Here is an 87,281-nt window from a genome sequence, read left to right as displayed (position 1 = left end):
TGTGGAAGAGTAGGTCGCCGCCTTTTTTATATCGATTTTAATCGATATTTGTAAAACCCTTACTAGATAACTAGTAAGGGTTTTTTTTGTTTATGCGACATAGTAATAGAAATACCATAAAAGGTAAACGCCTATAAAAACTAAGAAAAATGTTTAGTCTTTATAGGTTTTTTGATTAGCTTTAATCAATAAATAACTTTTATGTTTGTTTATTTTCTCACTTGATATGAAAAATACAGAATTACAGTTGGCTTGGAACTTTGTTAACAATACCAATAGAAATATATTTCTTACGGGTAAAGCAGGCACTGGTAAAACAACCTTTTTACATAAACTCAAATTAGAGTCTCAAAAACGAATGGTTGTTGTTGCTCCAACTGGAGTTGCTGCCATTAATGCTAAAGGAGTAACAATCCATTCTTTCTTTCAAGTGCCATTTGGACCTATTTTACCTGATACGGATTTGAATTCTTCTGCTGGCTTTAATAGAAAGTTTAGTAAAACCAAAATTGATATTATTAAGTCGCTTGATCTTTTAGTTATTGATGAAATAAGTATGGTAAGAGCTGATTTGTTAGATGGTATAGATAAAACTCTAAGACGTTTTAAAAATCGTAATTTAGTTTTTGGAGGAGTACAATTACTAATGATAGGTGATCTACAACAGTTATCACCTGTAATTAAGGAGCATGAATGGAGATTATTAAGCCCTTTTTATAAGAACGCTTTTTTCTTTAGTAGTCAATCTTATCAGCAATGTAATGCTATAACGATAGAATTGAAACATATATATAGACAAGAAAACCCCTTATTTATTGATATTCTTAATGAAATTCGGAGTAATAAATTAAGTAAATCTTCAGCTGATGAATTAAATAAACGTTACCAACCTGAATTTATTTCAAATGAAAATGATGGATATATATCATTGACGACACATAATAATAAGGCAAGTCAAACTAATAGACAAGAGCTCGAAAAACTTAAGAGCGAATTAAAAACTTATAAAGCAGTTATTAAAGGAAATTTTCCAGAGAATTCATATCCAAATAAAGAAGAATTAAAATTAAAGGTAGGTGCACAAGTAATGTTTGTAAAGAATGATAGCTCTCCAGACAAACGCTATTATAATGGTAAAATCGGTAAAGTAATTTTATTAGATAGAGATGAAGTTGTGGTTAAATGTCCCGATGATGACTTTAATATTATTACTAAACCAGAAGTATGGGAAAATATAAAATATACCGTAGATTCTGATACTAAGGCTATCTCTGAAGATAAAATAGGTAGCTATACACAAATGCCTTTACGCTTGGCTTGGTCCATTACAATTCATAAAAGTCAAGGATTAACCTTTGAAAAGGCCATAATAGATGCAGAAGGAGCTTTTGCTCATGGACAAACATACGTCGCTCTAAGTCGTTGTAAATCTCTTGAAGGTTTAGTTTTAAAAAGTAAAATCACGTCAAATCAAATAATCAGTGATGGTAATGTTATTACTTTTAATGAAGAAGCAGAAGCAAAACAACCCAATAATGATATATTACAACAATCTAAGAGACTATTTCAGTTAGACTTAATTTCTGAGATTTTTGATTTTTTTAAGTTTATATATCCAGCAAATAGAATTTTAGATATTTATTACAAAAATAGGGGGAGTATAGAAGGTAATATTGAAAAACCACTGAATACTATTAAAGATTGTATAACTAATTTATTAAAAGTTAGTACTTCATTTAATACTCAGTTAAAATCAATAGGTGATTCTTTGGACATTCCAGAGTCTAATGTTTCCATACAAGAACGGTTTGTAAAAGCTATTATTTATTTTGAGAATCAAACAAAATCAACAATAGAAACAGCGTTAAAAACTTTAGCTTTTACAACAGATAATAAAACTATTGAGAAAGATATAAATAAGCAATATGATGAATTGGAGGAGTTACTCGCAACTAAGTTATTGTATTTTGAAGGTTTAAAAAAAGAATTTAATGTAAAACAGTTTTTAGGATTAAGAGCTAAATCTGTTTTCCTAGCTAAAGATAAACCCAAAAAAAATCGTAAAACTGTTATTGACGGAACGACAAATATTGAACTTTTTGAATTATTAAGAGAACTAAGAAATCAAATTGCAAAGCGAGAAGATTTAGTACATTTTCAAATTTTCACTCAAAAATCTCTTTATGCTATGTGTGAAATTTTGCCTGTTACTAAACAAGAACTTAATGAAGTTCATGGCATGGGCAAAACAAGAATTGAAAAATATGGATCGGAAATATTAAGGGTTATCAAATCCTATTGTGAAGAAAATGATATCGAAACTTTAAATGAAGCACCAGTTATTGAAGAATTAAAACCCAAAAGGAATAAAGGAGATACTAAGAAAATATCTTTAGAATTATTTAAAAGTGGAAAATCAATTGATCAAATTGCATTAGAACGAGAATTAAATGTAAATACAATTTTTGGACATTTAGCCAGTTTTATTACTTCAAAAGATATTGCAATCACTGATCTAATGTCTAAAGCCCATTATTCAGAATTAAAGAAAATTATACCTACTAAAACTTTTGATAACCTTTCAGATTTAAAACATCAACTCGATGATAAATTCTCGTATGGGGAATTAAGAATAGTAGTTAACGAACTATCGGAAAATTAAAAGGCTCCAAAATTAAATTTTGAAGCCTTTAAATATTTTTTAAATAAAATTATCCTTTTATTAAACCACGCGATATTACAATCTTCTGTATCTCTGAAGTGCCTTCATATATCTGAGTAATTTTCGCATCACGCATTAAACGTTCAACGTGGTATTCTTTTACAAATCCATTACCACCATGAATCTGAACAGCTTCTACAGTATGTTCCATAGCCACTTTACTGGCATAAAGTTTAGCCATAGCACTAGACATGTCATAATTATTACCTTGGTCTTTATCCCAAGCTGCTTTCATTACCAACATTCTAGCCGCTTCGATTTCAGTATGCATATCTGCCAATTTAAAAGCAATGGCTTGATGATTGCAAATTTCTGTTCCAAAAGCTTTACGTTCTTTAGAGTATTTTAGTGCTAATTCATAAGCACCAGCTGCAATTCCTAAAGCTTGAGCTGCAATACCAATTCGCCCTCCAGAAAGGGTTTTCATTGCAAATCTAAAACCAAATCCATCTTCACCAATTCTATTTGATTTAGGGACTTTTACATCATTAAACTGTAATGTGTGTGTATCACTACCACGAATTCCTAATTTATCTTCTTTAGGTCCAATATCAAAACCTGGCATTCCTTTTTCAAGAATAAAAGCATTGATACCGTGAGATCCTTTGTGTTTATCAGTTTGGGCGATAACTAAATAAACTTCTGCACGTCCACCATTGGTAATCCAGTTTTTTGTTCCATTAAGGATGTAGTGGTCACCTTTATCTATAGCAGTTGTTTTTTGAGACGTTGCATCACTGCCAGCTTCTGGTTCACTTAAGCAAAATGCACCTATACATTCACCTGTAGCTAATTTAGTCAAGTATTTTTGTTTTTGCTCTTCGTTACCATACGCTTCAAGGCCATAACAAACCAATGAATTGTTTACGGAAACCATCACAGAAGCAGAGGCGTCAATTTTAGATAATTCTTCCATAATTAATACGTAAGAAATGGCATCCATACCACTTCCGCCATATTTAGGATCTACCATAATACCTAAAAATCCAAGCTCGCCCATTTTGCGAACTAAGCTTTCAGGAAATTTTTGAGCATTATCTCGTTCTATAACACCAGGAAGTAATTCTGTTTGAGCAAAGTCTCTCGCTGCATCACGAATCATTATATGCTCTTCTGTTAAACTAAAGTCCATAAACTATAAATATTTATTGATTTCTTAAAATTTTGATGCAAAGATAATTTTTTATTAGCGTATTTTCAATAAGTAATATTATTTTTACTAATATGATAAAATTTAATTTCAAAGTCTTAGGTATAATGTCTGGTACATCATTAGATGGTATAGATATAATCAATGTTAACTTTTCATACAATAAACACTGGAGTTTCAAAATACTTAATGCAGAAACTATAGAATATTCAACACAATGGAAATCTACTTTAAGTCAATTGGTTACTATGCCAATGGATCAATTAGAAATTCTAGATTCTAACTATTCAGAATATTTAGCAAGTGTAATATTAGATTTTATAAATAATAATTCAATTAAATCTATAGATTTTATCGCTTCTCATGGTCATACTGCTTTACATCAACCCGAGAATGGGCTAACATACCAGATAGGAAATCAACAGCTTTTAGCAAATAAACTAAATCAAAAAGTTATATGCGATTTCAGAGTTCAAGATGTAGCTCTAGGAGGTCAAGGCGCACCATTAGTGCCTATAGGAGATAGATTATTGTTTAGTGATTATGAATTTTGTTTAAATTTGGGAGGCTTTGCTAACATCTCTTATGAATTAAATAATGAAAGAATTGCTTTTGATATTTGTCCTGTTAATATTGTTTTGAATCATTATGTTTCAAAATTAGGTTTAAATTATGATGATAAAGGAGATATAGCTTCAACAGGAAATATTAATCAAAATTTATTATTTCAACTCAATAAACTTAATTATTATAACGAGGCACCACCTAAATCTTTAGGATTAGAATGGGTTGATTTAAATATTTTTCCTTTGATTGATTCATTTTATCTTAAAATGGAAGATATCTTAAGAACATTTGTTGAGCACATTGCCATACAAATTTCTAAGGTTTTAATAAAAAGTGATACAAAAGTATTAGTTACAGGAGGTGGAGTTTTTAATGAATTTTTAATGAATCGAATTCGAAATTTTTCAAAATCGGAAGTTATTATTCCCACTCGTGAGATTATAGAATATAAAGAAGCTTTAATTTTTGGCTTACTTGGAGTGCTTAAAGATAGAAATGAGGTAAATTGTTTAAAGAGCGTTACAGGGGCAAAACGGGATCATTCTTCAGGTGTAATTTATACAGTTTAACGTTTTTTACTATAGTTATTAATTACTTTTGTAACATCTTTTATTCAAGTTATTAAAAACGATATCAGAATACTCTTTATACTTTTAGTGCACAAAAATTCAAGCTGAAATTTTTGTGATTAAACAAAGTAAAGATTTGTAAAAATTTACACCTTTTAAAGATATATTTAGCTTTATAATGTCATAAGTAAATAGGTTTCACGTTATGCTGAACTAGTTTGAAAAAACGTGAATAATAAAAATGACCCTAATAATTTTTAGTATTTTTAAAAATTGTAAATCAATATTATAACCACTTTAATTACTAATATGAAATCATTACTTTTTAGCATCTGCTCAATTATTTGTGTAATAACTTTTCAAGCTCAAGAACAAACATTCGCTGATTTTGAATGGTCAGAATTGACTAATAATAGAGTTTCGGGTTCGCTAAGTCCTATTTTAGCTTTTCCTTCAGAATCTGGTTTTACAATGTATAGTGTTGAAAAATTTGGCTCTCAATTTTATGCTCCAAAAATTATTAACATCACTAAATTTGATGCTTTTGGGAAACCTACTTCTGCTATAGATTTTAAACTACCAATTCGTTTATTAAAAGACGCAGCACTCTTGAAGATTATTGAAGGTGATAACAAATTGTATTTCTTTTCAAATATTGCTGTAAAGAAAGATGGCAAGAATGTCTTATATGCTCAAATTTATGATAATGAAACTCATCGAGTTTCAGATCCAATCGAATTATATACGATTCCATTTGAGAAAATAAATAACTCTGGATTTTTTGAAATAGCTAGCTCTTCAAATAAAAGGACTTTTGCCGTTTTAGTTAATCAATTATTTGAAAAGAAAACTAATGAAGCCATTACTGTACTAACATTTGATGAAAATTTAAATAAGCTTTCAGAAAGCACTCATACATTGTCTTTTGAAAGTGATCGCGCCTATAATGAATCTTTGTTTGTTGAAAATGATGCAACTGTAAATATTATTAAAAAAACAGATACGTTTAAAAAACATCCCATTACTACTATAATTACTGTAAAAGGTAATGATGTAAAAGAACAGCAAGTTTCTACAGAAGGGTTTTATATTTCTGATTCTAAAGTAATTAGTTATAATGATTCCCAATTCTTAGTAGGTTTTGCAACAGATAATGCAAAACCAACAGTTTCAGTTGGCGGAGCAAAAGACGATAGCTTTTTTATATATAATATTTCTGAAGGCAATCTTATAAAAAATCAAAAATGGTCACAAGATACTAGAAAACGTGTGCTAGGTAAGGGGTATCTTAATTTAAAAATAAAAGATGTTTTAATGGATAACGAAATTGTTTACCTAATTGGGGATTGTTATTCCACAGACTCTGAAGAGATTGATGGTAAAAATTTTGAATACAACTACACACATAGGTTTGGTCCTGGAATTGTAATTAAATTAGATATTAATGGAAGTGTGATATATGAGACACCTATAAATTACGGAGAAGATTACCTAAATAGAATGGAAGTTTTGGGTTCGTTTTTTCCGTTTTTAGACAATGGCCAATTTTTTGTTTTAGCAAATGAAAAAGAATATATATTGAAAAACAAAAAAATAGTGTTTGGTAGTGAAAAAGCTAATGCTAAAGCGATTGTTTTAAAATCTTTTGATGATGAAGGTAACATAAAAACAATACCATTTTGGAATAGTGAAACTGGAGGTGAAAATCAATATGCCACATTTGCACCAACCCAAACCATATTAATTAAAGATAAAGCTTTCTACATTTATGCTACAGGTAAGGAAAAACATAAATTTGGAAAAATGACATTGAAATAATGTATGATAGTTTTGAATAATATTAAAAAGGCTTAACTATAAAGCCATTTTTGTTTTTATATTTGTTACACTAAATAAATAGACTAAAATTGATAAAAGATTTACTTCAGAAATACGAAAATAAGACTCCCGAAATCGTATTTCATTGGAATGACCCAGAAACTGAAGCTGAAGGTTGGACAGTAATTAACTCTCTTAGAGGAGGAGCAGCAGGAGGAGGAACTAGAATGCGCAAAGGATTAGATAGAAATGAAGTATTGTCTCTTGCTAAGACTATGGAAGTTAAGTTTACGGTCTCAGGTCCTGCTATTGGTGGAGCAAAATCTGGAATCAATTTTGATCCACAAGATCCAAGAAAAAAAGGTGTTTTAGAACGTTGGTATGCTGCCGTTTCTCCATTATTGAAAAGTTATTACGGAACTGGTGGTGATTTAAACGTTGATGAAATCCACGAAGTGATTCCAATCACAGAAGAAAGTGGTGTATGGCATCCTCAAGAAGGAGTTTTTGAAGGACATTTTAAACCAACACAAGCTGATAAAATTAATAGAATCGGTCAGTTAAGACAAGGTGTTATAAAGGTTTTAGAAAATCCAAAATACTCTCCAAGTGTAAGCAGAAAATTTACTGTAGCAGATATGATAACAGGCTATGGTGTTGCCACTGCAGCTATGCACTTTTATGATATTAATGGAGATTCAATAAAAGGTAAACGTGTCGTTGTTCAAGGTTTTGGAAACGTTGGTGCAGCTGCAGCTTTTTACTTTGCTCAAATGGGAGCTAAAATTGTAGGTATTATAGATAGAGTAGGTGGATTAATTAATGAAGAAGGATTCTCATTTAAAGAAATTACAGATTTATATCTTGCCAAAAATGGAAATACTTTAGTGGCAGATAACCTTATTCCATTTAACGATATAAATGAGCAAATTTGGTCATTACAAACTGAAGTGTTTGCACCTTGTGCAGCTTCTCGATTAATAACTCAAGACCAAATAGATCAAATGATTTCTACAGGTTTAGAAGTGATTACATGTGGTGCAAATGTACCTTTTGCAGATAAAGAAATTTTCTTTGGTTCTATTATGGAGCATACCGATCAAAAAGTAAGTTTAATACCAGATTTTATATCAAACTGTGGAATGGCAAGAGTGTTTGCTTATTTCATGGAACGAAAAGTATTAATGACAGATGACGCTATTTTTAATGACACATCTAAAGTTATAAGGAAAGCGTTAAAAGAAGTACATAAAAATAATCCAACAAAAATAGGCATAAGCGAAACAGCATTCGAAATTGCATTAAGACAACTAATATAAAAATCCTTTGAAATGGAAACAGTAATAATCCTTGTATTCGTTTTTGGCTATTTAGCTATTACGTTAGAACATAATATAAAAATCGATAAATTAATTCCTGCTTTAGTAATGATGGCTATAAGTTGGGCTTTAATTTCATTAGGAGTAGATAACTTTTCTCAATGGTTTGATTCTGCTAACCATAGCTTAATGGAAAATTTTGGATTGCTTCCGCATGAAGAAAAAATGCACTTAATGGAAGAAACATTACTACATCATTTAGGTAAAACAGCCGAGATTTTAGTGTTTCTATTAGGAGCCATGACTATTGTTGAAATCATCGATTATTTTGATGGTTTTTCAACGATTAAAAACGCTGTTAATTTTAATAGTAGAAGGAAGCTGCTTTGGATGTTTTCAATACTAGCGTTTATACTTTCTGCTATAATAGATAACTTAACTGCAACTATTGTTTTAATATCAATTCTTCAAAAAATAGTAAAAGAAAGAGAAGTAAGGATTTGGTATGCTGGTTTAATTATTATTGCTGCGAATGCAGGTGGTGCATGGTCACCAATTGGTGATGTAACAACAACAATGCTTTGGATTGGTAATAAAGTATCAACAGGTAAATTACTCTCTTATTTATTTATTCCTTCATTGTTATGTATGGTTGTACCAACTTTTATTGCTTCTTTTTTAAAGCCTTTTAAAGGGACTTTAGAATTGCAAGAATCAGATGGTAAACCAAAGAATAAATTCAGTTCTACAATGTTGTTTTTAGGATTAGGTGCTATTATTTTTGTCCCTATATTTAAAGTAATTACACATTTACCTCCATACGTTGGTATGATGCTTTCATTAGGAGTTGTAGCTATATTTGCAGAAGTTTACAGTAATTCAAAATTTGCTATCTCAGAGGTAGGGTCAGAAGAGCATTCTTCTGGTGCAAGCCATAGTCCTGTGCATCATTCATTATCTAAAATTGAATTACCAAGTATATTGTTTTTCTTAGGAATTTTAATGGCAGTTGCTGCTTTAGAATCTTTAGGGATCTTATTTGGTTTCGCGGGTTCTTTACAGGAATCAATGCCAATGTTAGGTACTGAGTTTCATCATGAAGGTGTCTCGGATTTAGTGGTGTTACTTTTAGGAGTTGGATCAGCTGTTATTGATAATGTACCATTAGTTGCAGCAAGTTTAGGAATGTTCTCAGAACCATTAGACAATGAACTTTGGCACTTTATTGCTTATTCAGCAGGTACTGGAGGAAGTATGTTAATCATAGGTTCTGCAGCTGGAGTTGTTGCAATGGGAATGGAAAAAATTGATTTCTTTTGGTATTTAAAGAAAATATCTTGGTTGGCATTTGTTGGTTTTATAGCTGGTGCTGCTGCTTTTATGGTAACAAGAGCAATTTTTTAATAATAAACACATAAATATACTTAAGCTAAAAACTTAACGTTATAACAAAACAAACTTAAAAATTAAACATTTTAGTATGATATCATTAAGTACTATTCAAGATGAAGTAGCTGTTTTAACTGAGGGAGAATCAGTTGAAAAAACGTTATCTATTATTGAATTAATTACAAGTGGAGGAACATCAGGAATGGTGATTATATTCATTTTATTTCTGCTCCTAATAGTAGCTATTTATATTTATTTCGAACGAATTTTTGCTATAAAAGCAGCTTCTAAGGTCGATTCAAATTTTATGAATCAGATTAAAGATCATGTCAGTAATGGTAAGATTGATTCGGCTCAAATGTTATGTGCACAACAAAATTCACCTGTATCAAGATTAATTGCAAAAGGAATTACCAGAATAGGGAAACCTCTTGAAGATATTAATACAGCTATTGAAAATGCGGGTAGATTAGAAATCTATAACTTAGAAAAGAACGTTAGTGTTTTGGCTACTATTTCTGGTGTCGGACCAATGATTGGTTTCTTAGGTACTGTAATTGGTATGATTATTTCAATTTTTGAACTAGCTAACGCAGGAGGAACAATTCAAATGGATGTTTTAGCAAGTGGATTATACACAGCTATGACAACTACCGTTGGTGGACTTATTGTTGGTATTGTCGCTTATGTTGCTTTTAACCATGTTGTTGGAAGAACCAATAAAGTGGTATACCAAATGGAAGCTAATTCTATTGAATTTTTAGATCACTTAAACGAACCAATCTAATTTTATGAATATTAGAGGAAGAAATAAAGTAACACCAGAATTCAATTTCGCGTCCATGACCGATATTGTGTTCTTGTTATTAATCTTTTTTATGATAGCATCAACTTTAGTGAGTACTAATGCCATTGACATTGTATTACCTAAAGCAAGTGGAAAGACTGAAAATAAGAAATCCACTGCTGTAAGTATCAAAAAAGATTTAAGCTATTATATTGATCAGAAACGTGTTGGTGAAAGCGTTCTAGAAACAGAGTTAATTTCCATTCTGTCTAATCAAGATGCGCCAACAATAGTATTAAGAGCTGAAAAATCTGTACCTGTAGAAAATGTGGTGAAGGTTATGGATATTGCTAATAGAAATAAATTTAAAGTAATACTAGCAGTACAGCCAAATTAACGGCATCATTATTGAAATAAATTAGTTTTACCATAAAGGTTAAAATAACCAAAGAGGTTTATTTAAAACAAATGAAATACCTAGACACCAAACACGAACGTAATTCTGCAAGCATCACTGCTCTTATTGTTTTGATACTGCTGTTGCTATTGTTTGTTGTTGGACCTCAATATATGGATCCACCAGAAGAATATGGTGTAGCAGTAAACTTTGGGACCACAGATTTTGGTAGCGGTAATAAACCATTAAGTGAACCTAAAAAGGCTGTTGAAGAAAAAATAGTAGAAGAAAGTGCTGTTGAAGAAGTGGTACCGGAAGAATCACAAGTAACACCTACTGAAGCGGCAACCAAAGCCGAAGAAGTGATGACACAAGATAATGCTGAAGCTATTGCAATAAAAAAGCAAAAAGAAGCAGAGGCAAAGGCGAAAGCGGCAGAAGCGAAAGCTAAAGCAGAGGCTAAAGCAGCTGCAGAAAAGATAGAGCGAGAAAAACGCGAAGCTGAAGAGAAGAAACGTGCTGAAGAAGCTGAGAAAAAGAGAAAGCTCGATGCTATGATTGGAGGTGTAAAAAATGCTGAAGGTAATACAGATGGAGGAGAAGGACCAGATAGCCAAGGTGGCAATAAAGGGCAATTAGATGGAGATCCTTATGCTGCGAGTTATTTTGGAGGTTCGGGACCAGGAAAAGGAGGCGTTGGTTATGGATTAGGTGGTAGAGGAAGACCTTCTAAGCAAATTTATAAGCAAGAGTGTAATGAATATGGTTTGGTAGTTGTTAGAATTGAAGTTAACAGACAAGGTAAAGTTGTAAAGGCTGAACCAGGAATTAGAGGAACAACCAATACACATCCTTGTTTGCTTGAACCAGCAAAAAAAATTGCCATGTCTCATAAGTGGCCTGCTGATTCAGAAGCACCAACAACTCAAGTTGGTTTTGTAAGTATTAATTTTGATGTAGGTCAATAGAATGAATTATTTAGATACTGTGAATTGGATGTTTCAACAACTTCCAATGTATCAAAATAAAGGCAACTCTGCTTTTAAAAAAGATTTAACCAATACCATAAATCTAGCAAAACATTTAAACCATCCAGAATGTAAATTTAAGTCCATTCACGTTGGTGGTACAAATGGAAAAGGTTCTACAAGCCATATGTTGGCTTCTATTTTGCAAGAATCGGGATACAAAGTGGGATTATATACATCTCCGCATTTAAAGGATTTTAGAGAGCGTGTGCGTATCAATGGCGAGGTAATTAGTAAATCATCTGTTATTGGTTTTATAAAACGAAACAAAGCATTTTTAGAAGCAAATCAGCTGTCTTTCTTTGAAATGACTGTTGGCATGGCATTCGATTATTTTGCGAAACAGAAAGTTGATATAGCACTAATAGAAGTCGGATTGGGAGGTCGATTAGATTCTACAAACATTATTACACCATTATTATCTGTTATTACAAATATTGGTCTCGATCATACACAGTTTTTGGGTACTACACTTAAAGAAATTGCAGGTGAAAAAGCAGGAATCATAAAAAACAATATTCCAGTTGTAATTGGTGAAACACATTTAGAAACTAAAAACGCATTTATAAACAAAGCCAAAGAAACACATTCTCCTATTTATTTTGCAGACCAAATAATTAAAGACGTTTTAGAAAGTGATTTGCAAGGTTCTTACCAAATTAACAATATTAAAACTGTATTGCAGTCGGTAAACATTTTAAAGGGCATCGGATTTCATATATCTTCTAAAGATGTAAAATCGGGACTTTTAAATGTAGTCGTAAATACAGGTTTACAAGGACGTTGGCAGGTTTTAGGGAATCAACCTAAGATTGTCTGCGATACTGCGCATAACAAAGAGGGTTTAGGTTATACCATGCAGCAAGTAAAAAATGAAACGTATAATAAGCTTCATATGGTTTTTGGAGTTGTAAATGATAAGGATTTGGATGCTATTATTCCATTGCTACCAAAGCGTGCAACGTACTATTTTTGTAAACCAGACGTTCAACGAGGGTTAGATGCTAAATTATTACAGTCTTATTTTAAAAAAAATGACTTACATGGAATTTGTTATAATAGTGTCTCTGAAGCTTTAACTAGCGCAAAATCAAATGCTAACATAGACGATTTTATTTATGTTGGAGGTAGTACTTTTGTAGTAGCAGAAATAATTTGATTTTTTTTCTAAAAATGTTTTGAGATATTAAAAACTAGACTATCTTTGCAGTCCTAATTATTAGGGCGACTAGCTCAGTTGGTTCAGAGCACTTGGTTTACACCCAAGGGGTCAGGGGTTCGAATCCCTTGTCGCCCACTTAAAAAAGGAAATCCGATTTGAATATTCAAATCGGATTTTTTGTTTTTATAAAAGGACTGGTGAAAGCTAATAATAGTGTCTTTAGGTATAGATAGTCTTTTTACTTTTTAATATCATATATAGGGGCATTAACTCAGTTGGTTCAGAGTGTCACGTCGACAACGTGGAAGTCACTGGTTCGAATCCAGTATGACCCACTGCAGTAGATAAATCCACAAATTATTGTGGATTTTTTTTATACTAACTTAGTTCTGAAAACCTAGGTAGAACTTAAAATTTTAAAGTGGTGTTTCAGTTTTTAGGTTTTAATCAAATACTTGCTTTTTTCCTAAGACCTATCCCAAAATTTAAAATTCATTTGCATTATTTGATGAGTATTTCTAACGTATAACTTTTGTCTTATTTTAAGAAGCCTTATAATATATAAAAAGCATTTTTAAAACAATATACGCTTTACGAGAAGTTAATGGATATGAGTGCTATTTAGTTATTGAATGGTATAATAATTAAGATGACTATAACTGTCGTTGAGACTAATAAAGCTATAGGAGTAGTAATTGTTTAAAATGTGTTACAATAGCTCTAAAATTCGCTCTAATGCCATGCCTCGTGAGCCTTTAATTAAAACTGTTGAGTTTTTAAGTTGAAGGTCTTGTAAGAGCGGTTTTAAATCTTCAAAGCTAGAAAATTTTTGTATTCCTTCTTTAGAAGTCGTTTTATAGAAGTTTTTACCAATTAGATAGACATTGTTTTTAAAATTTGCCTCTATAAAATCGACGATGCTCTGATGTTCTTTTTCTGCTTCAGATCCTAATTCAAACATATCTCCAAGAAACAAATATTTGTTTTCCGCTTGTAATTGTTTGATGTTTTTTAAAGCAGCCAACATGCTGGTAGGATTCGCATTATAGGCGTCGAGAATGATTTTTGTAGACTCTTTTTCAATGATTTCTGAACGGTTATTGTCTGGTTGGTAGTTTTCAATAGCCTCTTTTATACATTCTGTACTCACTTTAAAATAGTTCCCAATTGCTACTGCTACTGCTATATTCCCATAATTATAATCACCAATAAGTTGACTTTCAATTAATGTGTTGTTATAATTGAGACTAACATAAGGATTTGCATTTTTAAATGTTACAACACAGTTATTATTTAAATCAGAACCAAAGGTTATAATGTTGTTATAGTTTCCAATTTGCTGTACTTGCTTCTCGTCATTATTATTTATAAAAGCAATTTTGTTATTCTGCTTTAAGAAATCATAAAGTTCAGATTTAGCTTTTATAACTCCTTCAATACTGCCAAAACCTTCTAAGTGTGCTTTTCCAAAATTGGTAATTAATCCATAATCGGGCTGTGCAATTGAACATAAAAATTTAATCTCATTCTTATGGTTAGCTCCCATTTCAACAATTCCAAAATCCAAATCTTTGGTAAAACTTAGTAATGTTAGAGGTACACCAATATGGTTGTTAAGGTTTCCTTTAGTTGCTTTTACTTTAAAAGTTGTAGATAAAACAGCATTAATAAGTTCTTTGGTGGTTGTTTTGCCATTACTTCCTGTTAGCGAAATAATAGGAATTTTAATAGTGTTTCTATGGTGTGTTGCTAGGTCTTGAAGCGTTGTTAGTACATCTTCAACTAAAATACAGTTAGCATTAATATTAGCAGTAATATCATCTATTACACAATACTTAGCACCTCCATCAAATGCTTTTTGAACAAATTTATTACCATCAAAATTATCACCTTTAAGTGCAAAGTACATACAGTCTTGATGTAATTTTCTGGTATCGGTAGAAATGGAAGAACAGGAATTAAATTTTTGATATATATCTGCTATTTTCATGTGCTAATGATTATTGTCCTTTAATTGATGTATGATAAGTGTTCTTATGAATATTTATGCTCGCTATACGTACTTCTTAAAAGAACTTCTTTGGTAGGCTTAAAAATAAAAAAGTCCTGATAAATTTATCAGGACTTTTTAAAATATTATTTAACGTTTCTTAATTACGTCTTTTTCCTCCTTTTTGGCTCTTAGAACCAACTCTAGATACTGCACATCTAAAGCCAATATAATCTGTTGCCATGTCTTGTGGGAAGTAACGACGTTGTGCTGGGTCAATCCAGTAAGCTCTGTCTCTCCAAGAACCTCCTTTATAAACTCTTACTTCGTCATTAATTAAAGATGTTCTGCTATTAGATTGATCGTATTCTCTAACTAGAGTACCTTCAGTAGAATCTACTTCAACTCTATGCTTAGGTGAGTTATACATTTTTCCAGTAGTACTTTTCTTAGCACCTTCAGATTCATCAAAGCTTTCTCTGTAGTATCTAGAAGAACTCTTGTCACCATCTCTAAAGTTTCTGTTGTCACTTTCACTAAAGTTAGTTCTTAAATAGGTTTCTTCTTCGTCAATTGGAATTCTTGCGATTTCACCTGGTAAATCTCTAGCTACAATTTTACCATTTGGTAAAGTATCGTAAACAATTTCGTCAGTAGTAACAATTTTTACAGTACCATCTTCATTAATTGCGTTCTTAGTGTATACATTTCCTCTGTAGTAGTTAAAGTCGTTAAACTCGTCATCTACTATAGGTCTGTAAACATCAGCAACCCATTCTGCAACATTACCAGCCATGTCATATAAACCGTAATCATTTGGTGAGTAAGTTTTAACTTCAGCAGTAATATCAGCACCATCATCAGACCAACCTGCAATTCCACCGTAATCACCTTTTCCTTGCTTAAAGTTAGCCATTTGATCTCCACGATTTACACGTTTTCCAGATCTTGTATATTGACCATCCCAAGGGTATTTTTTACGTCCTCTATAAACGTTAAAACTACGTAACTCACTCATTCCTAAAGCAGCATATTCCCACTCAGCTTCTGTTGGTAGTCTGTATTTTACTGTAATTGCACCAGATTCTCTATTAGCATAAATGTTAATAGGGTTACCATCTGCATCAGTTTGTTGTCTTCTTTTACCTCCTTCTAATACATCAGAGTTACCTCCATAAGTTTCTGTAGGAGCATTGATATAAGTATCTACATCAAAAGTGCTTTCTGCACTCAAATCTGTATATTGAGCATCTCTTTTAATGTAACCAGCATCTTGTAAAGATAATTCGGCTACTCGGTTTGATCTCCAATTAGCGTATTCTACCGCTTGAATCCAACTCACACCTACTACTGGGTAATTTGCATATCCAGGATGACGTAAATAGTTTTCGGTCATCATTTCGTTATAACCTAAACGATTTCTCCATACTAAAGTATCTGGAAGTGCACCTTTATAGATTAATGCAAAATCTGGGTTATCTGGAGGGTAAACACTTTTTAAATAATCTAAATAATATAGATAATTAATATTGGTAATTTCAGTTTCATCCATGTAGAATGACTGAATGTGTTGTTGATTTGGCGTATTGTTCCAATCATGCATCGGATCATCTGCTACTTTACCCATTGTAAAAGTTCCACCTTCAATGAAAGCAGTTCCAGGAGGTGTTTCCTGTTCTTTAAATTGGGTATTATACTGAAAACCTCCTTGTTTATCGTTGATTTTCCAGCCAGTGGCACTATCTACATTGCCAGAATTAGAAGAACGATTACAACTCACAATTGAGGCGCAAAGCGTTACTGCTATTAAAAATTTTAGGTTTGAGACATGTTTCATATCCATACGTTTAAGTAAGCTCGTTTAATTTTAGAGTCGCAATATAACAATTAAAGGTAAACTGACAACTTTTTTTTGCGTCTAAATGCAAAAAAATGTGCATTTCGTCCTTTTTTTTGAACATAACAACGGACTTTTTTCGATTTATCGGTGTATTTTGCTCCTTAATAACGGCTGTAGAAATGAATTATTGTTGTATTTTTGAAATAAAAATTCTGACGTCATAATAACGTGCTTTAATGGACGTTATTTTATTGTGAAATAGATGGATTTGTTATGAGAATAACATTTTTCGAAGTTTTACATACGGTTAAAACTGAAAATGAATACATGAAAAATTGCTATTTAATCACTTTATTATTGATTACAACATTTGGTTTTGGTCAACAAAAGCAATTCAATATTAATTGGAATGGGTATAAAGTCTTAGAAACAGCTTACAGTAAAATTGAAGTGCCTGCTTTTGATGTTGACCATTTTAATTATAGTGAAGATAGCGGATTAACTTTTTTTGCGCAATGGGAAAGTAATGGAAGTCTAATTGATGAAAATTCTATTCAACTAACTAATGTTGCTTATGAAACGATTACATCATCAGAATTAAAAGATTTAAATCTTCAAAATATACCAAATGCACCAAAGTTTAGTATTAATAATACTAATGCTAGAGATACTCGTGGTTACTATTTTCAAGTAAGTCCTATTATTAAGGATAGAGGTATCTACAAAAAAATAACTTCATTTACTATCATATATAGTACACGTTCTGGTCGTTCAGCCAATAGCACTATGGGTATAAATGAATTAACTAACTCAGTGCTTAGCTCAGGTCAATGGTATCGATTTTATATTGAAGAGTCTGGCGTGTATAGATTATCTAAAAGCTTTTTAAGTGATTTGGGAATTAATACTAATTCGGTAGATCCAAGAACAATTAAAGTATTTGGAAATGGAGGAAGAATGTTGCCTTTAGAGAATTCTGCCAATTATCCTTTTGATGTTGTAGAAAATGCAGTTAAGTTTATTGGTGAAGACGATGGTAGCTTTGATAGTAATGATTACATTCTTTTTTATGGTGAAGGCCCTAAAACATATAATGAGGAAAGCGAAACCAATATAAACTTATACACAGATAAAACATATTATTATGTAAATGTAAGTTCTGGAAGCGGAAAACGTATTCAGACTATGCCAACTATAGAAGCAGCTGCAGATATTCAAATCAATACGTTTCAAGACTATCAATATTATGAAGTAGATACGCATAATTTAGCAAAATTAGGACGTGAATGGTATGGTGATGATTTTGATATTGAAAATCAAAGGTCTTATGAGTTTGAATTTCCAAACTTAGTGATAAGTGAACCGGTGGATTTTAATATTAAAGTTGGTTCTGTATCCGAAGTGCCAACAACCATGGCTATTACAATAAATGGAACTGAAGTTTCAAATATAGGATTAGGTATCATAACTCCGGGTTCTCTTTTAGGGACGAGTCGTACTTATGCTAATGCACTAAATATTGCAGGTGATGCTATTACTGTAGTGTTCGATTATAATAATAGTGGAAATCCTTCAGCAAATGCATTCTTAGATTATATTAATATTGAAGCCACTAGAAATTTAATTTACGAAGGCGGGCAATTAGCATTTAAAAATAAGGAGACTATTACAACGCCGGGAATTGCACAATATAATTTAACAAATACGACGTCGTTAAGAGAAATATGGGATATTACAGATCGATTCAATATTAGTAATATTGTAAATATAACTAATGAAAGTGAAATAAGTTTTAAAGCTCCATCAGGTGAACTTAGAAACTATTTGGCTTTTTCTAATTCAAGTGTTTTACAGCCAATAAAAGATGCTAGGTCTTCTGTGGCTAATCAAAATTTGAAGGGTACAATTTTTAATAATTCACAAGGACAATTTGAAGATATAGATTATATCATTTTAGCTCCATCTCAATTCTTGGCACAAGCTGAGCGTTTGGCTCAAATTAATAGAGATCAATACAGTTTAAACGTTAAAGTAGTGGACTTACAATCTATTTACAATGAATTTAGTACAGGAAGCCAAGATATTGCAGCATTAAGAAATTTTATTAAATATGTGTATGATAATGCTAGTACACCTAGTAAAAGGTTAAAATACTTATGTTTATTTGGAGATGGTTCTTACGATTATAAAAATAGGCTAAATAATAATACTAATCTGGTGCCTTCTTGGTATTCTACAGAGAGTTTTAGTCTTACCAACTCTTTTGTTTCAGATGATTTTTATGCTATGTTAGATGATAATGAGGGAGGCATGAGAACTAATATCGATCGCATGGATGTTGCTGTTGGTCGGATTTTAGTAGAGGATGTTCAAAGAGCCACAGAGATGGTAGATAAAATAAAGTCTTATTACCAGCCAGAATCATTGGGAAGTTGGAGGAATAATATAGTTCTTATTTCTGATGATGTGGATGAAGATTGGGAAAGAAGCTTACAGGAAACTACAGATAATTTAGGGACAACTTTAGGGGAAGAAAAACCATTCTTAAATGTTGTAAAGATTCATTCTGATGCTTATGAGCAAGAATCCTCAGCTGCAGGTAATCGCTATCCTAAAGTTAATGAAGCTATTAAAGATGCGATTGAAGTTGGCGCATTAGTTGTAAATTATTTTGGGCATGGAGGTGAAGATGGTATTGCCAAAGAACGTATTTTTGATAAGTTTGATTCTCAGGAAGTTAATAACATATGTAAGTATAATTTATTTATCACTGTAACTTGCGAATACACTAAATTCGATGATCCTGATAGAGATACGGCAGGTGAGTATACGTTTTGGAACATTAATGGTGGTGCAGCGAGTTTAATTACAACAACACGTCAAATAGCAGAAATTAATGGAAGGGTTTTCAATCTTGCTTTAGATAACTACCTATATGCTTTTGGGTCTAATGATTATCCATCCGTTGGAGAAGCGTTGCGATTAACTAAAGTATCTAATAATATAGCTGGTATTAATCAGAAAAGATTAGTATTCCTTATTGGTGATCCAGCAATGAAATTGGCTTTTCCTCAGCCAGACATTAGGTTAACTAAGGTAAACGATGTTGCAATTACTGAACCTATAGATACATTAAAAGCTTTGGCTTCTACAAAATTATCAGGTGAGGTAGTTGATTCAAATGGCAATTTGTTATCAAATTACAATGGTGTATTAACTGCAACGGTTTTCGATAAAGAAATTGAACGTCAAACTTTGGCTAACGACGGAACTACAGATTCGAGTGGTTTAATAATTATGGATTTTACAACATTAGGTGAAGTGATTTTTAAAGGTCAGGCAAGTGTTGTTAATGGCTTATTTGAATTCAATTTTATTGTACCGAGAGATATTGGTATTCCTGTTGGTAATGGTAAAGTCAGTTTTTATGCCCAAACAGAAAGTCCTGTTTCTGATCAAGCAGGTTCAAATTTTGATATTAAAATTGGAGGTATTAATGAAAATGCTCCAACAGATAATGTAGGTCCAGTGATTAATCTATATATGAATGATGAAAATTTCGTTTCTGGTGGTATCACTAATGAATCGCCTACTTTATTAGTTAATCTTTATGATGATAACGGAATTAATACAGCAAGTGGAATTGGTCATGATATTACAGCGATTATAGACGGAGACGAAACCAATCCGGTTGTGTTAAATAATTATTACCAAGCCAATGTGGATGATTATACTAATGGAAAAGTCAGTTATCCATTTAGAGATTTAGAGCCAGGTTTACATACCTTAACATTAAAAGCTTGGGATGTTTATAATAATTCATCAACCACAGAAATTCAGTTTACTGTTTTTGATGAAGATGAAAAATTAGTCATTAATAACGTATTAAATTATCCAAATCCTTTTGTAAATTATACAGAGTTTTGGTTTAACCACAATAGTTCAGAGCCTTTAGATATATCGGTTCAGATATTTACAGTGTCTGGTAAATTAGTAAGAACTATCAATGGACAAACAAATGCAGATGAATGTTGCTATAATGGTTCATCTTCATTATCTCGAAGTACAGTTTGGGACGGAAGAGACGATTTTGGTGATAAAATAGGAAAAGGAGTGTATATCTATAAACTAAAAGTGAAATCTAATCGTTTAAATAAACAAGTCGAAAAGATTCAAAAATTGGTAATATTATAAAATACTTGAATGCTTTATAATTATAAAGAAAGCTATTTGCAGTTTTATAGCCAATGTCTTTAATAATAATTTGAAACACAAATACAATAGAAACAAATTATAAGAGTTATTTTAATGATAATTTGTAATTAAAATAATAATTTATATTTGCAAACGATTTAATACTGCGTAAACGGTATTAATACTTCAAAAATTGAACATGAAAAAATACACCATTACCCTTATCGCTTTTGCGACAATTAGCTTAATCTTTGGACAAGAAGTAACTCTAAGTGTTCCTAATAGTTCAGATAGTAGAGTAATTACAACAGGTTTACCATTTATGCTTATTTCACCAGATGCAAGATCAGCATCAATGGGAGATATGGGAGTAGCAACATCTGTAGATGGATTTTCTCAACAATACAATCCTGCAAAATATGCGTTTTCTGAGGCTAAACAGGGTATTGGTTTAAGTTATACTCCTTATTTAACGAGGTTAGTTAATGATATTTCATTAAGCTACTTAACCTATTTCAACAGAATAAATGAATATAGTGCTTTTTCTGCGAGTTTTAAATATTTCACTTTAGGGGAAATAGTATTAACACAAGATGCAACATCACCTGGCGTAGCTGTAAAACCAAATGAATTTGCAGTAGATGCGGCTTATGCTTTAAAATTAAGCGATCAATTCTCAATGGCTGTAGCATTGCGTTATATGCGTTCTGCTTTAAGATTGCAAGAAACAGATCCTAATGCTAATCCAGGGAGTACTTTTGGTGCAGATATTACAGGTTATTACCAAAGTGAAGAAGAAGCTTATAGTGATTTTAATGGTCGTTGGAGATTAGGTTTTGCGATTCAGAATTTAGGACCAAGATTTAAGTACGATGATGGTGGGCAAGAAGTATTTCAACCTACTAATTTAAGATTAGGTGCTGGTTTCGATTTTATTTTTGATGAATATAGTAAGTTAGCAGTATCTGCAGAGGTGTCTAAATATTTAGTGCCAACACCACCAATTTTGGGTGATAAACTAGTATTTACAGATGTTGATGGAAATGGAGAATACAATCCTGAAGACGAGGATTTTCAAACAGAAGAGCAATTAGCAGCATCTGGTAATCAAAATGATCCAAGTGATGATGTTATTCTTGAAGGTAAAGATACAGATGTTAGTTTTTTAAGTGGAGTTTTTCAATCTTTTGGTGATGCGCCAGGTGGTTTTAGTGAAGAACTTAGAGAGTTCACTTGGGCTTTAGGAGCAGAATATACGTATCAAGATAGTTTTGCTTTTAGAGCAGGTTATTTTAACGAGTCAGATGATAAAGGAGCACGAAAGTTTTTTGCATTAGGTGCTGGTTTTAAATACACCACTATTAATGTAGATTTATCATATTTATTTTCAGCTTCAAAAATTCAAAGTCCATTAGAAAATACGTTACGTTTTTCTCTAACATTTAATTTTGGAGCAGGAGAATATGATGAATATTAAAAATTTATACTTAATTTAGATACTAAAGAACTATTGTTTAACCCAAACAATAGTTTTTTTGTCTAATGCCAATTTGAAATTTGTGAGTAGTAGATTTTAGATGGCAATAATAAATTGTAAGTTTATGAAAGAAGTCAAAATAGAAACCACGTTACAAGTCTATGATGATATAAATGAACTTCCCAAATCTATACAGAATCTTATGGATTCTGCGATAGAGGCTCGGGAAAATGCTTATGCTCCTTATTCCAAATTTAATGTAGGAGCGGCTATTTTACTTGATAATAGCATTGTGGTCATTGGTAGCAATCAAGAGAATGCGTGCTTTCCTTCAGGTTTGTGTGCAGAACGTACTGCTATATATTATGCTGGAGCAAAATATCCAAAAGCTAAGATTTTAAAAATGGCAATAACGGCATCTTCTCAAAACCAAGTAACAGATAAACCTATTCCTCCGTGCGGATCTTGCCGTCAAGCGATAGCAGAATACGAAATAAAACAAAATCAGCCTGTCGAAATTTATTTCATGGGAGCCAAAGGTAAGGTTGTAAAATCAAACTCATTAGCCAACTTACTACCACTTCTTTTTGAAAGTTCAGTATTATAGGGTTTTCGTTACAGTAAATTCAGTAATTTCTTTTTTTTTTACGATATACTGTTTCTTCATTATTTTCTAAATCATTATTTTTGTTATTCTATTTAAAGAACTCAACAAGAAATGCAAAAAATAACTAAAGAAGTTTACCTAAAGTGGTACGAGGACATGTTGTTCTGGCGAAAGTTTGAAGACAAACTTGCAGCAGTATATATTCAACAAAAAGTTAGAGGATTCCTTCATTTATATAATGGACAAGAAGCTGTTTTAGCAGGTGCATTACATGCAATGGATTTAACTAAGGACAAGATGATAACGGCTTACCGTAATCACGTTCAGCCAATTGGTATGGGAGTAGATCCTAAACGTGTAATGGCAGAGTTATTTGGAAAAGCAACTGGTACTTCTCAAGGTCTTGGTGGTTCTATGCATATTTTCTCTAAAGAACACCGTTTTTATGGTGGTCACGGTATTGTAGGTGGTCAAATACCTTTAGGAGCTGGTATTGCTTTTGGTGATAAATATCACGATAAGGATGCCGTAACTATTTGTTGTTTTGGTGATGGTGCTGCAAGACAAGGTTCGTTGCATGAAACTTTTAACTTAGCTATGCTATGGAATTTACCAGTAGTTTTTGTTTGTGAAAACAATGGCTATGCGATGGGAACTTTAGTAGCACGTACAGCAAATCATACGGATGTTTGGAAACTGGGATTAGGTTATGAAATGCCTTGTGGACCAGTAGATGGTATGAACCCGATTAAAGTTGCTGAAGCTTTTGATGAAGCGATTCAACGTGCAAGAAAAGGTGGAGGGCCAACATTTTTAGAAGTGAAAACGTATCGTTATAGAGGTCACTCAATGTCAGATGCACAACACTATAGAACAAAAGATGAGGTTGAAGAATACAAGAAAATTGATCCTATTACACAAGTAAAAGATATTATTCTTGAAAAGAAATATGCAACAGAAGCTGATTTAAAAGCTATTGATAAGGATGTGAAAAAACGCGTTTCTGAATGTGAGAAGTTCGCTGATGAATCTCCATATCCTGAAAAGAATGTGATGTACGATGTTGTGTACGAGCAAGAAGATTACCCATTTATAGACCACAAAATAAAATAAACTATGGCAGAAGTAATAAATATGCCGCGTTTGAGCGACACCATGGAAGAAGGAACAGTTGCCTCTTGGTTAAAGAAGGTTGGTGACAAAGTTGAGGAAGGTGATATATTAGCAGAAATTGAAACTGATAAAGCAACTATGGAGTTTGAGTCTTTTAACGAAGGTACTTTACTTCATATTGGTATTCAAGAAGGTGAGACGGCTAAAGTAGATACACTTTTAGCTATCATTGGTGATGAGGGAGAAGATATTTCTAGCTATTTAAACGGAAGTGCTGAGGTTGAAAAATCAGATGCTGCTCCAGAAGCTAAAGAAGAAGAAGCAAAAGATATTTCTGATGTAGATTTCGATTCTAAACAAGAATTGCCAGAAGGAGTTATAGTTGTTACCATGCCACGTTTAAGTGATACCATGGAAGAAGGAACTGTGGCTGCTTGGTTAAAGAAAGTTGGAGATGAAGTTGAAGAAGGAGATATTCTTGCAGAAATTGAAACAGATAAAGCGACTATGGAGTTTGAATCTTTTCAAGCAGGTACTTTATTGCATATAGGCCTTAACGAAGGTGAATCTGCAAAAGTAGATTCATTGTTGGCTATTATTGGCCCAAAAGGAACGGATGTTTCTAATGTCGCTAAAAACTTCAAAGCAGAAGGAGGTGAGGCTAAGAAAGACGCACCTAAAGTGGAGGCTAAAAAAGAAGCACCCAAAGCAGAACCTAAAAAAGTAGAAGTAAAGAAAGAAACTCCTAAGGTTTCAACTTCAACTTCGACGTCTGGTAGAATTTTCGCTTCACCATTAGCCAAAAAAATGGCAGAAGAGAAGGGAGTTAATTTAGCTCAGGTTAAAGGTTCTGGCGAAAACGGAAGAATTGTAAAGAAAGATATTGAAAACTTTACTCCATCAGCTCAAGGAGCTTCGGTTGGTAAATTTGTACCAACAGGTCAAGAGGATTTTGATGAAGTACCAAACTCAAACATGCGTAAAGCGATTGCTAAGAACTTAGCAAAATCTAAATTTACGGCACCACATTATTATTTAAATGTTGAGTTTGATATGGAAAATGCAATTGCATTTAGAATGCAATACAATTCTATTCCAGATACAAAAATTTCATATAATGATATGATTGTTAAAGCGTGTGCTTTAGCATTAAAACAACATCCGCAAGTTAACTCTCAGTGGTTTGATGATAGAATGCAATTAAACAACCATGTACATATTGGTGTTGCAGTTGCAGTGCCAGATGGTTTATTAGTACCAGTTGTTAAATTTGCAAACGAGCAAAGTTTAACTCAAATTGGTGGAGCTGTTAAAGAATTAGCAGGTAAAGCTAGAAATAAAAAGTTAGGACTAGATGAAATGGAAGGTAGTACTTTTACAATTTCTAACTTAGGAATGTTTGGTATTGATAGTTTTACTTCAATTATCAATCAACCTAATTCAGCTATTTTATCTGTTGGTAACATTGTAGAAAAACCAGTGGTTAAAGGAGGACAGATTGTTGTAGGTAATACTATGAAATTATGTTTAGCTTGTGATCACAGAACTGTAGATGGAGCTACAGGAGCTCAATTCCTTCAAACATTGAAAGGATATATTGAAAACCCTGTAACGATGTTAGTATCATAAATTATCATTCTGAACGTGTTTCAGAATCTAAATAATATAATCCTGATTTGATAATTTTCGAATCAGGATTTTTTTATCTTTAAACTCAAATAAATATTATGAGAAAAATACTTTCAATTCTTATCATTGCATTGGTTTACTCATGCGCTTGTCATACAAAAGGTGCTGATGGAAAATCAGGTAATAAGGGAGAAATAGTAAAACCTAAAATTACTAAAGAAGCTATTAAAGCTAGTATGGACTATTTAGCTTCAGATGAATTACAAGGACGAGCAACCGGAAGCGAAGGCATTGAAAAAGCAGCCGTTTTTATAGAAAATTATTTAAAGACTCATAAGATTAAACCTTATTTTGAAACGTATCGCGATTCATTTAAAGTAAATGATTTAGATGGATATAATATTGTAGGTATGGTTGAAGGCAATGACCCAATACTTAAGAACGAATTTATAATTCTTGGTGGTCATTACGATCATATAGGACTAGGTAAAGTTGTAGAAGGCGATTCAATTGCAAATGGTGCAAATGATGATGCGTCTGGCACAATAGCAGCTATGGAGTTTGGTAAATATTTTGCCCAAACTAAAACGAATAAGCGCAGTATTTTAATTACACTATATGATGCTGAAGAAGTCGGTTTAAAAGGTTCTGCACATTTAGCTGCACGTTTAAAAGCGAAAGGTATTAATGCTTATACAATGATTAATTTTGAAATGATTGGTGTTGCAAGAGCAGAAGAACAATCAATGGCTTATATGAGTGGTTTTGAACGTTCTAATTTTGCTGAAACATTGAATAGTTATGCTGGAGAAGAGGTTGTAGGTTTTTTCCCTAAAGCAAAGGATTTTGGCTTGTTTATGAGGTCTGATAATTACCCTTTCTTTAAAGGACTTAATATTCCTGCGCATGCCATTTCAACTTTCGATTTTACGAATTTCGATTACTATCATCACGTGGATGATGAAGCAGATAAAATGGATTACGAACATATGGTAAGTTTTATAGAAAAAATGATTCCTGCGTTAGAAGGAATGATGAATGCACCAACTAAAGAAGTTATATTAAAAGATGAGTAAAAATATAATTATAACAGGTACTAGTAGAGGTATAGGGTTTGAACTTGTTCATCTTTTTGCCAATCAAGGACATAATGTTTTAGCATTATCTCGAAATGCAAAACCAGTAAGTAATCTTCATTTTGATAATATATCATCTTTTGCTTTTGATTTATGTAATGAGGACGATTACCAAAAAGTAACTGATTTTATAAAAGAAGAATGGAAGCATGTTGATATTTTAATAAACAATGCAGGTGCTATAATCAACAAACCATTTGCTGAGACTACGTTTCAAGATTTTACTAAAGTGTACCAAACTAATGTTTTTGGTGTTTCAGAATTAACCAGAACTGTTTTGCCATTTCTTAAAAGAGATGGTCATGTGGTAACGATTAGTTCTATGGGAGGCATTCAAGGTAGTATGAAATTCCCTGGTTTATCAGCATACAGTTCTAGTAAAGGTGCAGTTATTACCTTAGTTGAATTGTTAGCAGAAGAATACAAAGAAACAGGACCACAATTTAATGTTTTGGCATTAGGAGCCGTACAAACAGAAATGTTAGAAGAAGCATTTCCTGGTTATAAAGCACCAACAACGGCTAAAGAAATGGCAGAGTATATTCAAAATTTTGCCTTAACCGGAAATAAATATTATAATGGTAAAGTGTTACAAGTTTCTAATTCTACACCTTAAATTTCAAATTGAATTTTAAGATTTAAAAAATAGAAATATAACAACTATTTTTGCGGCAATGCAGGCACAGTATTTAGAATTTATTCCAGTTTCAGCAAAGCCATCGGTTTTAGAGCTTTTAGCTAATGATCATTTAACGGTAAAAGTTAAGCGTGAACGTAAAACACGTCATGGTGATTATAGAGCGTTGCCCAACGGTAAACACCAGATTACTATAAACTCTAATTTAAATAACTATCGGTTTTTAATTACGTTAATTCATGAGATTGCCCATTTTGAAGCTTATAATAAATATGGAAGAAGCATTAAGCCGCATGGAAAAGAGTGGAAGCATACGTTTCAGCATTTAATGTTACCATTTATAAGACCCGAAATTTTCCCGAATGAGTTATTACCATTATTGGCTCGTCATTTTAAAAACCCAAAAGCGTCTAGCGATACAGATACACATCTCGCCTATGCCTTAAAGCAATTCGACGAAAGCAACGATAAGACGTATGTATTTGAATTACCTTTGAATCAAACTTTTAAACTTTACAATGGTAGAGTATTTAAAAGAGGTAATAAACGTAGAAAACGCTACGAATGTGTTGAAGTTAGCTCAGGAAAATTATATTTGTTTAACCCAAATGCAGAAGTAGAAGTTTTAGATTAAAACATAAATTGATGAATAGCAAAAACAAAAATTATTACGCCATATTAATGGCAGGTGGAGTAGGATCAAGATTTTGGCCAGTAAGCACGCAAGATTTCCCTAAACAGTTTCATGATATGTTGGGAACAGGCGATACACTGATTCAGAAAACATTTCACCGTTTAGCAAAATTGATTCCTGAAGAAAATATCTTCATACTAACCAATGAGCGTTATAATGATTTAGTTTTTGAACAATTACCAAATATTACAAAACGTCAGGTGGTTTTAGAACCAGCAATGCGTAATACTGCACCTTGTATTTTGTATGCGTCATTAAAAATTCAGAAAGAAAACGAAGATGCTGTAATGATTGTAGCACCAAGTGATCATTGGATTGAAGATGAACAAGCCTTTTCTGATAATGTTAAAACAGCATTTGATTATTGCGAATCTAATTCTGCATTAATGACTTTAGGTATAACACCAACATTCCCAAATACAGGATATGGTTATATAGAATATGATAAATCAGCTACAACGGAGATAAAATCCGTAAATCAATTTAGAGAGAAGCCAGATTACGAAACGGCAAAATCTTTTATTAGTCAAGGGAATTTCTTATGGAATGCAGGTATATTTATGTGGAGCGCAAAAACAGTAGTTGCGGCTTTTAAAAATAATCAGCCTAAGTTGTATGAATTATTTGAAAAAGGATATAGCGTTTACAACACAGAGTTTGAGGATAATTTTATAAAAGAAAATTACGAAAAGGCAGAAAACATATCTGTAGATTATGCACTTATGGAAAAAAGTGATAATGTATATGTGATTCCTGCTACTTTTGACTGGAATGATCTAGGAACTTGGGGAAGTCTTTATGATAAGTTAGATAAAGATGAGAATAGTAACGCAGTGGTTAATGCAAAAACGTTATTAGAGGATGCTAATGGAAATATGATTCGTTCTAAAAAAGATAAAGTTGTAGTTGTTGATGGCTTAAAAGATTACATCATTGTAGATAAAGACGAAGTTTTACTTATCTTTCCTAAAGCAAAAGAACAAGATATTAAAAAAGTACTTCAAAATGTGAAAGCTAATTTTGGAGAAGAATATGGTTAAAAACTATGAGTGACGAACATAAATTCAATTTTTCTGAGGATGAGAATTCTCAGATAACCAACGAGATGAATAAGGAAGCTGCTGTTGAAGAAAAGAAAGATGCAGTAAAAAAAGATGCTCAAGGTTTATTTGCCAGTTTAAAAACGTTTTTAAGTGAACTACTCGATTTTAGAGAAGATACCGATAGAGACGCTACAATAACTGCGATAAAAGCAGATATTCCCTTTAAAGGAGCAACAGCTTGGATTTTAGTCTGTTCGATATTTGTAGCATCCATTGGGCTTAATGCCGATTCTACCGCTGTTGTAATTGGTGCCATGTTAATTTCTCCTTTAATGGGCCCTATTTTAGGCGTCGGACTATCTATTGCTATAAATGATATTGATACTTTAAAGAAATCACTTATCAATTTAGCAACCATGATTGTTTTAAGTTTGCTAACGGCATTTTTATTTTTTTGGTTATTTCCACTTAGTGAAGATACTAATGAATTAATGGGACGTACTCGTCCCGATATACGAGATGTACTTATTGCCTTTTTTGGTGGTTTAGCTTTAATAATTGCACGGACTAAAAAAGGGACTATTGCTTCGGTTATTTTTGGTGTTGCTATTGCTACAGCGTTAATGCCACCTTTGTGTACAGCGGGTTATGGCTTAGCAATAGGGAATTGGCAGTTTTTTGGTGGAGCTATGTATTTGTTTACCATTAATACCATATTTATTGCTTTAGCTACATTTTTAGTATTAAAAATATTGCGCTTTCCAATGCTTAAATATGCTAATTCGGCAAAGCGTAAACGTATTTCTAGAGTGGCTATGGGAGTTGCTATTATTGTTATGATTCCTGCAATTTGGACGTTTTTAACAGTGCTAAATGAAAGTAAAATAAATAGGGATTATCAAGCATTTCTTAAAGCTGAAATTGAAGATAATCGCAGTCTATGGTTATATGACGAAGAGCTTGATATAGATGCCAAAACAATGAGCCTATATTTTAATGGAGAAATCAGTGATGAGATGGTGTCAGCTTTTCAGAATGCTAAGAATGAATCTGCAGATTTAAAGGAGTTTGAGTTAGTTATTAATGCAAATAAAACTAGAAGCGCAGATCGTTTAGCAGAATCTTTAGATAGAGCTTATGCTGATTTAGATCGTAAGGATAATGTTATAGATGGTTTACAAAAACAAATAGAAGAGTTGCAAACCAATATCTCTAATCTTAATAAAGTGATTGAGTCTAAAAATACGAATCAGAATGCTGTATCATTTAGTACATTATCTCGTGATGCTAAAATTAAATTTAGTGATCTTGAGTATTTTGGATATGCTAAAATGTTAGAGTCAAAAGATTTTATAAATATTGATACGGTAACAGTTGCAAACGTAAGATGGAAGGTTAAACTTGCGGATAGTTTGGTTTTAACAAAAGAGCGTGATTTACAACGATGGTTAAAAAATGAACTAAAAGTAGATACCGTATTTATAAAACGAAACTAAGAATAGAGTATACAGTAAAGTTGAAAAAGGAAAATTTAATTGCGCTCTTCAAGATACATTTTGCGCACTTTCTTAAATAGGTTAGAAGAGTAAACAAAGTCCGTTACGACTTCGTTATCGGTTCTGAAAATAGTTTCATTAGAGCCTTCCCATGCTTTAAGTCCATCTTTTAAGAATACAATTTTTTCGCCAATTTCCATTACAGAATTCATGTCGTGAGAATTTATAACTGTAGTAATATCAAATTCGTCAGTAATCTCTTGTATTAAATTATCTATTACAATAGCTGTTTTTGGATCTAGACCAGAATTAGGCTCGTCACAAAATAAATATTTAGGTCTATTTACAATTGCCCTAGCAATGGCAACACGTTTTTGCATACCTCCAGAAGCTTCACTAGGCATTTTTTTATGAGCATCAGGTAGATTTACACGGTTTAAAACCACATTAACTCTATCTTCCATTTCGCTTTTACTTTGCTTTGTAAACATACGTAAAGGAAACATTACATTTTCTGCAATTGTCATAGAATCAAATAGAGCGCTTCCTTGAAATACCATACCTATTTCTGCACGTAGTGCTCGTTTTTCATCAGGACTTAATTTGCTGAATATTTTTCCATCATAAGAAATAGATCCTTTTTCGTATTCAAATAAACCTAGTAAACATTTTAAGAATACAGTTTTACCCGAGCCACTTTGACCAATAATTAAGTTGGTTTTTCCTTTTGCAAAGGACGTTGTTATGCCTTTTAAAATATGTGCATCTCCAAATGATTTATGTAAATCTTTAACTTCTATCATAATTAGCCAAGTAATAAACTGGTTAGTAAAAAGTTGACCAATATGATCATTACACTCGTCCAAACGAATGACGTTGTACTGGCTTTACCAACTTCTAAAGCTCCTCCTTTCATAAAATAACCATAAAATGAAGGAATTGTAGCTAACAAGAAGGCAAATACAAATGTTTTAATAAAAGCATATATAAAATGAAAAGGAATAAAATCTGTTCTTACACCTTCTAAATAATCTTCTAGTGTACCATAGCCACCGTAAACACAGGCAACAAGACCTCCTAAAACGCCTAAAAACATGGCGATAGAAATAACAAATGGATAAAGCGTTAAAGCAATAAATTTAGGGAATACTAAATAGTTAATAGCATTTATTCCCATCACCTCTAAAGCATCAATTTGTTCTGTAACACGCATAGTTCCTATGCTAGATGTTATAAATGAACCTACTTTACCAGCCATAATAATCGAAATAAATGTTGGCGCAAATTCTAAAATTATAGATTGTCTAGTAGCAAAACCAACCAAGTATTTTGGCATTAATGGACTCGTCATGTTTAATGAGGTTTGTATAGCTACAACACCTCCAACAAAAAAGGAGATAAAGGCTACAATACCTAACGATCCAATAATAAGATCATCAATATCTTTTAAGATTAGAGGTTTCATTACAGACCATTTAGTAGGTCTGCGAAATATGTCCTTAATCATTATAAAATAAGTACCTATATTATAAAGGTAAGTGCTGGGTCTTTTCATTAATGCTAAAGTATAAAAAATGATTAGGAAAAGAGCATATTCATAATTTTTTCACACATAAAAATGATTAATTGCGAACTACATGCGACAATTAAAAAAAATAAATATGAACGCATGAAAATACGTTAAATTAAAAATAAGATAACATAAAAATTGTATTTTTGAGATTAAATTTAAAGTCTTATTCAGATGAAAAATGCCATCGCTTTTATTGCCTTTTTACTTTTATTTAGCTCTTGTGGCGCACAAGATGCAGCAATTGATACTTCTAAAGAAACATTAAATACAATAGAATCTAACACTAGGCCAAAATTAGTAGTTGGTATAGTGGTTGATCAAATGCGTTACGATTATTTAACACGTTTTGAATCGAAGTTTGGAGATGGTGGTTTTAAACGCATGATAAGTGAAGGCTTTAATTGTAAAAATAATCATTTCAACTATGTGCCAACTTATACTGGTCCTGGTCATGCGTCGGTTTATACTGGTACAACTCCAAAATATCATGGCATTGTAGGTAATAATTTCTATGATAAGGAGATTAAGGAAATGGTGTATTGTGCTCAAGATGATAATGTAAAACCTATTGGTACAGAAGATAAAGCGGGTTTAATGTCACCACGCAGAATGCAAACCACTACGTTTGGAGATGAGAACAGGTTGTTTACTCAAATGCGAGGAAAAACAATAGGTGTTTCTTTAAAAGATAGAGGTGCTATTTTACCAGCTGGTCACACTGCAAACGCAGCGTATTGGTTTCATGGAAGGGATGAAGGTTCTTGGATTTCAAGTTCTTTTTATATGAATCAATTACCACAGTGGGTTAGTGATTTTAATACTTCGGAAAGTGCAGAATCGTATTTAAAAGTGTGGAATACGCTTTATGATATTTCAACTTATATCGAAAGTGGTACTGATGAAAATAATTTTGAAGGTGGATTTAAAGGAAAAGAAAAAGCGACGTTTCCTTATGATTTAAAAGCTTTAAGCAAGGATAACAGAGGGTTCGATATTTTAAAAGCGACACCTTATGGTAATAGTCTAACTACAGATTTTGCAATGGCTGCAATTAAAGGAGAAAATTTGGGTGCTGATGATATAACGGATGTGTTGGCTGTTAGTTTTTCTGCTACCGATTATGTTGGTCATAACTTTGGTGTTAATTCCAAAGAAATTGAAGATACTTACATTCGTTTAGATAGAGATTTAGAACGTTTTTTTAATTATTTGGATGCTACTGTAGGTAAAGGAGAATACACAGTGTTTTTAACAGCCGATCATGGTGCTGTAGATGTTCCTGCTTATTTGCAATCTGTTAATGTGCCAGCTGGTTATGTAGATAATAAAGAAAGAAAACAAAAGTTTAATGCGTTTTTAAATTCAACTTACGGAACTAAGGATATTGTTGAAAATATTAGTAACAATCAAATATTTTTAGACAGAGCCAAAGTAAAGTCTTTAGGCTTAAATCTTATTGATGTTCAGAATGCTATAGCAATGGAGCAACTAACTTATCCTAATGTATCTAAAGTGTACACGGCGACGACTATGAGTACGTCAGGTTTTTCTAATGGAGTTGAGGAATTATTGCAAAACGGATTTAATCAAAAACGATCTGGTGATGTTATTTTGGTAAATGACACCGCTTTTATTTCATACGGTAGAACAGGTTCTACACATGGTAGTGCATTAAATTATGATACGCATGTGCCATTATTATTTTTTGGTAAGGGAATTAAGCATGGAGAAACATTAGATAAAACAGTGATTCCTGATATTGCGCCAACAATGTCTGCGTTGTTAGGTATTAGTTTTCCTAATGGAGCGACTGGTCAGCCATTGGGATTTGTAATTGATTAATTTTTTGATTTGAAAAGAAAACCAATATTCACCATTATAGCTATCATCATCGCCATAGCTATTTACAGTTATGACTATTATCTAAATGCCGAACAAAAAGCTGAAGTTGTAAACGTAGGGCAAACCGTAAAAGAAGGTACTAATGAGTACTTTCTACCGACGAGTACTACAAATCAAATAGTTCATCATCAAAATTATTCCTTGTCTTATAGTGAGCCTCACGAACAAGCAGAATGGGTAGCGTATGAGTTAAAAGCATCGCATATAAGTTCTACAAACCACAAAAGACCATATTTTGAAATTGATGATGCTGTAAAAACAGGAGCTGCACATTGGAGAAATTATAAGAAATCGGGTTACGATAAAGGGCATTTGTGTCCTGCTGGTGACCGAAGGTTTACAAAAACCGCACACGATGAAACTTTTCTAACAAGTAATATTAGTCCACAAGAGCATAAGTTTAATGCAGGTGTTTGGAACCGATTAGAACAGAAGGTGAGGTATTGGGCGAAAAAAAATGACGGTATTTTTGTTGTGACAGGTGGCGTTTTATCAGGAAATATGAAAACAATTGGTACAGATGATGTTTCTGTACCTAATAAATTTTACAAAGTTATTTTAGATAATACGAATGGTAGAATTAAGGTTTTAGCCTTTTTAATGGACCATGAGGATTCAAACTTACCGTTGTATAAATTTGTGGTATCAGTAGATAAGGTTGAAGCATTAACAGGAATTGATTTCTTCCCGGAACTAGAAGATAGTCTTGAGGATAAAATTGAAGCTTCCAGTAGCTATAAAAGCTGGAGTTTTTGACGAAGTCAACGATTTTGTCATGCTGAATTAATTTCAGTATCTCTCAATTGCTGAATTTTGTCTTAATGCCTTTCCAGCGCAAATCACGTATAAATTTTCCTTCCTCTTCAGAAACTAAAAATTCTACGTTATTGGATTTAGCTTTAAAATACCCAGACATATAATCTCTAAACATCTGAAAACTTCTTTTTTTGTAAGCTAATTTTAAAGCTGAAATTAGCGTAATCCAAAAACCATAACGCATTTTGTACATCGCTTCACCTTGCAGGTATTTAGAAGCTTTATTGTATGATTGTCCGGTTGGTTTGAGATGTTTTACATGAAGTGATTCATCGGTTAAAATTTCCCATCCGTTATATTTCGCAAGTAATTCATCAACGGTATCCCAACCCATAGACGATTTTAATTGTCCTATTTGATTAAAACAATCTTTTCTATACGCTTTTAGAGCACCTCTAATATGATCTTTATTGGTTAGGTTTTCTAGAATCCATGTGTTGTCTTTTTCGATATAGCAAAATCCTGAAGCCATACCTAATTTTGGATTAGACTTAAAATGATTCGAAATTTTTTCAAGATAATTAACCGGAAAAATAAGGTCTGCATCAAATTTACAGATAATGTCAAAATCGTTATTCAACGAATGAAGTCCTTTATTAAATGCTTTAATAATTTTAGAACCTGGCAAGTGTTTATCTGACGATGCTGAATTTATTACAGAAATCCATTCATGTTTTGAGGCGTAGTTCTCAGCAATATTTTGAGTACTATCTGTAGAATTATCATTAACGATAACAACTGCTTTTGGCAATAGGGTTTGCTGAGCTAAAGATTCTAAAGTTTTACCAATGTAATCTTCTTCGTTGTGTGCAGGAATGATAATGTGAAAATTCAAAATTGAAAGCTGTTTTTTCAAAGTTAAACTCTTTCTGCGTAAACAATATAGTATCTAGGTGTAAAACGTCTTAAAATTGGTCTTAAGCCAAGTTTATTTACAGGATTGGTCCATTTATATCTATCCTTAATTATCCAACCTGTTTTCTCTAAAAGCCAATCGAGTTGCCAATCTTCAAATTCATGGTAATGTCTGTCTCGCATATCCGTTTTACTTCTGTAAGCTGAAGCAAACCATAATTTTAAAGGCACACTAATCACTAATTTATTCGTTTTTATAGACTTTAAAACTTCGTATGGAGATAATAGATGTTCAAAAATTTCTAAAGCAGTAACAACGTCAGCTCCAGAATTATTAATAGCAGAAGTATCTTCATCCAAATCTTCACCAGTAGTATTCTCAACAGAATAGCCTTCAGAAATCATAATTTCCGAAAATGGATTTTTTACACCTAAATCTAATATAGATTCTGTAGTATTAACGTGTTTCTGTAAAAACTGAAGTGTAAGTTTAAATCGTTTATTTGGATATGTTTTTTCGTACATCTATGGTTGCGGAAATCAGGATTAAATTAATACTGATAGATAATAGTATTAATATTCATACCAGCACCTACACTTGCAAACATAATAATGTCTCCTTTATTAATTTGTTGCCCTTCAAGTTCTCCTTTCAAAATGAGATCTAATAAAGTTGGTACAGTCGCAACACTAGAGTTCCCTAAAAGATTTATAGACATTGGCATTATGCCTTCTGGCATTTGCATATCATAAAGTTTATAAAACCTTTGTACTATGGCCTCGTCCATTTTTTCATTTGCCTGATGGATCAATATTTTTTTAACATCAGTAATCGATTTACCACTTTTTTCTAAACAAGATTTTAAAGCTTTTGGTACATTAGAAAGTGCAAATTCATAAATCTTACGTCCATACATTTTAATATAACGACGTTTGTCTGTAGTCTCATGATTGTTGGTTTCTCCAAAAAATATAAAATGAGCTTCATCTAGCGCGTAAGTGGCTGTTTCATGAGCTAAAATTCCACCTTCCTCATCACTTTTTTCAACAATTACAGCACCAGCTCCATCACTATAAATCATAGAGTCCCTATCGTACTTATCTATAACTCTAGAAAGTGTTTCAGAGCCAATTACTAAGCAACGTTTGGCAATACCAGAAGCAATAAATGCTTTGGCTTGTATAACCCCTTCAATCCAACCAGGACATCCAAAAAGCAAGTCGTAACCAACACATTTTGGATTTTTAATTTTTAGTAAATGCTTAACTCTAGAAGCAATACTAGGTACTGTATCACTTTGTTCCGTATTGTGTTTTATGTCTCCATAATTATGAGCCACAATAATATAGTCTAAACTTTCTTTATCAATCTTAGCATCTTCAATTGCTTTTGATGCAGCAATGAAAGCGATATCGCTATTTATCTGATTATCTTTAACATAACGCCTTTCTTGAATGCCAGTTATAGCTTTAAACTTTTTTACAATAATTTCATTTGAACTATTTATTGTAGAACCATCAGCATTTAAAAATTTATGATTGTAAAAATCTTCATTTTTTTCAATAATGCTAGGTATATAACTTCCTGTTCCTGTTATTCTAATCGCCATAGTTATCAAATTTTCAATATTACGAAGCTAGTTAATATTCTAGAATTTTCTTTTATTTAAAGTTTTAATACGTCAATTTTTAGTGAATTCTCAATAATTGGTATTTATAATTTGAAAAACACAAAAAAGCACACAATCTGTGTGCTTTTTATTATGTTGTATTTAGGCATCCATATAGCTTTCTATTGGTGCACAGCTACAAATTAAATTTCTATCACCATACGCATCATCAACACGTCTTACGCTAGGCCAAAATTTATTGTCTCTAACGAAGTCTATAGGAAATGCTGCTGCCTCTCTAGAGTATGGTAATAACCATTCATCTGAGGTTAACATATCTAAAGTATGTGGTGCATTTTTAAGCATGTTGTTTGGGGTGTCTTTATCCACGGCATCAATTTCCTTTCGGATTGAAATCATAGCATCACAAAAACGATCCATTTCTGCTTTACTTTCACTTTCTGTAGGTTCAATCATCATTGTGCCTGCAACCGGAAAAGAAACTGTTGGTGCATGGAAACCATAATCCATTAAACGTTTAGCAATATCTGTAACTTCAATACCATTAGCTTTAAAATCTCTACAATCAATAATCATTTCGTGAGCAGCTCTTCCGTTTTCACCAGAATATAAGGTAGGATAAGATCCTTCTAAGCGTTTTTTAATATAGTTGGCATTTAATATGGCAATTTCGGTTGCTTTTTTCAAACCTCGGTAACCTAACATTTTAATGTAACCATAAGAAATAAGACAGACTAATGAAGACCCAAATGGTGCTCCAGAAATAGCTGTAATTGCTTGATGACCTCCTGTTTTAATAATTGGGTTTCCTGGTAAGAAAGGGACTAATTGTTTAGCAACACAGATTGGTCCTACACCTGGTCCGCCTCCTCCATGAGGAATAGCAAAAGTTTTGTGTAAGTTTAAGTGGCATACATCTGCACCAATATTTCCTGGATTGGTTAAACCAACCTGAGCATTCATATTGGCACCATCCATATAAACTTGTCCTCCATTGGCGTGAATAATCTGCGTAATTTCTTTTATTGCAGATTCGTAAACACCGTGAGTAGAAGGGTAAGTCACCATAATAGCAGAGAGATTATCTTTATGTAGCTCTGCTTTTTCTCTTAAGTCTTCAACGTCAATATTTCCATTTTCAGTGGCTTTAGTCACTACGACTTTCATACCAGCCATAACAGCACTAGCAGGATTTGTACCATGTGCAGATGATGGAATTAAACAAATATTTCTATGATGGTCTCCACGAGATTCATGATAAGCTTTTATAACCATTAAGCCAGCAAACTCACCTTGAGCACCAGAATTTGGTTGTAATGAAGTTGCTGCAAAACCAGTAATTTCAGAGAGTTGATTCTCTAAAGCGTTTAACATTAATTTGTAACCCGTCGCTTGATCTGTTGGTACAAATGGGTGCATATTTCCCCAACTGCTCCAGCTTAATGGTAACATTTCTGAGGCTGCATTTAATTTCATGGTACAAGAACCAAGTGAAATCATAGAATGGTTTAAAGCTAAATCTTTTCGCTCTAAACGCTTAATGTATCTCATTAATTCTGTTTCTGAATGATAAGTGTTAAATACATCAAAAGTTAAAAATTCTGATTGACGCTTTAAGTGATCTGGAATTGTTTTTGTGTGTGAAATAGATTCAATTTTATCCGTAGTGTTTTTTGTTACACTTTCAAAAATTGAAATAATTTCATTTAAGTCTGAAACTGTTGTTGTTTCATTTATAGAAATAGTTACTGTATTAGTATCTGGGTAATGAAAGTTAACTTCATTCTTTTCGGCTTCATATTTTACTTTAACAGCATCAGCTTTTATTTGAAGCGTGTCAAAATAATGCGCATTCACTTGGTCTAATCCTAATTTTTCTAAAGCGTTGGCTAGAGTAGAAGTTGAGTTTTTAACCTTGTCTGCAATAAACGTTAATCCTTTTGGACCATGATAAACGGCATACATTCCTGCCATAACAGCTAAAAGAACTTGGGCTGTACAGATGTTAGAAGTTGCCCTATCGCGTTTAATATGTTGCTCGCGTGTTTGTAACGCCATACGTAAGGCTCTGTTACCATTAGCGTCTTTTGTAACTCCAATAATTCTACCTGGAATATCACGTTTGTAGACCTCTTTAGTTGCAAAATAAGCTGCATGAGGACCTCCGTAACCCATTGGGATTCCGAAACGTTGCGTTGTACCCACAACAACATCAGCACCAAATTTCCCTGGAGCTTCAAGTTTAACTAAGCTTAAAATATCAGCAGCAACAGCGACTTTAATATTTTCTGCATTTCCTTTTTCTATAAAAGACTGGATATCTGTGATCTGTCCGTTTTTTCCTGGATATTGTAATAGCGCACCAAAGTATTCGCTAGAAAGATTGTATTCCGCTTCGTTTCCTATCACTAATTCAATGCCAATAGGATTTGCTCTTGTTTCTAATAAATCTATAGTTTGAGGTAATACTAAATCTGAAACAAAAAACTTATTGACGTTAGCTTTCTTTTGAGCGCGATCTCTAACAGCAAATAATAAAGACATCGCTTCAGCAGCTGCTGTACTTTCATCCAAAAGTGATGCATTTGCAATTTCCATACCTGTTAAATCAATAATCATAGTTTGGAAATTTAACAAGGCTTCTAATCTTCCTTGTGCAATTTCTGCTTGGTATGGAGTATAGGCTGTGTACCAACCTGGATTTTCTAAAACGTTACGCTGAATTACTGCAGGTAAATTAGTAGGGTAATAACCTAAACCAATATATGTTTTATAGACTTTATTAAGTTGCGATAAGTTATATATATGGCTTAAGTATTCTTGTTCGCTCATGGCAGCATCAAGGTCTAAATCTTTTTCAAGACGAATACCTGCTGGTATGGTTTCTGAAACTAGTTGTTCTATACTGTTAACACCTATAGTGTCTAACATGGCTTTTTGTTCGTTAGAATTTGGGCCAATATGTCTGAGTGCAAATGAGGTAGTATCCATTAAAATAATAGTTTATTTAGTCTTGCAAAAGTACGGATTTAGCCTAATTTTTTAGTTTTTATACCTTAAAGTTTTTAACCGAAAGTTGAGGTTATCAACACAATGGATTTGTCTAAAATTTATGCGTTTTAGATTGAATTTATATTTTCTAACTAAAGCGATGTTTTTTATATAAATACAGGACGTTAGAAACTACAAATGATAAAAGATCTTTTAAATCTCTATTTTTTTTGAATTGAAAAATGTTTAGATGAGTTCAATTCTTACTTTTGCTTTATGCAAGTATTAAAACGCATTTTAAATTTCTACTTAAATAGCAGCATTCATGTTGCATTAGCAGCTTCAGCATTAACTTTGGTTACGCTAATTGAATTGGATTTGAAGTTAGATAAATACCTACTTTATTTTGTGTTTTTCTCAACGATAACAGGCTATAATTTTGTGAAATATTTTGGAGTAGCTAAATTTCATCATCGTAGCTTGGCTGGTTGGCTTAAAGTTATTCAGGTGTTTTCATTTATGGCTTTTTTAGCCATGTGTTTTCTGATGTTCTATCTTGAATTGAATACTTTAATACTGATTGGTATTCTTGGAGTTGTAACTTTCTTTTATGCTATTCCTGTTATGCTTCCCAAACGTTATTTATTTGATGATCATAAAAATTTACGACAAATAGGTGGTTTAAAAGTCTATGTAATTGCATTAGTTTGGGCATTTACTTCAGTTTACTTACCAGTAGTAAACGAGGCTGTTTCTATAGATGCAGATGTGATTATTTTGGGTTTGCAACGGTTCTGTTATGTGCTCGTTTTAATGTTGCCTTTTGAAATAAGAGATTTGAATTATGATAGTTTGAAATTAGCAACCATTCCTCAAAAAATAGGCATAAAAAAAACTAAAATTATTGGTGTATTGCTTTTATTGCTATTTGTACTATTAGATTATTTTAAAGATGTGTTAAAACAAGAAACACTATTGTCTACAGTAATAATTGCATTACTAACATTTGTGTTATTAATGTTTTCTAATAAAAATCAATCAAAATATTATAGTGCGTTTTGGGTAGAGAGTTTACCTATTATTTGGCTAGTGATTTTGCTGTTGCTTAGCTAATTCTGCTTTAAATTGATTTTCAATTTTATTGCGTTCTTCAGCTTTTAAGCATTTTACCTCCGCTTTCTCTATACTTTCTGTGAGTTTGCTATTTTTTGTAGAATAGCTTTTTGTGATATGGCAATACGCCAAACGAATGTTTAATTTAAAACGTTCCCAAGAAGAAGCTTCTCCATATTGTACTTTATCACAAATATGTTTTGCTTCATCACAGTTAATAAATAAAAAACTTTTTTTCATTTGTATTTAAACCTTTCAAAAAGGAAAGGATTTTTTAATATTTAAAACCAATTTTCTTCCATGCAATCCGCAAGTGCAGTTCTGGCTCTATGGATAATTACCCAAAGGTTAGACGCAGTAATTTCTAATTCATTACAAATAGTTTCGGTATCGTAGCCTAAAATGGTCTTCATTTTAAAAACATCAGCTTGTTTTTCGGGCAATTTGTCTATGCAGTCGTAAATTGCGTCACCCAATTCAGAATTCTCTAAAGTGTCTTCAGCTGTTTTATCAAAGGGGTCTGCAACGCGTTCTTCTAACCAATCACCTTCAGCGTCTTCACTATTAAGATAGCCCATTCTAACTTCAGCTTTACCTTTGTTAGAATTTATTTTTCGATAATGATCAATAATTTTTCGCTTTAAAATTGAAATAAGCCATGTGCGCTCGCTTGCTTCACCTTTAAAATTAGCCATAGATTTTAATCCAGCTAAAAAGGTTTCAGAAATTAAATCTTGAGCGATTTCTCTATCATTTACACGTGTAATTGTATAATTGAAGAGATAATCTGAATATAGTTTCACCCAATTATTTGGGTCTATTTGGTGATTAGGCATTGTTCATTTGCATTGCTGTGTCAAAAATAGGTTAAAAAAACGAGAAATTAATTTCGTTTTAGTATCGTGTTTTGTATCAGTCACTTATGTATAGTCCGTTTATTTTTTACTGTAATTTTTGAGCCTGTCGCTAAAATAACAGATGTTGGTTTTAAAGGTTGAAGTATTTTAAAGTATTGCCCATAATTAGCTTCAAAATTTAAATTAACCTTAAAACTTGTAACTTTTAAGTTCTGCCATGTTGGGTGCGTCACTTCGTATTCGTAAGTTTTATTTTTGTGTTTGGTATAGCCAAAGTAATGTTCTGTAATAAACTGTTCTTCGGAATTATCTTTAATATCTGACAATGTTTTTTCTGTTTTGACAGAAATAGATTGCCATTGGTCATTAAGTTTCCATTGATATTCAAATTCATTATGGTTGTCATTTTCTTCCCATCTATGAGTCATTTTATTAGTTTGATAATGCTCATGGTAAATTGAATTTGCGACGAATGTGATTAACGGTTTTGGGACAATTTCTTTTATGAAAACAACGCCTCTTTTACCATTGTGTTTAACATAAAATCTTAGATTGACTTCTTCAAAATTAATATGAAACGGAAGTTTAACTCCTAAAACTTTTGTGTCTTTAAACATAAAACCAACTATACTAATGAAGTATTTACCATTAAAACTATCTAACGCTGTTCCTTTTGGTAAAAATGGCGTTAAAATATTAGGGTTAATCTCGTAATTAATGAGAATTAGGTTTTTCCAGTAAGCTTTTAAAAATGTCATTGATTAGGGTTTTAATAGGTCTTGTAATGCAATTTCAATATCTGAATGTGTAAATAAGAAACCTTTGGCTGTTAGTTTCGCAGGAATAACATTTCTACTTTTTAAGACTAATTCTGGTTCAGTACCAATTAGTTTGGCACCAAACTTTATAAGCCATTTAGGTTGCGGTAATCCAAAAGGTACTTTTAAAACTTTACGTATCGTTTTCATTAAATAGGCATTTGTGGTTGGTTTTGGTGACACAATATTATAAGCGCCTTCAAGCTGTTTTTCAATTAAAAAATTGATTGCTCTAGCAAAATCATTTTCATGAATCCAACTTACTTTTTGTTTACCATGCCATTGCTTGCCTCCTAAACCAAATTTTGTAAGTCGTTTTAAAGGAATTAGTGCACCTCCATTTTTTCCTAATACAATTGATGTTCTTAATATTACTTTTCTTGTGCTTGGTGTTTCAATACTATTAAATGCTGCTTCCCAAGATGTTGCAATATTCATGGAAAAATCATTACCAATATCTCCATTTTCTTCAGTCATTTGTTTGTGATAAGAGTTGTCATAAATTGTAGATGTAGACATGTTGAGCCAAGCTTTTGGTGGATTTTCGCATTGGTTTATAGCCTTACCTAATATGTTGGTAGAATCTATACGAGAATCGTGGATAAGTTTTTTATTCGCTTCTGTATATCTACAATCTACTGATTTGCCTGTAAGATTTATTAGTGTGTTTGCTCCTTCAAGTGTTTTGGTCCATTGGTCTAAGTCTTTAGCATTCCAATATACGTGGTTTGGTTTTGTGGTTTTTCGAGTTAAGATTTTTACATCGTAACCTTTCTTAGACAAGTATGATTCTAATACTTGTCCTAAAAATCCGGTGCCACCTGCTATGATGATAGTTTTCATATTATAAAAATAAAATTAGAAGTAAAACGAGTAGTCGATACAATATCCAAGTTGCTGATAATACCGTTGGTAATTCTAACAGCTTAATCCGTCTTATATGTTCAAATAACAGAATCGTTGCTGTGAGTCCGAACCAAAAGAGTAGTGCTAGTTCTGGTATTTCAATTATTGAGTTTAGAATTATGACAGGAATTAATATTAAGCTTCCCATTAATGAAACCGTCATAAGGTTACCATAGTAGTTGAGCTGTTTTTCAATTTTTAATTTTGAAATAAATAAGCCTTGAAATCCAATCTGTCCTAAAGCCATTAAACATTCTCTTAAGAAGGTTGATTCATGAATAACATTTAATAATTTACCAAATTTGAATAATACAATACTGGTGACTAGAGATGCAAATAGAATATAAGTGTATCTGTATTTGTAGTTGAAATCTGGTACGCATTGTAATGTTTGCGTTTGGTCTTCTTTACTCGGAATTATGACTTTTCTATTATAAGATATAAAAGAATACAACTTTTTTAATCCGAATTTAATAAGTTTTAAATTTCCTATTTTTTCTACCCATGGCATTGAATTACCGATGACTTTTAGTAAACTATCAATACCATAAATAACGGTTTTGTTTTTATTATCAAATAGTGCAATCTCATTTGAAGCTCTTTTGAGGTCTATAAAGTTTTGCTCTTCGTTGGTTAAATCACAATAGGCTTTTCTGCCATTATCATCTAACATTTTGGCTTTTATAAAACCACTTGTATAGACATTACATAAAGGACAATCTTTATCATACAGTAAAGTTTGATTTTGTAGTGTTTTCATGATTGTTTGATTTTGTATGTGATGTATAAATGAAATATGGCCAGAAGTAGCGTATGGAATATCCATATAAACATTAATTCTAATTCGCCATTGGTGTTTTGCGCTATCGTTCTAAATAGTATTATACTAGCTATTGTTGTGAGAATGTAGATTGTAAATAGGATCTTAATTAATTTGCTAAGCTCTTTAAAATGGATTAAAATATATATGCTCATTACTATTTGTATTAGCCCTAATATGGGTTGAGCAATAATTCCTCCCCAAAAAGTGAAGTAGAGTAGTATTGTTATAAGGACGCACCAATTATTTATTTTATATAGATTCTTCATGTTTTTGTTAATTTTAAACTTTCAGAAAAAATTGAAAGTTTGTTTTAAAAAAATAGATTAACTATTTCATCAGTTTTAAAACTGACTTAGTTAACCAATTTTGTTTTTGATTCACCATTTTATTCATTAAGGTATCTAAATCTTGAGTTAGTTGGTTTAATGCTTTAGTTTGTTTAATCAATTCCTTTGTTTTTTCGGTGCCATCATCTTTAATAGAAGAGACGTCTTCTAAAACTTTTATAACAGGTCTTATTTCTCTTCTACTTCGTTCTTTTGCAACTATTCGTGCTAATTCTTGTACGTCTTTTTCTGTGGTAAAGAATTCTTTTCGTTCACCAGACACCAGAACTTTAGTTACAATTCCCCAATCCATAAGCTGTCTTAAATTCATGCTTGTATTACCACGAGAAATTTTAAGTTCTTCCATGATGTCTTCCATAGACAATGGTTTGGTTGAAATAAAAAGAAGCGCTTGTATTTGTGCCATGGCTTTGTTTATGCCCCAAAGTGAACCTAAACTTCCCCAAGTACTAATAAATTTTTCTTTTGCTTCTTTGTAATCCATATTGCAAATATATAATAATTTTTAAACTTTCAGTAATTACTGAAAGTTTAAATTGATTAATTTTAACTATTTTAGATTTCAAATCAATTAATATGACAACAAAATTACTCTACATTTTTTTGCTATTCACAAGTTTTTGCAGTGCTCAAATAGCACTAACTCCTAATCCATCAGATATTAATTCTGGCACATTAACTTTAACCTATGGTGCATCTGGTGATTACTCTATTTTTGACCCAATGAGTGATCCTAATTTATTTTTATATACTGGTTTAGATACAGATTCAGACCCTCTAACTTGGGATTATCATGATGATTTTACAAATAGTAGCACTTTGATTCCCTTGACTTATGATGTTAGTTTGGGATATTATGTGGCTACATTTAATCCTGCAACGCGTTCTTATTTAGAAGAGCCATCGCTTAATATAGTTACAATTCCTAGTGGAACTGCAGTTAATGATTGGTACTTTTTAATTACAGTTGCAGACCAATCTAGACAGTCTGCCGATTTAAAAGGTAGCGATTATGGTTTTGGTTCAACAACACTTTCTGTTGATTCTTTTAATAAAACAAAAGACATTTATGTTGGTAACGGTATAATCACCTTTAATTCTCAAGGCAATTATACGGTTACAGTTTACGATATTCTAGGTAAACAAGTGGTTGATACTAAATTTAACGTCTCGGGATTATTAACTCATAATTTCCAATTACAAACAAAAGGTGTTTACTTGGTTAAAATTAATGATGGTCAATTTACACGAACAATTAAATTGCTGAAATATTAGTATTACTTCACTAATCCTGCACGTCGTAATAAAGCTTCAGGTTTTGGTTCTTGTCCTCTAAACTTTTTATATAAAGTCATTGGGTCTTCTGTGCCTCCTTGTGATAGTACAAAGGTTTTAAATTTGTGAGCAATTTCTTTATTAAAAATGCCTTCTTCTTTAAAGTATTCAAAAGCATCTACGTATTTTAAATATAATAATATAGAGATTCTTTCAAAACAAGAATTCAGCTTTATAAATTAATTGGATTATAGTACTATTATTAACGTTTCAGAGTGAAATGACCAAGGAACTTCTTTTCAATAAAATCTTCAGTATTAAAATATGTCATACTGAACCAATAATCGTTGGTTGGAAGGAGGTTTCCATTATATGTACCATCCCAACTGTTAGTACCTTTTAATTCTGTAATTAATTTACCATATCTATTAAAAATTAAAATCTTTTTGATTACTAAATTCTCACTAGAATTAACCATCCAAAAATCATTAATACCATCGTCATTTGGTGTGAAAAAGACTGGGAAGCCGACTAACGAAAATGATTTTTCAATAACATCACAACCGAAAACATCTTTAACACTGATTATATGTTCTCCTGGAGGTATATTAGAGAATATATTGCTTGATTGCCATTCTCCTGAATCTAATTTGTATAAATAGTTTCCACTGCCAATAGCATTTACAATTACTGAGTTTTTGGTTGAGAAAAAAGGTGAAGTTTGCTCTATGTTAATATTCTCAGGAGGGTAGGATGCTATGACATGTGTTGAGTCCCAAAAATTACAACCTGTATTAATATCTGTTATCTGTACAGTATAGAAACCATGGTGCATTGGTGTGTAATAATTATTTTCTGCTCCGACTAGAATTGTAGAGCTTGAATTATTAACAACATCATCCATAGAACCATTATACCATTGGAATTTATAATTATCTGCACTAATTTCTGTATGAATGGTTAAATCTGTATTGATGATGTTTTCATCTGTATCGTAACAAATTACATATTCATCTAATATGTCAGTCTCGTCAATATTTGAAGGTATTACGGTTAATGTTATAAGATGGCCATAGCCAATACAATTATTGTTATCAGTGCCATCAATACGTACCCAAATATTCTGAATAAAAGGAGAAAGGCTATTGCTATGCTCATTTATATTGTAAATATTATCATTTTCAGATGAAGCATCTAGCTCGTTTGTATAATAAGAAACAGTTACATCTTGGTCTAAGAACAAATTTTCTATAGTAGCAGTTGCGTCACTAAAGTCGAAAGTAGCAATACCATCAGTGTGGTCGATGTCACTAATATCATCATCACAAGTTGTGTAATTAAGCATATTGGCTTGCGGAAATTGATTCGAACTTAAGGTTAAGTTTATTTCTGCAATAGAGTAACATCCGTTAGTGTTTTCAATCCTAGCATAAACAATATCATTAAACGGATTGTTATTTGTGTAGTTAAGAATTTCTGTAATTTGAGATTCAAAAGTTTCATATTTGGCCGCTTCTTCGTTTAAATAGTAAGTGAAAATGAGACTACCATTGTATTCTGAAATTATTTCATTTGCTTCAGTAAGATTGAAAGCGGCATAACCGTCCATATTATCATCACATTGAATTAGCTGGACAGTCTCTGTGGTTTCAGGATTTGTAAAAACAACAATGTCTTTGGAATATTGAAATTCACCTCCATTGGCTTGCATAGTTGCACTAGCAGTATATGTTCCTGAAGAAGGGTATGTATGTTGAGGGTTAAAATCAGAAGATACATTGTTAACTCCAGAAGATGGGTCTCCAAAATCCCAAATTACCGAATCGAAGTTATTGTGTTTCAATGTGAAGTTAACTACTGTTTCTGGGCAGGTAGTTTCAACAGTAATTATTTCATTAGAGAATATACTTTCAACCCATTGAGGCAGTCCATATTGGCCTCTATTGGAACCAAGATTTATTGCACTTTCAATATAATTACAATCTATGCCTAATGCATTAGGGTTATCTATAACATCAAGGTAGCTATCTTGAATAGCAGAAATATAAATTTTTCCGTCAATACCAAGTTGCATAGATCCGGTAGCTCTTGGTGAATTACCATGAATAACTGTTTTAGAATCTTGTATTGCATTTGTGGTGCCTGCGGATAAATCAAATTGTGCGATATATGGAGTAGCTACAAATCCTGAACTCACATAAAGTAAAGAGCCATTAGGTGAAAATTCTAATCCGTAAGAATTCCTATTTCCCAGGTCCAGTGTCTTTGAATTAGAAATTACGCCAGTATTAGCATTAAAAGAACTAACATTTATATTGTCAGTGACACTATATAAGGTCGCAGCAATTTTATTTCCCTGAGGCGATATTTTTAATTGACCAAAACCTCCGGCGCTGCTACCTGAAGAGGATATTATAGGTTCTGTGTTTATACCTAATTCGTCTATTCTAAATGTTAAATATTTGTTGTTAGACATTTCATGTGCAACTACCCAATGCCCCTCAAAACTGTCGCTTTTATGTGATGTAAGCATTTCTGTTACATCGGATGCAATTAAAACATTTTTTACCTCGGTTACACCACCTAGTCCATTATCTAAGGTCATATCAATCTCTGAGTAGTATAAGTTATTATGCAGAAACACAGGTTTGTCCATGGTGAAAACATAATAAACGTTTAGATTATTGGGTTTTGAAATAATTAATGTAGCTTGAGAAACAGAATTGTCGGCCAATAAATCTGTACCATTAAGCATTACAGAATGATTGCGATTCCAAATAGTTCTTCCGTCAGTATAAAAAAGTAATTCACCTGCAAAATCAGAAACTGAAGCGCATCCTTCTCCTGTACTCATTTGACTATCTTGGAGAGCCGAAGGAGGTGAGGTGTTAAAAGTTAATCCTGAATTCGATCCAAAATACCAATTTGAAGATTCATTCTGAGCATGACTTGTACCTAAAAAAATACAACAAACGCATAGTAGAATTTGAGCTAATTTATTAGTAGAAAAAAATATTTTATAATAATAACCGAAAATCATTAATGTAAATTAAAATTTAAGATAATGAATTTTAGGTTAAAAAAAAAATGAAATCTAACGACTTAAAAAGTTAATATTAGTAAATTTTATTATTACTTATTTAAGTAAGGTATAATATCTTAAAAACTTATTACTTCACTAATCCTGCGCGTCGTAATAAAGCTTCAGGTTTTGGTTCTTGTCCTCTAAACTTTTTATATAAAGTCATTGGGTCTTCTGTTCCTCCTTGAGATAGTACAAAGGTTTTAAATTTGTGAGCAATTTCTTTATTAAAAATGCCTTCTTCTTTAAAGTATTCAAAAGCATCTGCATCTAAAACTTCGGCCCATTTGTAACTGTAATAACCAGAAGAATAACCACCTTGAAAAATATGAGAGAATGATGTACTCATGCAATTCTCAGCGACATCAGGATATAAGCTTGTGTCTCCAAAGGCTTCAACTTCATGTGTTTTTACATCTTTAATTTCTGAAGGGTCAATACCATGCCAAGACATATCTAACAAGCCAAAACTAATTTGACGCAAGGTTTGCATACCTTCATGAAACGTAGAGGATGCTTTTATCTTATCAATCAGTTCCATAGGAATCACTTCACCTGTCTCATAATGCGTGGCAAATAACTCTAAAGCTTCTTTTTCGTAACACCAGTTTTCTAAAACTTGACTTGGTAATTCTACAAAATCCCAGTAAACACTTGTGCCAGACAAACTAGGATAGGTTGTGTTGGCTAACATACCATGAAGCGCGTGACCAAACTCGTGAAACAAGGTGGTAACTTCATTAAACGTTAATAATGAAGGTTTACTTTTTGTTGGTTTAGTGAAATTACAAACTATAGAAACGTGTGGTCTTTCGTTTACACCTTCTTTTATCATTTGAGGTTTGTAAGACGTCATCCATGCACCATTTCTTTTACCTGCTCTTGGAAAAAAGTCAGCATAGAATATAGATACTAATTCACCTTCACTGTCAGTAACTTTGTATGTTAAAACGTCTTCGTGGTATTTATCTATGGTATTAATTTCTTCAAATTGTAATCCGAATAATTTATTGGCCACCATAAACGCTCCATCAATAACGTTTTCTAATTTAAAATACGGTTTCAATTGTTCGTCATCTAAGTCGAATAATTTTTGTTTCAACTTTTCTGAATAATATCCAGAATCCCATTTTTGTAATTGGTCAATGTTATCTAAATCTTTTGCAAAATCTTCAAGTTTTTTGAATTCTGTTTTTGCAGCAGGTTTTGCTTTGTCTAATAATTCGTTTAAAAAAGACGTCACTTTTTCTGGTGTTTGTGCCATTCGCTCCTCTAATACAAAATGCGCATGAGATTTATAGCCTAAGAGTTGAGCTCTATCAAAGCGTAATTTCGCAATTTTAAGAACAATGTCTTGGTTGTCTAATTCATCATTTTGAAATCCTTTTCTTCCGAACGCTATAGACAGTTGTTTGCGTAATTCTCTGTTGTCTGCATAAGTCATAAACGGAATGTAACTTGGGTAATCTAATGTAATTAACCAACCGTCTTTGTTTTTGCTTTCTGCCAATTGTTTTGCTGCTTCTTTTGCACCATCAGGCAAACCTGAAATGTCATCTTCGTTGGTGAGTAACATTTCAAACTTATTAGTCTCAGCTAATATATGCTCACCAAACTTTAATTTCAACTGACTTAATTCTTTATCAATGGCTCTTAATTTTTCCTTTTTATCTTCTGGTAAATTGGCACCATTTCTAGAGAACCCTTTATATTTTTTGTCTAGAAGTGTTTCTTGTTCTGTGGTTAAATCTAAAGTAGATTTTGAATCGTAAACAGCCTTTACACGTTTAAATAATTCTTCATTTAGCGTAATGTCATTACTGAATTCTGAAAGTAAAGGTGAAACCTCTTGTGCTATTTTTTGAATCTCGTCATTAGTTTCAGCAGAGTTTAAGTTGAAGAAAATACTAGATATGCGATCTAGTTCTTCTCCCGAAAAATCTAATGCTTCAATAGTGTTTTCAAAGGTTGGATCTTCTAGGTTTGCTGTAATGGCGTCAATTTCAGCTTTAGCGTTTTCAATTCCTTTTTTAAATGCAGGTAAATAGTCTGCTGATTTAATTTTTGAAAACGGAGCTGTATGATAAGGTGTGTTAAACGATTTATTAAGAACTGTCATGATTTGGAAATTTCTATTAAGTATTTGATTATCCGAATTTTAACTTTTAGTTATGATAACCTTTAGTATGATATTTTGTAACTTTGCAGTAATATTTTGCATAGTAAATGATGTTAAAGTATGATTGATTAATAGCTAGAAGCCTTAACGAGAGTTGAGGCTTTTTTATAGGTCCTTAGCAGAATCGATAACTTTAGCTTTTAATCCTTCTTTATAGACCATTATTTTGTCTAAAACACATTGGTCTGAACACCCAATAATTTGAGCGGCTAAAATACCAGCATTTTTCGCACCATTAAGAGCCACAGTAGCTACAGGCACACCTCCTGGCATTTGTAAAATAGATAATACAGAATCCCATCCATCAATTGAGTTACTGCTTTTTACAGGCACTCCAATAATAGGCAATGGAGACATTGAGGCTACCATTCCTGGTAAATGTGCAGCTCCACCAGCACCAGCAATAATCACTTTAATACCTCTTTTATGAGCGTTTTTACTGAAGTCGAATAATTTTTCAGGTGTTCTATGTGCAGAAACGATGTCAACTTCAATTTCAATATCAAAACCGTTTAATATATCTATAGCGTCTTGCATTACTGGCATATCGCTTTTGCTTCCCATTATTATGGCTACTTTACTCATTGTTTATTCGCTAATTACTTCGATTGTTTGTTTTACTTGTTCTGCAATCTCACGTGCCACAGAGATATCTTTATTTACAATGGTCACATGGCCCATTTTACGGAAAGGTCTAGTTTGCTTTTTTCCGTAAATGTGTGGTATTACTCCATCCATTGCAAGAATTTTTTCAATGTTTTTATAAACTACATTTCCGGTATGATTTTCGGCACCAACAAGATTCACCATCACGCCAGCAACTTTACTTTCTGTATTACCAAGAGGTAAACCTAAAATACATCTAATCTGTTGTTCAAATTGTGAGGTGTAGCTTCCTTCTATACTATAATGCCCAGAATTATGAGGTCTTGGTGCGACTTCGTTTACTAAGATGTCATCATTTTCAGTCTGAAACATTTCTACAGCTAATAAACCCACATGTTTAAACGCAGCAGCCGTTTTTAGCGCTACTTGTTCTGCTTTTTTAGCAATGGTGTCTGGAATTCTAGCAGGACAAATAACATATTCAACCTGGTTAGCTTCTGGATGAAACTCCATTTCTACTACTGGATAGGTTTTTAAATCCCCTTGTTCATTTCTGGCAACAATAACCGCTAATTCATTTTTAAACGGAATTAACTTTTCCGTAATACATTCCACATTTGGTAAATCCGTTAAGTCAGAAAGACTTCTAACGACTTTTACACCTGTGCCATCATAACCAAATCGTGCACTTTTCCATACAAAAGGGTAATTTAAACCTCCATTATCTACAGCTTCATCAATTTCAGAGGTATATGCAAATCTTGAAAAATCTGCTGTCGGAATATCATGATCGCGATAAAATAATTTTTGTGTGGCTTTATTTTGAATGGTTCGCAAAGTTTTAGAAGATGGAAAAACTTTTACACCTTGTTTTTCAAGAGTTTCTAGGGCATCTACATTAACGTTTTCAATTTCAAAAGTTAATACATCAACGTGCTTTCCAAAGTCTACAACCGTTTGGTAATCTAAGATGTCGCCAACGGTAAATTCGTCGCAAGCCAGGCGTGATGGTGCATCTGCACTAGGATCTATGACACAAGTATAAATGTCAAACTTACGTGTATCATATAAAAGCATTTTGCCAAGTTGGCCACCACCAAGAATTCCGAGTTTAAATTTTGAAGAAAAATAGTTCATCAATTTTTGTTGTTCCCATATAAAAGGGAATCTTATTTAAGATTAAAAATTCTGCTTTTCAACAACAAAAATACGCTAAAAATGAGACATACTTATAAATTCGTAAATCAAAAATCCTTCAAACAGCAATCAAATATGTATCTTTGCAATTCTAAAATAACAAGAAAGTGATTAAGCTTCACGATTTATACTTTAAACCGTTCATTTCAGAAAAAGAAATTGATACTGCTGTCCAAACGATGGTAGATGGTATTGCTGCAGATTTGGGTGACGAGGTGCCTGTATTTATTGGCATATTAAACGGCTCGTTTATGCTAGTAAGCGATTTTGTAAAAAAATACCCAAAACCATGCGAAGTTACTTTTATAAAACTGGCCTCTTATGAAGGGGTTAAGTCTACAGAAGATATTCAACGCTTAATTGGTTTAACTCAAGATTTAACAGGTAGAACTGTTGTTATTTTAGAAGATATCATAGATTCAGGGAATACGTTAGAAGAGGTTCACCGCATTTTTAAAAATGAAAATGTTAAGCAATTAATTATTGCAACCTTGTTTTATAAACCTGAAGCTTATAACAAAGATTTTAAACTTCATTACGTAGGTATGGAAATTCCTAATAAGTTCATCGTTGGTTATGGGCTTGATTATAATGGATTAGGAAGAGATTTACCAGATGTATATCAATTAAAAACCACACAACATATGACAAACATAGTACTATTTGGCCCTCCAGGAGCAGGTAAAGGAACACAAGCTAATTTTCTAAAAGAGAAATACGATTTAATACACATCTCTACAGGTGACGTTTTTAGGTTTAATATTAAAAACGAAACTGCTTTAGGAATGTTGGCTAAGTCTTTTATGGATAAAGGAGAATTAGTGCCAGATCAAGTAACTATAGATATGTTAAGTAAAGAGGTGGAGAAAAATGCAGGAGCTAATGGTTTTATTTTTGATGGTTTTCCGAGAACTAATGCACAAGCAAAAGCATTAGATGAATTAATGGAAAATAAAGATTCTCAAATTAATGCCATGGTTGCTTTAGAGGTAGATGATGAGGTCTTGGTAGAACGATTACTCGAAAGAGGAAAAACAAGCGGAAGAACTGATGATTCTGACGAAAATATTATAAGAAACCGAATTAAGCAGTATTATACTAAAACGGCTATTTTAAAAGACTATTACGCAGATCAAAATAAATATTTTGGTGTTGATGGTGTTGGTAGTATTGAAGATATTACAGTGCGTTTAGGTACTGTGCTTGATAAACTATAATTTTTGCAATAGCAAGAATCTCATCAATTGCAGCTTAGATTTTAATTAATAAGATTCCCACTTTGTTGGGAAATGAATATGACTGAAGGAAATTTTGTTGACTACGTAAAAATGCATGTATCTTCTGGAAACGGAGGTAAAGGCTCTTCCCATTTACATCGCGAAAAATATATAGCTAAAGGTGGGCCAGATGGTGGTGATGGTGGTCGAGGAGGTCATGTAATTCTCCGAGGTAACTCTAATCTTTGGACACTTATTCACTTAAAATTTAAGAAACACGTAAAAGCTGGTCATGGATCGCATGGTAGTTCTGGTAGAAGTACAGGTGCTGATGGCGAAGATATGTATGTTGAAGTGCCTTTAGGTACGGTTGTAAGAGATTCTGAAACCGATACTATTCTGTTTGAAATTACAGAAGAAGGAGAAGAACGTATTGTTGCCGAAGGTGGTATGGGTGGACGAGGAAACTGGCATTTTAAAAACTCAGTAAATCAAACACCGCGTTATGCACAACCAGGTATTCCACTCGAAGAAAGACATATTACTTTAGAGCTTAAAGTGTTGGCAGATGTTGGATTAGTTGGATTTCCTAATGCAGGAAAATCGACTTTACTTTCTGTGTTAACTTCTGCGAAACCAAAGATTGCAGATTACGAGTTTACAACGCTAAAACCAAATTTAGGTATTGTTGAGTATCGTGATTTTCAGTCGTTTGTAATGGCAGATATTCCTGGGATAATTGAAGGTGCTGCTGAAGGTAAAGGTTTAGGTTATTACTTTTTAAGACATATTGAACGGAATTCAATTCTACTATTTTTAATTCCTGCTGATGCCAAAGATATTGTTGAGCAATACGAAATATTAGAAGACGAATTAAGACGTTACAACCCTGAAATGTTAGACAAGGAACGTTTTGTTGTAGTCTCAAAATCCGATATGTTGGATGACGAATTAAAGTCTGAAATATCAACAATACTAGATAAGGATCTTAACGCTAATTATATGTTTATTTCTTCTGTAGCACAACAAGGTCTAACAGAGTTAAAAGATACACTTTGGAAGATGTTGAATGATTAGGGTGTAAGCATTAATATGAAAGCATATTTAAAAAACCTTGTAGAACTTAACGATAACAAACGAAGCAGGCGTTTTGCTTATTTTATTCAGTTTTTAATTATTTTCTCTGTAATTACGTTTTCTATTGAAACGTTACCAGATTTAAAGCCACAAACAAGAGTCGTTTTAAATGCTATTGAAGCCTTTTGTGTGGTCATTTTTACTTTTGAATATTTAGCACGTATTTATGTGGCTGATAGTAAACCGAAATTTATTTTTAGTTTTTTTGGGATTGTTGATTTTCTTGCTATTCTTCCATTTTATTTGTCTTTCGGCATCGATTTACGTTCCTTACGTTTACTAAGAATGTTCCGTTTGTTTCGTCTCTTTAAGTTGGTGCGTTATAATAAAGCCATTAAGCATTTTGTTAATGCTATGAAGCTAGCAAAAGAGCAGATTATCCTTTTTTTGATCATAACTATTATGCTCATTTATTTTGCGGCAGTGGGTATTTATTATTTTGAAAACGAAGCACAGCCAGAGCATTTTTCTTCCATCTTCTCAAGTCTTTGGTGGTCTATTGTTACTTTAACAACAGTTGGTTATGGTGATGTTTACCCAATTACCGTTGGTGGTCGTATCTTTACATTCTTTATTCTTATGATTGGTTTGGGAATTGTTGCAATACCTACAGGTATTATCTCATCCTCTTTAACTAAGGCCGTTGAACCTCGAGACGAAGAAGAATAGTTTTTAAAATTTAGTCATTAGATTTGATTATATTTAAAAAACCTTTTAAAATCTATTTTATAAAAACAAGCAGGTTGGATACATGATCATTTAAGTGGATGATTAAACGTAATTAGCATGTGATCTTTAAAAATTAATAAATAAAAACACATGACATTAAAATTACAATTTGCCTTATTTCTTTTACTTCCAGTTTTATCTTTCGCTCAGTGTCCAACAGATGCACATATCGAATTAAACTCACAAGCTGAGGTAGATTCTTTTACTTCCGATTATCCGAGTTGTACATCCTTTACAACAGGGTATAATTTTATTATTAGTGGGCCAGATATTATTGATTTAAGCCCGTTATCTAGTTTAACTTATGTGACAAGAATAACTATTGAGAATAACCCTTTACTAACAAGTCTAGATGGATTAGATAATTTACAATCTAATAGCACTGATAAAACGGACTTGCATATTATAGATAATCCAACCCTTACGGATGTTAGTGCACTTCAGGGTTTAACAGCTTGCGGAAATATTGACATCATTAATAATGATCAATTGGCTAATCTAGATGGACTTAGTTCAATAACCTATATGGGTATTGAGACTTTGTTCACATTCCCTTTTCATTGGCTCGATATTTCAGATAATGATAACTTAACAAATATAAATGGTTTGGCTAATCTTGTACCTGCTATTATTGATGGTGTAAGGATTAAAAATAATCCATCATTAACGAGTTTGCAAGGTTTAGAGGAGTTTAGAATTTTTAATAGTTTAGAGATAGAGAATAATGATGCGTTAACAGATTTTACAGGACTTCATAATTTAGAATTCCTTTATGTAAGCTTTGATATAAAAGATAATGACGCTATTACAAGTTTGAATGAATTTGTTGTTTTAGAAAAAGTTGCTGATTTTAGTGTGGAAGGTAACGATATGCTAACAAGTCTAAACGGTTTAGGTGAAATAACAGGTTGGTATTCAATAAGTATTATTGATAACCCAAGCTTGACTGATATATCAGTGATTGAAAATTTTCCAGAAGACTTTACTAATCAACTGAATATTTCAGGCAATACAAGTTTAGCGGTATGTAATTATAGCTTTATTTGTAATTGGGCAACTAGTGCTCAGTCATCTAATGTGCAAGCTACAAATAATGCAGAAGGTTGTGGTTCTATTGCAGATATTATATCTGAGTGTACAGTATGTCCGGATAATTCGGTGAGTTTGGTTTTTAGTAGTCAACAAGATATTGATAACTACTTTGTAAATTATCCCAATTGTACCACTCCAGAAACAACTTTAATAATTGAAGGAGATGATATTACTAATCTCGATGGATTAAATGGAATTACAAGTGTTGGAGGTTTGTGGTTACAAAATAACCCTTTACTTACTAATGTAGATGGTTTAAACTCGCTAACAAATTTTACTGATTTTGGTAATTTTCTCTTTCTAATTATAAATAACAATCCATTATTGACTAATCTTTCCGCATTGATTAATGCCACTAATGATTATCCTATGGATATACAGATTGTAAACAATCCTCAGTTAGTAAGCTTAAATGGATTACAAGGCATTCAAGGAGTTGGTTACACTATTGTAGTATCAAATAATGATCTTTTAGTTGATTTTAATGGTTTCAATGGGTTTACAAATATTGACGATCTTATTATAAAAGATAACGCTGCTTTATCGAGTTTTAATGGATTGGATAATTTAGGTATTACAGGTAGCTTTGAATTTGAGAATAATGACGCTATGACATCATTTACATCTTTAAATGATGTAAATCCGCTTTGTGGTTTTACAATTCGAGACAATGAGATGTTAGCAGATATAGATGGTTTTGTAGATACCTTTGAAGACTTATGTGGTCCTAATATCATTATAGAGAATAATCCAAATTTGTCTGTGTGTAATATCAATTTTGTCTGCAGTGCAATACCATATCTCAATAGTTTCTTTGTTTCTAATAATGGAGACGGTTGTAATTCTACATATGATGTTAATAATGCTTGTGAAATTCCACCATTTAATGACGATATTACATGTACTAATTATTATGGAATGTCTAGTCTAGTTTTAGGAGAAACAGTAACGGCTAATAATGATTATGCTACAGCATCAACTTATAACCCATTTTGTAATGACAATGCCAATAGACAAGATATATGGTTTTTATTAAATCTAGATTCTAGTGTTGTAATTAACATAGAGGTGACTACTGGATTTTCAATTCAGCTTTGGGAAGGTAGTTGTAGTGCTTTAACACAGGTTTCAGGAGCGTGTGCTCAGAATATATTAGAAGATGTTTCAATAGTTGCAAACACACCCTATTTCTTACAAGTATGGTCAGATGATTTAGAGGATCGATCTCCAAATTCCACAACTTTAGGAGATTTTGAAATAACAGTACAAGACGCAACGTTATCATTAGGTGATAATAGTTTAGAAAATTTTAAAGTATATCCAAATCCTTTTAAAGATGAATTATCCTTATCTCATAGCAGAAAGATAGATCAAGTTTATATTTATGATTTATTAGGTAAACGTATTGCAATTAAGCCGATTGATGCAATGCATGCCACATTAAATCTGTCTGAATATGAGTCAGGAGTTTATTTTCTTAAAGTATTTAGTGGAAATGCGACTATCACTAAAAAGATAATTAAACAATGAAAAGAATAATTAGTGCCTTAATTTTTTTAGTAGTTTTTACATCGTGCGGAACACTGGTTCACTACGATTACGAAAAATCAACGGACTTCAGTAAGTATAAAACTTATAATTATTTTGATGATATGAAAACGGGTTTAAGCCAGTTTGATAGTCTACGTTTAATAAGTGCCATGGATGCCAAATTATCTGCAATGGGACTGACACGTGCTGATAACGCTGATTTTTATATCGATATTCAAAGTGAAGAATTGATGAATAGAAGCAGCCCAAATGTAGGTGTTGGTGTAGGAAGTGGTGGAGGTGGTGTCTCTGTTGGAATACCAATAGGAACCAATCAAAACACGAGAGAAATAGTTATTGAGTTTGTGGATAAAAAACAAAATGAAAGATTATTTTGGCAAGCTGTGAGTGAAAGTACTTATAGGTATAATGCATCTCCTGAAAAGCGTGAAACTACGCTTGTGAAATTAGTAGAAAAGATATTTGCTAAGTATCCACCAAATAAAGAATAAAACAAAAAAGGTCGAGATTGTAACTTGTTTGTAGTTTTTTTTAACTCAATAACGCCTTATATTTATCCTTATAACCAACCATTACAGCAATATTAAGAATAAGTAGTATTGCCGTTCTTATTATTCCGTTAGGCTCTAATGTAATGTGAAACAAAAGTGCATTTACAGATATACTCATTAAAATGAGTGCCATTAAGGCTCCGTATTTGTTCAGAATTAGAGACAAACCAGATACAACTAACACTATACCTACAAGTATCATAGTTTTAGAGTTAGACAATGCTGTAAAGTAATCTGCAGCATCTCCAGTTAATTCCGATAATGGTAAAAAATGCAAGAATTTATTTATCCCAAAGACTAAACTAAAAATACCAAGAGTACTTCTTAGAATTTTAAAGAGGTTTGAATTCATAATTGTATTAATTTTTCCGTGAGTGTTTTTTGAATTGAGGCATTGACATCATTGATTATTATCTTCACTTTATATTCATTTTGACTCAGATTTGTTATTGATCTTTCCGCTTAATATAATCAATTTACCACTCGTCATAATTTCAATTTTATAAAGGTAAAGCTGTTTTATATTTATCCTATCAATTAATAACGAATAGAAATCATCAATCAAAAAACAACAGTATTATGTTCATCTTAGTAAAAACCATCGTAGAGTTTATCATTGAAGTCGTATTGAATTAAATCAATCAATCAATCAATCAATCAATCAATCAATCAATCAATCAATCAATCAAAAAACATTAATCATGAAAAAACAAGACACATTTCAAGAACAATTAAAGACATTTGAAAAATTGCTAGCAGGAGCCAAAATGGCTCAGCTATCATCCGTTATTTTAGTTACAGTTTCATTAGTACTTGCATTTAAGTCTAGAGAAAACGGTCTGTATGTTATGCTGTTATTAACCGGAGCTTTGGCCATAATCTTTTTTATTGATAAATTTTTATCCGTAAAAGAAATAAAACAAAAGTCGTATACACAAACCTCCTTGGCTTCTAGTATCTCAAAATTAAAGGTATATATGGCTAATCGTAAAAAATATGAAATGTATTTTATGGCTTTTTGGGTGTTAACCTTAATTCCGTCTGCAACAGCCCATTTTGAGTCTAATGTTATAGGTATTATTGCTATTCTAACTTATATAGCTTTGGTAAGTGTTTTTGGTTATTTAGCATACAAAAAAACCGACAAAGAAATTACGTTGTTAGAAAGAACAATGGAAAATGAATTACAATTACAATAAACGCTATTTATCTAATATCTTGCCATTATATTATTAAACACAAATAAATAACGATTGAAATTATTAACGAATTATAAGTATTGGATTGTAAATCTTATTGGCTGGGTTGTATTTGCACTATTAATGCTTACAATAGATAAGATCTCATATTCAGGTGACACACCAATTAATTATGTTAATTACCTTTTAGTAGAAGGTGTATTGTGTGGTTTATTAGGATTTGTTTTATCTTTTATAATATTATTTTATATCGAAAATTATTTTGATATTGGTAATTATACTAAAGCAGACGTTTATAAATTGATTGGAGTAGTCATTGTTACTCAAGTACTTTATCATATTTTACTTTGGCCTATATTAAATATTCCTATAGAGTATTATATGGGAAGGAGTGTTAATTTAACCTTATTTCAGAAGTTAACTAATGTGCCTCATTTTTTAGCCTATTTTGTAGTTTGGTTGTTTGTTGTTTTAACATTGAAACTAGTGCATCATATTAATACCATTAAGGTAAAACAATTGCAGCTAGAAGCTAATTTAAAAGAAGCACAACTTAACACATTAAAAGGTCAAATAAATCCACATTTTATGTTTAATAGCCTAAATAACATTCGTGGATTAATGTTAGAAGATGTGGATAAAGCTAGAGGAATGCTAACCAATTTATCTGAAACTTTAAGATATTCACTAACAAAGAGTGATGTGAATTCCATTTCTTTAGAAGACGAACTAGAAATGGTAGAAAACTATGTAGAAATCTCTAAAATTCAATTTGAAAATCGCTTGCAATTTGAAACAGAAATTGACTCAAATTCATTGTCCAAGCAAATTCCTCCAATGATTATTCAAATGTTGGTAGAAAACGCTCTTAAGCATGGTATATCTAATTTAAAGAGTGGAGGTAAAGTAAAATTGTTAACCATAATAAAGGATAATCAATTGCAAATTGAAGTCGCAAATTCTGGAACACTACAAAAAAGTGAAAACACAACACATTTAGGATTGCAAAACATAAAAAAGCGTCTTGAATTGCTATATGGAAAAGAGGCTACATTTAAATTAAAAGAGATAGAAAACGAAGTGGTTGCCACTATTAAAATGCCGTTAGTATGATAACCTTAAAAGCTGTTATTGTTGAAGATTCTCGTTTAGCTCGTAATGAGTTAAAAGAACTTTTTAAAGCACATAAAGAGATTGAACTTATTGGTGAGGCCGAAAACGTAGACGATGGGTTTGCGCTAATTAATAAAACGAATCCAGATTTGCTTTTTTTAGATATTAACATGCCAGAAAAAGATGGTTTTCAGCTTTTAGAACTATTAGATGAGGTGCCAATAACAATTTTTACAACCGCTTTTGATGAATATGCTATCAAATCTTTTGAGTATAATGCCTTCGATTATTTACTGAAGCCTATAAGTCAAAAGCGTTTTTCAAGTTCTATAGCTAAAGTTATTGAGAAAGAGAGTTCAGGAACTTCTTCAGACAAAAAACAAGACGGACTAAGTCTAGATAAACAGATTTTTATAAAAGACGGAGAAAATTGTTGGTTGGTAAAAATTAAAGACATTTCACTTTTTGAAATTGTTGGGAATTACACACGTGTCTTTTTCGATTCTAATAAACCTTTAATTTATAAATCATTAGCGCAAATTGAAGAAAAGCTTCCTCAGGATGTTTTTTTTAGAGCAAATAGACAGCAGATTATTAACATTAATCATGTTAAAAAAGTAGTGTCATGGTTTAACGGAAAGCTAAAAATAGAAATGAATTCTGGAGAGGAAATTGAAATCTCCAGAAGACAATCCTATATATTTAAAGATCAATTAAGTTTTTAGTCTACTATAACTCTTACGCCTTCACTATGACTGCTAAATTCTGGAGCGTACATACTTTGAATGGTGCTAATGCCATTACTCATATCACCAGCATTATTTACACGTAAATCGTATTCAAATACATAAACACCTTTTGGTAAATAATCCATAAAGAAATTTGTGGCTGCATCTTTAGTACTTTCATAATAACCCAAACCATCTTGCCATTTGTATTGTGATAAAACGTTTATTGGTTCTAAACCAGAAGCTCGCATATCTTTTAGGTGCACAAATTCCATATTGCGATCAGTCCTTAATTCAATTCTCACTCTAATTAAATCACCAACTTTGAGTTTTGAGTCAGACGTAATTTCTGTAATTTCTTCACCGTTATCTGTATTGGTTTTTAGGAAGAGTTTTTTACTCAGTTTCAATGGTGTTTCAGCTGAGGTAATCTTATCTAAATCTTCAAAATATTGCCAGTATAAAGCTCCCCAAGCAATACCTTCTCCTTTTTTAGTTATTGTAACATCAGCTTGTTCTGGTTTAATTTCAGATCCTGTCCAAGATGTTTTATAGTAACCAGTACCAGCCTCCACTTTTACATTTTCTAATGTTGAAGGTGAGAGTGTTTCATTACCAACTTTAACGTCCACTTGTTCTGTAACGCTCAACCAATCGCTTCCTTGAAGTAGTAAGGCATATACTGCTTCAGTCGTCGCTTTAGTGGTTTTCCATTGATTGGTTTGCTTGTTCTTAAGTAACCAAATTTTCAAGTTATCTATCGTTTCGAGATTTTTCGCTTCGCTTTGTATACGAGTTCCAACTTCAGAAAAGGCTTCAACCATTAAGGCTTGTGTTTCAATTGGTGCTTGGTACCAATACCAAGAATTTGTATTTGCTTTCCAATACATGCCTAATTCATCTGAAGTAATACTGTTTTCTTTTAACGACTTTATAATTTTACCAGCAGTTTTCTCGTCATCCATTCTGTGCATGGTTAAAGCCATTAATCCTTTAGCATATAATGAACGTTTTAACCAATATTTCTGAATCTGAGTCTGATAATAATCCATAATGGTCTGCACTTCTTTAGTAGGCTTAATTTCAGGATAAAAACTTCGTGTGTATAAATAATGCAGTTGCATTTGTGATAAGTGGTCTTTACTTAAATCGGCATCTTTATTATATTTTCTGATGTTTTTATATTCTTGAATAAATTCTGTATCTAAATAACGTAATGCATTTTGAATCATAGATTCTTCGCTGTTATTCTGTGCGATATTTAGTTTCTTAAGATGCCCAAAGCCAGCAATAATATGTTGCGTGATGTAACGATTGTCTCTTCCACCATTAAACCAAGGCCAAGCTCCAGAACTGTGTTGGTTGTTCTTTAGTTTTCTTATGGCAGATTGCAATTCGTTATTCATTTTATTTAGGTCGAATAACAACCCTATGCGTTTTTTCTGTTCGGTTTCAGATTGTGCATCACGTAACCAAGGTGTTTCTTGAATCAATAATGATTTCAATTCTTGATTCTTTTCTAAATTTGAAAGTAATGCGTCAGTCGATTTCCATTGATTGAAAACGGCCTCAATTTTAGGATTCGATTGTACAATGTGTTGTGCTAATGCATTGGCATAGTAACGTGAAAATGTCTGCTCATTACACTCATAAGGATATTCCATCAAATAAGGCAGCGCTTGTACAGCATACCAAGCTGGTTTCGATGTCATTTCTAAAGTTAATTTATGATGACTCAGTGTTGTTGAGGTAGTATTCTTCAGTTTATCTAAAGTGAATGTTTTTGTTTGATTAGAACGTATCCACATTGGCATCGTTTCTGTAACTAGCATTCTGTTAGATAAAACAGGTAAGGCATTTTGCTCACCATCACTAAAAGCACCTGCTTTAGCAATAATTTTATATTGTACTGCTTGTATACCTTCCGGAATCTCTAAATTCCAAGTTACTTGTGTATTGCCTTTGGCATCTACTTTAAAGCCTAAATCATTATAAGCATTTGATAATTCACCATCAATAGATTTACCAGTAATAGGGTCTGTAAGCAATAATTGTGCAACACCATCTAAAGCATTTTCTGTTAGATTAGCAATCTTAGTGCTAATTCTAATTTTATCGCCTTCTCGTAAAAAACGTGGTGTATTAGGTATTACCATCAACTCTTTTTGTGTAACCGTTGTTAGTTGCGTAGTGCCACTTTCTAAAGTTTTAGTATGCGCTAAGAGTTGCAGTTTCCATTTGGTTAATGCTTCTGGTGCTTTAAAATTGAAACTAACATTGCCTTCTTTATCTGTTTGTAATTGAGGAAAGAAGAACGCAGTTTCGTTTAGGTTTTTTCTTATTTGGATGTTGTTTGAATCTATTTTTTCGTTATTAGGTTTTTCGCTGGTATCTTTAGATCCGGCTGATTCTGCACTATTATTAAATACTAAAGCTTTTTTAGACTTTGTACTCATGTCTTCAAAACCACTATCCATTTCTATTCCAACACCTATTTCATCTTCAAGCATCATAGCAGCTTGCGGTGACGAAAGTCTTCTGTTTTTTGTTTCATAACTATTGTAAACGGTTAACCTTTGTCCAATATAAAACCCAAACCAATTTAATTGGTCGTAACCCTGGTAAGGGTAAGATGCTGTAGTATTGAATTGGTTGTGAACCCTAAAGCTGGTGTGCCCAAAACTCTGTCTTGAGTTTTTATAAATTCTTCCAGAATAATTAGGATTGCTTATTGGATTAAAACTCCAATGGTGTCCTTTAAATTCATCTAAAGATGCATCATACATACTTGCTAGTAATTCGGCAGATACTTTATCACCTTTTGGTCCTTTAATTTTAAAACTCCAAGTTTCATCTTGTCCTGGTTGTAATTTATCTCTAAAAGTGGTGGTTTCAATGTCTAAAGCAGTACTTGGATAAGGTACATTGATATTAAAACTTTGAGATTTATATTCGTTAAAAGCGGCAAATGACGTGTGTACTGTAAAGCCGCCTAAATCACCTTCTGTTACAGGAATGCTAATTGTTTTTTTAGAATTGTTGAGTTGGACTAACTGTGTCATTATAATTGTGTTGTCCTTTTCAATTTCTACAGTAACTGTGATGTTTTTAGCAGCTGAACCTAAAGTTAGTTTTGCAATGGAATTAACATCGTAAGTCGATTGGTCTAACTGTGCTTCATAGATTTGGTTATCTGCTATGGTCTTGTCTTTATCACTAAAAAGCGATGTGAAGATTTGGTCTTTTATAGGTTGCCCAAATTTATCTTTACTCTCTGCAACAATGATGTATTGGCCAGAATTCCATTTCTTAAGTTTTTTAAGCGTTATGGTTTTGTTCTTTTCAGTGTCAAATGTTGTGCTAAAAACTTCGTCTCCTTTTTTCCAATTGGTTAATAAACCTTCGTCGTCATAAGGGTCGTGCGGAAATAGGTTTATAAATTCTGTTTCAGAGAGCGTTTGGTAGTCTGGTGCTTGCCAAGGTCTTGTTCTTAAAACACGGTTTGGTGCGTTGAGTTTATATATTTTTAATTCCCCTTTTGCAGGTGTAAATTGTCCATTTAGATTTTGTGAATATATAGAGAATTCTATCTCGTTTTTACCCTTATTAATTTTCTGAGGTGCTGAAATATTGAGCGTCATAGCATGATAGCCAACATTTAAAATGGTAGAGCTAGAGCGTGTTTCGCCATTTATATCAGTAACGTCTGCTGTGATTTCATAATTAAAAACAGGAAGATTATCTTTAGAAACACTTTCATCTGGTAAAGCTTTAAAGGTGACTTCAAATTCACCTTTAGCATTTGTTTTTGTTTCGCCAAACGTAATTTCTTGGGCTTCGGCATTAAAATACGAGCGCCTCCAATAATACCAGCTCGGAAAACGCACATTTCTTTTTACACGATAAACCACTTTAGCATCTGTAATATTACTACCAGCAAAAGCTATAGCTGTTCCGTTTACGGTAATACTATCGTTTACTTTATAGGTTTCAGTAACAGGTTGAAATTGGGTTTTAAACTTAGGTCGCTTGTATTCTTCAACTGAGATATAAGCATACGTAGAATTATGAGAAAACATTTCAATAGTGAAATTACCAGTTAAACCATCGTTAGGTAATATAAATTCACCATGTACGGAACCAAATTCATTGGTCTGCAATAAGAGTTCACTAACTACTTCGCCATTAACATTTTTCAATCTCAATTTTGTAGCTTCATCTGCTGAAACTTCTGTTTTGCCGTTTCTAGATTTTGTGGCAATACCTTTAAAGTAAACCGTTTGTCCTGGTCTATAAATACTACGGTCAGTAAACAAGAAATTTCTATAATGTGTATCATTATTTGGGCTGTTGTCGTAGGTTCTATTGATGTAGAATTCGCCAAAATAGCCAGTGTCATTTTTAGCTGTTACTTTAATTTGTACATCTCTATAGTAATTATCGTCTTTTTTAAACTCGAATTTTCCAAAACGGTCTGTTGTAAATGATTTGCTTTTTCTGTTGTTGTTACGGTTATTTGAATAGGATAATTCTATAGTAGCATCTACTTTTGGTTTACCATTATGTCTATCTATAATCTGGTATAAATGATGACTGTTTTCATAGCTTTCAACCAATACCAAATCTGTAACTTGGATATGTGTTGTAGCAAAAACATTATCTTTAGTAGCTGTGTTGGCTTTAATTAAATATAAGCCATTGGCTAAATTTGGTATTACAATTTCAGTACTGTGATTTTGATAATCATCTTCCGTTTTTAATGCACTCGAAAATGTTTCAATAGGATTCAGTTTTTTGAAAAAAGCTTCTTTTTCTTCTGTCCTATAGATGTTATTGTAACGTTTTAATTGATTGTTAGAGATTTTATAAATTTTGAAATCTAACTTTTCTAAATTCTTATACGTCACTAAGGTTCTTGAGGGTGAATTGATACCTATAAATTGTTCGGCTTGTAAATGTAAATTTGGTTGTTGAATTTGCTCAATTAAAACTGCACACTTTTGTGCGCCAATGCTTTCTGGGAATATTTCAATTGCAGAATTACAGATTGCTATAGCTTCTTTTAATTTCCAACGGTTTTTATCCTTGAGTGCGCTGTCTTCAAGATTAAAGTAATAAGTATTGCCTTGACGTTGATACGCTAAAGCAATTTCATAATCATATAAAGCCGATAGCTCAGAGGTCTGTAATGCTGTTGATTCTGACTTTAAAGTTTCAATAAGTAAATCTTCTGCATTTTGGAATGTAGCATGTTGTTTTACAAAATTCAAGCGTTCTATATCTACATCTACAAATGCTTTGTTTGCTTTTTTATGACGATGGAACTTTATTAAATTTTGATAAATCTTTAATGCATTACGTTGCAGCGATAACGTGTCTTTAGAGTTTAAATCTGCATTGATAAAGACGTTGCTGTCTGCAATAAAGTCTTCATTATCAATAGTAAATTTATACGAAGGTTGTGTGATACTGCTTTCGTCAGTTTTGTAAAAGCTTAAGGCATTATGACTTAATAAATCATATAACGTAGGACGAAAGTCTTTAGAGTTTTCGGCTTCATTTAATAATAAACTATAGTTGCTCAACGGTTCTTGTTGCAACAAAATACCATTTTCTAGAGAGCGTTGGTAATAGGTATGGATTTCATTAAAAATGGTTTCTAAATCCCAGGTTCTAAAATCATCACTAACTTTTTCAGAGGTTTTAGTTCTGTTGTAAAATTGGTAACGACTTTGTTGAAAATATTGCCAATACATAGTCGCTAACATATTTTCTAAAAGATGTTTGGTAACCACGTTTTTTGTAGTGTCGATTTCAGATTTAAAGCGATTTACAATGTGTAGTTGTGCATCTTCTTCAAGTACAAGCATGTATTTACTGATATGCAGTAAAGCCTTAATGCGTTGCTCAGGGTTTTCTGCTTTAACGGCTTTTTTGTAAATGTCTTCAACTAAATCGGAAGCACTTTTTGTGAGCCCTTCGTTTTCTAGTTTGGTGACTTCTTTCCATTGATTTTCAAAATCATTTTGAGCGTTAGAAAAAGAAGCAAAGCAGATTAGCATAAATAGCGATATATAGTGTTTCATGTGATTTATATTTATAGCAAAATACATTCAAAATGTATTCCAAAAACAGTCTTATTGAGTGAAAGTCTTATTTGGATGAGTGAAGTTAACAATTTGTTGAGGAAACCGAGCGTTATTAAATTGTATTTTTGTCTAAAGATTTAATAATTATATGATTAGATATTTGTTTGTTTTAATGCTGTCGTCGTTCTGTTATTCACAAACTTCAATAGAGAATGCAGAAGCATTTATTGCTAAAAAGGAATTTGTAAAAGCGCAAAGCGAAATGCGTGCATTTTTAGAATCTAGTCCCAACGATTTAAAAGCTATTGAGCTTTTGGGTGATGCTTATGGTCACCAAAAAAAATGGGATAAAGCTATTGTTCAATATCAAAAATTAAAACAAAAACGTCCTGAAAATGCCAATTACCATTATAAGTATGGTGGAGCTATGGGTATGAAAGCATTAAGCATCAGTAAATTTGAAGCTTTAGGTATTATTGGTGATGTAAAAGAAGCCTTTTTAAAAGCTGCACAATTAGATCCAAATCATATTGAAACTCGTTGGGCTCTAGTAGAATTATATGTGTCATTACCAGGTATTGTAGGTGGAAGTTTTTCTAAAGCTAAAAGATATGCTGAAGAATTAGAAGAGCTCTCTAAAGTAGATGGTTACTTAGCAAAAGGCTATGTCTATGAATATGATGACGAGCCAGAACTTGCTGAAAAATATTATAGATTAGCCATTAAAGTTGGGGGATCTGTAACGTGTTACGAAAAATTAACGGACTTCTACGAAGGTCAAGATCAACCAGAAAAAGCCATTGGGAATTTAGAAGAAGCACAACAAAAACACCAACGTAATGCCATGCATTATCAGATAGGTAAAGTGTGTGCGGATTATAATATTCAATTAGAGAAAGGAGAAAAATGTCTAAAAGCCTATTTGTCTCATCATTCTTCTAAAGACGGTGTGCCTAAAGAATGGGCTTATTATAGATTAGCACAAATATATAAACATAAAAACGATAAGGATAAAGCTTTGGAGTGGATAGACAAAGCTATAGTTGGCTTGCCTGATATCGAAGTTTTTAAAGAGGAGAAAACTTCTATTACTAACCTCTAGTACTCAATAATACTTTTAATACATGTGGATTAAGCTTCAATTTTGAAGTAATAAATTTTTGTTAATTATTTAAAATTAATAGTAATACTATTATCTTTGCAATTAAATAATTCAATTATGAAGAGTCTACTTTCAAGTTTAAAAATTTCGGTTCCAGATAAAATCTATATTAAAGATCCTGAAACTTCAAAATTAGGTAAGAGAATCATAGAACATAGTATTCTTTTAATAGATGAAATAGGTTTTGACAGTTTTACCTTTAAGAAGTTAGGTGTAAAAATTGGGTCTAATGAAAGTTCAATCTATCGTTATTTTGAAAGCAAACATAAGTTACTTTTATACTTAACATCATGGTATTGGGCTTGGATAGAATACCAAATGGTATTTGCTACTTTTAATATGCCAGATGCTAAGCAACAACTCTTTAAAGCAATTGATGTTGTTACAAAAACGATTGAAGAAGATGTGACATTCTCTCACATTAACGAGATTGTTTTGAACAGAATTATTATTAATGAGTACTCAAAATCATACTTAACTAAAGAAGTCGATAGCGAAAACAAAGAAGGCTATTTTGTGGTCTATAAGCGAATGATTAAACGCTTACGTGATATGATTATTAATATTAATCCCGAATATAAATTTCCATCGAGTTTAGCAAGTACTATTGTTGAAGGAGCACTGCATCAACATTTTTTAAAATCGCATTTTACGTCAATTACAGATTGTAATAATGACGTCACTCCAGCGGACTTTTTTAAAGAACTCACTATTAACACTATTACTAAGTAAGGTATGATGAATATAAAAGAAGTGATGTCTCCGTGGGAAAGGCTAATAGGTCTTTTAAAACTAGAAAAAAGAGATGTTAGGCAAGTTATTTATTATGCCATTTTCTCTGGGTTTTTGGCCTTAACATTGCCCTTAGGAATTCAAGCCATTATCAATTTAATTCAAGGAGCTCAAGTGAGCACGTCTTGGATTGTTTTGGTTATTCTTGTAACCATAGGTGTTGCGTTTGTAGGGATATTACAATTGATGCAAATGCGTATTATTGAAACAATTCAGCAACGTATTTTTACTAGAGCATCGTTCGAGTTTACCTACCGTTTTCCTAAATTTAAAATGAATGAATTACGCGATAACTATCCGCCAGAACTAGCAAATCGATTTTTTGATACCTTGAATATTCAAAAAGGTTTAGCTAAGATTTTGGTAGATATTCCGGCTGCAATTTTACAAATTGTTTTTGCTTTAATTCTGCTTTCGTTTTACCACCCATTCTTTATCGCTTTTGGATTTTTGTTACTCATTCTAATTTTTATCGTATTTAAGTTTACGGCTAAAAAAGGCATGGATACGAGTCTTATGGAATCAAAATCCAAATATAAAGTGGCACATTGGATCCAAGAAGTAGCAAGGGCTGTCGTGAGTTTTAAATTATCTGGAAAAACGAATTTAGCTTTAAGTAAAAATGATGAATTGGTAAACGATTATTTAATCGCGAGAGAAAGCCATTTCAGAATTTTGGTTATTCAATTTATTCAAATGATAGGCTTTAAGGTTGTGGTAACAGCTGGTCTTTTATTAATTGGTGGTTTATTGGTTCTCAATCAAGAAATGAACATTGGTCAATTCGTAGCCGCAGAAATTATTATCCTTTTGGTTATTGCTTCAGTAGAGAAACTTATTCTCGGTTTAGAGTCTTTTTATGATGTGCTGACGTCACTAGAAAAAATGGGTCAGATTGTAGATAAAGAGTTAGAAATTCAAGATGGAGATAAGCCAGAGTTCAAAGATAATTTTGATATTGAATTAGATAATGTCTCTTTTAGAGTGCCAAATAAAGAGGATGATATTCTTAGTCATGTTTCCCTAAAAATTAAACCCAAAAGCAGACTGCTTGTAAAAGGAGAGAGTGGTGCGGGTAAATCGAGTTTATTACGATTAATAGCAGGAGTTATAGAGCCTACAAAAGGTAAAGTTTATTTAGATAAATTCATGCTTAGTAATATTAACCTCAATCATTACAGATCGCATCTTGGTTTATCTCTAGCAGACGAAACACCATTTGAAGGTACCATAAGAGAAAACATCACGTTTGGAAATCCTGAAATTTCAGATGATCAATTAATGTGGGCAATTGAAAATGTTGGATTGTATCAATTTATAAAAGAAAGTCCTAAAGGCTTAAATACTGTTTTATATCCTGAAGGCAGACAGATTTCATATACCATCGCAAAGAAAATTGTACTCGCTAGAGCTATAGTTGATAAGCCGAAGGTTCTCATTTTAGAAGATCCTCTAGATCAATTTGAACCTGTTGAAGTAAAAAGAATCATTAAGTTTTTAACTGATGAATCTAATCCATGGGCATTAGTTGTTGTAAGTAGAAATAACGATTGGTCAGCAAGTTGTACCCAAGTCGTTACACTTAAAAAAGGTGAAATAATCTAAAGAAACAGATCATGTTAAATATATCTCATAATCAATTACATAAGTCTGTGGACATTACCAAATCTAAATCAGGTAAGCGTGTGTTTCACGGCAGATATTACAAATACTTCAATCAGTTTTTAGCCGCATTTGCTATTATTGGTTTCATTATTCTATTTCTACCATGGACGCAAAACATTACAGGTAACGGTAATGTAACCACGCTGAGGCCAGACCAAAGACCACAAACGATTCAATCTCCCATTCCTGGAAGAATTGAGCAATGGTTTGTAAGCGAAGGTGATTTTGTGGCTAAAGGAGATACTATTATGAAAATCTCTGAAATTAAAAGTGAGTATTTCGATCCTAATTTGGTAGCACGTACAGGTCAGCAACGCGATGCAAAGGCACAATCTGTAGGTTCTTATGAAGAAAAAGTAAAAGCCTTAAACAGACAAATTGGTGCGCTGGCAAACGAGCGTGGTTTAAAACTAGAGCAGGCGAAGAATAAATTACTGCAATCTAAATTAAAAGCACAAAGTGATAGTATCGATTTTGAAGCGGCTAAAACAAACAAAGAAATTGCACAACGTCAGTTTGACAGAACGGTAACCTTGCAAGAAGAAGGATTTAAAGCCACTAGAGATGTTGAAGATAAACGATTGAAGCTTCAAGAAACAGAAGCCAAACTTATTTCTCAAGAGAATAAATTATTAGCAAGCAAGAATGAAATTCTCAATGCTCAATTTGAAATTTCTAGAGTGAATGCAGCATATTCGGATAAGATTTCAAAAGCGCAAAGCGATAAGTATACTGCACAATCTAGTCAGTTCGATACTGAAGCGCAAGTGAGTAAGTTAGATAATCAATATTCAAATTATCAAATGCGAAACAATTTACAGTTTGTTACTGCGCCTTACGATGGTTACATTAATAAAGCCATACGAGGAGGTATTGGTCAAACTTTTAAAGAAGGTGAAGCTTTGGTAGGTATTATGCCAGCAATAGTAGATTTAGCCGTTGAGACTTTTGTGAAACCAATTGATTTGCCGCTACTTTATGTTGGTGCTAAAGTCCGTGTTCAGTTTGATGGTTGGCCAGCAATTGTGTTTAGTGGTTGGCCAAATGTGTCTTACGGAACCTATGGTGCAAAAGTTGTCGCTGTAGAAAACTTCATTAGTGATAACGGAAAATTTAGAGTGTTATTAGCACCAGATCAAGACGAAGAAGCTTGGCCAAAAGATATTAGAGCCGGTTCTGGTGCATTTACCATGGCATTATTAGAAGATGTGCCAATTTGGTATGAGTTATGGAGGCAATTAAATGGTTTTCCTCCTAATTATTATAAACCAGAAGGAGCAACAAAAACAAAAAAGAAATAGCAGATGAGATTCATACTTACAGTAGTTCTTATTGGTTTTAGTGTTATCGGATTTTCACAAACGGAAGATTTATCTAATGTGCTTCGGTTTGATGAGTATTTAGGTTTTGTAAAGAAATTTCATCCTATCGTAAAGCAAGCCGAATTGGTTATAGACGAAAGTCAAGCAAAACTTTTGAAATCTCGTGGAGCTTTCGATCCAAAAATTGAAGTGGATTACAATCGTAAGAAATTCAAAAACACAGCGTATTATGATAGACTAAATGGGACTTTTAAAATTCCTACTTGGTATGGTGTAGAGTTGAAGGCTAGTTTTGATGATAATTCTGGTCAGTATCTAAATCCTGAAGCCTTCGTTCCCGATGATGGCTTATACAGTGCTGGAGTTTCGGTTTCCTTAGCTCAAGGTTTATTGATTAATAATAGAATGGCGGATTTAAAACAGGCCAAGTTGTTTAGAGAACAAGCTAAAGCTGATCGCGATATTTATGTCAACAACATCTTATTTGAAGCATCTTTGGTGTATTTTGAATGGTTACAAGCGTATAACGAGTTAACGTTATACAAAACTATTTTGGTCAATGCACAGTTGCGTTATATAGGTGTTCAGAAAGGAGTAGAAGTAGGAGAGAATGCAGAGATTGATGCTACAGAAGCGCGCATTGCTGTTAATAATAGAAAGTTGGGCTTAGAACAATCTAAGGTGAAATTGATGAAAGCGGCTTTAGAATTATCAAATTTTTTATGGCTAGAAAATAATATACCTGTAGAGTTGCAGCCCAATATTATTCCAGATATTAATACGGAACCAATTGTAGATGCCACATTCAATATTAATCAGCTTCGAGATCAGGATATGCTGTTAGATGAGCACCCAAAAATGATGTCGTTAGGTTACAAATTAGAGAGTTTGGAGGTTGATAAACGACTAAAAGCGAACAAGCTTTTGCCAAAGATAAATGCAGAATATAATTTCTTAACGGAAACACCAGATGTTGCGAGAACCTTTAATACGGCCGAATATAAAGGAGGATTAAATGTGAGTTTTCCATTGTTTCTAAGGAAAGAACGCGGTGATTTAAAACTGGCAAAAATTAAAATGCAAGACACAGAATTCGAAATAAATGCCACACGTGTTAGTCTAGAAAATAAGATTACGGCATTAAAGCAAGAATTAGAATCTTACGTCACTCAAAATGAAATCACCACAGAGATGGTTTCGGATTATCAGCGTATGCTACAAGCGGAAGAACGTAAATTTCAACTGGGTGAAAGTTCATTGTTTTTAGTGAATTCTCGCGAGTCTAAATTGATTGATGGTCAGTTAAAAGCTATAGAAATTCAGAATAAGTTTTTTAGTACTAAAGCGAAGCTTTTTAATAGTTTGGCTGTAAATCCTGAATTATAAATAGTATTTTTACGGTATACATTTAAGCATACTATGAACGTACATTTTATCGCTATTGGTGGTGCAGCAATGCACAATTTGGCCTTAGCACTTCACAATAAAGGTTATAAAGTTACAGGAAGCGACGATACCATTTTCGAGCCTTCAAAATCGAGATTAGAAGCTAAAGGCTTATTGCCAGATGCTTTTGGTTGGTATCCTGAAAAGATTACTTCCGATTTAGAGGCGATAGTTTTAGGTATGCATGCAAAAGCGGATAATCCGGAATTATTAAAAGCCCAAGAACTCGGTGTAAAGATTTATAGTTATCCTGAATTTCTATACGAACAAGCCAAAAATAAAACACGTGTGGTTATTGGCGGAAGTCATGGGAAAACAACCATTACATCTATGATTTTGCACGTGATGCATTATCATAATAGAGATGTGGATTATATGGTTGGTGCACAGCTAGAAGGTTTTGATGTGATGGTAAAACTCACAGAAGAGAATGATTTTATGGTGTTAGAAGGTGATGAGTATTTAAGTTCACCTATTGATATGCGACCAAAATTTCATTTATACAAACCTAATATTGCGTTGTTGAGTGGTATTGCTTGGGATCATATTAATGTCTTTCCTACGTATGAAAACTACGTGGAGCAGTTTAGCATTTTTGTAGATTCTATTGTGAGAGGTGGAAGTATTAATTATAACGAAGAAGATCCTGAAGTAAAACGAGTTGTGGAAGCTTCAGAAAATCAGATTCGGAAAATAGCATACAAAACTCCAGAATATACGGTTGAAGATGGAGAAACATTATTAGAAACTCCAGAAGGTCCAATGCCAATTGAAGTGTTTGGAGCACATAACTTAAATAATTTAGCTGGTGCCAAATGGATTTGCCAACATATGGGCATTGATGAAGACGATTTCTACGAAGCCATTTCTACGTTTAAAGGAGCAAGCAAACGTTTAGAGAAAATTGCCGAATCTAAGACAAGCGTAGCTTATAAAGATTTTGCACACTCACCAAGTAAAGTAGAGGCGACGACCAAAGCGGTAAAAGAACAATTTAGTGATAGAACTTTAGTAGCGTGTTTAGAGTTACATACCTATAGTAGTCTTAATGCCGAATTCCTAAAAGAATACAAAGGAGCTTTAGATGCAGCAGATGTTGCTGTTGTGTTCTATTCACCACATGCTGTAGAAATTAAGAAACTAGAGGAAGTTACAAAAGACCAAATTGCGAATGCTTTTGAGCGCGATGATTTAATCATTTATACCAATCCAGAAGACTTTAAAAACTTCTTGTTCTCTCAAAAATTTGATAATAAGAGTTTGTTATTAATGAGTTCGGGTAATTATGGTGGTTTGGATTTTGATGAGGTGAAAAACTTAATTAAGTAGTTTTATCATCCTGATTTTGTTGTAGGGTATTATTATTATTATTATTTTAGAGTAACAAATGGCTCATGAGCTATACTTATATAGTATAAGCCATTGCGTATGAAGTTCAATCATCTCTTTTATGATTCACATGTAAACTTCAAATCAATTTCTAAAAAGAGAATTGTTTTGTCGGTTTTACTTGGATTATTATCTGCAGTTATACTCTACAGCTTTTATGATGTTTTGCGAGAAACGGATAGGATGCTATTTCTTGATTTTGAGAATAGACCCATTATAATTCCTGAATCTGAAAGAAAATTATACAATTTATTCTTCGCTGCAATTTCAATGGTTATAGGAAATTCTATTGGTATTAGCTATTTGTTTTCTAGGCCTCAAAAAGCATTTTCAAGAAGAAACAATAAGCGCAATAGAGTTCTTAATGACCAAGCTTTTTTAGGACCAACTTTTCTTCATTGGTTTACAAAAATTTGGTTTCTATTTTGCGTTTTTGCTTCGCAATTTATGGGCTCGAAATTTATCGATAACTTTTTATGGCCTTCAATATTATTGGTTATTGTACTTTATTTAGATTCATGGAAAACGCTCATAAGCATTATTAAAAAGAACCGTTGGAAAATTCAAAGTATTCATTTGATAGTTTTTGTAGTTCTAACTTTTATGCTTAGTCATGTTAATTTTATAGATTATAAATCATTGGACGCGTCCATGATAGCTTCAAACCCAGCAGTGGATGTGCCGTCTAGTTTATACCTGAATGATAACTATCGTAGATATTATTATGATAATTTAGTCATTAAAATGGATTTTGATTCGAAGAATCGAGTCAGCTTATTTAATGAAGAAAATGAACATATAGAATGGTATGATTTATCCAAAGTAGTATTAGATTTTAATGAGTACCTATATAATTCTAGTAGAACGCTAATACGATTAAGGGCGAATAAAAATATACCTGTTAAGTATATTAAAGAATTTGAACTACAACTTTTAGAAATGAATCAATGGAGATTGGTCTATGAAGTTGCCAATAATGACGAATCGACTGCAAGCTATTATAATAATGAATTAGACAAGCATATTTCTCCTTCCTTACAAGACGCTTTTACAAGAATCGGAGAACCACCTAGAGTTCCAGGTTGGGATTTTTATAAAGATCAGAAGTTTCAAGATACATTAAGCGTTTATATTTCAGAAGGGATTAAAATAGATAATCGTGAGATTCCACTAAATATGCTTCCTGAAAAGCTCAAAAGTCATATTAATGAATCATCTATTATTGAATATATTTATGGAGAAAATGTAACCTATCAAGATTATATTGATGTGTTATCGGCCCATAAAACAGCAGCTTGGGAATTGAGAGCAACTGAAAATTTTGATAAGATAGATTCAGTAATTCGTAGAAATATATTCAGTCGTGATAAGAAACTTTCTGCAGAAATTAATCGAATTACCAGCAAGTATCCTTTTCGTATTACCGAACGTTTTGAATGAATTCAAGTAATTATAACGGTTTGAATTTTGATGAGGTGAAAGCACTTTTTAGAGCGCTATTATCCATTCAGTAATTGATCTCTTCTTGTTCAAAAACAGTATTTCTTTGCGTATTTGTCTTATAGATGTTCTTAGGACTAATTTCTCTGTTTGCCTTTGGACAATAGTTTTTACTATTTGGGTTTAGAATATAGTCGAGCTGATAATCAATCATTTTTTCAAAAGGAATAAGAAAGTCCTTCGTCTCGCATTGTTCTACGTTACCTTCTTTAAGTAAATTTAAAACCGTATAAACGGACTCAATAGTACTTAGACAAAGCGATTCTGGTTGCTGCTTAATAATAAACTTTGACTTTATTTTATTATCAAAACTCACTCTTTTTAGTTTTTGCAAGTTCTTACTTAATTTAAGCATTTTGCGAGCGCAAGGCCATGTACCATCAAGAATGAAGATGTGTGGAGTATCACCCATAAAAGAACTTATTTCAGAACTTTTTCTTGTGGATAAGTTGAAATTATCTTTTCCTGGATAAAGTAAGAAAGCACTTTTTTCATTAGTGAGTATGTCATTCACACGTTTATTATTGGTAAAATCTATACCAACTATAATTTCCGAATTTTCAAGTTGAAGATTAGTCATATGTCCCGTTCCGTTTTTTTCTTTTTTGTACTCCTTTGGGTGCATAAGAATAATAAAACGAGTCTTAGTCTGAAATGGACTAATATGTTTACAGATACATGTGCTTGAAGGCCTCATGCATTTATAACATGTAATTCTGTGGGTTTTTATATCTACTTGCAAGTCAAATATTTTTTTGTTTCTCTAATTGGCTATTGTACATAAATATACAGAGACTTTCTTTTTCCAATTATCGAACGCTTTAAATACGTTTATATACTATTACTCATTCTCAATCTTATCAATCATCTGCTTAAAAAGATCTAACAAAAAAATAAGTTTCCCAGCATCACCAGCTGCTAAAAATTTTGAATTTTCAACTTTTACACCATACCAATCTTGTCGATTGATTTCGTTAAGAATCCACTTGATTTCTAAATTGGCTATAGATGTTTTTGAGATATCAATTTCAACTTCCCAACCTGGAGTGTCTAATGTGGTAATCTGAATCACTTCAGCTTTTTCCCAATCACCATCACAATTATCTTTGAACCATTCTTGTATCCACTGTAAAATTTCCATTTGTATTATAAGGTATTGAATTTGATTTGTTGTATTTCTGTCAGTTCGAGTGATTTTTTTTCTTTTAGAAAAATCGTATCGAGAACCTCTAGGAAACCAAATGGTTCTCGATACATTTATTTAGTCTTCGTTGCACTTCCATTAACTAAACACTCGAACTGACGTTTTGGGTTTAATCAGAGTTTTTTTTAATCCATATCAATCGGCAACCCAAAGCCTGCAATATAATCTTTATCTCCTTATTTAGCGTCGTCTTGTGTAGAAGTTGAACGTATAAAAATACGGAGTCGTGTTTATTTCAATAATCCGGTGAAAATAGCAACATAATACAAGCCTGTGATAATAAAAACAACACCAGCAACGGCTCGCATAACTTTTTCAATTTGTGTAATTCTGTTATAAAATACACCAATTTTTCCAGCAGTAAAGGCTAGTAAATAAGTAAATAGAATAACAGGTAAGCCTGTTCCAAAGGCGAATATTATAGGTAAATAAAGTCCATCTGCAGACGCTATGCTCATCGGAATTAGCATTCCGAAAAATAAAGCTCCACTGTATGGGCAAAACGCTAAGGCAAAAACAACACCAATTAAAAAAGAACCGAGTAAGCCTTTGTCTTTAAATTTGTCGGATAGTTGTTCTTGAAAATTAGATGTTCCTAAAAAATTGAGACTGATAATATTTAGCATTATCAAACCAATTATAATTAATAATGGGCCTAAAAATTTTTCACCATTCTGATTAAAAAACCGCGCAATATGAAACTTGCTTGCTCCAAAATATAAGATCAGACCAATGGCTGTATAACTAAACCCTCTGCCTGCAGCATATAATAATCCGCTCAAAAATACCTGTCGTTTGCTCGCAATATTTTTAGAGATAAAAGCCGTTGCCGTAATATTTGTAGCCAAAGGACACGGACTAATTGCTGTCATTAGTCCAAGTATTAAGGCTGACAAAACGGGAATATTATAAGTCTCTAAAAGCGATTTGAGAACTTCCATTTAGAGCGTTTTTAATTCCGTATCTATTTTGGTTTTTAATTCTTTAGAAAACACGTCTTGATCATTTCCGTTCATAAAAGCAAATTCGGTTAAATCTATTTTGGTTTCTTTTCCGTTTTTAATCACATTTAAAATTAAGGCTGTACCTGAAGCTTCAAATTTTTCTGCGATTTGTTCATTTTCTTTTTCATCAACATTTATAACTTGAAACGTAATTTTGTCAGCTTTCATTTCATCTGAAAAATAGGTATCTAACGTAAATTTTGTATTGGTTTCAATGGCATTACAGGTCATACAACGATGTGTAGAGTGGAAGTCTAAAACCTCTATTTTACTTATTGCTTGATCTAAATTTTGCGTTTCACTTTTGTTTTTACCATTGCACGCTGTTAGCAGTAAACCTACTGTTAGAACTACTAATATTTTAATTGTTTGTTGCATTTGTATATTGATTTATAGTTTATAATAAGATGTTGAATACGTAACCTGATAGTATTATACAGAGCGTAATGACACCAAAGAAAATGGCTATCAATTTTAAGGACATTACTTTTTTTAACAAGGTGGCTTCAGGAATAGATAAACCTACGGTTGCCATCATAAAAGCGATAGCTGTACCCAAAGGCACTCCTTTAGCAACAAAAACTTGAATCACAGGCACAATACCTGCTGCGTTGGCATACATTGGTACAGCAACTAATACGGCAATAGGTACGGTCCACCATTCGCCACCTCCTAAATACGCACTAAAAAAGTTTTCTGGAACATAGCCATGCATGGCTGCACCAATAGCAATACCAATAATCACATACAGTAGAACGCTTTTTACAATATCCCAAGCTCCGTTTGTAATTTCAGGTAAGCGTTGGTAAAACGTTTTGTGTTCTTCTTCAAATTGGGCTTGTTGCATTTTATTTTCGAGAATCTGTTTTACCCAATCAGATAGTAAGGGTTCAAGATTAAATTTACCAAGAAGCCAACCACCAATCGTACCTAATAAAATACCTGAAGCGACATAAATTAATGTGGCTTTTACACCAAACATACCTATAAACATGGCTACCGCAACTTCATTTACTAATGGTGAGGTGATTAAAAACGAAAAGGTGACACCTAAAGGAATGCCGCCTTGTACAAAACCAATAAACAATGGTACCGAAGAGCAGGAACAAAACGGTGTTATGGCTCCAAAAATGGAAGAGAAAAAGTATTCTAAACCGTAAAGCTTTTTTTTATTCAGATAATCTTTAAGGCGTTCAATGGGGAAATAAGCATTTACAATGCCCATGATGAAAACGATAACGAAAAGCAGAATCAGAATTTTAAGCGTATCGTACACAAAGAAATTGAGTGCCACTCCTAAATGGGTTTCGGCACCAATGCTTAAGACAGAATAGATGAACCAATCGGCAAAATGTTGTAACCAATTAAACATTTTTTATGGTTTTAATGGTGCCAGAAATAGAACAGGATAATTTGATGGTATTGTAAATAGTTCCAAACTTTTCAATGTTCTTTTTTAATAATTCCACATTCAATTTATCGTCCTTGGTGTAAATGGTTAAATCATAATTGATGTTTTCCATTCGTGGCGGATTGTCGAGACGTGTAGCACTAACATTAAGCATTGTTTTGGTGTAGCTAAATTTCATCATAGTAGAAAAACGTTCTACATTTTTAAGCATACAAGCGGCAAATGAACCTAAGAATAATTCGGCAGGATTGGGTAAAGCTTCAGCGGTTTTAGACGTTGTGCCAAAATCTATATCTGATGCTTTAATATGAATAATAGCATCTTCATTAGATAGGGAAGAGGCTTTGATTTGATAATTCATAACCGTTCATTTTAATTTAAAAGTTTCAATACTTCGTCTTTTGAAGGGACTCTGCCTTTTATGGTAACAACATCATCGATGACTAAAGCTGGAGTTGTCATAATGTTGAATTTCATAATTTCCATGATGTCCTCAACTTTGTCAATAGTAGCATCAATGTTGTGTTCTTTAACGACGTCTTTAACCACATTAGTCATTGATTTACATTTTGGGCATCCGGTTCCTAATATTTTAATTACTTTACTCATAATACAGTTATTTGTTTATCGCCAATAGACGATAGGTTTTTAAAAAAAATATCAATCAAAAAAAATCTTGAAACAATGCTTTTGCAATTTTCCAGTTATCGTGATTAATACAGTACTTTATTTTAGGTGATTTTAATTCGCCTTGAATTAAACCCGCATTTTTCAATTCTTTTAAATGTTGAGATACTGTAGATTGTGCCAACGGAAAGACATCTACTAAATCTCCTGTGAAACAACACGATTGATTTTTAAGATGCTTCAAAATGGCAATCCGTGTTGGATGTCCTAATGCTTTAGCGAATTTGGCTAAGGCTTCGGTATTTTTCTGGTACTCTATGGTTTCTAAACTTCTTTTCATAGCTCTTATCGTAAATTTACGATGGGTTTTTGGGTTAAAATGTGACATTTGTCACATTAGCTTAAATGTTAGATATATTATAAGGGAAAGTATCTTTTGAGTACTGCTGTCATTCAGAATAGAGCGAAGCATTTCAATTACCCAAGATGTTAATAGTAGATACAGCTTCTTCGGTTATGCTTCCCTCAGAATAACAACTAGTGAATAATTTAGTCTTAAAAAAAAATGTACCGAGAACCTTTAGTCAATCTAATAGTTCTCGATACATTCATGTATTCTTTGTTGCACTTCGAATCATTAAACACTCGAAATGATGTGCTAGGACAGGTTCAGTGATTCTTAAATCTTAGAAACAAATTCCAAAAACACTGCTTTATGCTTTTCCAAATCTAAATCTGGAGATAAGGACACACGTGCAATATAATCTTTGTCACCTTCTTTGGTAGTACCTTGTGTTGAGGTTGCAGGAATGGTCCAATAACAGCCTTTTAACTGTCCGTAACTCACGCAATACTTGCTTTCGTTAGGGATTTCGGTAATCATTAAATTGATTAATCTATGATTTAAAGCACGTTTATAAGTTTCTTTTTCTTCAGGAGTATTGCCTTTTGTAGGAAGGTCTAATGAAAACACTGAAGGAGTAAACCCTTGTGCTGCCAATTCTTCTGAAACAAAATTGATTTTCGCTTCTGGTAAGGTGTCATGAATAAAATTCACAAACTCACGTGTGTTTTTATAAGCCTCCGCAATACGCTGATTCATAGATGGTAATTGCTTAGCCAATATCTCGTATTGAAGCGCAGTCGCCTCATTATCGCAAAGCGTCAAATGCAATGCAATTTTATCCATTAAAGCATCTACTTTAGCATTTCCTACAATATAACCCGCTGTACATTTTCCACCACTCGGGAATTTAGAACCACTCGCATAAGAAATCGTACGCACTGAAGATAATATTTCACCTTCACCTAAAAAGTGCACATTAGGACAAAAGGTTTGATCTAATATAAACACAGGATCTATCGCGATGTCTCCAGAAGCCGTTTTACGTTCTTTGCTTAAAGCTTCTTTTAATTTTTGTAAATCCGGAACTTCAACACGCGGGTTGGTTGGGATTTCAGCAATGATATAAGGAATGGCATCGTCGTGGGCAATTTTATCTAAAACGGTATGGATACTTTGCACCATATCATTATCACCATCTACGGGTAAATCAACCACTTCCACATGATCTAAACAGGCCGCAACACGTCGGGCTTGGTCATTGGTGCCTCCGTAACAATTTGGTGGTACCACAAATTTAATCGCTTTACCTTTATGGTGTTCTAAGGAATAGTCTACCAAGCCCATCATAATGGCATACTGAACCGACAATCCGCTAGAACCGACTAAAGGCTGAGACGTTGTGCCATTTATCTCCTTAATAGAGTTTAAAACACTGGCTTTGTTTGCTTCAAGATGACTGTCTTCATTGGTAATCGGAGTCTGTTCGGTTAACGCTTTTAAAGCCAACAAACAATTCGCAGGAGTCATAGCAATCGTTTCGCGACGTCTCACATGCTGAATGTCTGAAATATAATGGTCGTTGTGACTGCCATTAACGATGAGTACACTTCCAAGGTGTGCGTGAAGATTGATATAAAAATCAATATTTACATTGTCCTCAATATGTGAAATGTCCTCTTGCTGCGAGATAAAAACAGTACTGCCTTTAAACTCTAAAATAGCGTCTGCACTATCCACTTTTATGACATCGAAATTATAACCATAAACCTGCTTGATGATGTCAGCATCAAAAAATTCTGGAAGTTCGCCTGTATATACAATTTGGGTCTTTTTGTCTTCTAATAAGTTAGTTCTCAAAATAGACAACACAGGAACCGTTTGTGATGAAAAACTAATCACCTGTTCTGGTTGTAGTCCATGTAAGTTGGCGATGGCCCATTCTAAAATACAAGATAAAGGATGCCCTAAACGAATATAATCGTAAGCGGTTGGTAATTCACTTAATGCCGATGGCTCAGTGCTATTGGCATTAAATAACAACTCAAACTCATCTAAAAACTGTGTTTTAGCTAATTTCTCGTTGTAAATATCTAAACGATGCGTGGTTAGACCTAACCAGTCAGTTGGCATGTTTTTTAATACGTCTTTTATGTAATTTAGGGTTTTATTGTCTTGCATAATTTTTTCTTTCAAATAGGGTTGCAAATTTATATTTATTAGAATTTAATGCAGCGAAAAGGTTTATTATAGAATTAAGTTATAGTGAAATTTAAATTTTCTTATAACTACTTATTATTCTAATTTTTTCTAAATATGTTTTTGGGCAATAATGTAAATTAATGTACCAGTTAGAGTTTTCTATCATAATTTGTGGAAAATCGTGAGGTATATTAATCACAATGTTATTGTAAAATATTGTTCTAGGGTGAAGATATTGTCGGTTATTACTTACTACATAACTAGCATTACTTCCAAAATACGTGTTAACTGATATTTTTTCTGCTTGAAGTTCACTAATGTTTTTTAATTCGAATTTTGAATATTCAGAAGTGCAATATGTAATCGATTTGCCACGTACTTTTTCGAAAATCTCACCAAAATTTAAATAATCACTTTGTATATAAAAACGCTTTGAAATAGGGTTTTTTAAATTTAATAAATCTTGTATAAAAATTTGAATTTGCTCATTTGATTTAAAATCTCGATAATCTAATCCTTGTTGTTCTGCTCTATTACTTTTTAATATTGCAGAATAAACCCAGTTTCTATTTGGCTTACAAATATTATTTATAATCAAGGTGCCTCTTTCAAGTTTTATATTATTTAAAGATTTTTCTTCATTTACAATTAGAAAATTAATTAGCGAACTCTTTTTGAAGCAATTATTAAAATCGACGGCATTCTTAATTACATTATAATCTTCTCTTATTAGTCTGTCATTATAGTGTAAATTAATAATGATATTGTTAAAGACATCAACATAATCTATTGAGTCATTTACCTCATTAGAAAGAACTGATTCAAAAAAGGCAGTCCATAAATGATTGTAAACAAAATCGTTTTGTAAGTTCATTACGATTTTGAAGATCTCAAGATAATTCTGATTAGGAATAATTTTATTTTGATTTTTGATATACTCAATCCAAAAATCTGGATGCGCTAAAATCACCATTAAAAAAGCTCTTTAACTAAGTTTACTGAGGAATCATAAAAGCCTGAAGGGAATTTTGGAATTAATTTTCCGTTTTCATTTATTTCATGAAATGTAATTTCAGAAATATTTTTAGGTTTTTTGAAGTAATATATGCTTATATCTTTTGATGTAAGATCTGCTGTTTCTTTCTTAACCATAACTTGAAGTTTTCTAATTAAATCCGTGCTATGGGTTTCAATGATATAAGTGTTTTTATCACCGACCTTTAAAAGTGTTTCAATAAATTTAGCTTGTAATAGAGGGTGAATATGTACTTCGGGCTGTTCGATAATAATAATTTCACCTCCTGTTAAATTACCAATCAAAGCTTGGAAAAGTATAGGGATTTGAAGAGAACTACCATATCCAACATCCTTAATATTTGACCAAACGCCGTCTTTGTTTACTTTTACTTGTAATTCCTTGGGGCCGAACTCGCTTGATTTAGTTTTTACTTCATGTAAAATTCCATATAGTCTTAAAGCTTTATTTAAATTGTTTAATAGTCCTTTTCTTACTTTTAAGTCAAACGATTGATCAGATAGAATATTAACAACGTCTTTTATATCTTTTACTTTATATAACCTTCCTTGTATTTCATTTTCATCGTACGCTCTTTCGGGTGTCGATGCAATTGGGTTGATATAGGAAATAGAATTTAATATCTCTAGAGTATAATTTTGCGATATGAGCAAGAATGCAATCTCATTGAAAATAGTATTATCCCAATCTGGATTTTTTTCTATTTTATTTTTAATATCACTACCTATAGTAATTGTTAGAAAACCATGCTGGTTGTATGATACGGAATCTAACTTAACTTCTTTATTTTGTTTAAATGACTTATACGATAAATCGCATAAATTCCCTTGTATTACACTATCACTTTCTTTTGATGACCTACTAATTATTAATTTACCATAGTATGGGTTCTCGATTGTGGTAGATACATCATTTGTGGTTTGTATATCTTTGTTGAATGAGAAGTTAAGATTAACCATTCTTTGATTCTCTTTCAAACTAAGTGCTTCAGCACAAAAGATTTTCCAATCTTCTTTAGAACCTAATTCACTATTAAA

70 protein-coding genes, 2 tRNA genes and 1 pseudogene (1 of these 73 running past the window's edge) are annotated in these 87,281 nt (G+C 32.4%); 40 read left to right on the top strand and 33 right to left on the bottom strand.

Annotation, left to right across the window (positions count from 1 at the left end):
* Nucleotides 1–226: 226 nt before the first annotated feature.
* On the top strand, nucleotides 227–2,662 hold the full coding sequence (locus DFQ10_RS16985; protein WP_115818639.1) for a helix-turn-helix domain-containing protein: 2,436 nt from the start codon (nucleotides 227–229) through the stop codon (nucleotides 2,660–2,662).
* A 49-nt stretch (nucleotides 2,663–2,711) separates the two neighbouring features.
* Here DFQ10_RS16985 and DFQ10_RS16980 read toward each other — a convergent pair whose 3' ends face one another.
* A complete protein-coding gene (locus tag DFQ10_RS16980; RefSeq protein ID WP_115818638.1) occupies nucleotides 2,712–3,854 on the bottom strand; it encodes an acyl-CoA dehydrogenase in 1,143 nt (380 codons plus the stop codon).
* Nucleotides 3,855–3,946: 92 nt separating this feature from the next.
* On the opposite strand from DFQ10_RS16980, the gene DFQ10_RS16975 reads away from it, so the two are divergent.
* The 10 genes from DFQ10_RS16975 to DFQ10_RS16930 all read left to right on the top strand — a co-directional run bounded on the left by DFQ10_RS16975 (nucleotide 3,947) and on the right by DFQ10_RS16930 (nucleotide 13,243).
* A complete protein-coding gene (locus DFQ10_RS16975; protein ID WP_115818637.1) occupies nucleotides 3,947–5,008 on the top strand; it encodes an anhydro-N-acetylmuramic acid kinase in 1,062 nt (353 codons plus the stop codon).
* 309 nt (nucleotides 5,009–5,317) lie between these two features.
* A complete protein-coding gene (locus DFQ10_RS16970) occupies nucleotides 5,318–6,826 on the top strand; it encodes a hypothetical protein (RefSeq protein WP_115818636.1) in 1,509 nt (502 codons plus the stop codon).
* A gap of 92 nt (nucleotides 6,827–6,918) precedes the next feature.
* On the top strand, nucleotides 6,919–8,145 hold the full coding sequence (locus tag DFQ10_RS16965; protein WP_115818646.1) for a Glu/Leu/Phe/Val dehydrogenase dimerization domain-containing protein: 1,227 nt from the start codon (nucleotides 6,919–6,921) through the stop codon (nucleotides 8,143–8,145).
* A gap of 12 nt (nucleotides 8,146–8,157) precedes the next feature.
* Nucleotides 8,158–9,549 (top strand): sodium:proton antiporter NhaD, encoded by a 1,392-nt coding sequence (gene nhaD / locus DFQ10_RS16960; protein WP_115818635.1) that lies wholly within the window; start codon nucleotides 8,158–8,160, stop codon nucleotides 9,547–9,549.
* A gap of 76 nt (nucleotides 9,550–9,625) precedes the next feature.
* A complete protein-coding gene (locus DFQ10_RS16955; protein WP_115818634.1) occupies nucleotides 9,626–10,321 on the top strand; it encodes a MotA/TolQ/ExbB proton channel family protein in 696 nt (231 codons plus the stop codon).
* 4 nt (nucleotides 10,322–10,325) lie between these two features.
* Nucleotides 10,326–10,718 (top strand): ExbD/TolR family protein, encoded by a 393-nt coding sequence (locus DFQ10_RS16950; RefSeq protein WP_115818633.1) that lies wholly within the window; start codon nucleotides 10,326–10,328, stop codon nucleotides 10,716–10,718.
* A 71-nt stretch (nucleotides 10,719–10,789) separates the two neighbouring features.
* Nucleotides 10,790–11,686, top strand: coding sequence for an energy transducer TonB (locus DFQ10_RS16945; protein WP_115818632.1), 897 nt, complete (start codon nucleotides 10,790–10,792; stop codon nucleotides 11,684–11,686).
* 1 nt (nucleotide 11,687) lies between these two features.
* The gene (locus DFQ10_RS16940) at nucleotides 11,688–12,905 is read left to right on the top strand and encodes a bifunctional folylpolyglutamate synthase/dihydrofolate synthase (RefSeq protein WP_115818631.1); all 1,218 of its coding nucleotides are present in this window, start codon (nucleotides 11,688–11,690) and stop codon (nucleotides 12,903–12,905) included.
* Nucleotides 12,906–12,968: 63 nt separating this feature from the next.
* Nucleotides 12,969–13,043: transfer RNA gene (locus tag DFQ10_RS16935), tRNA-Val, on the top strand.
* A 125-nt stretch (nucleotides 13,044–13,168) separates the two neighbouring features.
* Nucleotides 13,169–13,243, top strand: a tRNA-Val gene (locus DFQ10_RS16930).
* Between the two features lie 374 nt (nucleotides 13,244–13,617).
* Here the strand turns inward: DFQ10_RS16930 and DFQ10_RS16925 are convergent.
* Nucleotides 13,618–14,898, bottom strand: a complete 1,281-nt coding sequence (locus DFQ10_RS16925) for a UDP-N-acetylmuramoyl-tripeptide--D-alanyl-D-alanine ligase (protein ID WP_115818630.1) — start codon at nucleotides 14,896–14,898, stop codon at nucleotides 13,618–13,620.
* A 160-nt stretch (nucleotides 14,899–15,058) separates the two neighbouring features.
* Nucleotides 15,059–16,741: a gliding motility lipoprotein GldJ gene (gene gldJ, locus DFQ10_RS16920; protein ID WP_115818629.1), complete on the bottom strand. Its 1,683-nt coding sequence runs from the start codon at nucleotides 16,739–16,741 to the stop codon at nucleotides 15,059–15,061.
* A 270-nt stretch (nucleotides 16,742–17,011) separates the two neighbouring features.
* On the opposite strand from gldJ, the gene porU reads away from it, so the two are divergent.
* From porU to DFQ10_RS16870, 10 genes are all read left to right on the top strand, one after another.
* The gene (gene porU / locus DFQ10_RS16915; RefSeq protein WP_317124895.1) at nucleotides 17,012–20,932 is read left to right on the top strand and encodes a type IX secretion system sortase PorU; all 3,921 of its coding nucleotides are present in this window, start codon (nucleotides 17,012–17,014) and stop codon (nucleotides 20,930–20,932) included.
* Between the two features lie 199 nt (nucleotides 20,933–21,131).
* Nucleotides 21,132–22,409: a type IX secretion system outer membrane channel protein PorV gene (gene porV, locus DFQ10_RS16910; protein ID WP_115818628.1), complete on the top strand. Its 1,278-nt coding sequence runs from the start codon at nucleotides 21,132–21,134 to the stop codon at nucleotides 22,407–22,409.
* 124 nt (nucleotides 22,410–22,533) lie between these two features.
* Nucleotides 22,534–23,016: a cytidine deaminase gene (locus DFQ10_RS16905; protein WP_115818644.1), complete on the top strand. Its 483-nt coding sequence runs from the start codon at nucleotides 22,534–22,536 to the stop codon at nucleotides 23,014–23,016.
* Between the two features lie 111 nt (nucleotides 23,017–23,127).
* Nucleotides 23,128–24,129 carry a pyruvate dehydrogenase (acetyl-transferring) E1 component subunit alpha gene (gene pdhA / locus DFQ10_RS16900; RefSeq protein WP_115818627.1) on the top strand — a complete coding sequence of 334 codons (1,002 nt, stop codon included), beginning with the start codon at nucleotides 23,128–23,130 and terminating at the stop codon, nucleotides 24,127–24,129.
* 3 nt (nucleotides 24,130–24,132) lie between these two features.
* Nucleotides 24,133–25,758 (top strand): pyruvate dehydrogenase complex dihydrolipoamide acetyltransferase, encoded by a 1,626-nt coding sequence (locus DFQ10_RS16895; protein WP_115818626.1) that lies wholly within the window; start codon nucleotides 24,133–24,135, stop codon nucleotides 25,756–25,758.
* Between the two features lie 98 nt (nucleotides 25,759–25,856).
* Nucleotides 25,857–26,834 (top strand): M28 family peptidase, encoded by a 978-nt coding sequence (locus DFQ10_RS16890; protein WP_115818625.1) that lies wholly within the window; start codon nucleotides 25,857–25,859, stop codon nucleotides 26,832–26,834.
* On the top strand, nucleotides 26,827–27,510 hold the full coding sequence (locus DFQ10_RS16885; RefSeq protein WP_115818624.1) for an SDR family NAD(P)-dependent oxidoreductase: 684 nt from the start codon (nucleotides 26,827–26,829) through the stop codon (nucleotides 27,508–27,510). The genes DFQ10_RS16890 and DFQ10_RS16885 overlap by 8 nt, the downstream gene beginning before the upstream one ends.
* A 58-nt stretch (nucleotides 27,511–27,568) precedes the next feature.
* On the top strand, nucleotides 27,569–28,165 hold the full coding sequence (locus DFQ10_RS16880; RefSeq protein ID WP_115818623.1) for a SprT-like domain-containing protein: 597 nt from the start codon (nucleotides 27,569–27,571) through the stop codon (nucleotides 28,163–28,165).
* Between the two features lie 11 nt (nucleotides 28,166–28,176).
* Nucleotides 28,177–29,265 carry a mannose-1-phosphate guanylyltransferase gene (locus DFQ10_RS16875; RefSeq protein ID WP_181897663.1) on the top strand — a complete coding sequence of 363 codons (1,089 nt, stop codon included), beginning with the start codon at nucleotides 28,177–28,179 and terminating at the stop codon, nucleotides 29,263–29,265.
* A gap of 5 nt (nucleotides 29,266–29,270) precedes the next feature.
* Entirely contained in the window at nucleotides 29,271–30,764 is a 1,494-nt protein-coding gene (locus DFQ10_RS16870; protein WP_115818622.1) for a DUF389 domain-containing protein, read from the top strand.
* A 35-nt stretch (nucleotides 30,765–30,799) separates the two neighbouring features.
* Here DFQ10_RS16870 and DFQ10_RS16865 read toward each other — a convergent pair whose 3' ends face one another.
* Together DFQ10_RS16865 and DFQ10_RS16860 are read right to left on the bottom strand one after the other, a co-directional pair.
* Nucleotides 30,800–31,567, bottom strand: a complete 768-nt coding sequence (locus tag DFQ10_RS16865) for an ABC transporter ATP-binding protein (protein ID WP_115818621.1) — start codon at nucleotides 31,565–31,567, stop codon at nucleotides 30,800–30,802.
* A 2-nt stretch (nucleotides 31,568–31,569) separates the two neighbouring features.
* A complete protein-coding gene (locus tag DFQ10_RS16860; RefSeq protein ID WP_115818620.1) occupies nucleotides 31,570–32,319 on the bottom strand; it encodes an MlaE family ABC transporter permease in 750 nt (249 codons plus the stop codon).
* Between the two features lie 189 nt (nucleotides 32,320–32,508).
* Here DFQ10_RS16860 and pafA point away from each other — a divergent pair, with 189 nt between their 5' ends.
* Both pafA and DFQ10_RS16850 read left to right on the top strand, forming a co-directional pair.
* The gene (gene pafA, locus DFQ10_RS16855; protein WP_115818619.1) at nucleotides 32,509–34,179 is read left to right on the top strand and encodes an alkaline phosphatase PafA; all 1,671 of its coding nucleotides are present in this window, start codon (nucleotides 32,509–32,511) and stop codon (nucleotides 34,177–34,179) included.
* Nucleotides 34,180–34,188: 9 nt separating this feature from the next.
* Entirely contained in the window at nucleotides 34,189–34,995 is an 807-nt protein-coding gene (locus DFQ10_RS16850) for a DNA/RNA non-specific endonuclease (protein WP_115818618.1), read from the top strand.
* Nucleotides 34,996–35,038: 43 nt separating this feature from the next.
* On the opposite strand, the gene DFQ10_RS16845 is transcribed toward DFQ10_RS16850, so the two are convergent.
* The 4 genes from DFQ10_RS16845 to gcvP form a co-directional block, all read right to left on the bottom strand.
* Nucleotides 35,039–35,890: a glycosyltransferase family 2 protein gene (locus tag DFQ10_RS16845; RefSeq protein ID WP_115818617.1), complete on the bottom strand. Its 852-nt coding sequence runs from the start codon at nucleotides 35,888–35,890 to the stop codon at nucleotides 35,039–35,041.
* 23 nt (nucleotides 35,891–35,913) lie between these two features.
* On the bottom strand, nucleotides 35,914–36,435 hold the full coding sequence (locus DFQ10_RS16840; protein ID WP_115818616.1) for a methyltransferase domain-containing protein: 522 nt from the start codon (nucleotides 36,433–36,435) through the stop codon (nucleotides 35,914–35,916).
* Between the two features lie 26 nt (nucleotides 36,436–36,461).
* Nucleotides 36,462–37,520, bottom strand: a complete 1,059-nt coding sequence (locus DFQ10_RS16835) for a 3-oxoacyl-ACP synthase III family protein (RefSeq protein WP_115818615.1) — start codon at nucleotides 37,518–37,520, stop codon at nucleotides 36,462–36,464.
* 162 nt (nucleotides 37,521–37,682) lie between these two features.
* Complete coding sequence (gcvP, locus tag DFQ10_RS16830) at nucleotides 37,683–40,532, bottom strand: aminomethyl-transferring glycine dehydrogenase (RefSeq protein WP_115818614.1); 2,850 nt, start codon at nucleotides 40,530–40,532, stop codon at nucleotides 37,683–37,685.
* Between the two features lie 276 nt (nucleotides 40,533–40,808).
* On the opposite strand from gcvP, the gene DFQ10_RS16825 reads away from it, so the two are divergent.
* Nucleotides 40,809–41,645 carry a hypothetical protein gene (locus DFQ10_RS16825; RefSeq protein ID WP_115818613.1) on the top strand — a complete coding sequence of 279 codons (837 nt, stop codon included), beginning with the start codon at nucleotides 40,809–40,811 and terminating at the stop codon, nucleotides 41,643–41,645.
* On the opposite strand, the gene DFQ10_RS16820 is transcribed toward DFQ10_RS16825, so the two are convergent.
* The 6 genes from DFQ10_RS16820 to DFQ10_RS16790 all read right to left on the bottom strand — a co-directional run bounded on the left by DFQ10_RS16820 (nucleotide 41,619) and on the right by DFQ10_RS16790 (nucleotide 45,880).
* Nucleotides 41,619–41,885 (bottom strand): hypothetical protein, encoded by a 267-nt coding sequence (locus DFQ10_RS16820; protein WP_181897662.1) that lies wholly within the window; start codon nucleotides 41,883–41,885, stop codon nucleotides 41,619–41,621. The two genes, DFQ10_RS16825 and DFQ10_RS16820, sit on opposite strands and share 27 nt — an antisense overlap.
* A gap of 41 nt (nucleotides 41,886–41,926) precedes the next feature.
* On the bottom strand, nucleotides 41,927–42,481 hold the full coding sequence (locus DFQ10_RS16815) for a sigma-70 family RNA polymerase sigma factor (protein ID WP_115818612.1): 555 nt from the start codon (nucleotides 42,479–42,481) through the stop codon (nucleotides 41,927–41,929).
* An 80-nt stretch (nucleotides 42,482–42,561) separates the two neighbouring features.
* Complete coding sequence (locus DFQ10_RS16810) at nucleotides 42,562–43,260, bottom strand: YqjF family protein (RefSeq protein WP_115818611.1); 699 nt, start codon at nucleotides 43,258–43,260, stop codon at nucleotides 42,562–42,564.
* A gap of 3 nt (nucleotides 43,261–43,263) precedes the next feature.
* Nucleotides 43,264–44,163, bottom strand: coding sequence for a TIGR01777 family oxidoreductase (locus DFQ10_RS16805; RefSeq protein WP_115818610.1), 900 nt, complete (start codon nucleotides 44,161–44,163; stop codon nucleotides 43,264–43,266).
* Nucleotide 44,164: 1 nt separating this feature from the next.
* Nucleotides 44,165–44,986 (bottom strand): DCC1-like thiol-disulfide oxidoreductase family protein, encoded by an 822-nt coding sequence (locus DFQ10_RS16800; protein WP_115818609.1) that lies wholly within the window; start codon nucleotides 44,984–44,986, stop codon nucleotides 44,165–44,167.
* 390 nt (nucleotides 44,987–45,376) lie between these two features.
* Nucleotides 45,377–45,880, bottom strand: coding sequence for a GbsR/MarR family transcriptional regulator (locus DFQ10_RS16790; RefSeq protein ID WP_115818607.1), 504 nt, complete (start codon nucleotides 45,878–45,880; stop codon nucleotides 45,377–45,379).
* A 92-nt stretch (nucleotides 45,881–45,972) separates the two neighbouring features.
* Here DFQ10_RS16790 and DFQ10_RS16785 point away from each other — a divergent pair, with 92 nt between their 5' ends.
* The gene (locus tag DFQ10_RS16785; protein WP_115818606.1) at nucleotides 45,973–46,671 is read left to right on the top strand and encodes a T9SS type A sorting domain-containing protein; all 699 of its coding nucleotides are present in this window, start codon (nucleotides 45,973–45,975) and stop codon (nucleotides 46,669–46,671) included.
* A 2-nt stretch (nucleotides 46,672–46,673) separates the two neighbouring features.
* On the opposite strand, the pseudogene DFQ10_RS16780 reads toward DFQ10_RS16785, so the two are convergent.
* From DFQ10_RS16780 to DFQ10_RS16760, 5 genes and pseudogenes are all read right to left on the bottom strand, one after another.
* Nucleotides 46,674–46,850: pseudogene (locus DFQ10_RS16780) on the bottom strand (M3 family metallopeptidase); the annotation flags it as partial.
* Nucleotides 46,851–46,933: 83 nt separating this feature from the next.
* Nucleotides 46,934–49,711 (bottom strand): T9SS type B sorting domain-containing protein, encoded by a 2,778-nt coding sequence (locus tag DFQ10_RS16775; protein ID WP_115818605.1) that lies wholly within the window; start codon nucleotides 49,709–49,711, stop codon nucleotides 46,934–46,936.
* A 130-nt stretch (nucleotides 49,712–49,841) separates the two neighbouring features.
* The gene (locus DFQ10_RS16770; RefSeq protein WP_115818604.1) at nucleotides 49,842–51,872 is read right to left on the bottom strand and encodes a M3 family metallopeptidase; all 2,031 of its coding nucleotides are present in this window, start codon (nucleotides 51,870–51,872) and stop codon (nucleotides 49,842–49,844) included.
* A gap of 165 nt (nucleotides 51,873–52,037) precedes the next feature.
* Nucleotides 52,038–52,517 (bottom strand): 5-(carboxyamino)imidazole ribonucleotide mutase, encoded by a 480-nt coding sequence (gene purE, locus DFQ10_RS16765; protein ID WP_115818603.1) that lies wholly within the window; start codon nucleotides 52,515–52,517, stop codon nucleotides 52,038–52,040.
* 3 nt (nucleotides 52,518–52,520) lie between these two features.
* Complete coding sequence (locus DFQ10_RS16760) at nucleotides 52,521–53,675, bottom strand: 5-(carboxyamino)imidazole ribonucleotide synthase (protein WP_115818602.1); 1,155 nt, start codon at nucleotides 53,673–53,675, stop codon at nucleotides 52,521–52,523.
* Between the two features lie 167 nt (nucleotides 53,676–53,842).
* Here DFQ10_RS16760 and DFQ10_RS16755 point away from each other — a divergent pair, with 167 nt between their 5' ends.
* The 5 genes from DFQ10_RS16755 (at nucleotide 53,843) to DFQ10_RS16735 (ending at nucleotide 59,952) form a co-directional block, all read left to right on the top strand.
* A complete protein-coding gene (locus tag DFQ10_RS16755; RefSeq protein WP_115818601.1) occupies nucleotides 53,843–54,952 on the top strand; it encodes an adenylate kinase in 1,110 nt (369 codons plus the stop codon).
* 78 nt (nucleotides 54,953–55,030) lie between these two features.
* On the top strand, nucleotides 55,031–56,029 hold the full coding sequence (obgE, locus tag DFQ10_RS16750) for a GTPase ObgE (RefSeq protein WP_115818600.1): 999 nt from the start codon (nucleotides 55,031–55,033) through the stop codon (nucleotides 56,027–56,029).
* Between the two features lie 15 nt (nucleotides 56,030–56,044).
* The gene (locus DFQ10_RS16745; protein ID WP_115818599.1) at nucleotides 56,045–56,758 is read left to right on the top strand and encodes an ion transporter; all 714 of its coding nucleotides are present in this window, start codon (nucleotides 56,045–56,047) and stop codon (nucleotides 56,756–56,758) included.
* 150 nt (nucleotides 56,759–56,908) lie between these two features.
* A complete protein-coding gene (locus tag DFQ10_RS16740) occupies nucleotides 56,909–59,440 on the top strand; it encodes a T9SS type A sorting domain-containing protein (protein ID WP_115818598.1) in 2,532 nt (843 codons plus the stop codon).
* Nucleotides 59,437–59,952, top strand: coding sequence for a DUF4136 domain-containing protein (locus tag DFQ10_RS16735; protein ID WP_115818597.1), 516 nt, complete (start codon nucleotides 59,437–59,439; stop codon nucleotides 59,950–59,952). The genes DFQ10_RS16740 and DFQ10_RS16735 overlap by 4 nt, the downstream gene beginning before the upstream one ends.
* 40 nt (nucleotides 59,953–59,992) lie before the next feature.
* On the opposite strand, the gene DFQ10_RS16730 is transcribed toward DFQ10_RS16735, so the two are convergent.
* The gene (locus tag DFQ10_RS16730) at nucleotides 59,993–60,364 is read right to left on the bottom strand and encodes a DoxX family protein (RefSeq protein WP_115818596.1); all 372 of its coding nucleotides are present in this window, start codon (nucleotides 60,362–60,364) and stop codon (nucleotides 59,993–59,995) included.
* 349 nt (nucleotides 60,365–60,713) lie between these two features.
* On the opposite strand from DFQ10_RS16730, the gene DFQ10_RS16725 reads away from it, so the two are divergent.
* The 3 genes from DFQ10_RS16725 to DFQ10_RS16715 are packed head-to-tail and all read left to right on the top strand — an operon-like array spanning nucleotide 60,714 to nucleotide 63,049.
* On the top strand, nucleotides 60,714–61,211 hold the full coding sequence (locus DFQ10_RS16725) for a hypothetical protein (RefSeq protein ID WP_115818595.1): 498 nt from the start codon (nucleotides 60,714–60,716) through the stop codon (nucleotides 61,209–61,211).
* A 54-nt stretch (nucleotides 61,212–61,265) separates the two neighbouring features.
* Nucleotides 61,266–62,324, top strand: coding sequence for a sensor histidine kinase (locus DFQ10_RS16720; RefSeq protein ID WP_245940754.1), 1,059 nt, complete (start codon nucleotides 61,266–61,268; stop codon nucleotides 62,322–62,324).
* Nucleotides 62,321–63,049: a LytR/AlgR family response regulator transcription factor gene (locus DFQ10_RS16715; RefSeq protein WP_115818593.1), complete on the top strand. Its 729-nt coding sequence runs from the start codon at nucleotides 62,321–62,323 to the stop codon at nucleotides 63,047–63,049. The genes DFQ10_RS16720 and DFQ10_RS16715 overlap by 4 nt, the downstream gene beginning before the upstream one ends.
* Here the strand turns inward: DFQ10_RS16715 and DFQ10_RS16710 are convergent.
* Entirely contained in the window at nucleotides 63,046–69,138 is a 6,093-nt protein-coding gene (locus DFQ10_RS16710) for an alpha-2-macroglobulin family protein (protein WP_115818592.1), read from the bottom strand. The genes DFQ10_RS16715 and DFQ10_RS16710 overlap by 4 nt on opposite strands.
* Nucleotides 69,139–69,289: 151 nt before the next feature.
* Here DFQ10_RS16710 and DFQ10_RS16705 point away from each other — a divergent pair, with 151 nt between their 5' ends.
* The 7 genes from DFQ10_RS16705 to DFQ10_RS16675 all read left to right on the top strand — a co-directional run bounded on the left by DFQ10_RS16705 (nucleotide 69,290) and on the right by DFQ10_RS16675 (nucleotide 78,357).
* Nucleotides 69,290–70,243, top strand: coding sequence for a tetratricopeptide repeat protein (locus DFQ10_RS16705; RefSeq protein ID WP_115818591.1), 954 nt, complete (start codon nucleotides 69,290–69,292; stop codon nucleotides 70,241–70,243).
* A 117-nt stretch (nucleotides 70,244–70,360) separates the two neighbouring features.
* Nucleotides 70,361–71,035, top strand: a complete 675-nt coding sequence (locus tag DFQ10_RS16700) for a TetR/AcrR family transcriptional regulator (protein ID WP_115818590.1) — start codon at nucleotides 70,361–70,363, stop codon at nucleotides 71,033–71,035.
* Between the two features lie 3 nt (nucleotides 71,036–71,038).
* On the top strand, nucleotides 71,039–72,700 hold the full coding sequence (locus DFQ10_RS16695) for a peptidase domain-containing ABC transporter (RefSeq protein ID WP_115818589.1): 1,662 nt from the start codon (nucleotides 71,039–71,041) through the stop codon (nucleotides 72,698–72,700).
* An 11-nt stretch (nucleotides 72,701–72,711) separates the two neighbouring features.
* Nucleotides 72,712–74,061: an HlyD family secretion protein gene (locus tag DFQ10_RS16690; RefSeq protein WP_115818588.1), complete on the top strand. Its 1,350-nt coding sequence runs from the start codon at nucleotides 72,712–72,714 to the stop codon at nucleotides 74,059–74,061.
* 3 nt (nucleotides 74,062–74,064) lie between these two features.
* Nucleotides 74,065–75,468, top strand: a complete 1,404-nt coding sequence (locus DFQ10_RS16685) for a TolC family protein (protein ID WP_115818587.1) — start codon at nucleotides 74,065–74,067, stop codon at nucleotides 75,466–75,468.
* 33 nt (nucleotides 75,469–75,501) lie between these two features.
* Nucleotides 75,502–76,857, top strand: coding sequence for a UDP-N-acetylmuramate--L-alanine ligase (locus tag DFQ10_RS16680; protein ID WP_115818586.1), 1,356 nt, complete (start codon nucleotides 75,502–75,504; stop codon nucleotides 76,855–76,857).
* A gap of 99 nt (nucleotides 76,858–76,956) precedes the next feature.
* Nucleotides 76,957–78,357 carry a hypothetical protein gene (locus DFQ10_RS16675; protein ID WP_147299241.1) on the top strand — a complete coding sequence of 467 codons (1,401 nt, stop codon included), beginning with the start codon at nucleotides 76,957–76,959 and terminating at the stop codon, nucleotides 78,355–78,357.
* A gap of 67 nt (nucleotides 78,358–78,424) precedes the next feature.
* On the opposite strand, the gene DFQ10_RS16670 is transcribed toward DFQ10_RS16675, so the two are convergent.
* From DFQ10_RS16670 to DFQ10_RS16620, 11 genes are all read right to left on the bottom strand, one after another.
* On the bottom strand, nucleotides 78,425–79,159 hold the full coding sequence (locus tag DFQ10_RS16670) for a tRNA-uridine aminocarboxypropyltransferase (RefSeq protein WP_262510812.1): 735 nt from the start codon (nucleotides 79,157–79,159) through the stop codon (nucleotides 78,425–78,427).
* A gap of 99 nt (nucleotides 79,160–79,258) precedes the next feature.
* Nucleotides 79,259–79,558, bottom strand: coding sequence for an immunity 53 family protein (locus tag DFQ10_RS16665; protein WP_115818583.1), 300 nt, complete (start codon nucleotides 79,556–79,558; stop codon nucleotides 79,259–79,261).
* A 293-nt stretch (nucleotides 79,559–79,851) separates the two neighbouring features.
* Nucleotides 79,852–80,562, bottom strand: coding sequence for an aromatic aminobenezylarsenical efflux permease ArsG family transporter (locus DFQ10_RS16660; protein WP_115818582.1), 711 nt, complete (start codon nucleotides 80,560–80,562; stop codon nucleotides 79,852–79,854).
* On the bottom strand, nucleotides 80,563–81,003 hold the full coding sequence (locus DFQ10_RS16655; RefSeq protein WP_115818581.1) for a nitrophenyl compound nitroreductase subunit ArsF family protein: 441 nt from the start codon (nucleotides 81,001–81,003) through the stop codon (nucleotides 80,563–80,565).
* A gap of 19 nt (nucleotides 81,004–81,022) precedes the next feature.
* Nucleotides 81,023–81,997, bottom strand: a complete 975-nt coding sequence (locus DFQ10_RS16650; protein ID WP_115818580.1) for a permease — start codon at nucleotides 81,995–81,997, stop codon at nucleotides 81,023–81,025.
* Complete coding sequence (locus DFQ10_RS16645; RefSeq protein WP_115818579.1) at nucleotides 81,990–82,397, bottom strand: OsmC family protein; 408 nt, start codon at nucleotides 82,395–82,397, stop codon at nucleotides 81,990–81,992. The genes DFQ10_RS16650 and DFQ10_RS16645 overlap by 8 nt, the downstream gene beginning before the upstream one ends.
* An 11-nt stretch (nucleotides 82,398–82,408) precedes the next feature.
* A complete protein-coding gene (locus DFQ10_RS16640; protein WP_115818578.1) occupies nucleotides 82,409–82,645 on the bottom strand; it encodes a thioredoxin family protein in 237 nt (78 codons plus the stop codon).
* Between the two features lie 55 nt (nucleotides 82,646–82,700).
* Nucleotides 82,701–83,003 (bottom strand): ArsR/SmtB family transcription factor, encoded by a 303-nt coding sequence (locus DFQ10_RS16635; protein WP_115818577.1) that lies wholly within the window; start codon nucleotides 83,001–83,003, stop codon nucleotides 82,701–82,703.
* Nucleotides 83,004–83,342: 339 nt separating this feature from the next.
* Nucleotides 83,343–85,187 carry a PLP-dependent aminotransferase family protein gene (locus DFQ10_RS16630; protein WP_115818576.1) on the bottom strand — a complete coding sequence of 615 codons (1,845 nt, stop codon included), beginning with the start codon at nucleotides 85,185–85,187 and terminating at the stop codon, nucleotides 83,343–83,345.
* A gap of 91 nt (nucleotides 85,188–85,278) precedes the next feature.
* Nucleotides 85,279–86,181 (bottom strand): hypothetical protein, encoded by a 903-nt coding sequence (locus DFQ10_RS16625; protein WP_115818575.1) that lies wholly within the window; start codon nucleotides 86,179–86,181, stop codon nucleotides 85,279–85,281.
* Nucleotides 86,181–87,281: the 3' portion of a DUF3696 domain-containing protein gene (locus DFQ10_RS16620; protein ID WP_115818574.1), read on the bottom strand. The gene runs 267 nt beyond the window's last position; only the last 1,101 of its 1,368 coding nucleotides appear in the window; its start codon lies beyond the right edge, outside the window — the gene reads right to left on this strand; its stop codon occupies nucleotides 86,181–86,183. Before DFQ10_RS16620 ends, DFQ10_RS16625 begins: the two co-directional genes overlap by 1 nt.

This window comes from Winogradskyella eximia (assembly GCF_003386165.1).
Lineage (GTDB): Bacteria > Bacteroidota > Bacteroidia > Flavobacteriales > Flavobacteriaceae > Winogradskyella > Winogradskyella eximia.
The sequence above is the reverse complement of the archived record's forward strand: the minus strand, read 5'-3'. Positions and strand labels throughout refer to the sequence as shown.

Bases quoted from the DNA above. Each gene is read 5' to 3' on its own strand.
- DFQ10_RS16985 (WP_115818639.1), top strand. From the start codon at position 227: ATGAAAAATACAGAATTACAGTTGGCTTGGAACTTTGTTAACAATACC.
- DFQ10_RS16980 (WP_115818638.1), bottom strand. From the start codon at position 3,854: ATGGACTTTAGTTTAACAGAAGAGCATATAATGATTCGTGATGCAGCG.
- DFQ10_RS16975 (WP_115818637.1), top strand. From the start codon at position 3,947: ATGATAAAATTTAATTTCAAAGTCTTAGGTATAATGTCTGGTACATCA.
- DFQ10_RS16970 (WP_115818636.1), top strand. From the start codon at position 5,318: ATGAAATCATTACTTTTTAGCATCTGCTCAATTATTTGTGTAATAACT.
- nhaD (WP_115818635.1), top strand. From the start codon at position 8,158: ATGGAAACAGTAATAATCCTTGTATTCGTTTTTGGCTATTTAGCTATT.
- DFQ10_RS16955 (WP_115818634.1), top strand. From the start codon at position 9,626: ATGATATCATTAAGTACTATTCAAGATGAAGTAGCTGTTTTAACTGAG.
- DFQ10_RS16950 (WP_115818633.1), top strand. From the start codon at position 10,326: ATGAATATTAGAGGAAGAAATAAAGTAACACCAGAATTCAATTTCGCG.
- DFQ10_RS16945 (WP_115818632.1), top strand. From the start codon at position 10,790: ATGAAATACCTAGACACCAAACACGAACGTAATTCTGCAAGCATCACT.
- DFQ10_RS16940 (WP_115818631.1), top strand. From the start codon at position 11,688: ATGAATTATTTAGATACTGTGAATTGGATGTTTCAACAACTTCCAATG.
- DFQ10_RS16925 (WP_115818630.1), bottom strand. From the start codon at position 14,898: ATGAAAATAGCAGATATATATCAAAAATTTAATTCCTGTTCTTCCATT.
- gldJ (WP_115818629.1), bottom strand. From the start codon at position 16,741: ATGGATATGAAACATGTCTCAAACCTAAAATTTTTAATAGCAGTAACG.
- porU (WP_317124895.1), top strand. From the start codon at position 17,012: ATGAGAATAACATTTTTCGAAGTTTTACATACGGTTAAAACTGAAAAT.
- porV (WP_115818628.1), top strand. From the start codon at position 21,132: ATGAAAAAATACACCATTACCCTTATCGCTTTTGCGACAATTAGCTTA.
- DFQ10_RS16905 (WP_115818644.1), top strand. From the start codon at position 22,534: ATGAAAGAAGTCAAAATAGAAACCACGTTACAAGTCTATGATGATATA.
- pdhA (WP_115818627.1), top strand. From the start codon at position 23,128: ATGCAAAAAATAACTAAAGAAGTTTACCTAAAGTGGTACGAGGACATG.
- DFQ10_RS16895 (WP_115818626.1), top strand. From the start codon at position 24,133: ATGGCAGAAGTAATAAATATGCCGCGTTTGAGCGACACCATGGAAGAA.
- DFQ10_RS16890 (WP_115818625.1), top strand. From the start codon at position 25,857: ATGAGAAAAATACTTTCAATTCTTATCATTGCATTGGTTTACTCATGC.
- DFQ10_RS16885 (WP_115818624.1), top strand. From the start codon at position 26,827: ATGAGTAAAAATATAATTATAACAGGTACTAGTAGAGGTATAGGGTTT.
- DFQ10_RS16880 (WP_115818623.1), top strand. From the start codon at position 27,569: ATGCAGGCACAGTATTTAGAATTTATTCCAGTTTCAGCAAAGCCATCG.
- DFQ10_RS16875 (WP_181897663.1), top strand. From the start codon at position 28,177: ATGAATAGCAAAAACAAAAATTATTACGCCATATTAATGGCAGGTGGA.
- DFQ10_RS16870 (WP_115818622.1), top strand. From the start codon at position 29,271: ATGAGTGACGAACATAAATTCAATTTTTCTGAGGATGAGAATTCTCAG.
- DFQ10_RS16865 (WP_115818621.1), bottom strand. From the start codon at position 31,567: ATGATAGAAGTTAAAGATTTACATAAATCATTTGGAGATGCACATATT.
- DFQ10_RS16860 (WP_115818620.1), bottom strand. From the start codon at position 32,319: ATGAAAAGACCCAGCACTTACCTTTATAATATAGGTACTTATTTTATA.
- pafA (WP_115818619.1), top strand. From the start codon at position 32,509: ATGAAAAATGCCATCGCTTTTATTGCCTTTTTACTTTTATTTAGCTCT.
- DFQ10_RS16840 (WP_115818616.1), bottom strand. From the start codon at position 36,435: ATGTACGAAAAAACATATCCAAATAAACGATTTAAACTTACACTTCAG.
- DFQ10_RS16835 (WP_115818615.1), bottom strand. From the start codon at position 37,520: ATGGCGATTAGAATAACAGGAACAGGAAGTTATATACCTAGCATTATT.
- gcvP (WP_115818614.1), bottom strand. From the start codon at position 40,532: ATGGATACTACCTCATTTGCACTCAGACATATTGGCCCAAATTCTAAC.
- DFQ10_RS16825 (WP_115818613.1), top strand. From the start codon at position 40,809: ATGCAAGTATTAAAACGCATTTTAAATTTCTACTTAAATAGCAGCATT.
- DFQ10_RS16820 (WP_181897662.1), bottom strand. From the start codon at position 41,885: ATGAAAAAAAGTTTTTTATTTATTAACTGTGATGAAGCAAAACATATT.
- DFQ10_RS16815 (WP_115818612.1), bottom strand. From the start codon at position 42,481: ATGCCTAATCACCAAATAGACCCAAATAATTGGGTGAAACTATATTCA.
- DFQ10_RS16810 (WP_115818611.1), bottom strand. From the start codon at position 43,260: ATGACATTTTTAAAAGCTTACTGGAAAAACCTAATTCTCATTAATTAC.
- DFQ10_RS16805 (WP_115818610.1), bottom strand. From the start codon at position 44,163: ATGAAAACTATCATCATAGCAGGTGGCACCGGATTTTTAGGACAAGTA.
- DFQ10_RS16800 (WP_115818609.1), bottom strand. From the start codon at position 44,986: ATGAAAACACTACAAAATCAAACTTTACTGTATGATAAAGATTGTCCT.
- DFQ10_RS16790 (WP_115818607.1), bottom strand. From the start codon at position 45,880: ATGGATTACAAAGAAGCAAAAGAAAAATTTATTAGTACTTGGGGAAGT.
- DFQ10_RS16785 (WP_115818606.1), top strand. From the start codon at position 45,973: ATGACAACAAAATTACTCTACATTTTTTTGCTATTCACAAGTTTTTGC.
- DFQ10_RS16775 (WP_115818605.1), bottom strand. From the start codon at position 49,711: ATGATTTTCGGTTATTATTATAAAATATTTTTTTCTACTAATAAATTA.
- DFQ10_RS16770 (WP_115818604.1), bottom strand. From the start codon at position 51,872: ATGACAGTTCTTAATAAATCGTTTAACACACCTTATCATACAGCTCCG.
- purE (WP_115818603.1), bottom strand. From the start codon at position 52,517: ATGAGTAAAGTAGCCATAATAATGGGAAGCAAAAGCGATATGCCAGTA.
- DFQ10_RS16760 (WP_115818602.1), bottom strand. From the start codon at position 53,675: ATGAACTATTTTTCTTCAAAATTTAAACTCGGAATTCTTGGTGGTGGC.
- obgE (WP_115818600.1), top strand. From the start codon at position 55,031: ATGACTGAAGGAAATTTTGTTGACTACGTAAAAATGCATGTATCTTCT.
- DFQ10_RS16745 (WP_115818599.1), top strand. From the start codon at position 56,045: ATGAAAGCATATTTAAAAAACCTTGTAGAACTTAACGATAACAAACGA.
- DFQ10_RS16740 (WP_115818598.1), top strand. From the start codon at position 56,909: ATGACATTAAAATTACAATTTGCCTTATTTCTTTTACTTCCAGTTTTA.
- DFQ10_RS16735 (WP_115818597.1), top strand. From the start codon at position 59,437: ATGAAAAGAATAATTAGTGCCTTAATTTTTTTAGTAGTTTTTACATCG.
- DFQ10_RS16730 (WP_115818596.1), bottom strand. From the start codon at position 60,364: ATGAATTCAAACCTCTTTAAAATTCTAAGAAGTACTCTTGGTATTTTT.
- DFQ10_RS16725 (WP_115818595.1), top strand. From the start codon at position 60,714: ATGAAAAAACAAGACACATTTCAAGAACAATTAAAGACATTTGAAAAA.
- DFQ10_RS16715 (WP_115818593.1), top strand. From the start codon at position 62,321: ATGATAACCTTAAAAGCTGTTATTGTTGAAGATTCTCGTTTAGCTCGT.
- DFQ10_RS16710 (WP_115818592.1), bottom strand. From the start codon at position 69,138: ATGAAACACTATATATCGCTATTTATGCTAATCTGCTTTGCTTCTTTT.
- DFQ10_RS16705 (WP_115818591.1), top strand. From the start codon at position 69,290: ATGATTAGATATTTGTTTGTTTTAATGCTGTCGTCGTTCTGTTATTCA.
- DFQ10_RS16700 (WP_115818590.1), top strand. From the start codon at position 70,361: ATGAAGAGTCTACTTTCAAGTTTAAAAATTTCGGTTCCAGATAAAATC.
- DFQ10_RS16695 (WP_115818589.1), top strand. From the start codon at position 71,039: ATGATGAATATAAAAGAAGTGATGTCTCCGTGGGAAAGGCTAATAGGT.
- DFQ10_RS16690 (WP_115818588.1), top strand. From the start codon at position 72,712: ATGTTAAATATATCTCATAATCAATTACATAAGTCTGTGGACATTACC.
- DFQ10_RS16685 (WP_115818587.1), top strand. From the start codon at position 74,065: ATGAGATTCATACTTACAGTAGTTCTTATTGGTTTTAGTGTTATCGGA.
- DFQ10_RS16680 (WP_115818586.1), top strand. From the start codon at position 75,502: ATGAACGTACATTTTATCGCTATTGGTGGTGCAGCAATGCACAATTTG.
- DFQ10_RS16675 (WP_147299241.1), top strand. From the start codon at position 76,957: ATGAAGTTCAATCATCTCTTTTATGATTCACATGTAAACTTCAAATCA.
- DFQ10_RS16665 (WP_115818583.1), bottom strand. From the start codon at position 79,558: ATGGAAATTTTACAGTGGATACAAGAATGGTTCAAAGATAATTGTGAT.
- DFQ10_RS16660 (WP_115818582.1), bottom strand. From the start codon at position 80,562: ATGGAAGTTCTCAAATCGCTTTTAGAGACTTATAATATTCCCGTTTTG.
- DFQ10_RS16655 (WP_115818581.1), bottom strand. From the start codon at position 81,003: ATGCAACAAACAATTAAAATATTAGTAGTTCTAACAGTAGGTTTACTG.
- DFQ10_RS16650 (WP_115818580.1), bottom strand. From the start codon at position 81,997: ATGTTTAATTGGTTACAACATTTTGCCGATTGGTTCATCTATTCTGTC.
- DFQ10_RS16645 (WP_115818579.1), bottom strand. From the start codon at position 82,397: ATGAATTATCAAATCAAAGCCTCTTCCCTATCTAATGAAGATGCTATT.
- DFQ10_RS16640 (WP_115818578.1), bottom strand. From the start codon at position 82,645: ATGAGTAAAGTAATTAAAATATTAGGAACCGGATGCCCAAAATGTAAA.
- DFQ10_RS16635 (WP_115818577.1), bottom strand. From the start codon at position 83,003: ATGAAAAGAAGTTTAGAAACCATAGAGTACCAGAAAAATACCGAAGCC.
- DFQ10_RS16630 (WP_115818576.1), bottom strand. From the start codon at position 85,187: ATGCAAGACAATAAAACCCTAAATTACATAAAAGACGTATTAAAAAAC.
- DFQ10_RS16625 (WP_115818575.1), bottom strand. From the start codon at position 86,181: ATGGTGATTTTAGCGCATCCAGATTTTTGGATTGAGTATATCAAAAAT.